This is a genomic window from Mycoplasma wenyonii str. Massachusetts (assembly GCF_000277795.1).
Lineage (GTDB): Bacteria > Bacillota_I > Bacilli_A > Mycoplasmatales > Mycoplasmoidaceae > Eperythrozoon_A > Eperythrozoon_A wenyonii.
This window is the reverse complement of sequence record NC_018149.1, coordinates 403,700-519,042: the sequence shown is the minus strand read 5'-3', so window position 1 is coordinate 519,042 and position 115,343 is coordinate 403,700. Positions and strand designations below refer to the sequence as shown.

The window sequence follows — 115,343 nt, the reverse complement described above, 5'->3', positions numbered from 1 at the left end:
CTATCAGCAAGTCTCTTACATACTAGTTTTTCTTTGGAAAAATGCGGAGATGTAAAAAACAATTACAAAGGTAAACAGGGATGTTCAATAGGAATTAAAGAAACTGAAAGTTCAAAGGGATTAAAGTGAAGCACAGAATTTAAACCAATAATAGTAATTAACTAATAAGTTACGAAGGTTAATTAATAGTTATTAGTTTTAGGTTTTTGATTGTTGTAAAAGAGAAGGTGCAATTACTTTTTCATAGTGTTCTCCCTCTGACATACCAGCTTTCTTGGCAGCAGCCATATTCTCCAGTTTTATCTTGTAAGTAAAGAAATTGGAATAAAAGAGAAAACCATTCATAAGTATTAACAATCCATCAATAATAATTCATTTGTATAATTTACCTGCTTCTTGACAAGGGCCAATAATTCCAAAGATAGAAGTAATTCCAAGAAAGAAACAGGTAATACATTGCCAGAACAAAAAGTTTTCATTCAATCCCGCAGTATTTCTAGTTTTCTTTACACCCATTAATTGTTTCTGAGCAATAAGCATTAAGATTGTTCCACCCAAACCTATTAGAGAGGCTGCAGTATGGTCAGCACCAGGTCTACTATTTTCTTCAAAAAAAGGAAGGATAAAGCTAAACATTATTGTGTATTAGGCGCCACCAACGGAACTACTTCTTCTTCAGAATCGGTATTATTTACTTGCTTTTTGTCTTTTCTTCTATTCCAAAGAGCTAATCCAACTATGTAAGCATTTACAAGCATCACAAAAGAGTTCAAGTATATAAAGAAACCAGATCTAACATACATTCAAGTGCCTAATTTATCAACACAAGCCCCCGCAATAGAACCAGCAGTCATTAATATCCCCACAAGGAGGAATAGGGCGAAAAGCCCTAAAGGAAGGAACTTAGTGTCCTTGGTTTTTCAGGTTTGGTAGAACCCAGGTCAAAAAGCAAAGGTTATAGTAACTGAACCAATAACACTTGCAACTAAAGAGGCACAACCATTTCATGTTCAATCACTCTCTCCTAAGAATGTCAGCATTGACATTTCTAAGAATTGCAACTACAAAAGTCATGCCCCCCCCCCGAGTCATTAGTTTTGGTGATTAGTCTCCAAGAGAGACTCTGTGCAATCTTATACCTATTTTTAAGAATAACTTATGATCTCTCCTATTAAATAACTTGACACACTTTTAGTTTCTTTTTTCAAGTCTTAAATCTTTTATTTAAGAAAGCTGAATAGTTAGAGTTAGGAATAATCTTTTTGTGCTCAAGGGAAGGAATCTTAGAGCTCTCAGGGAAAGTAAGAAAAGCAGAACCTAAACCACTTAAGTGTTCTGATTGATAGATAGTTAGGGGGCAATCCAAACAACTAGACTGTAATTCCAAGAAGAAAGTATTTTTACTTAATCCTCCCCCAACAACTATATAGTTCCTTTTTGGATTAAAAGAAAGTAACTCTGTAGCTACTTTCACACTAAAAGACATTGACTCCAAGAAAGAAACTATTAATTCTTTCTCTTTTGACTCATAACAAAGATTGAAAATAGAGGCAGAGTAGTTCTCTGGAGTTGAGAATAAGAATTTACTTGAGAGAGTAGGTATTGAGAAAGGAAGAGATTCTCAGTTTATATTCTCGGGCTCTAGTACTCTCTCAATCTCACTTGCCTGTAATTTCATTAGACTTAAGAGTCACTCTAAAGCCTTACCAGAATTAGAAATACCTAGTTCTAATGCATAACTCGCTTTAGAGTCAACAACTCAAGCTAGGCTAATTGACAAAGGACTATTTTCCGGAAGAGAAGAATAGATTTCTTCAAAAGTCTTTCCGCTTGGTAGTAATTGGAGCAAAAAAGCTCCTGTTCCATATACCAAAGAGATAGGTAATTTGCCCCCCTCCTCTCTCAATCTATAGGTTGTATAAAGAGCTCCTTGCTGATCTCCTATAACTCCTTTGAGTATTAGGTTGTATTTTCCAAATAACTTAACAGAGCCTATTTCTCGTGCATTTTCACAAAGACTAGGAAATTTCTCTCTTGGAATCTCAAATAATTCACAAAGCTCTTTATCTCACTCTAGACTTTTGAGATTAAGTAAAGCTGTTCTTGAAGCTGAAACATAATCAGTAACAAAATATCTACCTTCACTTAAGAGATAAATTAGTCAACAATCTAAAGTACCTCAGAGTCACTCTGTATTTAAGCAAGGAATAACTTCCTTTATTAGATAGTTGAATTTAGGGGCTGAGCAATAAGAACTAACTCACAAACCAGTCTTAGCTCTAATTGAATGCAGTTGTTCTTTAGTGAAAGAAGAAAGATAACAATCTGTTCTTCTATCTTGTCAAGAGATAATAGGACTTAAGGGTTCTAGGGTGTTTTTATCTCAAACTACAACACTCTCTCTTTGGGTAGAGATAGAGAGATATTTTGGATAATCTTTTGAATCTAACTTACTTAATAGTGAAGAGAGTTGAGTCTTTAGACTTTCTCATATCTCTTTTGCAGAGTGCTCAACCTTATCTCCAGAATATTGTGTGGTAAAGGGAGTTTCTGAGCAGTGAAGTTGACCTCTAGAAGGCGAAAAGAGAATTAACTTAAAAGAGCTGGAACCAAGATCAACTGAAAGAGTTACTTCTTCTATGAGAACTACTTAACTAAGACTTAATTAACTACTTCTTAGCTTCTGTTTTTGGCTCAGTCGCCGCAGTCTTTGGTTTTGCAGTAGTTGTAGTTGTTTTCTTTGGAGCAGTTGTCTTTGGTTTAGCTGGAGTTGGAGGGGTTGTGTCCTTTGTTTCTTCTTGCTTTATTGTTTCTTGTGCCTTTTCCTTCTTTTCTCTTTTAGCCTCTTTCTTTGCTTCTTTTTCTGCTTTTTTCTTCGCTATCTTAGCTTTCTTTTCTTCTGACTTAGTGAAGGCTTTTATTATAGGTCCTCAAAACTTACTCTTTCTCATTTTTGCTCCTAGTTTTTGAGAAAAAGTTTCTTTCTTTTCTAACTTTACGTCTGAAACCTTTTCGTCTTTAGTATCTAATACCTCCTCTGGCATCTAAAGCTCAGTTGATTTCAAACTGATTTTATTACTTAGATGGTTTAGCTTCCTCCTTTTTCTCTACAGTACCACTAAAAGTTTCTTGTGGATCTAGGAAGGTTTCAAAAGCTTTATCAGAGTTAACTATTTCTTCAGCCTCTTTGATCTTTGCTTGACTAGCAAGACTATCATGTGTCTTTTCTATTAAAGCCTTTTGTTCTGATAGAGATTCCTCTTCTTCAGGAGTGAATTCCATTCTATAAGAAGTATTTACTTGCTTATCAAATTCTTCTTTAGCTTTTTCTTCTAATGTATCTTTGCTAGTTTCTCCTCTAGCAGCTATAAACTCTTTAACTAGTTTTTTAGCTTTATTAATTACAGTCTTTACTTGGGATTCACTAGTTAAGGTAGCTCCAGAAGCATTTAAGTGTCCTCCTCCACCAAACTCTTCAGCTATCTTTCTAACATCTAGAGTTCCAATAGATCTAAAGCTAACTCTTATTTCTCCTTGCTTTACTTCTGTTAGAAGTATTCACAAAACATTGTCATCTATATTAGCTAAAGTGGATACTTGATTAGAAGTTAGAGAGAAAGGTTTAAATCTCTCAACATCATCTTTCTTTAGGAAATATCAAACAAATTTTTCTTCCTGTATATAGTTCTCTAGAATAAATCCTTTCAGTCTATTTTCTAGAGTATGTGTTCTTCTTAAGTTAGTTACTAAGAACTCTCTGTCAGCCCCAGCTCTTAGAGCTTTTGCAGCTATCACCAAAGTTCTAGGAGATACTTCTGCATTTCCAAAAAACCCACTATCAGTTAATAGTCCTAGGTAGAAGAAAGTTGCGGCTCTTTTTGGCATTTTTCATTGATAGTAGTCACAAATTTGAACTAGTTGTGCACAGCAAGCAGCATAACTACTATCTACTCAAGAAAGATCTGTGTGATAGTCTTGGGTTAGATCGTGGTGGTCTATTCTAATTACAGCCCCCCACTTTTGCGTTTCAGGACTCCCAAAGAATTCTTGGAATCTCTGAGCTCTATCACTGGTTCCCGAGTCAATTATTAGAGCTAAAGAAGAGGCATAGTCAAAGTCTAGGGGAATATCATCAAAGTCCATCTCCAATCAAGGAAACATTCCTTGACTAGTTCCTACTACATATACATTCTTTTCTTTAAATTGAGCTCTTAAAGTCTCTCTCAGCCCGAAAGCACCCCCCAAACAGTCTCCATCTGGATTTACGTGCGGAAAGATAACTATTTGTAAAGCACTATTTATATAGTGAGGAAATTGTTTTAAAAAGCTATCTCTTTTTTTAGCCTTTTCTGAAATGAACTTATCTTCCGCTACCTGCTTCTTATTTAGGATCTTTCCCATCAAAGAACTAATTGCAGCCATAGGTTCTTAAACTATCACTCTAGTTAGTTTTATCCGCAAAGAAGGAAGTTAACTCTTTAATTACGCCATCTTCATCATTAGAGTATTTAGAAATTACTGAAGCCTCTTGTTTTAGTAGGAACAATGCATTAGATAAAGCATATCCTCTAACACCCCCTTTCATCATAGGGATATCATTGTGATTATCCCCAAAAGTCAAAATATTTTTATATTCTACTCCAACATAATTGGAGATAAACTGCACAAAACTGGACTTATCTAATTGTGAGCTTTGCAACTCTATATTAAGTAATCCAGGATAAAAAAAGATACTTACTCTAGGGGCAGGACTAAACTTCTTGATTCAAGCAATTAACTCACTAACAACCCCTCAATCACTTTCTTTGTAGAACAACTTAACTCCCACTAAATTAGATTCACTCTTTTCTAGCGCTTGCAGAGTGGCCTTAGGAAGATCTGACTCTAGAGGTAACAATAACTTATCAGTTATTAAAGCCCCTTTAACTAAGTTACTTAGAGTACTAGGAAAACTTAAGAGATAACTTAAGAACTTAGTACTTAAAAAAGAAGTTATTAAGTGTTTAGTGTGTGGATTGTATATATAAGAACCATTCAAACAAGCAATATAAGACTTTAGTTGAAGTTGTTCATATATGTCCTTAGCTTCTGCCCAAGGTCTTCCTGTGCAGAAAGTAACTAATACTTCCGGGTGTTCTTCTTGAAACTTAACTATGTATTCTTTAGTTTGTTCTGAGAGTATCTCCCTACTATTACAAAGAGTTCCATCTAGATCTGAAATAACTATGTATTTATAATTGGACATTTATTGTATAAAGGCTCTAATTCTTTTCAACTAATCTCTTCAAATGAATTTAAGTAACTAACTCAATCTCCCTCTAATTCTCCTTTTTCTTCAGTCCCTAAATCTTTCTTATATATATTAATAGTCAAACCAAAGCTTAAAGCCTGTACAAAGGCAACAACTAATCTATTACTATTCCATCTACTCTCTCTTTGAGCTAAAAAGATATCTTGTATAAAATTAAAATCAAGTCTTTTCTCGGCTAGCTTTAAAACTATTAACTCTATTAATTTAGGTACTATCTCCAGAAAAGCTATCTCACTTTCTGAGAGTATTTGTTTATCTAAGGAGTTAAATAAGGTAACTGAAAGTCTTTCTTTCTTAAATAAAAGATAGATAGAAACTTTATTTCTCACTTAAGCTTTCAGCACTAGACTCAAAGTTAACTAGAGAGCTAGTTTCAATCTTTAACTCAAGTAGTTTTTCCATAAACTCTAGAGGAGGATTAGAGACTACAGAGACTGGTTCATTAGTTCAGGGATCTACAAAGCAAAGACTAAATGAGTGTAGATATTGTCCAAAACTCTCTCTAGTCTCTTCTTTAGTTCCATATATAGGATCGTTTAGTATAGGACAAGCAAGAGTAAATAAGTGAGCTCTAAGTTGGTGAGTTCTACCAGTCTTAAGACTCAATAGTACTAGCTGGGAGTCAATAGTTTCTGCAAGAGTTAGAGCATTCTTATATTTCTTAGAGTTGGTAGCGCTGAATTTTAACTTATCTCCCTTATCTCTACCAAGAGAAAAAGTAATCTTTATCTTTGGGTGAGGTAATGGTTTAGAGAGAATAGCTAAATATCTCTTTTCTATTTTTTGTTCATCGAAAAGAGATTTAAGAGCTAATAGAGCTAATTTACCTTTAGCAACTAGTAATAAACCACTAGTATCTCTGTCTAGTCTATTAACTAGATATATATCTTCACCATATCTCTTTTTTAGTTGAGCTATTAAAGTTTCTTCTTCTGGTGTGTACTTATCTTTGTGTACTAAAATCCCTGATTCTTTGTCAACTATTAAATAATTTGAGCACTCATATACAACCCTTGATTCCAAAGTTAATTTAGGTAATGAACAGCGGAGAAAACTCTAAATTCACTAAGAAAATGATCAATTATCTCTCTAAGTATAAATCTCCAAGGCTCTTCACAGGCTGTTACTCAGAGCTCAAACTATCAGATAGTAAATATTTCAATGAAAGAACAGTTGGACAGCTAGTAGGTAAATCTGGAGAGAGAAAGGAAGAGTTCTTTTCTCTAACTGGGGTCAAGCCTCACATTGAATACTCAGATAACAAACCTGTCTTAATGCTCTCCAAGTACAACTCCAGAGAGCTCAAACTAGCTCATATGTTGGGAGAGAGATTCAAAACCACTAAGAGTTGATCTTCTTGCTCTATTAATAAACACGTAAAACAACTGCAAGAAAGACTAAGTAGAGAAGAAAGAGAGGTAGGAGAAAAGATCTTAGCGGAATATTGAGCTGAAAAAGCTCAATCTAATCTCTCCGAGTATGTTGGAAGAATGAGCAATGAAAGATATTCCCCAACACAAACTCTCTTAGAGCACTCTATAGAGGTCGCAGAAGAGGCAAAGAAAATCTCTGAAGCTCTTTCTCTAGATTCCTCAAAACTCCAGAGAATGGCCCTATTCCACGATATAGGTAAAGTTATCTTTTCTTATTTCGAGCACACCTCCCCCAAAATTCTGGAACATCTACCAGAACTTAAAGAAGAATCAGAACTAATAGAAGTTATTACCTCTCACCATGAACCATTAGGAAGTCCCTCCTCTCCTAATGTAGCTCTAATAACTCTTATTAACAGAATAGTTTCACAATCTCACTTCATTAAGATTGAAGGCTCAGAAGTTCCCCCCAGTCTTCAAAAGTCAATGGAAGCTCTATTGACAGATGCAGTCTCTGGAAATAAACTATCTGCCTTTTATATTCTTTCTTCCTCTTATCATTTTTGGTTTGTATTAAAGGGCCCTAAAGAAAAACAAGAAGAGTTAACTAAAGAATTAACTGTAGAGTTGAATCACTTATTGCAGAGTTATTCTGGTTCCGAGAATAAAGAGTTAAAAAATCTGTGTTTTACTTTGTTTTGACTTCCAGAGGCAGACTCTGAAGAGAAAATCTCTTTTACCAAACTAAAACTCTCAGATTCTTTCTATAGTTATGAGAGTGATCTAACTTATTAATTGACTCAAGAGAAGAACTTTAACTTCGATCATTTCTTATTTGAGAAATTCATTCTCAAATCTGTATACAACCTAAAGATAGATAGTGCATTCTCAGCTCACTTTAGTCCTGCAAAAAAGAGAATTCAATTAAATCTAACTGTTTTTTCAGCTCAAGAAAAAAAGAAAATACAAGAGCTCTTAGATCCAAAGAGCCAATTAGCTCAACTAGTCTACAAGATCACTAATAGCAAAATGGTTATGTTGGAAGAATCTAGAAATAGAGATAGCTTAACTGTTTTTATAGATCACCTATATAAAGAAGGAAGTAAGTTCAAGTTTGATTTTGAAAAAATGGAATTCACTACTGCCTTCTATCATGCTCTCATTAATAATCCCAACTTAACAGTTGAGTCTACTACTGAAAGTGATTTACTAGATTATTACTATACAATAGCTCAGAATCAAAAGGGATTAACGAGAGATTTAGGCTACAAGCTATTAACTGAGTTTTTGGAATATGAAAGAAAAGATTTAAGTGATGAATGAGCTTATTTAGTTGGGAAAACTAAATACTTTTACTCTTATAACCAAAACCTATTAGAGCACTTACTAGAAGTTAGTATCTTAAGTGCTAACTTTGCTTTTCAGTTAAATCTAAATCCCTTAAAGGCTAAAAGAGCAGCTTTCTTTCACGATATAGGGAAAGTGACTGGTCAATACTCTGACCACGTATTAGATGGAGTTGCTTTAGCTAAGAAATTTCATTTAGATAGCTATATAGTAGAGACTATTGAAGGTCACCATAACTATGAATACTCTGAGAGCAATCCCTTTCTGGTTATTACCAGAGCAATGGATAAGTTATCTGCTGGTAGGTTGGGAGCCAGACCTCTTCAACTAGAGAAAACTCAAGAGAGAAATGACAAGATTAAAGCCTTACTTTCTCAAATAGAAGAACTTTCTAAACTAGAGTTCTTGGCTGGCGGACATATCATAAAGATCTTCTTAAAGCCAGAAAGCTTTCAGTGATCTAATCTAGAAGAGTTAAAGAAAAGAATATCTTCTATGCTTAGAAATGCAGAGCTAAAGTATCAATACAATTACCAATTTATATTGAGACTAGAATACTCTGATTCTTTTCTCCTAAATGACTACTAAAAGGCTATTAGCTCTATAAATAATATTTAGATAGAAAAGGCAGGAGGCATAGTTCAGTAGTTAGAACACTCCCCTGATAAGGGAGAGGTCGGTGGTGCGATCCCACCTGTCTCCACCATAAAAGGGGATTTAGCTCAGTTTGGTAGAGCATCTGATTTGCACTCAGAAGGTCGTGGGTTCGAGCCCCATAGTCTCCACCATTGTGTAATTCCATCACTGACTTATTGGTTAAGTTAATAAATTACTTTTACAAACTATTTAGATTCAGGGTTTGCTCGGATATGTTCCTCCATTAATCTTTGTCACTCTTCCACAGGAAAAATAAGTTCATAGGGGAAAGAAATTAATCATATATCTCTCTTCTTTCCTCTTCTGTCTTCTCTAGTTATGTTTGTTTTTTTCAAAAACACCTCTGAACCACCATATGCCTCCAATGTTTCTTTAGTAACTATTCCCCTTCTTTCTGGATCTGCGTAGGTGTAATAAACCGGATATACCATTTCTCTTTCAAGTAAAGCACCTTTTGTTGCCAATCCTATTTCTTCATTGCCTTGGAGAGAAATTAACTTTTTAGTCTTTTTTCCAGAAAAACAAGCTTTAAAGTGTTTTCCACTTTCAGCTACTATATAGAACCATTCTTTTTGAGGAGGAAGATCATGTTCTCCTTGAACAGTTAATTTCACATCAAACCAACTTTGATCTTCTCCGCTTCAAGGATTGATTAAGGGCTTGCAATAACAAGCATTTAAGTCTGATTTAGATAAATCTAGTTTGTCACCCAGAGTCTTTACCTCTTCCTCGGTAGGAACAATTAGTTTAAAAACAATAGTTTGTAAAATCTCCGCATCCATCAATTTATCGTAGGATATTTCTGCTCAGGCTTGCATATTAAGCTATTGAGTAATTTATTCTACAAGATTTTTAGATGAATTTTTAGTAAAAAAATATCTCTCTATATTTTCAGTAATTTTGGGATCAAACAAATCATTCATATGTTCTGAAAAGTATTTCAGAGATTCAGGATCATCGAAAAAGACAGCTTCTTCATATTGTGGATGTTGTCTTGCACATAAAAAACTTAAATTAGCTGAACCAGTAATGACTGAAAAGATTTGATTATTTTTTAGAAAGAAATAAAGTTTTCCATGGTATCTCCATTTCTTTGTAATCCTTATTTCACCCACTCCTTCTCTTTTTCATTTGGCATTAATTGATAAAGCCAGCTTGCGTGAGTTATCTGACAAATTCTTTTCGTTATACATTCCAAGAATTAAACACACCCTTTTGATCTTGTAAGAATTAACTATTTCATTTAATGCCTTTAGAGAATCTTGCGCAAAGTAAGCAACAAAGATTCTTATTTCATCTGCCTTTAATAGCTCTCTCATAAAACACACTCTAATCTCTTCTTGACCTTTCCTTTTTACTAAAGGCCAGACATTAGCACAAAGGAACTTGGTAACCACTTTGTAATTTCTATTTCTTTATTCATTAATTAGCGAAAATCGAAAAAAAGAGGAATTTTTGTAATTACTGGTATTTAGAAGAAATTATTTAGATCCCATAATTAGAGCATTTGGTTCAAAAAGCACCTTTATTATGTCAAGTTATTCAATCCATAACTTTGAAATAATGATTCATTCTGAGATAGTATTGGTAATCAGGAATCTCTATTAAACACAGTCTTTTATCCGAGACTATATCTCCGAATCAAGGTCTAATAATTAAGTCACAAACTTCTTTTCTGATATCTTTTTCCAAGTCAAGTGTGAAAATTGCCCACCCCAAAGAACTACCAGTTTCACATTTTTCATTAATTAAGCCAGAAGTTGTCAATGAGTCCATATCTATCATTTTTGGTCACTCACTGTAAGTGTTAGCACTTTCTTGCAATCTCCAAGAAGGTCCTTTATCCTTGATGGGAACATATTTTCCTATATCTTCAACAACTGATTTCATAACCCTTTTAACTTTTGGTCCACCCAGCGCACTACTTTTGTTGCACTCAGGAAAGAATTTATTTTTGATATTGTTTTTATCTGTGCTAGCACAGTCAAAGCCATATTCTTCTCCAGTCATAAGACCCAAAACAATTTTGGCAATATTTTTTTCCTTTAACTTAAGTGTTTTTTGCATTTCTGGTCAAAACAAAAGTTTCAGGTAGTTAAAGGCAACTCCTTCAACATTACCTACTTTTCTCACAATTCTTAGCTTTCCATTGTCTATTAGTTGTCCATAATCTCATTTATCCCTTTTCAGTTGATCTTCAGTTTTATCTAGTATCTTTCCTAAGCCCTCTAGTTCAAGTTCAAGGTCAACCCGTTGTTTGCTGGAGTTGTTACCCATTCTCTCTTTTCACCACCATAAAGGCTTATATAGCTCCAAAACCTCTTGTTCAAGCTCTTGAGATCTATTTTTTCAATAATTGGAGATTCCTGTTCAATCCTCTCTTTGCAAGAAACTACCCGATTTTCTTATCTGGTCTCAAGTCTTAGAGGTTGAAATTGCACTTGTCTTTGCCTTTAACTTATTAATTTCATCTATATCTCCACTCATTTTTCTTGGACCATATCAAGAGACACCATCCCCTATTCTCTTACCCCCTCATAAGTTCTTGTCTTGTTGAGAGTGATCTTCACTTTTGACTATGTTGTGTTTTCCCGCACCATCTCAACCTTTAATAAATAAAAGATCTTCTCCTACTCCTTCACTCTTTCACCTATAAGAAACAAGAGCAGTGTGATCTAACGTGTCTATTATTCCTGGAGGTTTTCTATTATTGGAGCTTGGTCTTGACTTTACTTTTAGACCAGAAGAGTTCCTGAAATTTATATTTTTGTCACCATCTGACTCTATTCTTACTCCATCTTTTTTAGAGACAAATCAACCAGAGAGTCCCCCCCCGAGGCCACTTAAAGCTCCAAACTCTAGGAGTATCTTCTTCCAGATCATTTATTTAATAGAGTATTAACAAAATTATTTTTGAAATATTTAATTATGCTTTGGAGAAAACTTCTATTAGAGGTAGCAACAATAGGAGGATTTGGGGGTGGGATAGGTGGATGGATTAACTCTTCGGGGGGGGAATACAAGTAAAAGAAGATAAAGCTTCTTTACTTTTTGGAACTGATAATGCCTTAAAGGTCAAACAAGTTGCAAGCAAAGATATTAAGAAAAAATCAGGATTAGTTAAAGAGTTAGACTACACCACTTTAGGGGTTTATAGATGACAAAGTGAAGGAGTTAGTGAAGATATTCTCTTTGTTAAAGGGTGAGATAGAGCAGGTCAACATAAGACAATTGCAAGCAAACAACATTCTCAAGGAAAGAGAGAGTTATGGGGCGGAAAGAAAATATCCATTGGCGGAAGTTGGTTTGGACCTAGAAAAACTAGTTTAGAGTTAGAAAACTTAGAAAAAGTTCAAGAATTAGCTGAGACTAAAAATAAAAATTACTGAACTGAAATTCAGAAATCTGGTAAGTATATTACTCAAGAGGATCTTGATGGATTACAAAAGTTTTGATCAACCAGAGATAAAGGATTAGAAGAGGATATATTTGGTTTCTATCATGGTTGATACTGATGAGCAGATAAGTTTGGAACAACAAAAAATGGAACAAGAGTAGATCTGGAATTTGATCTCTCTCAACTTAAGAAGATCTTGGATATGAGTGAAGAAAACTTGAGAGATAAACCTTGAACATATGGCCAATTATTTAAGAACCCTAAACTAGCTGTAGTTAGGTTAATAGGAGATGTAGAAGATACAGCCTTCAATTACTTAAAGAGGGTTGCTTGACCAAACGCTAAATCTGTACAAAGCCTAAAAGAAAAGAATATCCTTCCAGCTATCTTTGCACTTATGACAGGTGGTTTAGATACAGGTTTTGATTGCTCAGGTGGAGATAGCTCTCTAAAGGGAAAATATTTCAAAGAATGTGAGTGAAATAGAAATGAATGAAAGGTAAAAAAAGTCTTAAAAACTACCTTTAACAGTTCTGGAGCATATAGATTCCCTGAACAGGGAAAAGGGCCAAGGTGATCTAATCAAGCAAGTTTATCCAGTAGAGATAAAAACAACATATTAAATATGGATCAAGTTACTACAACAGGGCTGTTAGATGAAAAATGTGAAGAAGAGGCCTGATCTGATTTAATTTGAGATCGTTCAAAAAAGATTAGAAGAGAAGTTTGCGATCAAATAATTAGGCCCTGATTTGGAGATCTTGTACAAGATAAAAGATTGTGCTTAATGGAAGTTGAAGATTACTCATATCATCTGAGAATGCAAACATATTTAGAAGTATTACAAGTTCCTGCTTGAATGAATAGAAATACTTTCTGAACTAAGTGTTCTAACTACGGTATTTAAGAAAAACTAGATCTTTGTTAGTTGGGCAGTAATTTCTACTTTTTTGTGATTATCTATTCCACTACTGCAAGTCATTTTTAAAGTAGTGGACTCATCAATTTGAGCACTTGTGCAATTCTTTAAATCAATTTCTTTTGTAGTATTATTTCCATTTTCTGGAAGTATTTTGAAACTTAATTTAGTTCATTTTTCTCCCATTCTTTGAATAGTGTCCTCTTGACATTGAATAGATGCCCCTTCTTCATTAACTGTGAATAAGTTGTAACGTCAAGAAGAATTTAAGCCATTCCCTCACCTTAATAAGTAATATTCATTTTTATCAGATTTCGGGAAACAAAATAAAAACTTGCCTGTAATTTCTTTTCCGTTATGAGTTACCTTTAAGTCAAAATTTGTGTTTGGCTGTTCGGGGAGGGGCGCCTCTCCCTTCCTTTTCTCCCAAAATAACTTAGTGTTTCCGCTTTGACTTTCAGCAATTAAAAATACCTCTCTACTCGGATAAGAAATAAGGGATTTTGCCCCTGTTACTCCTGCTAAAGAGATAATTCCAACCCCACCAAATCCACCAGCTATCTTTGCCAGTAACAACTTTATGTATTAATTAATCTTGAATTCTTCCAATGTCTGAGAACTTGAATTATTACAACTTAATCTTTTCAATTCCTCACTAAGAGTTTTTACACTTTCTAACCTACAAACGCCCTCAACACTGCCATTAAAAACAGAATTTCAAGTTGAAGCAGGCGTGTTAATGGTTTCATTACCTTCGTTACCTACCAAAGATATAGTGAATGAGTGATTATAAGAAGAGATACCGTTATATTTAACCTCTGTTACTTCTTTGGGTAAAGAATTGCTTAATTTATCTTTGTCATAAAAGTAAAACCTAACCTTCTCAGAATTCTTCTTTTCTAAGCAAGCTAATAATCTTTTGTTGAAACTATTATCCTCTCCTTGATCCCCTTGAATCGACACTCAGCAATTTCTTTTAAAATTGTCAATCGTTTTTAGTTCAATTTGATTTTCGCCCCCCCCAAGTTTTGTAGTCATAGGATAAGCTACTCCAGCACCAACCATTGGAACAAGAACTAATAGTGCTAGCTTTCCAGCTAATATAGACATTTTTTAAAAAAACTCCATATGTAGTGAATATATTTATTTTCTCGATATTGATGATTTTTTTCCAAAATACAAATAATTTATTTAAATGATCTGGAAGAAATTATTACTAGAACTAGTTGCTGTTAGTGGCTTAGGTGGAGGAATAGGAGGTTGATTTAATGTCTTTGGGGGGGGGCATTCAAATCAATTCAAAAGATGATCCTATTCTTTTTGGAGCTAAATCGGAACTAAAGAAAGAAAAACAAAGAACTCAAAAGGTATCTCAAAAAGTTAATAACTTAAGCAAGACAACTCTAGGATCCTGACGTTGAAAGAGTGAGGGAGTAGGTCAAGAATTCTTATTTGTTGAAGGATGAGATAATGCTGGTCCTCACAAAATCATTGAGAGCTCTGCACACTCTCAAAGCACCAGAGAACTTTATGGTGGAGTCAAGGTTAGTGGAAGTATGAGTTGATTTGGTCCTAGAAAAGTAACACAAGAGTTAGAAGATATAGAGAAAGTCAAAACTTCATACAAGAATGTAAGTTACTGGCCAAAAATCAAAGAATCAGGAAAGTATCTTGATCAAAAAGATCTAATTGGTCTTCAAAAGTTTTGATCTCAAAGATCTAGAGAGTTAGAAGAAGATATCTTCGGACTCTATCATGACTGAAACTGATGAGCTAAACAATTTGGAACAACAAAAGATGGAAAGAAAGTGGAGTTGGAATTTGACTTATCAAGAATTAAAGAGATGTTGAATAAGTCAGAAGAGGAGCTTAGAGACAATCCTTGATCCTATGGACAATTATTCAATAACTCTAAATTGAATATGGTTAGGCTACTGGGTAATGTAGAAGAAACCGCCTTTAACTACTTAAAACAGCTTGCTTGACCTGAACAAGGAAAAGTCAAACAACTTAAAGAAAAGAAAATAGCACATGTGATCTTAGGTTTAATCTTGGGAGAAGAGTATGGCTTTGACTGCACAGCCGGCAATCCAACTTACAGAGGAACATATTTTATGGAGTGCAACTCTGATCACATAGGAAAAATCAAAAACGGAGGAAAAGTAAAGAAAGTACTTAAGACTACTTGAACAGACGGAACTTATTACTATGCCCCGAGACAATGAAATAAGTTTCGATGACATGAACAAACAAAACTAAGTCTAGGAAAAGATGAACTTCTCAAAATGGACGATCTCAAAAACACAGCATTACTAGATGAGAAGTGTGAAAAAGAATATAGCTGGTGAGATTTAAGTTATTTAAGCGACAGAGTTCAAAAAATCAGAAGAGAAGTCTGTGACCAGATAATCAGACCTTGATTTGGTGATAAAGTTCCTGACAAAAGACTCTGTTTAATTGAAATAGAAGACTACAACTACTATCTAAGACTAAATACTTATCTTCAAGTAATTGATATTCCTACTTGAATGAACAAGAATACCTTCTGAACTAAATGTTCCAACTACAGCATCTAATAATAAATTCTTTAATTAATAGCAAATGGGAAAGTGATTTACTTATCACTTAGTTCTTGTTTCTGTAGGTTCTCCTTCAGGCTTAGCTGTTTATCACTATTTCATTAATAATGAAAAAAATAAAACTCAGCAAGCTCAAGATTGTTGCTGTAAAGAGGCTGGAAGCGATTGTTCATCTCCCTGTACAACAGCTTGTAAAGCAAAATAAACCAACCAACTCACAATTTAAATAAGTCTGTATAGCTTCAAGGAATGGATTTAAAGGCTTTAATAAGTCCTTCAGAGTCTATTCTTTCTAAGCTAAATGCTGTAGTACTGCAAATAGAAGACTTTGCACATGAATTAAGAGAGATAGAAGATGAACAACTAAAGCTAAAAACTAAGTATTTCCTAAGAAGACTAGAACTAGGAGAGTCTCTCTCAGATATGGTTCCTGAGGCTTTAGCGGTAGTTAGAGAAGCCGCCTATAGAACCCATAATTTATTTGCCTTCAGAACTCAATTATTAGGGGCACTAATTATCTATGAAGGGAACTTTGCGGAAATGAAAACAGGAGAGGGAAAGACTCTAGTAATAGTACTAGCAGCTTACCTACTAGCTCTGGCAAAAAAAGGACTACACATAGTAACTGTTAATGAGTACTTAGTTAAGAGAGATGCAGAATTCTGCAGAAAAACTCTTAACTTTTTAGGACTATCTGTTGGCTTTAACAGTACTAGTCTAACTAAATGCTTAAAGAGAGAAATGTTTAAGTGTGATGTCACTTACACAACTAACTCTGAGCTAGTCTTTGACTACTTAAGAGACAATATGGCTAAGAATCCGAATGAGATAGTACTACCAGAACTTAGTTATGCAATCATAGATGAAGGAGACTCAGTCTTAATAGATGAAGCTGGAACTCCCTTAATTATCTCTAAGCCAGTTAGAAGTGCTCACAAAGAGTATGTAGAGATAGATCTAGCTGTTAAAAAACTAGATCAACTAGATTACAAGATTGACTGAGAGAGTAAAACAGTCATCTTAAATAGCAGAGGAGTAAGAAAGCTAGAGTATTTTCTACAAATAGAGAGACTCTATTCTCTAGAAAACTCAATCATTATTAATAAGATACATAATGCTCTGTGTGCAAACTTTGTCTTACAGAATGGTAGAGAGTACATTGTTCACGAAGACAAGATCAAACTTATTGACCAATGAACTGGAAGAATACTAGCAGATAGAAGTTATAGTTATGGATTACAACAAGCTATACAAGCTAAAGAATATCTAGATATTGAGAATGAAAGCAAGGTATCTGCAAAGATTACATATCAAACCTTCTTCAGAAAGTACAAGAAGATTGCAGCTTTATCTGGTACTGGTTTTGCAGAGGCTAAAGAGTTCTCTGAAACCTACAACATGATTGTTGTTCAAATCCCTACCTTTAGAAAGGCTAGAAGAGTTGACTTGCCAGACATGATTTTCAGAGATAAAGTAGCTAAAACAAAGGCAATTATCTCTGAGATCAAACACCACTATTTAAGAGGACAACCTTTATTAGTAGGTACTAGTTCAGTAGATGAGTCAGAACACATTTACTCTTTGTTATTACAAGAAGGAATTCCTTGTGAGATCTTGAATGCAAGAAATCACTATAAAGAAGCAGAGATTATTGCAAGAGCTGGGCAAAAATATGCAGTTACTATTGCAACCAATATTGCTGGTAGAGGGGTTGATATAAAGATCTCTCCAGAAGTAGTTGAGTTAGGAGGTCTTTATGTAATTGCCTGCGAGAAGAATGAGTCTAAGAGAGTTGATGATCAACTGAGAGGTAGATCTGGGAGACAAGGAGATCCAGGAAAGACAGTTTTCTTTATCTCTCTAGAAGACACTATCTTTAAGAGATTTGGAGCTGATAAGTTTGAGAAACTCTCCAAAAAGATAAAAGAAGAACACTTTGAGAGCTCTTTTTTATCTAGAACAATTAACTCTCTTCAAAAGAGAATTCAATACTCTTCTTTTGATACAAGAAAGAACTTAATTGAATACAGTGAAGTACTTTCTATTCAACAAGACATTATCTACAACCAGAGAAAATTCATACTCTTTGGAACTGAAAACGAACAAGTCTTCTTGAATATGATAGATAGGCAGATAAATAGTTGAATGACTGACTTTTTAAGTCAGTTAAAAGAAAAATCTAACAGACCTGCTGATCTAGCCTATATCCTAAATACTTATTTCTTTGAGATAGAAAACTTATTCTGAGAGTCTGACTTTAAGAATAAGAAACCTAAAGAACAGGAAGAATTCTTAAAGAATGTCTTCTTTTACTTCTGAGAGCTAAAGAGAGCTAGATTAGTCAATATAGATATCAACAGTTTATTGAAAGAGATAATGATTGAACAAATTGACTTATTTTGAGAACAACACCTTGATGACTCAGAGAAGATAAGAACTACTATCAATCTTCAGTCTATGGAGCAAAAATCACCACTAAATATATTTATTGAGAAAATGGAAGAGATCTTTATTGACTTCCAAAAGAACTGTAGATGTGGGATTATTAGAGAGATATTTCTCTTAAATTCTCAGAGTTGTAAGCCGGAGTTACAAGAGTATGTTGAAAAGTTAAGAAAAAGTCTGGAAAAAGAGCAGAAAAATACCAGACAAATTTAAGACTCAAAGTGACCATTTGAAACCATATGATACTCACATATGACAGTTACTTCAGAAGAAGTTCTAGTCAGAGATTCAATTGAGAAAGTTCAACTAAATCAAGATAAAGTAGCATTCAATCTATTGCTAGAAAAGTATTATCTAGTTTCCTGCAAATACGCCACTAAATTCTTGAGTAATAATACTTTCTTTAACTTAATCAATTGATATTTTGAAGAAGTAGAAAGTTATGTATTTTTAGTCTTTCTGCGAGCAATTAAGAGCTATAAGTTAGATAATGAGCAGGCATTATCTTTCAAAAACTATTTATTTCAACTAATTAGATTTGAGACTATTAAAGAAATCAAGAGATACTTCAATTGACAATGTATCCCCTCAACAGACAGGTACCAATTCATAACAAATCAATGTAAACAAGAAAAAACATCTTTTGATGTCTGTGTTGAGAAGGAAATAAAGGAAAAGGTCGAAGAGATAGGTCAGTTCTTAAAGAGTAAGAAAAAGATCTATGCAACTATCTGAAAGTTAAAGATAGAAGAATTAGATAGCGAAGAGATCTGTAGGAAAGCGAAGATAACTATAGAAGAACTAAGGAATCGTTGACAGTATATCAAGCGTTTAGTTCGGGAGAAATATTCCTATGAGGACCTACCTCTTTAAGTTTTTTATTCATAAAAGCTAACCTACACTTAAAGACTAAGAAGTAAATAGTCATAAAGGCTACACTACACAAAAAAGGTTTGTATTTTTGGAACCATCTTCACAGGAATATCACTTTATTAAGGGATTCTTCTTTTGCGTCATTTTGGTTATTTGCGGCTGGTTGAGCAGCAACAGCGGCCCCTTGACCAACTAGTGAATTCATCTTAGTAATAGTTAGTTGAATTGTTCCTTCAGACCCTGGAGTTGGTAAGAAGTTATTGGAGGTGGTAGAAACATTAATTATGTGAAAGCTATTTAAGAAACTTTGGAAGTTTTGTTGATCTCCTTCTAGTATCAAGATAGCTAATAAGGCATATAAGGAATAATTCAGAATATTCTGAATTGTGAATAGGAGAAGTATCTTGATAGTAGTTTGATTGAAAAATACTCTCTTAAATTCCTTCTTAAAGCTCTTATTATCTAAATATTTGTGTCTCAATTCAGCCTTAGAAAGAGCTGTTGAACTCTTTATCTTAAATATTTGATTGAACTTAAGTCTTGTTAATCCAAAAGCGTAGTGTACTCTTTTGCAGTAACTAATAGTAAATACAAATAGTGTTGAGACTATATCTACTATTAATCCTGCAATAACCATTCAGGAATACTTAAGTTCTTTTTTTGTTGGATCTACTAAGTTGTGTTGAGCTTGCAGGGTAATAAAGGAAGGTCAGGTAATAATTGCTTGAGCTAATAGTCAACTAACTGTTAGGCTAGAAACTATTGCTGAAGCTTGTCTTAATGAAATACCTCTCTTTCTTAGTCAAAAGATGATGTAAGGTTCTGAACCAATAGAGAAGGGAGTAATAGATCTAATAAAGAAAGTGATAGAAAGTAGCTTAAGTCACTCTACTTTAGAGATCTTCTCTCTTAGCTTTCTGGTTCTGGAGATATAGATAGAGAAGGCTCATTTACCCAAAAACACATCATTTATTAGAAAGAAAATGGTTCCATATACCATTACTGTTACAAAGGCTTCAAAAGAGCCTTTGCTATTTGATTTCTGGAAAGTAGAGCTGAATTTACTTCACTCTAGGGGTTGAAGATAAAAGAGATTTAGAAATACAGCAACTAGAAATAAAACCCCTCAGATATTTAAGAAATATTTCTTATTTAGTTGACGGAGTTTCTTTCAGACTCTAGAAGATAAAGAGGCAGTCTTAGTTTTTAAGTAACTTTGATGTAGTTGTTCTGGGTTATAATACCCTTCCCTAGAATAAGGGGCGAGGGATTCAAGACTTAAGATATTGTGGTTAAACAACTATAGAGATACAGTTGTTTGACTTCGCTAATTAAAATGGTAAGTTCTTTAGGACTTTAGAAGACTATTTTTTTATTTCTAGAGTAATAGTTGGTTTAAATTTCTCATCTCATTTGATCTTCTTTCCCCTTCCATCTGATATTCCTTCGTTATCAATAATTACCTGATCCAATCTGACTCCCATTACATCTTGAATAGTGTCAGTAACACTAATTCTTTGGATTGGAAGAGGCCATCTTCTTTCATAATTATCACTCATCTTAGATTGGTCTCCAATCACAACCAAATCAAGGGGAAAGTACTTTTCTACCTCTAAACAGCTTTTGTATGCCTCTTGCCCTCTCTTTTTATAAATTAAATTGCCAGCATTTTTAAATACACTTATCATTTTTCCCGGCTCTTTTTCTCCATCTCAAGTAACTGCATCTCTTCCTCTTAATATTGAAAATCCATTAGCCATTAAATCTTTGAGTCTTTCGTTTTGATTGGAATCCCACTCCTTATTTCGATCATTTTTATTAACTCAATCTTTTATATCTGTAACTCCATTCACCAATACTGACATCCCCAAGCTGTCTTTGTCTAAGTTGTATTTACAACGTCTCTCATCACTTCATCAGCCAGAAACTCTCACTGATGGAATTAGATATGTTAATGTTTTCCCTTTTACAACAATCAATCAAACTCTATTGTTTTCATCTATCTTTACCTCTTCTATTTTTCCTTCGTTTGTTTTTTCACTATCACTATTTTTTGTTCAAGTGATCTTTGTCAACCCAAAAGCACCTTTAATTTGTGAGTTGCTTGCATTGCCTCGAGAGTCAGTAATTCATTCACTTTTAAGAGTTAGTTTGTAGATACTTCTATTTGATCTAGAAAAAAATCCTTTAATTTTTTCAGCATTAACTCCTTGATATAAAGATCTACTACCCGATCAAGTATCAATATCTTCTTTTTTGAAGGAACTTTCTGAAAGAGATGTTGATTTGGTTCATAGATTCAAACTTAAGCTATGATTCCTATTTCTTTCTGTAAAACTTGGTAACGCAAAATACAAAGCAAAACTACCCCCAACACCAGTTAGTGCTAAAAAATTTCCAAAAAAACTTGTAAGTGGGAGAGGCAATGGAAAAATAGATTTTTATTTTATGTAATTAAGTTTTTGCTTTCTTTTAAAAACTTGTAGTCTTATTTTTCTAGTGTTGCAATAATAGTTGGTCTAAATTTGTTACTTCAAGTAATTTTTTCTCCTTTTCCATTCTTAATTCCCTCGGAATTAATTTCTATATCTTCCAATCTCCCAACAATAACTTCTAGTGGTTTTTCAGAATTTTGCAATCTTAAATAATCCCATCTACCATTAAATCTTTGTGAGCTAGATTCTTGACTAAGGGTTGGGCCTATTCATGTTCCCTCTTCCTTTGTTACAGCGTTAAATCCAAAATCTACTCAATCTAATACAACTACACCCTCAAATATCCCCGCCTTCGCTTTATCTATACCTGCACTCTTTGTCTCTTCCTTTCATTCTTCCACCAACACACCATAGTTTTTATATATAGGGTTGGCTTTGCTGGCAAGAGAATGTTCACACTTCTTTCCTCCTGTATTACTTGTTAATGGACTTCAAACCCCTTTCAAAGATCTTCTGACAGCAAACTTACCTGCTTTTATAACATCTTTGAATCTTTCAATACTGCTTTCATCCACTTGACTTGCTAAATTATCCAAGCCATATTCCTTTCAAGTGTCATTAACACTTCCTACCAAAAGCATTCCAAAACTTCCAGAAATATCTTTATAAACAACTAGTCGTAAGTTTTCTTTAATTTTTTCGCTAAGTCTTTGTCGGTGATTAAAGCTAGTTGAGTTCTTTTTTCCACCACTAACAAAGATTGACTTTTCAATTACTTCAAAAGGCTCCTTAATACTATATCCATGCTTAGCTGTCTTTCCTATTGCACGAGAATTCAAGCTAGGTCCATTGAACACTACATCATATACATTTTCAAAATCTCTGGCATTTCCCATGCAAAGCTTGTTAATAATTGGCATCCCTTGATATCTCATCTTTCCATCACCCTTTTCTCTCTCCAGAGCCTTAAACTCCAGTGTTACTTTATATTGTCTGTTCCCTCCCGAAATTCCATCAGAAAGAACATAATGTAAAAAAGGCACGCCACCAGCTCCAGTTGCAACGACGACTTGCCCGATGGTTATCGCGCCTTTCAAAAAGATCTACTTCTTTTACTTAACCAAACTAACTTCTCATTTAGTTGGCTTGAATTGATCACTTCATAATATTTTGTTTCCCTTTCCATCTGATATACCGTCTTTACTGATCGCCATGTCTTCTAATTTGTCAATAATAACTTCAAAAGGTTTATTGATGCTCTTTGGTCTTCAGTAATCTCATCTTCCAACAGCTTTATCGCCTGAACTGACTCATCCCCCTTTTTCCTCCACAATCCCATTCAGTCCAAAGTCAATTCAGTCCAAAATAACAATGTCCTTAAATATTCCTTCTTCATATTTATCTTTGGTGGTGTTTCTTATATCGTCGCTCCATTGTTTAACTAATACTCCGTAATTCTTGTAAATAGGTTTTGCAATTGTAACTCTCCCCTCTTCACAATCTGTAGCACCTTTTAACTTACTTCAAACACCCTTTACAGATCTTCTAACGGCGAAATTTCCTTTCTTTATAAATTCTCTAAATTCAGAAAGCTTAGTATTGTCGACCTTTTCAGCTAAATTGTCACTTCGGTATTCCCCTCAAGTGTTCTTAACACTTCCAACTAAAATTGCTCCAAATTGACCTCCCTCGTCTCTATAAATAACTAGTCTCAAGTTTTCTTTGATTTTTGAATCTAAGGATTGGTTGGTTGTTGATCTACTTCCTACCCACTTGCCTTCCGAAACATAACTCTTTTTCTCCAATACTTCAAAAGGTTCTTTAATACTTACTCCCGATCCAACAGCTTTCCAACCGTTGGCCTCTATAGAAGATCCATCTTTGAAGCGAATATCATATACGCTTTCATATTGTTTATTGCTCCCCATACATACTTTTTCATCAGGCATTCCTTGATATTTTTTTGATTTGATATCTTCTTGACTTTCTCCTGTTAAATTCGCGAATTTATATTCAATCTTGTACTTTCTACTCTCCGCAAGGGCAACATCAGAAAGTGAATAATAAACTAAAGGACCCATACCTGTAACAAAAACAACAAGAGCTTGCCCAAGAGTTATTATGCTCTTCATACAAGCCTTATTTTTCTAGTGTTGCAATAATAGTTGGTCTAAATTTGTCACTTCAAGTAATTTTTTCTCCTTTTCCATTCTTAATTCCCTCGGAATCAACTCTTAAATCACTTAATTTACTCAAATAACCCTTTTTAATAGTATCTAAACCTTCAAAGTAATCGTATCTTCCGATTCCTGTCTTTCCATCTGTTGTTTTGTTTGTTACTCATTCTCCTTCATTGAACTTAATTCTGTCTTTTTCTCCAATAAAAATTCAGTCTAATACTCTAACTCCTGATTTTGGCATTCCATTGAAATTCAACATTCCATAACCTCTATATATTGGTTGTCCTTTTCTTAAGTCGGTATTTTTACACTTTTTAGAACCATTTTCAATACCGTCTAATACTTGCTCTCCCCAAACACCAATAACACTTCTTCTTACAGAGACTTTTTTGTTATTTATTTCCTCTGGAGATATTCGGGGAATAGTGTTTCCCGATACAGTTTGTGATGTAACTTGTGGTACAGTGTCACTCACCGGACTACCTTGTTCAAGCAACATAATACCAACTCCCTTTTCGTTTTCATAAACAAATGCTCAGTACTTATCAACATTTTTTAATTGTCGACTTCAATATCCACTACCCTCTTTACCAGTTCAATCCAACTTCAATTCTTTTTCAACCACAACAATATAGTTTTTGAATTCTGCAGCCTTTCCAGCTCAAACACCTCCTTTTCCTCTGCCCCCACGGAACTCAATAGCATATGCCTTATCAGGCTTTAATCCCCTAGAGAAACATATTCCACCCACCGGATAACCTTGGTACATATGTCTGTGACTACCGAATTCTTGTTGGAATTTATCTAATTCTTTTGTCTTCTCCCCAGAAAAACCAACTTCTATTGAAAAATCTCTTTGTTTTGTGTAGCTATCTCTGAGTGAGAGTCCAAAAAATAAAATAGGACCCATTCCTGTAGCGGTGAAAATAAGTGCTTGTCCTATGTTTATCGCCCCCAAAAAAAATCTATTTCTTTACTTAATTAAACTAACTTCTCATTTTGTTGGCTTGAATTGATCACTTCATAATATTTTGTTTCCCTTTCCATCTGATATACCTTCTTTACTAATTGCGATGTCTTCTAATTTACCAACGATTACTTCAAAAGGTTTATTGGTACTCTTTGGTCTTCAGTAATCTCACCTTCCAATTGCATTATCTGGTGCTAAACTCCCATCCTTATTGCTTGGCTTAGCCCATTCCCCTTTTTGTGGCTCAATATTTTTAAATCCAAAATCAATTCAGTCTAGAACAACAACTTCTTCCGCAATTCCTTCTTGAAATTGTTGAGGCTTGGTCGATGATGTTTTATCGTTTCATTGTTGAACCAATACTCCGTAATTTTTATAAATAGGCTCACCATCTCTAACACGCTTTTTATCGCAAGAAAAGTCGGTTAATTTACTCCATACACCTTTAACAGACCGTCTGACCGCAAACTCTCCTGTTTTTATGTGATCAATGAATTTTGAAAGCTTTCTGTCATCTATACGATCTACCAAATTTTCTTTTTTATATTCTGTTCATCACATATCTTTAACACTACCGACCAAAATTGCTCCAAACTTTCCCTCTCCATCTTTATAAACAATTAATCTTAAGTTTTCTTTGATTTTTGAATCTAATGTTTGGTGAGATTCCTCTTTTGCCCCTACCCATTTTTCTCCTTCCACGTAACTCTTTTTCTCAATAACTTCAAAAGGTTCTTTAATACTTACTCCAGATCCACCAGCTCTTCAACCATTAGCCTCTATAGAAGATCCATCTTTGAAGCGAATATCATAAACACTTTCATAACTCTTATTATTTCCCATACATACCTTTTCATTAGGAATTCCTTGATATCTTTCTGATTTGCCATGCTCTCGAGTTATTGTTTCTACACCTTCTCCTGCTAAATTCTTAAATTCATATTCAATCTTGTAATTTCTACTACCTTCAAGTGCAATATCAGAGAGTGAGTAATAAACTAAAGGACCTATGCCTGTAACAAACACAATAAGAGCCTGTCCGAGAGTTATTATGCTCTTCATAAACTAACTAATTTTTATAGACACCGAACTCAAATCTTGTCACTAAATTATTTTTTGAAAATAAAATAGATTAGATTTGTATGTCAAAGGTTAAGAAAATCAAACATAAAACCAAGAAGTCTCTTTCCAAAAGAGTAGTAGTTCTAGGTTCTGGAGCAATTAAAAGAAAGAGATCTCATAGATCTCATTGTGCCTCTGCTAAAACTACCAAGAGAAAGAGACAACTAAGAAAGAGTGCTTTGTTCAATGATGCGCAATACAAGATAACCGCACATCTATTACAAGGAAAGAGATAGTTAATACACTATGAGGTCCATTAATAGTGTTAGTACTAGAAATAGAAGAAAAAAGGTATTAAAGAGAGCCTCTGGTTATTGGGGGCATAGACATGCAGGATATAAAGTTGCAAGACAGGCAGTATTTAAAGCAGATCAATATGCCTATAGAGATCGAAAGAATAGAAAGAGAGACTTTAGAAGGTTATGGATTACTAGATTAAATGCTGCTTTTAGAGAATTAGGTCTTACCTACTCTAAAGCCATTTATTTAATACAGAAATCAGGTTATGTATTAAATAGAAAGGTTTTGTCTGAATTGGCTATACACAATCCAGAAGAGTTCAAGAAAATAGTTGAATCTTGTTTAAAGGGAAAATAGCAGATTAGTTAGGAGTTTATTTATTAAGCTTCTTCATTCTTAACACTTATACATATAGAAATTTTTCCATCTCTCATAACTCTTCTAGTATTACTTTCACAACCTTCTGTCGCCCTCTTCTCTTTTTCTATAAATCTCATTATTGCCTCTTTAGGCCTAAATAATAATTCTGCAAAAATAAATGAAAAATATTGAAGAAAAGATTTAAAGGTTGAGTTTGTAGCTGCTCAATGAAAGAAACCTAACGAGTACTTTCAAGCTAAAAAGATTTTTGATCTTGTTTCTCCATTTGCAGCAACTTTCACCCAATCCAAAGCTATTCAAGGAAGATTAGACATTAATCCCTTAAAAAATCCATAACTTCCGAATTTTTTAAGAACTTCTCAAACTGAGTTTCTTTTGTCTTTTTCCGAAACTCACGTGTAAGCTGTTTTGGCAAAAGGAGTTATGTAGTTATTTCATGTATCTTTGCTTTGTTGACTTACTCATTGGATTGGAGTGATTTTCCCCTCCGTCCCCGAAGGACCGGCCGGAGCGACTGAACCACCAGACCCAATCCTATTAAAGAGTTGTGATAGTGTTGAAGAAAAACCACTACTTACTGAGGTATGAATTAATCCTGAAAAAGTAGATAATCCCAATAAACCTATACAACCGATCGCAATTCTGTTTTTGAGAAGAGGACTTTCTAGTATTTGCACTAACTAATCAAAATAAAGTTTTTAAGTTTTTCTTTTTATTCCTTTTCTTTTGGTTCTCAGTTGTTCTTTATATCAATTGCAAGAATGGGTTAGCCAACTAGCCTTTTAAGCTAGTGCCCCCCCCCGGAGTTAAACAAACTCACGAGAGTAGATCATGTTGATTTACCAGCTTTCGCGCCTTCAATTGTTGACTTCACCCTTAAATACAAGAAGAATAATCATGCTTTTTCTCGAACACCCTCCTCAACACCTAAATATTCCTTAACGATATTAGTAGTTAATTTATAAATTCCATTTCCTGAACTAGATGAACTTCCAGAACCTCCCCCTCCCCCACCACCTCCTCTAGCATTTCCTCATGTTTTGCCACTGATTCTATCCACATAGTCAGATAATCTTTGAAACTTACCTGTGACTTTCTTTGGCTCCTCTAATCATTTGAAAAGTAGAAAGTTAAATACATTTTGTTCTACTTCAAGTCCCTTTACTTTTTCCGTTTTTAATAGAAATTTTCCTGCTTTTAGAGTACTTTGTATTTTGTCTGTTTTAAACAAATCTATAAATGTTTTTCTGTCATTCCCTCCAGCCAAAAAGAAAGAAAGTGTATTTTTGATCTTTGTGTGAAATTTTTCAAAGAGCATTGTGTACATTTGCCGTTCCGACAAAGAAACAAAAAAAGTCTTTAAACCAGTTCATCAACTGTTATAAGTTTTGTGAATTTGCGAAAAGGCTACTGCAGTTGGCTTAATAGTTCAATTAAAAACATCTTTACCTGTCTCTCTTACCCACCCTCAAGCCGTCACAAGTCCATTTTGTTGCCCTACAGAAGAACTAGAAGATCCACCAGCGCCCCCCCCGAAAGCACCCGAAATCTTTTGACTTAATAAACTAAATCATTTGCCATTACTATCTCCTACTGCTACTCCAGCAACCGATGCTGAACCTAATAACAATACACAACCATAAGCTATTTTGGTTTTGTGAATTGAACCTCCAACTAAAGAAAACAATATTTATTAGTTGTTTATTTAGATTATTTAACTCTTAAGGCTTCAAAGCTTATTGAATGCTAGATCAAAAATAAAATTAATTAGTTTTGTCTATTGACTTTTTAAATTCTTAAAGCTTTTAGAAACAAAATAATTAGATTTAGTTAGTGAGCTTAAAAGACTTTATTAGTGGTTTACTTCAAGCTGGGGGGGGCAGTTCATTGCTTTTGTTTGATGAGGCGGCAAATGGTAAATACATCGGCAAAGGGATTGGAGCTGGAGTTGCAATACTTGCCGGTTTAGGGGCGGCATTAGCTCAAGGATTTATTGGAGGAAAGGCTGTAGAGTCATTGGCTAGAAACCCAGAAGTTGAAGCTTTGATTTTCAAACAATTTATAGTGGGAGCTGCTGTTTGTGAATCAGTAGCTATTTATGGATTAATTGTGGCTATCTTAATAATGTTTGCTGTCAATAAATAATAGAAATTATTTTTTATTTAGATTGAGGGATTTAAAAGAGATCTAGGCAATTGGATTAATAAATTTTTAAGTGCGAAACTAAAGCTATTAAGTTAAAGACCAGTAACAATTAATAAACCTTGAAACTTATTAATTACTGAATTACTATAGGTTTAAATGTATCTACTCACTTTAAGTTTTTATTGTGGCCAGCCCAGTTGGTACCGTCGTTACTAATTTCTATTAAACAACCTTTAACTCCTCGATAACTCTCTTCACCGCACTTATTTAATTTAAATTTCATTCTTGAAAGTTCTGATGACATTGCTGAGCTGGTATCACCACTGTCTTTATTAAATGTAAATAACTTTTTATCGCAATTTATCCTAAGCCCCCACTCGCTAGAGTCAACACCTCCGCCGCCCTCTCCTAGTCAATTGATTCCAGTTAGTTCTCCGACTGTTAAAGAAAATCGATTGTCTCCACCATCATTGTTAATTTTTTGTTGTAAATCTTCTCGGTAGTTATAGACTACTGGAGTAATAGGTTTTGTATTCGAGAATTTTTGATGATACCCTTTGCCTATTAATTTAAGTTCAGTTCCATCTGTGGTTGTTGAGATGCCCTCTTTAAATATCAAGTAGACTTGTAAATCCGAGTAAATTCATTTTGAATTAATATCGTCTTCCTCTGTTCTTCTATTTTTGCAAGTAGTTAAATAGAACTCCTTTTTAGATCCCACTCTCCACACATATTCAGGATCCCATTCCTGAGTAGAAATAGAAGTACAACCAACTATACTACCAAAACCACCAACAATAGGAATTAAGAGAAACTTAGCACCTAACATAAAAATAACTTTTAACTATATTTTCCACAAAGACAAACCTTTTAAGTCTTTTTGTCTCCCTCTTAATCTATCTGAAAATTAACATCTTTTTATTCACAATCCCAACAGATTAGGAGTTTCAGAATTGAAAAATAAACTAAAGTAGAATTTTTAATTGAAATTAAGAGTCTAACCAGTTAGTCTTATGTCAAAAGTTAAGTTCAGTAGAGAAAAAGAACATATTAATGTAGGTACTATTGGTCACATTGACCATGGTAAGACTACATTAACTGCAGCTATCTGTACTTATTGTGCAAAGTTAGGACTTGGAGAAGCTAGAGACTATGCCTCTATTGACAGAGCTCCAGAGGAAAGAGAAAGAGGAATCACCATTAACACTACTCACGTAGAGTATGAAACAAAAACAAGACACTATGCTCACGTTGACTGTCCAGGTCACTCTGACTACATTAAGAACATGATTATTGGAGCTGCACAAGTAGATGGCGCTATTCTTGTTGTTTCTGCAACTGATGGACCCATGCCTCAAACAAGAGAACACATTCTTTTAGCAAAGCAAGTAGGTGTTCAAAAGATAGTTGTTTTCTTAAACAAATGTGATACCTTCACAGACCCAGAAATGTTAGATCTTGTTGAAATGGAAATCAAAGAACTATTAACTTCTTATGACTACGATGGAGACAATACTCCTGTTATTAGAGGATCAGCTCTTAAAGCTCTTGAAGGAGATGCTGAATTTGAAAAGGGAATTCAAGCTTTACTAGACCAACTAGATACTTATATTCCAGTTCCAACCAGAGATATTGATAAGCCATTCTTACTCTCAATAGAAGATGTTCTAACCATTACTGGTAGAGGAACTGTAGTTACTGGTAGATGTGAAAGAGGTAAGTTAAAGGTAGGTGAAGAAGTTGAGATAGTTGGATTTGGAGATACCTCTAAAGCAGTTGTAACTGGAATTGAAATGTTTAGAAAGCCACTAGAAGAAGTACTACCAGGAGACAATGCTGGTATTCTACTTAGAGGGGTGGAAAAGAATGAAGTAACTAGAGGTCAAGTTCTTGCAAAGCCTAAATCTATTACTCCCCACTCCAAGTTCAAAGCAGAAGTTTATGCCTTGAAGAAAGAAGAAGGGGGAAGACATACTGCTTTCGGACAAGGATACAAGCCTCAGTTCTATTTCAGAACCACTGATGTTACTGGAGAGATTTCACTACCAGAAGGAGTTGAAATGGTTCTTCCGGGAGACCACTCTCCAATTATTGTTTCTTTAATTAGTGCTGTAGCTGTTGAACAAGGATTTAAGTTCTCAATTAGAGAAGGAGGTAAGACTATAGGAGCTGGAACAGTAACTGAGATTATTGAATAGTTTTTAATTCCCTTCCCTTAACTAGGGGAGAGAAGGGACTAGTTGCTAATTGACTTTGAATAACAAACTTTCAGCTTTAATTGGTCTCCAATTCGGGGATGAAGGGAAAGGTAAGATAGTAGATTTACTCTCCTCTTCCTATGACTATGTAGTTAGATATCAAGGAGGAGACAATGCAGGACATACTATTTACCACAAAGGAGAAAAGTGTGTATTAAGAAGCATTCCTTCAGGAATATTCAATACTTCAGCTATTATTGCCCCCGGAGTAACAGTTAATCCCTTTCTATTACTAGAAGAGATTGCTAGTTTAGAAAAACTATTAGGTAGTAGTCTAAAAGGTAAGCTATTTATCGCTCTACAAGCTAATGTGATATTTGACTTTCACATAGAGTGAGACAAATTATGTGAACACTTAAGAGGAGGTTCTAAGATAGGAAGCACCTTAAGAGGAATAGGTCCTACTTATGCAGATAAGAGTGCTAGATTAGGACTTAAGTTTTTTGATTTATTCAACAAAGAAGGAATGAAGGGGAGATTAGAGATGAATCTAAAACTTAAGAATCCTATATTTGAGAAATATGGTTTTCAAGTATTTGATTCAGAAGAGTTAAGTGAGAGATATTCGCAAGTAGCAGAAAAACTAAGAGATTACTTTATTAACTACTATTCTTTTAGTGCTCAAGAACTAGCAAATAACAAGTCTTTCTTATTAGAGGGAAGTCAAGGAATGTTATTAGATATTGACTTAGGTACTTATCCATTCGTTACTTCTTCTAATATCTCAAGCTCAATCTATCACGGAGCTTATTTGCCTGTAAATTCTCTAGGAAAAATAATAGGTGCTTGCAAGATCTATACCTCTAGAGTAGGATCTGGGCCTTTACCTACTGAATTTAAAGAAGGGGAAAAGGAGATAGAAGAAATTATTAGAGAAAAAGGAAGAGAGTATGGTTCTAATACAGCAAGACCTAGAAGATTAGGTTGACTAGATCTAAATGCCTTGAGATATTCAATTAATCTTGCTGGAGTAACTGAACTCTCTTTATCCTTAGTAGATGTATTTTCTAAATCTAACTTTCCTAGCTTTAAGGTTTGTACAGGTTACAGGGGAAAAGATAATCAAAGCATTAGTTTCTCAGAGGTTATTTCAGGAATGTATCCAGAAGAAGACTTAACTCTTCTATATAAAGAATTTAGTTGTTGAGAAGAGGATTACTCTAAGATAACTAAGTTTTCTGATTTCTCACAAGAGTTCAGAAACTTTATAGAGTTTTTAGAATCTGAATTAGGTATCAAAATTTCTATTATTTCATTTGGTAAGAATAAAGAAGATCATGTATTCAGATAGTAGATAATGACTACAGAATTTAGTTGTGGTCATCATGTATACCAGCTAAGAGAGTGTTGAAAGAGAATTCAAAAACTACAACAACACCTTAAGAAGAATAAGAAAGATTACTATAGTAAGTTAGCTTTAGCTAAATTACTTTCTAAGAGAAGAAAGTTTCTTAACTATCTAAAGAGAACCTCCCCAGAGCAATATAAACTAGCACTTAAAGAAAGTACTAATAATTAGAGATGTTTTTTAAGTCTCAAAACAGAATAGCTAAGTTAGAGTTAGTCGGGGGTCAAGCTAAACCTGGACCGGCATTAGCCAGCTTAGGAATTAATATGGTTCAATTTTCTAAAGAATTTAATGAAAAAACCTCTAATAGAATGGGAGAGAGAGTCCCAGTGGTTATTGAGATACTACCCTCCAAAGCTTTTAAGTTTCAACTAAAGAGCACTCCCGCCTCAGCACTAATTAAGAAAGCAGCCTCAATAGAAAAGGGATCTTCTAACTCTAAAACTACTGCAGTTGCAACTCTCGACTACTCCAAAGTAGTAGAGATAGCAAAGATTAAGTTAGAAGAATCTAATACAGATAACTTAGAAAGTATGATCTCTATGATTTCTGGAACAGCCAGACAAATGGGCGTGAAGATAGTTAAGAAAGAAGAGAATAAGTAATGGAGCTAAAAGAAGCTTTAGAGAAAATACTTACAAACAAAAAGAATACCTTTGTTGAAAGTGTTGATGTAGCTATTCTTTTAGCCATTCAACCAAGAAAGCATGATCAAAACATAAAAGAAAGATATTTACTTCCTAATCCAGTAGTTAAGAAGCCAATAAAGATATTGGTTTTTGATGAGTCTTTAGGAGAAGAAGAGGCAAAGAAAGCTGGAATAGATTATCTAGGGGGAGAAGATACTATTCAGAAGATTCAACAAGGTTGAATGGATTTTCAACTAATTATTTCTTCTCATCAATCTATGCCTAAACTATTGAAATTAGGAAAGATACTAGGACCTAAAGGACTATTACCTTCTCCTAAGAATGGAACAGTAGTTAAAGATACTAGAGAGGCTGTAGAGATCTTTAGAAGAGGTCAAAAGACTCTTCAGAATGATAGTGGAGGAAATGTTCACCTCTCTATAGGTCAAACTTCTTTCACAATTGAACAACTAGAAGAGAACTTTAACTATTTAATTAAGTTCTTGAGAGCGAAGAAGCCTCCTGCAGTTAAGTCTCAATTTATAAAGAAGATCACTCTTTCAGCAACTATGGGCAAGTCTTATGAGCTAACTCTCTCTTCACTAAACTATTAGTTTTTTAGATAGTTAGTTATTGGAATTGGTTTGGCCTGTTAAATATCTTCTTTTAACTGGAGGAATAGTGGGAACAGTAGCTATTGCAACTCCCGCTGTAGTAAATAAATTACCTAAATCCTTAGAGAGTTATAAGGTTTCTGATCAGGCTCAATGTCACGGGAAGAAAGCATTTGCTTTAGTGGTAGGGAATGAAGTTAAAGTGTGATCTGCGAGTGAAGAGGAACTAAGGCAACCTAACAATAATGAACACAAAGGTTCAGGCTACATTATTCCTTGGGATGGAAGCGCTTGTCAAAGTAGATAACTAATGTTCTCTAGATTACTAGGAATTAGTCCTAGTCTTCTTAAGAAATTATTAATTGTTGCGAGTGGAGGAGGAAGTTCAGTTTTTTATTTTGGATTCCCTGAGTCTCAGGTTGCTGGGACAAATAGAAAAATCAAATGAACATTAAAAAGAGAAGGGAAGAACGAAGAAACAGATGAATCTATTGAGAAACAAGGTGATAAGTGAGTTACAGAAAAAAAGAAGTGGCAGGGTTTAGATATTTCAGAGTGAAACGAAGTAGGAGATAACAATGTAAAGACAATCTATAAGTTAATTCTTAAAAAGGAATTTATTAAAGAGGAATTAGTAAAAGGCAATAATTCAGTCAAAGGAGTGCTTGGATTATTCAAAGTTAATTTGAAACAGGAAGATAGGCAAGATAAAAAAGTGAAATTGGAAGAAATAAATGAAGAAGAAGCCAAGGCTATTTGATTAATTGTCGCAAAAGGTAAAAAGTCAATTTATCTAATTCCGACTGTTAGAGCTTACAAGGAAAATGGGAAACTTGGACAATGGAAGAGGAGTATAGGAAATTGTTTGGAGGGGATAATTAATGTTTGAGATGGTGGAGTAGGGGATCTTAAAGGTTGAAAGGATAATGGGAAGTTAGGAGACAAAGAGGCCGAAGAATTGGAGGGAAGACTTCGAAATGGATTCATAATTGCTAGGGGTGGAAAAGGTTATGGTGGGAGTGGTGGCAATTGAAAAGGTGGTAGAAGTAGTGATATAGATAGTTTTGTTAATGGAAGGCCTGGGAGAAGTTATGGAAAGGTAGTAATTTATAAAAATGCTGGAATCTTAGCAGAAAAAAATAATAGAAAGAAGGTCTGTGAAAAGGAAGATACGGGTGTAAGATATTTTCCTCTAGATATCAAGGAATTAGGAGGGACAATTCTAAAAGAGCTGAAGAGTAGATCTCAATCTTCATGATCAGAAATTGAAGTGAGCGAAAAGATTGAAGATGTTGGAATTTTTAAATGAGAAAAGTTAAGAGTTAGTGAAACAGGGATTGGAGATGGTGTTGGAAAAGATTTAATCTGAGGGAATGACAAAAAGATTGTTTGAACTCCAGAGCTATTGAAATAAGTTCTTAATTTTTAAGTTTTTTATTCAAAAATAGAAAGAGACTTTAAGCGCACATAAACACAAAATATGTAAAATTCATCTTTTAAAGATAAGATGAGAGGATCAGTATTTCTTGTTAAAGCTTTGGCTATTGCTGGTGCCGGAGGAGGCCCCTTAATTCTACCAGCGCACCCTTTCTCATCCATAACTGAAGAACAACCAAGACGTTTTAAGTGGTCTTTAAGCATTGATTTAAATGGTCAAGGCAGTTCGGGGGGGGCTGTTAAGAAAGAAGTTGAGGTAGGACAAGGATACTGAATTACAGGCTTAGAAGATAAAAGTTGACAAGGAGTGGCGAAAAACAAATGAGAAGAATTATCTGGTACAGCGGGAAGGAGTGTTTATAAGTTAGCTTTTAGAAGTTCATGAACTCAAGAAGTAGATAAGAATCTCGGAGAAAAATCAGCTAAAGGAGCTCTAGCTTTAATAAAGGCTAGTTGAGGCGGAAAAGGTGTGAGTGACAAGAAATTGAAAGTTGAGGAAATAAAAGTTGGTGAAGATAAAAAGGTTTGATTAATAATTGCTAAAGGTAAGGAATCAATTTACTTAGTTCCTGTGGTTAGATCTTCTAATGGAGGAGGAGGGAGTAGATTAAGCAAAGGAGAAGAAGATAAAAAAATAGACACAGAGGGAGTAAAGGATATTAAGGATTGGACTGACAAGTTTGATAGAGATGGAAAGTGAGAACAAAAACATAATGAATGTCTCGCAAAAGAATACGAAACAGGTTTCAACATAACAAGAGCTAGTAGCTTTGTCAGCAACGGAGGAGGAACAATAAAAGAGTTGAAAAGAGAAGGTGGGTTAGGAATTTTTTATTACGATGGAGACAGAAAACAATCAATTGATTGAAGGGAGTTTGATCAAAAGAAGAATGAAGGAGAAAAAATGAATTTAAATGCAGGAAAAATAATCAGAAATGGATTTAGAAGTAGATGCGGAAATGGATTAAACAAGAGATATTTTCCACTAGATATTTTTGTATTGGGAAGTTCAACAAAATTGATAGATAAAACAAGTTCAACTAGAAACCTAACTCAACAAATAGAAGTTAAAGACACAATTACTCAAGTCATTGGAGTTAGATTAGACCAAGTAGTAATTAGTGACACTGGAATAGGTAGTGGAAAGAAAAATGAAATAAAGTGAGGAACTATAAATAAACCTTCTTTAACTCGAGAACTTCTGAAATAGTCTATTTCTTGGTCATTTGTTTATAGCCTCACCAGAATAAACTCCTTATAGGTTTGAGTGTTTCTTTTTTAGGCTTTGCCTTCAATAAACCCTCTATTACTTAAAAGAGTTTTAGTATTTACAGGAACTGGAGGAAGCCCTTTAGTTTATTTCGGAAACACCTCTAGTATTTTTTCAGAAGAAAATAGAAAGTTTAAGTGAACAATAGAAGTCAATCAAGGAAACAAAGAAAAAGTATCAGAGAAACTAGGAGGAAATAACAGTTGACAAGTTAGTAAAGATAAATGACAAGAAATAGAGAGTGAAAAATGAAAAACAGTAACTAACGGCAAAACAAGAAATATTTATAAATTAGTTTTCAAAAAGCAATGAATAAAAAATGAAAAGAATATTGACATTAATCATGAATCCATCAGAGAAGTTGTTGGATTATTAAAAGTTAGCTGAGCTGGGGAGGGGCAAGAACCAAAGATTGAGGAAATAACTCCTGAAGAGTCTCAAAACATTTGACTAATTATTGCAAAGGGAGAAAAAACCATTTATTTGATTCCTGCAGTTAGAACCTCTGAGAATCAAAAAGATCAAAAGGCAAAAGAAGTTTGAACAAATGGAGTCACAAACATCGGAGAATGAAAAAATCAAGATTCTGGAGATAGTGGTAAAGAAATAAGTGAGAATTTAAGAGGGTCTTTGAAATCTGGATTTTCAATAGCTAGAAAAGGAAATTTGGACTGCGGAACGGGAGGTCAGATATGAGGACAAAACCAAATGACAGATTACGAAGGGTGAAAAAAATTTAAAGGAATGGGAATGGAAGTTGGAGTGAAAGTCGATAAGACAATAGGATGTTTAACTGGAAAAGGAAATATTTTGTATGAAAATGCCAGCGTAATAGTTGAAGAGGTACAGGTAAGCTGGCTATCTGGAACAGTAAAAATAAGTAAATATTTCCCATTAGACATTGATATCCTCGGGGAACAAGCAAAGTTAAAAAAAGAATTTGAAAATTACAGGAGTCTAATTCAAGAGATAAAGATTGAAGACAAGATCACTGAAGCTATTGGAGTTAGACTAGACCAAGTAGTAATTAGTGAGACTGGGATTGGAGATGGAAGTGAAAGTGAAATAAATTGGGAGCATGTGAGCAGACCTTCTTGAACTAGAGAATTGTTGAAATAAACCTAATTTTTTTGAAAATTATTTGATATCTAGAGGGAAATATCTTGTCTTTTGATTGTTATTCCCACAAGCTTCTCCCCTTCGATCTTTTCCTACCAAAATTCCAGCATTCTTATAAATCACCACATCTCCCTGCTTTCTTCCTCGCTTCTTTTTAACAAAACTAGCAATATCACTACTTCTCCCACCCCTACTCCCTCATCCTAAGCTACTTCCATATCCTTTTCCGCCTCGACCAATTATGAATCCATTATTGAGACTCCCCTTTAATTTTTCGACCTCATCACCTTTCACAGCCCCTAAGATTACTAACTCCATTATTACAAACATCATAAACACCAGTTCAGCAATTACCACTACTTCCTCTGTATGCCCCAAGCTTCCCACTTTCTTTAGAAGCCCTAACAGCCGGAATTAGATAAGTTGACTTTTGCCCTTTAGCAACTATCAATCAAATAGCTTTTGTTTCATCTTCACTCAATTCCTCCAACTTGGCTCCCTCTGTCGTCCGCTTCCCAGTCTTTGACAAGCTAACTTTGAACAAACCAAGTCCCCCTTTGACTGAATTATTTCCCGAAAAACTACTCTCTTCTCGTGTCCATTCTTTCTTGATCATTAACTTATAAATAGTTTTTGCACCTCCATCTTCTACTTTGTTCCAACTACTAAGTTCCAATCCCTGTCACTTTTTCTCTTTTGAGGTTCACTTGCCACCTTTTTGCTCAATCGAGTCCTCTGTCTTTTTACCCTCTCCGTTATCCTTTAGTGTTCATTTGATGTTTTTAATAAAAAATCTCTTTTCGGATGGATGGTTTGATGTTTATAACGGAAGGAAGATAAGGAGTTTAAATAGATGTTGGTTTTTGAAAGGAAGAAGGGGTTGTTAGGAAAGTTTGATTTATGGGTCGTAAAAAAGTTGGGAGTTTTTAAGGGTTGATGATAGTGAGTTTAAAAAAGATGAATCGAGAGTAATTTAAAGGCGGTTTAGAGCGTGAGGGTCCTAAATAAAATTTTTGAAAATACAGGGAAAAGGGTATTCTTTTGCTTTCGGGATTACTAGGAATTAGTCCTAATCTCCTTAGGAAGATTTTAATTGTCGCTAGTAGCGGAGGAAGCCCAGTATTTTATTTTGGGTCCCCTAAAATCTTTAATTTTGGGGCTAATAGAAAAATCAAATGAACACTAAAGGATAACGGAGAGGGTAAAAAGACAGAGGACTCGATTGAGCAAAAAGGTGGCAAGTGAACCTCAAAAGAGAAAAAGTGACAGGGATTGGAACTTAGTAGTTGGAACAAAGTAGAAGATGGAGGTGCAAAAACTATTTATAAGTTAATGATCAAGAAAGAATGGACACGAGAAGAGAGTAGTTTCTTGGGAAATAATTCAGTCAAGGGAGGACTTGGTTTGTTCAAAGTTAGTTTGAAAAAAACAGGGGGTAGAGATATTAGTCAGGTAACACTGGAAGAGATTTCAGCAGAAGAGGCAAAGGCTGTCTGGTTAATTGTCGCTAAAAGTCAAAAGTCAACTTATCTAATTCCGGCTGTTAGAAAATTGTGAGGAAATCTTGGAAGATGACAAAGAAGTGATAATAGTTGTTGAGAAGGGGTAAATGGAGTTTGAAGAGATGGAATAGGTGATCTTAAGAACTGAAAAGATAGTGGAAAATTGGGGGATGGGGAGATCAAGGAATTAACGGAAAGACTTAAGGATGGATTTGTAATTGCTAGAGGTGGAAAAGGTTATGGAGGGAGATTTGGGTGGGGAGGTAATGGAGGCCGAAGTAGTACGATTGATAGTTTTGTTCAGAAAAAAAACGGAAGAAAGCAGGGAGATGTGGTGATTTATAAAAACGCTGGAATCTTGGCGGAAAAAAATAATCGAGGTAAAGTGTGTGCTCAAGAGGATAAAAGTGTAAGATATTTCCCTCTAGAAATCAAGGAATTAGGAGGGACAATTCTAAAAGAGCTGAAGGACAGATCTCAAGCTACATGGTCTGAAGTTAAAGTAAGTGAAAAAATTGAAGAGGTTGGTATCTATAAATGAGAAGAAGTAATGTTCAACGAAACTGGAGTTGGAATCAAGAAAGGAAGTGAACTGAAATGGGGGACCGTGAATAGACTCACTTGAGTTCCAGAATTATTGAAATAAAACCTCAATTTTTTAACTTTTTATTCAAAAACAAAAAACTTTTGATACTGTAATTTCCATTTAGCTAAGAGAGCATTTTTCAGATTCTTTATTGAAATTCCCAAAAAACACAATAATACAAATAAACACAAAATATGTAAAATTTATCTTTTAAAGATAAGATGAGAGGATTAGCAACTTTTCTTGTTAAAGCTTTAACTATTGTAGGGGCCGGTGGAGGCCCCTTAATTCTCCAAGTGTATTCTTCATCTAAAATTGCAGAATTACCAAGAAAATTTCAGTGAACTTTAAACCTGAATTTAAATAGTCAAGGCAGTTCAGGGGGGTCTGTAGAAGCTAAGAAAGCAGAGAAAAGTTATTGACTTGAAGGTTTAAAGAAAGATAAGTGACAAGGAGTAGAACAAAGCAAATGAGGAGAATTATCTGGTAAGACAGCTAGAAGTGCTTATAAATTAGCTTTTAGAAGTTCATGGATTCAAGAAGAAGATGAGAAGCTAGGAGACAAATCAGCTAAAGGAGCTTTAGCTTTAATCAAGGCTAGTTGAGGAGGTTTTGATGGAGAGAAAAGCAAAGAGGTAAGAACAGAAGAAATAGCTGTTGGTGAAGATAAGAGAGTTTGATTGATTATTGCAAAGAGTGAAAGCTCTATCTATTTAATTCCAGCAGTAAGGGCTTCTAGTGAAGGGAGAACAGGATTAGGAGATAGCAAAGCAGATAAGAAAATAAATGAAGAGGGGGTGGTAGATATTGCATCTTGAACAAGGGAATTTGATAAAGAAGACAAATGAGAGGAGGAACATAATAAATGCCTCGAAAAAGAATACAGTTCCGGAATTAGGATAACGAGAGCCAGTAGTCTTGTAAGAAACGAAGAAGGAAAAATAAAAGAGTTAAAGAGAAAAGGTTGAGACATTGTTTACTATGAAGATGGTGTAGAAAAGGAGAAAGGTTTAGCAGTTTATGACAGAGAGAAGACAAAAGGAGAAAAGTTAAGTTTAAATGCTGGAAAAATTACGGGAATGAGGATGAATTTGGGATGCAGGAGGGGAGGAAAGAATAAGAGATATTTCCCATTAGATATCAAAGTATTAGGGGATTCCACAAAATTAAAAGATAAGGAAAATTCTTCTAAAAATCTAAATCAAGAAATAACAATTGATGACAAGATCTCTCAAGTTATAGGAGTCAGATTAGATCAAGTAGTAATTAGTGACACTGGAATAGGTAGTGGAAAGAAAAATGAAATAAAGTGAGGAACTATAAATAAACCTTCTTTAACTCGAGAACTTCTGAAATAGTTTATTTCTTGGTCATTTGTTTATAGCCTCAACAGAATAAACTCCTTATAGGTTTGAGTGTTTCTTGTTTAGGCTTTGCCTTCAATAAACCCTCTACTTCTTAGAAAAGTTTTAGTATTTGCGGGGACTGGAGGGAGCCCACTAATTTACTATGGATCTTCTTCTGACATATTTTCGGAAGGATTAAGGAAATTCAAATTATCTCTTTCATTAGATCTAGAAAATCAAAGTAGCAAGTCAAACTCAGGTACTAAACAAGATGAGACTTGAACACTCAGTAAAGATACTTGACAAGGAATAAGTGAAGAGAAGTGAAAACAATTAATTGAAACTGAAACAAGAAGTATTTATAAGTTATTCATTAAGAGTGAATCAATACAAGGCGAAAGAGCTGAAAAAGGAATTAAAGGATTGATTGGATTGTCAAAAATTAAGTTAGGCTCGGAGGGGGCAAAAGGAACAGTCGAAGAAATAACTAAAGAAGAATCTCAAAACATTTGACTAATTATTGCTAAAGGAGAAAAATCTATCTATTTGATGCCTTCGGTTGTATCAAACCCTCAAGACGTAGGGAGTGGAAGTTCAAATGCAACTGAACAAGAAAAGAAGATTTGAAAGGAAGGAGTAATTGATATTAATGGATGAAAAGCTGGAAATGAGCAGTTTAGTGAATGAGATAAAGCAAAAAATAAGAAGTTACATGAATCAATACAAAAGGGCTTTATAGTTGCTAGAGGTGGTAAATATATGTCCAAAACTAGGAGTGGTGGCACAGGTATGCCGGAACAAGATTATGAGGGGTGACTGAGACTTAAAAATTTTGGAATGAATATAAGTGAAACTATGGGAAATGTTCAAGATGGAGAGGTGTTTTATAACAATACCGGAATAGTTTGGGGAAAGAAGGGAGAACAAAAACTAGGATGATTGGTGATTGAAAAGTGAAATGAACAAAGAGAAAAATATTTCCCTCTAGATATTTTTGTGTTAGGTGATAGCTCAAAAATGAAAAAGAAGTTCGCGGGACACAAAAGTTTGATTCAAGAAATTGAAGTCGAAGACAAGATTAATGAAGCTATTGGAGTTAGACTAGATCAAGTAGTAATTAGTGAAACAGGGATTGGAGAAGGAGAAAAAAATGAAATAAAGTGAGGGACTATAAAAAGACCAACTTGAACTCAAGAGCTATTGAAATAGAACTTTAGATTTTTAGACTAACTAATACTAGGCTTAATTCAAGACACAAATTTTTAGTAATTTAGGAGGTTGAAATGTTAAGAGCGGGTAGAATCAAGAAAAAAAGAGTTAGGTATGTGGGCTTGAAAAGGAATAATTGAAAAAGCAATTGCAATAGTTATTAGCGGAAGTGGAGTCGGGGTGTTGGGAATAAATAATTTGAGCTCGGGGGGGGGAGACAGTAAACAAGTTAGGTCTGTAAATATAAAAGCTGGTTGAGGTAAGGAAATATATAAGAAGGCGGAAAACGAAGATTTAAGCAACTTAAAAGGAAGTAGTGGCGCAAATGGATGAAAGGTGGAGAAAAATGGTAAATATAAGTGAGAAGGGCAGTGAAAGTATTTAGGAGGAGATAGTAAACAGAGCTGATGAATATTAAAGAAAGATGAAAGTGAATGCTGAGGTTTAGTTGTTGAGGGAGCTTGGCAAGGCAATAAATGAAAATGGGGAGGAAGTGATGGAACGAAAAAGTGAAGAAGAATAAAAGGAGAAGTTAAGGAAGATAAATGCAAATTAACACTTTGGAAGAAAAGGTGAATATATGATGGGAGTAAATGAACAAAAGAAGATAATTCTGTAAATTGGTTAAGATAGGAGGTTTCAAGTACAACTACCTATATTCATTCACATTACTGAAATAAATCCTTAATTTTTAGGTTTTTATATATAGAAAAACTGAAACTTAAAATTTCAGTAACAATTTAGGATTTTCATCTTGTCACTTTTAACTATTCTTGCTAAAGGTTTCTCTGGATTAGGAATAGCTTCTACTGTACCACTATCATTTGCTTTTCACAATGAAACATTTACTCTTAAGCCCTCAGTGCAATTAGTTCCCCCCCCGCCACACAAGATAATCAAATTTCTCAACCAAGTAAACCTATGGATGAGATGGCAGAAATTGTTAGACAACAGTCTGTAGGCCAAGAGGTAATAGTTGGTTGTTTTGAAACAACAGGTTCGCAAAAACCACTTTGGACACAATCACTATATGTATGTATCAATTTAAGTGCCGATAAGCCAGAAGCCTTTTGATTCCACTATAACTGAAAGTCTCCTGTCTCTCAACGAGTAAAGCAAATTACAAGTATTAATAAAAAAAGAGCGGGATTTTCAACACTACACTTCTCCGGAGGATCAATTGATATTATGAATAGATTGAGACCTTGAGCTGGAAGCTCATTCAATCCAAGCCAAAATTGTCAAATCACAAAACAAGGTGATAATTATGAATTAACTTGCGGAAATAAACAACCACCATCTAATAAATCTTTTTCCCAAACAATTAAGAGTAGTGATTTCCATAGACCAACAACTCTTTCGCTCTCTTAATCCCTCTAGCTTCAAATAGTTAAAACTCTAGAAGTTTTGGTCTTTTTATTTGAATCCAATGAAATCAAATATTAACTCTCATTTATTAAGAAGAAAAGTAACAACTAAATAGTTTTGTAAAGTACTCTAAACTTTTAAAAAAGCTTATGATGTTACCTATTAAGTATTTTTTTCCTATGATAATTTCGGGATTTGCTGGTGTTTTTGCAGCACAACAATTAAGTAAAAAACCACTGATTACTTATTCAGCAGACAAGATAGAAATTGATGATTCAGTCAAGGTAATTTATAACGATTAGTGTTTTATTAAAGCTTAGAAAAGTAATAATTAGTTTTTCTTTAAATCTTTAGTTAAAAGATTTTCTAGATTCATTATTTGGAGATAATCACCATAAGTTTGAATCTTCTGATGTCTATTATCCTCTTCCCAATACTTTTGACCAACAAATTTCCCCAACTTTTTATCTCAATATGTATTTCTAGAAGATAAGTTCAAAGAATCTTGGTCTAATTCAAGATTTTTAGTTTTATAAGGAAAATAGGGTATTTCCTCATCTTCCTCCAAGATAATTACTGGATATTTATAGCAATTAGATTGAATGGATTTATTCCTTCCCATTTGCCCTTGTAGCTTGTTCTTTAGAAATACTTTTTAGATTCTTTCCTACTTTATTAGTGACTTGTATTAAATCATCTGCTTGACTTCTTTGCCCCCCCCGAGAGTATTTATGTAATCTTGACCTTTAACTAAAAAATAAAAAGGAGAAACAGTTGTCGTTCCTAAAGTAGGACAAGTAAACAATAATTTCAACTTAGACATTTTGAAACTAGCTAATTAGTCTAAAGAAATATCTCTCAACTTAATTTTTAAAGTACCTAAAACAGTATCTGGCGGGATTAAAAGAAACTAAAAATCTAACCTAAACCTTTTTTCAAAACTTCATTATGGTTGAACAGCAAACATTATCAAAATAGCAACGATTAATCCATAGATAGCTACAGATTCGCAAACTGCAGCTCCCACTATAAATTGTTTAAAAATTAAAGCTTCAACTTCTGGGTTTCTAGCTAGTGACTCTACTGCTTTTCCTCCGATATACCCCTGAGCTAAAGCTGCTCCTAAACCAGCAAGTATGGCAACTCCTGAACCAATCCCCTTTCCAATTAATTTTTCATCACCATTAAATAATTGCAAAAAATTGCCCCCCCCAGTTAGTAACCTATCTAAAAAATCTTTCAAACTAACTGACTACTTTATAGAAGAAACGACAATAACTTAATAATTTAAATTTCATAATCCGCACTTAATAGAGCTTTAGGAACCGTGTTTGACCGACCTCCCCCACCCATCTCTGTTAATTTACACTTATCTCAACTAATGCCTCATTTGTTTGTGTTAGGTTGTGGTTTTGTCGCCTCAAAAACACAACTAGAGACATAGATTTTGTCTATTCCAGCAGAATATCAATTTTTTCCTATAGGGTTGAAAAACTTTAATTCAATGGTTTTACTTTCATCGTACTTTGTTCTTGACAAAATATCATGTCTATTGCATCTGACAATTGTGTCATTGTGTTCATATCCTTGAATTTTGTATTTTGGAGAAGGGTCACTTCTTTTAGATACTTCCTTTAATACATAGAACTTTCCATCTTGTTTCGGGCTACATAATATATCTCCTTCTTTTAGCTTGTAACCATCAAAACTCATATTTGCCTTTTCAAAGGTAACAGGCTTATCAACTACCTCCCCCTCCGAGAAGAAACTATCATAAGCAAAACTTAATTCTGGATCAGTTACTTTTGTTCTTGCCATTACAAATCTAGGATTACTTGCCTTTCCGCCTCCAGAAACGGAAGTAGATGGAAGTAAGAAATAAAGTGCACCTGCTACTGGACCACCAACTAATACAGCAGAACCGGTAAATGTAACTAACTTAGCTACTGCCCCTCCCCGCATAGTTTATTTTTTGAGAAAACTATTTATTTAATTTAATATTTTCGAATAGCTTTTTAATCTTCTCTAATCTAAACTTTTTCACAATTTTTCAATCGTAAAAAGGAAAGGGACAATAATAAATTATTTAATTATTGTTCCCTAAAAGAAATTTGATTATTTTTTGTCATCGCGCGAAAAAGGAAAAGATATCAATCAAACATCTCTATCAATTCCCCTTTCATCTTTATGTGTCTTAGTAGTTTTCTTTAGATATATCTTGTCTCCACCATAACTTTTCAAAACTTCTTTAGTAACCACTCCATATTTTTTTGTATCTTCATCTGGAGAAGAAAACTCGTCAATTAACTCTCGTCCCGCCAATCTAACTTTGATTCAGCCACCTATCATATCTGAATTTTTAAAAGTATTCAACCACTTAACTCTCTTTCCTCTACCAGAAAAACAAGCTTTATCTAACCATCCATTATCAGTTATTAAGTAAAATCAATCTTTTCTGGAAGGTAAATTATCTTCTCCCTCAACGGTTAACCTCACCTCAAATCAACTGTGTCCTTGTCCGTCAATTACCGGCTTACTATAGCAAGCATTTAAGGGAGAAAAAGATAAATCCAAATCGGCATTATCAATAATTTCTTGTTCAGATGGCACGACCAGAGGAATAGTTATGGTTCTTAGAGCTTCGGATTTTTTCAATTCATCAAGATTTATCATCAAGAAAATAATTTTTTGGTGTAAGTAATTTTAGTTTTTTGAATTATCTTCCCTCACCTATTCAACTCTTCTTCAACAACAACAGATTTGTATTGTTCTAGATCAACTATATTTTTGGAAAAATTATTTGACTTCAATTTAGCTATGTGTCTTCGATAACGTCTCAAAGAAGAGGGCTTGTGAATTAGCTCTCCTAACTCATATTGTCTGGATGTTTTTCTTTCTTGTGTAATTAAAAAACTTAAGTTAGGTGATCCTATTATTGCCGAAAAGAGATGGTCATTTTTATAAAAACAATAAAGTTTGTCGTGATGTGGAAAATAATCCACCAGTCTTATTTCTCCCATCCCCTTACTTCTTCACTTTTCATTAATTTCAATCGCAAGAAGATATAGATCTTCCCAAAGCCCAATAAATCAATGCATTCCCAAAATTACACAAATGTATTTAATATTTCCTTTCTCCACCAATCGGTCTATTTCTTTCAGAGAGTTGTAACCACAATATGCCACAGAGATTTCTACTTTATCTGCTTTTGCTATTTCTTCTCTAAAACACTCATTAATAGTTCTCTCTCCTTCTTCTGAAAACTCGCTGGAACTATAAGTGACTAGAAAAGTATTGTCCTCCACAGCCAACAATTTGTTATACATTTATTAGCGCAAAATGACAAAAAAGATGAATTTTTAAATTTTTTTTATTACTCAGGGGGCCGGAACAAAAGGGTTTTTTTGAGGTTGGTAAAAAAAAGTTAATCTAAACTTTCAACTCAACACTTTTGTAACCTCAAAAGTTTCTGAATAATTTGCTCATTTCTTTTCTGCAACTCAAAGATAGGCTCACAGAAATTGTTGAATTTATCTATTAATTCTTTGTTTTTTGGTATTTTGACTTTGAAAGTTTTAAATCTACTCAAATCAAAAGCTGTAGTTGCCGTCGACATGTTAATTAATCTTTGTAGAATTCAAATATTTTCCTTGACCAAAAAATAAATAAAAGTTATGGGCAGACTACATTGATGCCCCCCCCACAAGGAAGATTATTAGACAAAGCTCAAAAGTTACTATTGATTGTTAAATCACAGGAATTCACATAAATATTCCCTAGTTGTTTGCTACTAGCGTTGTGTATAAAAATCAAGTCATTCGGAGAGACTATTGAACAATTACCTCTCTTAAAGCCTTGTTCTGTTAACTGTTCTGCAGTATTTCTGACAAACTTAAATTCTTTTTTTGTTATATCTCTGACTTGCAATCAAGGCACTCCGCCCTCTTTACAAAAATAAAGTTCTTCTAGTCATCTGTTAGATCTAGGAGGCCTTCCTCCTCGAATAATTGTGAATAACTCTCCAAAACTTCTCATTTCATAATCCTTTAAATCATCAAACAATATATGGAAGTAAGCTTTCATCTTTCTTTCAAGTAATTCATTAATTCTTTTCTTAACTTCTATATATTTAGTTACTGTTTGGTATTTGTTGACAATCGATTCTTGATCCTTCAACTCCGGCACAAAAATTGGAATTCCTGAGAAATTATCTCAAGATAAGGTGCCTCTGACGGAACCATGACAGGCATATTTCAATCTGTGTTCCATTACTGAATTTTTGAGTAACAAAAGTAAATATTCTCCAACCAATAAAGGATTAGATATTTTGAATACGTTGTAAATATGACTAATTACTATTGGCTCTTCAGATCTGTTGATATCTACTGATAAGTGATTGTTATGTTGAACATTAACTAGATCGACAACAAATTCTCCTTTTTTTGCAATCCATCCAGTTTTTAAGTAGCTTGTACTTGCCTTTCTTTGCGGTTTATCAAGAATTCCTTTACTGTATGAAATCCCAACTAATTTAGTAACTTCTAAATTCTTATTTTTTTGCTTGCAGAGAACAATGTAATCCCCTAATTTACCCTGCATTTTCTGACATTTTCTTGAAACAATCTAATAGCTCTTCAATGATTACAACAGTTGTTTCACTGTAGTTCTCATCTTTGTCATAGAAGTGATATTTATCTATTAGTGAATAAAGATTCATTTTTAGTTTTTCAGCCATTGAGTGTCTTATATTTTTCCCCACAAACTCTTTGATTTCATCTCAAAGGCGATGTATTTCGTGATTTATTTCAAGTAATTTATCTGTTGAAAAACCAAATTGAAATTGGTTATTGAAGTGAGTTAGAAGATCGAAGAAGATTTGTTCTTCTCTTGTTCAATCTTTTGATTCATGCTCTTTAATCTTTTTGTAACCAGCATCAACTAATTCATCTCTTTGTCTATCAAGAGCTTCTAGTTTTTCCTCAAATCTAAATTCATCCATAGCTCTTTTTCTCTCTTCAGGATCCTCAATAGCTTCTAGTTTTTGTTGTTCACTTCAAAGAGTTTCATATTTCTCTTGTAACTTAGCTAACTTCTCAAGGAAATTCTTTCCAAAGAACTTATATGCCTTATAGAGAGCTTCTCCTAAACTCCTAGCTTTATTTAGCTTTTCTTCCCGTGTAATTTCTTTATTCTTGTATTCTTTCTCTGGCGGAAAAGAAACATTTAAATAACCAAATGAGTATTGAGTCATATCTCCGAACTTAAAGACATTTCTCATTTGTTCTGCTATCTCTTGTTTAGTGATGTCAGAGATAGGAGTTCAACTCTTTCTTACACTTCTAGACCAATACTTTCAAACTAATTTATAGAAAGCTCTATCATCTCCTAACTCTCTACTTAATTCAGCATTAGATCAACTGTCATAGAGTTGAATGAACTGTTTGTATAGATCCGCAAATTGTGCCTTAAACTCTTCCCCTTTTCCCTCTACATAGTTAATGACTGTTTGAGATTGCTCTTCCTCTTTCATTTCCAAGAAATCCTCTTTTTTAAAGTCATAGAACAATTTATTTAATAGTTCTAGTTTGTCTCTAGTCTTTGAAATTATTTCCTCTAGAGATTTACCTCCTCTTTCTCCACCCCCTACTTTCTTAAGAGCTTCTTTTCAGTAGCCCTCAATAGGTCAATAAGAGACAATTCTTCCATAACTCTTTCTCATATATTTCCTATTGACTCTTGATACTGCTTGAATAAGAGCTTTATCTTGAAAGATTCTGTCTAGATACATAATGTCTAAACAAGGAACATCAAATCCAGTTAGTCATTTATCACTAACAATAGCTATCTTGAAGTTAGATTTGGAATCTTTAAATACTCTAGCCAATTCCCTTTGATATCTTTCATTACCTATTAGGTCATACATTCTCTTCATATCTTTTTGCATCTCCTCATCTCCTCTCTTTAAATCCTTTTCTGTTCTAGTCATAACTAAGTGAACTTTGGAGTAAGAGTCAGTCGAATCAGACTCATTCTTAAATCATTCTGGTCTTAATTTCTCCATTTCTTTGTAGATAGAGTATCCATTCTCTCTACCATTAGCCACTATCATTGCCTTTCCGCAAACAGTTTCATTCAATCTAAGTCTTTCTTCATAGTGCTCAACTATATCTTTTGTGATTTTTTCTATTCTTTCTTGAATACCAGAGATAGCTCTTAGTTGAGATCTAATCTTTTGATCCTCTTCTATCTTTTCTGCACTTGCACCAGCGTTTCTAGCCTCCTCATATTTCTCAATAATTCTGTTAACAATCTCATCTTGAATACTTAATCAACCTCTACGAGAATCTAGTAGGAGTTGGACAGTGAATCCATCATTAATGGATTCATCCATAGTGTATTTATCTACTATCTCTCCAAATACATCCATAGTTTTGTCTATAGGGGTAGCAGTAAATCCTACATAAGTTGCATTAGGAAGAGATTCATGTAGTCTCTTTGCAAATGGAACAGTTTCTCCCCCTGATTCCTTGAACTCTACATCAAAGTTATGTTGAGATCTGTGCGCCTCATCAGAGATACAAATGATATTGTTTCTGTTAGAGAGAGGCTCTATACTTTCTTCAAACTTTTGTATGTTAGTAATGAATACCCCTCCAACAGTTAGAGTCTTAAGAGAGTTACTTAGTTCAGCTCTACCTTTTATCTCTTTAACATTCTTATCTTGTAAGAAATCTGTAGAGCTTTGAAATAACTTACAGAGCTGTTCACTTATTTCTACTCTGTCAGCTATTAAGAGAATAGAAGGTTTGTTTAATAACTTGGATTTAAGAAGTAGTCTAGAAAGAAATAACATAGTGTAACTCTTTCCACAACCAGTAGAGCCAAAGTAAATACCTCCCTTACCAGATCCTTCCGGCTTTAAGTTACTTTCAATACTCTTAAGCATCTTGAGAGCTCCATAAAACTGTGGATATCTACATATAACCTTCTTTTGTTGTTGGTTGTCATCAGAGAATCAAATGAAGTCTTCAATTACCTTTATGAGTCTTTCTTTATTGAATAACCCTGCAATAGTGATATCTAAGAGATCTTTTTCCTTTGTATTTACAAACTCAGAGATTCTCTTTCAACTAACAAATCTATCTTTTTTTTCTCAACTAACTCCATATTCAACATTTCCAATACCATCACACAACACAGCAAAGGCATTGTATTTAAATAGCTCTGGAATCTCTTTTTGATAGGTTTGTAATTGGTTATGAGCGGTAGTTAAGCCTGTACTGGTATCGCTAGGGGATTTAAGCTCTCAAACAATGAATGGAATTCCATTTATATAAATAACTATGTCTACTCTCCTTTGAGTCTTACCATCAACTGATAGTTGATTTACAACCCTTAAGATATTATTTTCTGGGACTTGAAAGTCTATTAATGAGATAGAGAATACCTCTCCATCTCTTTCTCTTCTGTAAGTTATTCCATTATTTAGTTTTTTGAAGAAGTCTTTATTGAAGTCATAGAAGTTCTTATCTTCTCTCTGAAGATCATCAGCTATATGTCTTATATCTGAGTAGACACCAAAGTAAGTGTCTAACTTAGGATATTTAGGCTTTAAGAAGTTAGTTAAGTCTTCTAATAGAAAGACTTCTGAGTAACTCTCTCTTTTTAGTTCATTACCTCTAGAGTAGAGATATCCTTGAGTCTCAAAGAGAGATACTATATAGTCTTCTAATTCTTCTTCTGTTGTTGGCTTAAACCTAGTATTCTCCGGATCCACTAATTAATAGAAAACACACTCATATAAATTTTCTATAATTCCCTTTAGTTCCTTTATGTTCCTAAAGTCAGTGCCCTTTTGAATCTTTACAGGTTTTGGTGTAACAGGAACTGTAACTCCTGTGTCTTATGTTGTCGGCACTTCTCCTTTTTTCAAAACAATATGACAAAGAAGTGTTAGTTTAACCAAACCTGTATTTAAGTGCACTGGGGGGGGCGAAACTGGCGGGCAAGACAATAACACTTCTTATGGTTTCTATTTATATGTCTTTGATGAAGAGGGGAGTGGCGCCGATAAGAAAGAAAAGATTTGGTTAAAGGTTGTTAATGAAAAGACTGGGAAAACTTTAAGTAAGAGTAAGACGAAGTTTACAGTTGAAAGCACTACCAGCCAAGAAACTTCAAAATCTTCGTCAATGTTAGTAATTCCTACTTCTAATAGTGGTAATTTAATAAAGATGATCAAGTGTTCAGATTTTTTATGGACAAGTACTTCTGGAGGTAGTGGTATAGCAAATACTTACATTCAAACTTCTAAAGATGAGGATCTCTTTACCAAACAAGAAGATTCTTTCTGCAAGAGAAGACTTGGTCTCAAAGAATGTGAAATAATACTTAAATCAGAAAGTCAACTAAAGTGAAATGAAAACAAAGCCCCTAAAGTAATCTATTCAGCTTTCTAAAAAATCTATATTCGTCATTAAGTATCTTTGGGAGCTTAAAATCCTAGAAATTAAAACAGACTTTTAAAACCAGAGAGTGCCCCCCCCGGTTTAAGTAGAGGATTATTTGTTTTAGGTAGCTTAATAAGTCCAACTGTATTTGCAGGATTACACCCAAAGCAAACTAGGATAGTCTCAACAACTGGAGAAGTTAAGGGAGATCTTTGAAGTGAAATAAGAGTTGGACCTTGGTTTAATGGGTGAAGAATGAGGGAAGGGGCAGCTTCTCAAACAAGGAATATGTCTTATTCATATGGATATGTTGTGAGAATGGAAGGGAGTGAATATGCAAGACAAGAAAAAAGAACAATTGAGAATGAAACATTTGATATCAAAGGAACTCTAGATGGAAAGTTGACTTTGATTGAAACACAATTAGGACCTAGGGGAGAAGGAGATAAATCAAGACTCGCCGGTAAAAGTCGAATCAAACCAGTTATCGGGGGATTCACTAAAAAGAAATTCTTTTTAATTGGGGTTGGGAAAAACAATCAGGTTGAGTTTGAAGCTTTAGTGAGTATTGTTGATGGTTCACAAGGAGTTAATTGACCTTGCTTAAAAGATGTTTTAAAGGTTCAATTAAAAAACAATACACAAGATGTGCAAAAGCTTAGAGATAAATTTGGACAAACTGGATTATTTTGACCAAACAACAATAATGGCAGATTATCTTTGGGCGGACAAATAGCTTTTGGAAATTGTGCTAAAGAATTTTATAAGGACAAAAATAAAGAAACAAGCAGTAATTTTGTAGTTGTGGAAAAACTACAAAAAGAAGATAAGCAAATTGGATTACAAGAATTAAAAATCGATGGAGGTATGAGTATCGCAATTGCAGTAGGTATGAAGAAAAAGAATGGTTCAAGAGGTCAGGAAGAAGAGATAATTGCCCCAGGAGTATTAGTTAAAGAGAAATTTACAAATGGAAGAACTTTGTGGGCAGGCTTGCAGGGAGATGGAGTGGTAGTTAAAGTTCCTCAACAAACAAGAACAAAAAAGATTGGACAGGGAACAATTGTATTGCATGATTGAAGATCGGCGGACACCGAGAACAGCACAAGTAGTTTGTATAAGAACAATTCAGAAGAGACAAAGGATGGTTTTGCTAAAAAAATTACATTAAGTGGCGATAAAAGAAGATATTTCCTTTGAGATCCTAGTTACACAAATATAAAGAATGGAAAACTAATAACGAAGGATGGAGAAAAAATTCCTTGAGCAACGGATATTCAAATACCTTTCAACTCCAGTCTAATTAAATAATCTGAAAATTTATACTTGTAATTCTTTAAGAGAGTAGTGTATTGTCGGCTTTTCCTCTGCACCTTCACAAAAAATTTGTTTAATTCCAGAAAATCCAACTCTACACTTGTCTTTTAAATTCACTCCATTTAAAAAATTCCAATTGCGATTAGACAAATTAATTGTTTCTAGAGAGTTAGAACCATCAGACTCTAAGAGCGCCAGACTAAGCTTGATAGGAACTTGTTCAGAATCAACTTTTACAAGACTTACTTCTTTGGGCAATTCAGAAGAACCCTTCACTCACAAAAAGAAATCAGTTTGTGTTTTGGTATTTGAAGGGTTGTGACAAGCTAATAATCTTCTATCACTACCTCCATCTGAATCTTCACTATCTTTTTCACTATTTCCTTCTATCACTACTAAACAATTGTCAAAATCTGATTGTTTAGATAACTTCAATTCCTTGGAATTACTTCCACTTTTTGCAATTGAATATATGCTACAGGACCAATAACTGAAGTAGAAGCTACAATTCCAAGAGAACCTTTAACAAATCCTGAAAGAAGTAAAGAAATTAATTAAAAAATATTTATATTTTTCAAGAAATCAGGAGATTTTACTTTCATTTCTATCAATAATCTCTTTGAAACTTGAATTGTATAAATATAAGAAATTTATTTTTTACTATTTTTCTTTAAAAGTGAAAATAATAAAATCCTTGTTTATTAGTTTGAAATACTTTAGTAAGAGTTAAATATGTCCTTTGCAATTGGACTATTAGGTAAAGCTTTAGTAGTTGGTACAGCTGGTGTAGGAATTATGGTTCCAGTCGCAAGAGCTCTTAGACCAGCTGTTGAAAGAGTTAAGTTAGAAAAGCAAGAAGATTTGAAAAATCTTTGCTTGATAGTTTTGCAAGGAGATGGACAAGAAACTCAAGAAGCTCAACAAGCAAAACATAATAAAAAATTACTAGCTTGTCAAAGAGACAATAACCCCGAAACAACAGAGTTTTTCTTTTATGACAGCTCAAAAAGCTTTAATGTTTCTAACTTAAAAACAGTTCGCCATTTAGAAACCACTTCAGGAAGTACAGAAGTTTCTTTAGTTTTTGAGGGAAGTGAAGAAGTCGAACAAAAAGAAACAATCAAGAATATTCAAAAACAAACCTGAACTCCTTTACATGGAATAAATCTAAAAGAGCAAACAAAAATAAATTTGAAGGAGAAAAAAATCTATTTTACAGATAACTGAATAGAAAGGGACCTCCCTTTAACAACTTGAAGTGATTCTGAAACCGGACCCAGTAGTTAGTAAATAACAGCAGTTTTAAGCTCTAAAATTTTGGTTTAGTAGTCAAGAGTAGGCTTCTCCATTGAAAGTACCAACCCTCAGCAAAGGATTAATTTATCTAGGGGGGTTAGGAAGTCCTTCTATGTATTTTGGTAGTAATTTATCTTCTTGAGGGGGAGCAGAAGGAAGAGTAACTGAATTAACTTCTAATTACAAAGGAGATAACTGACAAGGAGGAACTGTTACACCTACCTTTGACTCTTGGTGATTAAGTGGAGGATTTAAAAAACCAGTTAAGTATTCATATAGTTACATAGCAAGACCGACAAATACAGATTATTTCAATTCCACACTTTCTAAATACACCAAGAAGAACTCAAGCGAAGTAGAAGGAGAGCTTAAGTTAGTAGAAAAAGTAGGCTCTAAAAATACTTCAGAATCCCTTAATGGATTAACTACCAAGAAGTTCATTCTTGTTGGAGTTAACAGAAATAGCAAAGAAGTAGAACTTACCGGCTTAGTGTCGTTAGTGAAAGTTGGTCACAAAGGAATTCAGAAGAACTGTAATTCAAAAACTGAACAACAAAAAGCAATAGAAGGTGGATATTGCGATCATGTTTTCTTTAAGAAGTATTATTCAGAAAGTGAAAAACCAGGTTTTATTGAAAAACAACTAAAAAACAGTAGTGATAAACAGGTTGGTGTTCTAGGCTTTAAGTTACAAACAGATGCAACTTTAAGTGTTATTTTTGAAGGAGGTAAATTAAATGGAACGACAGAGGGAGGGGGTGGTAATGAAACCAGATGATCAAGAAGTGGTTTAGTAAAAGTAACTTACAAAAAAGACAGTGTCGCTGGAAGGACAACCACGGAAAGGCTTTTTGTCGGACCACCAACAAGTGGTGGCAAAAAATACCCTCGTCCATATGTAGTTATTCATGATTTGATATTCACTAAAGGATCAATAGTGGGAGAAAAATGAAAAGGCGCGGAAGGAGGGAATAAGAGTTTTATAGAGTTAGGAAAAAGCGACACAGGTTCTTCTAATCATTTCGCACTCGCGAGCTCTCCATCAACCATCCAACTAGATACCAAAAGACAATACTATTTGTGAGATCCTGACTACACACATATAAAAAATGGAAAGTTAGAAACTAAAAATGGTGACAAACTTCCTTGAAATGTTCATTTTGAACTCCCTTATAAAACTGAATTAGTTAAGTAAGAGCCCTTAAAGCCTTTTTAAAATATGGAAATAAGTTTCAGATTTACTAAATCCCAGCAATGTCGCTTCCTCTAGATCTTTTAGGAAAAGCAATTGTTGCACTAGTTGCTAGTGCAGGAGTTGCTATTCCAGTTTCACATGCACTTAAAAGCACTTCAGTAGAAAGAGTTAAGTTGAAAGACTTAGAAGATTTAAAAAAGTCTTGTCTAATAGTTCTTCAAGGAAGCGCAAAAGAACAAGTCCCACCAGAACCAGAAAATAAAAATAGAAAATTATTGGCTTGTCAAAGAGACAAAAATCCTTGAACCACGGAATTCTATTTTTATGACAGTTCAAGCCCCTTTGATCTCTCTAAGTTAAAGAAAGTTAAAAGTATAGACACAAATTCTGGAGATATTACAGAAGTTACTTTGATTCTTGAAGGGGATGATTTTTCTACAGGAGAAAAGAAGGAAATAATAAAAGATAACACAAGAAATAATAGAAATACTTGAACTTCTTTGAGAGGAATAGATCTTAAAGAGAAAACTACAGTAGATATGCGGGAGAAAAAAATGAAATTTGAAGATAACTTAAAAGAGACAAATTGTACTTTGGAAGAATTGAAATAATAAATTTTTATTTTTAATAAATAAGTACTAAGTAATTTATTTAAGGTTTTATTTAATTAATTCACTAGTTCAAGTAGGTCTTTTTAAGTTTCCTCATTTTATTTCTCTTTCTACACCGCCACCAATTCCAGTCTCACTAATAACAACTTGGTCTAATCTAACTCCCACAACTTGAGTAATTTCATCATCTATTTCTATTTCTTGTACTAGTCTCTTATTATCTTTATGTTTGTCTTTTAATGATTGATTCTCCCCCATCACTTGAATATCTAATGGGAAAAATTTTTCTCTCGTGTTATTAAATTGTTCCACTACAAGAGCCAAACCTAACCCCAAGTTAACTTCTTTCTCCCCTCGTTTCCCCAACACTATACCAGCATTTTGATAATAAAAATCTCCTTCCGCGTGTTGTTCAATCCTTACATGAGCACGCATACCTGAAATTTTCCCTCCTCATCAATATTCAAATTCTCTTAACCTTTCTGATTCATTTTTTTCAATCACTCCATTAACAACATTCCCTCCGGCTCTAGCTACTATAAAACCACCCTTTAATGATTTTTGAATTTCCCCATCTCTCCCGACATCCCATTCTTTTGCTTGTCGATCATTCCACTTTCAACTTGCAACATCAACCCCATTCGTCCAAATCTCTTTTTCCCTCTCTGTTGCTTTCAAGTTGTTTCCGGCATCAGATTCTTCGGACAACACAGCTGGCATTAAATATATTGACTTCTTGCCTTTAGCAATAATTAAATAAACCTTTTTAGCCTCTTCTTTTGTTATTTCTTCTATTTTTACTTTCGCGCTACCACTCATTTCCTTTTCTGAACTAATCTTTGCTAACCCAATAGACCCTTTAATTCCTTTGCCGTTTTTTATTTCACCTTCTTTTTGTATTACTTCGCTCTTAAAAAATAATTTGTAAATATTTCTTCTATCTTTACCAGTAAATAATTTTTCTATTTCTTCATCTGTGTACAGCCCTTGTCATCTATGTTTTCTCGATGAAACAAGATATTTGTTAGACTCCCTTTTTCAAGTTAAAATGCTTGGCGATTCTTGATTATCTTCTCAATTTAATAGTCACTTAAATTGTCTCTGTTCTTTTGTGACGGTGTCAGGAGAAATTCCATAAAAGGTTAGGGGAACACCAAAACTTGTTGTCGAAACTATAAATAGCTTTAATAAGCTTGACAGCTTAATTAATCGATAACTATCAGATTAAATTTTTCTACCCAATTTTAAATTTTTGATTAATCAAAAGAGTCATGTTACTTACTCCAATACTTATCGAACAATGTTCTTCACAAACACTAATTTAACTTTCTAGTAAATATCTTTTTATTAATAATCTCCTCTTCTTTTTCTAATAATTTACGTAACTTATAGATTTCCTCTTCTAGCGCTTGTTGATACTCAAAGATTGGCTCACAAGTTCTATTAAATTCAATTATTTTGTTTGTAGGGTGAATTTGAAAATCAATATTTCTTAATTGCGGAAGAGTGATAGTTCTACTGCTAGTGGTTGCAGTGGGAATATTTTTTATTAAGTGATTAAAGTGTTCCTTTATTAAGCAATAACTGTAAGGAATTTCTAGAACATTTAACAGAGGAGCAAAAGCAATTAAGTTGTAGTTTTTTAAAAATTCTTCACAACCAAGTCACAAGTGTAGAAAGTGCTCTCTTTCTTCATCCTCATAAACCTTTTTAGAAAGAAGTAATTTATTTGCTTTACAAAATTTTTGATTGTACATATCACATTTGTGGTTAATTATTAAATCTTTTAGGTTAGAAAAAATAAATTTGCCACACGGATCTTTTAAATCTAGCTTTAAATAGCTTGTTTCTTCTTTTTTGTCTTCTACAAAAAGCTCTTTGAAATTTTTACTTATTAGATCTTCAACGGGAGATAAAGAATGAAAATAATACTTCATTCATTTTTCTAATTCTTGATTAATAGCTTGTTTTGCAGAAATTAATTCTTCAATTGACTCTCACTTTTTAATGCACTCCCTCTGGCTGTCTAAGCTCGGAATATTTAATTCAAGTTCAATAAATTCTTCTCAAAAAACCTTGTCAATGGCATTAAGTGCTTTTTTCTTTCTTCAGATTAGACCAGAGAGCTTGTCATCAAATAATTGACCAGTAATTATTAATTTCAAAAATTTACTGTCTAAGGATTCCCCTCAAGCCCTAAACACATAGTTGTCTGGGTGAGTTATTGCCATTTCTTCTCCTTCGTACATCGCAATTGCAAATTTATGTCTATTTTTCCCTAGGGAATGTAGATTAATAACTACATCCCCTTTATCTACTGTCAAGTAGTCTCTTTTCTCTTTTTCTCCCACAGAGTTTGAATCTGAGAAAGAAAATGTTCTATCAAACGTAGGTTCTATTATTTTTGCGGAAAAGCCTCCGTAATTTAGAACTTTACGTCTAGAAACATAATTTCCTAGAGTATTTGGCTCGGGACTTCAAGTTTGTTTCTTTTTGTTTCGGGGAGTGTATCCAGCAATAATCACATCACTCTGTTTCTTTATTGGTGGGGAATAATATCTCGATTTATTGAATGTCGCTTGAGATTTTGTTGAATAAGACTTGGAGTTTGAGCTTTCATACTTTTTGTATTGGGCTTGTCCTGTTGAAAAATTCTGCCTTGGAGGAGTTGAATAAGAATTTAGATTTGGTTTAGGTTTTGTTGTGTAGTTAGTATTTACAAAATTTTTTGAAGAGTAATTAGAGAAGTCGGTTTTGGGTTTATAAGTTTGTGTTTGGCTATAGCTAGATGTTGAAGTAAATTTGTATTTATTTGTCTGGTAAGAAGAATTTGTGTAACTCTTGTTGTAAGTGTTATTCTGGTTGTAGTTAGGATTCTGTGCAGGCTTTAAATAAACCTGACTCTTAAGAGAATAATTATTTTGGATTTGTTGGGCTTTTTGCACTACAGGAGAGTAATTCCTTTTATTCGATGTCCCCTTTCCCTTGTCTTTAAGAAATTGAAATTTAGAGAATATATCTTTGAATTTCATTCTCTAAGACCTTCTTAAGAATTCTTGAACTCTCCTCTTCTTTTCTTCTTCAGTCTCAAAAAGAATTAATAGATTTCTTTCTATTTCCTTTTTCTTTTCAATCAAACTACTCAAGTCTTGTTTTTCTTCACCGGAATCATATAAGAGATATTTGTCAAGAAATAAAGAGTAATCTGTTTCTCTTATTTCTTGTAAAGTAACACGTTTGTGTCTTATTTTCTCAATATCTTCCATTTCTGAGCCAGAAAATTCATATCTTCAAGATTTAAAGGTGGCAACAATTTTTGAAATATCTTCTAAAGATAGTTGCAAGTCCCCCTCCACCTTTATTCCTGCTATTTTTCTTGCATCAATAAATAACACTTCTCCCCCTCTATCTCTAAAAGTTCTTTCTTGACCTTGGAACTTAATTGTTCTTCTATTTTTGTTGTTATTAATTACCAAAATAGATAGTTGCTTATCGTCGTTGTAGACAATTCTCTTCGGTAGTAAGATAACCGCTTCCACCAGATCTTCTTCAATGATTTTTTGTCTAATTCTTTTTTCATCCCCAAGACTATACAACGACCTTTGAGGAAAAAACAAAGCGGCAATTCCATTTCGAGAAAGTTTGTGAATTATGTGTGTCACTCAAGCATAGTTGGCATTATTTGCTGGTGGAATTCCATACTTCTCTCATCTTTCATCCTCAATTAAGCCAGCTTCACTTCTTCAATCGGGTTGATTGGCAGGCGGGCTCGTAACAATGTAATCTACTTTTCCTGCTAAGTCAAGGTGTTGATCATTGTGGAAGGTACAAGCCGGCTCTTTCGAAAAGAGTTCCGCTCCATTAATAGCAAAGTTAATTTTTGCTAACTTTTGCATTGGCTCAGATAATTCTTGCCCATAGAAAGAAACATCATCCAGATGTTCTTGATCTTTTTTGATATATTTGGCAGCCTCCAATAACAAGCTAGCAGTTCCGAAACAAGGATCATAAATTCTTCCCCTATCTGGCTCTAATAGGGCAACTAGCAGCTTGGATGCAGTAAGTTCTGTGTGTTTGTAGTCTTTTTCTACTTTTCCGGCCTTTTTAGCAAACTCATTCAGTAGTTCTTGGAATTTTTGAATAAATCTCTCCTCACTCTCTTCTGCACCATACATTCCCTCCACAACATCCATTAGAGTGTTTAAATTCCCTTTTTGTAGTTTTGAGTGAGTGAAACAATTTCTTCTTATTACCCCTTCTAGTCTTGGATCTTCTTCTTGAATTAATTCAAAGGCTTCATCTAAGCAAACCCCCAAATGAGCTTCCTTGGATTTCTCTCTGATTTCAGCTCATCTGGCTTCTTTAGGTAAATAAGTAATACCATCCGAAAGATAAGAAATACTTTCCTCTAACTCTTCTTCCCTGCCCTCTTGTTTTATCTTTTCCCTCTGACTTTTGAATCTTCCATCTAAGTGTTTCAAGAGAAATAAGCTAGTAATTATCTCTCCGTATTCAAAGATTCCCAAAGAACCTTGAAAATTCATTAATTTCTCAAACCACTGTTTAGTTGTAAAAATGCTAGACATCTTAATTAAGAGAGGCTATTCTTCTTTCTTCTCTTCTTGAACAATATTTTTGAAAACGTATATTAGGAGTTCAATTGTTTCTTTAATAACCACTGAAGTGCTATAGGAGGAAGAAGGTTGATCTTCTAAATCTTTTTCAGGAGGGAAAGGAGGTCATTCAGCATTTTTCAATGAAAAATCTAGTGCTTTTGTAATTCTGCTTCTGGTAGCAATTTTTTTATCTCAATCAATCTGTTTTATGTACTTATCCCCTATTTGCCTTATTTCTTCAGATAGATTTCTCATTTTCTCATCTTGGAAGTTGAAAGCATATTTATCTCTTACATGAACCAAGACTTTACTGTAAATCAAATCAGACAGCTTTCTTTCTTTTTTCTCCTCTTCTCCCTCTTCTAGTAGTGTTTGAGCCTCTTGTATTATTTGTTGAATTTCTTGTTTTATTTGTTCATATTTAGTCTGTTCATCTCAAGAAGAGTTAATTCTGCTAACTAAATCCTTTAGCTTTTCTGAGAAGATTTGACCCTTTTCTCCTTTGTCATTCAATTGTTCAGTAAGATTATTAATTTTTTCATACATCTTTGCCCGATCTTCTAGTGATTCTGGAGATATTGAGAAATAAGATCCCATATCAATCGGATCTCTTGAATAGTTAAAAGACATATCTAATATTTCGTCACCTTCATCTCTAATCTCACCATGAACATCAAAGGCATGTTTCATTAAGGCATCAATCCTCTCCCCTTGAATCTTTTCTGCCCGTGTTGGAGTCTTTCATTCTCTCTTGATTGCCTCAAATAACATAACTGCATTTTTGCATTCATCTTCTAAGTTTTCATAAGACTTACATTGCTGGTAAGTAATGTGTAGCTTCTTCAGTTTGTTCAATATCTCTACTCTCCATTGTTCAGTTTGTTTGTTAATTCATTCTGCAATCTTTCGAACAAATACCATCTTTTCAACCTCACTACCCCAAAAGAATTGCTTAACTCCCTCACCCCATTCTTCATTGACAGAAAATAGTGAATCCACCTCTCCGATTTGCATCTTTAATCGCTCTGCAAGTTCATCAATTTCCACCGGTCTACTCATTTCACCCATCTCTTCTAGAGCCTTAAATGCCTCTATTCATCTTTTCTTTAGCGGTAAATAGCAAATAACCATTCCAACTCTCTTTCCCAGGAAACTTCTATTAACTCTCGAAATAGCTTGAATTAATTCATGACCCTTAACATATCTATCCAAATACATCAAATCTAAAGAAGGAACATCAAAACCAGTTAGTCACATTCTGCAGACTATTGCGATCTTGAAACTAGACTTTTCCTTCTTAAATTCATTAGCTAACTTATTATGTCTTCCGGAATCCCCAGCCACTTCTTTCAGCTCTTCTCGATCTTCTGGGGTGACAGAGATAACTAGATTCACCATAGACCTTTCTGGAAATAAAGGATCTTCATTTGCAAATCAAGTAGGTCTTTTCTCTTTAATTGTTTGATAGATGATGAATGCAGCTTCTTTGTTATCCGCAACTATCATCGCTTTTTCTCGCACAGTTTGCCTCAGACTCACTCTCCTCTCATAGTCTTCGATGATATTCTCCGTAACAGCTCTTAATCTCTTAGGAGAAGAAAGTGCCTTCCTTCTTCTAGTTCTGCTTTCTTGATCCTCTTCAATCTTTTCTTTGTTAGTCCCTTCACTCTCCATTTCTCTATAGATACTGTTAATTTCTCTTGCAATTCTCTCATCAAGCCTTAACTTAGTCTCTTTGGAGTTTGTGAGTATTTGGACAGTGAAACCATCATATTTAGACTGCTCCATACTGTACACATCCACTATTGACCCAAACACCTCTAAGGTCTTATCTCTGGGAGTTGCAGTAAATCCCACATAAGTTGCATTAGGTAAAGAATCACGCAACACTTGAGCTAAGTGTTTACAGTGTCGCAACCCTTCCCCTTCAAAAGTTCTCTTATAATGGCCACTTAAACTATCTTGTGTTCTGTGAGCTTCATCAGAGATGCACACAAAATTTCACTTTTCAGTTAGTACTTCATCAATACTTAAAAACTTTTGAATATTAGTTAGATAAATTCCACCAGGTGTAGCATTAGCAAGAGTTCTTTTCAGGTGTTCTTTGCTCTTTTCTATCCCAACAACTTCTTCACATTGCAAATATTCTTTGTGGTCATAGAACAACTTTCTCAGTTGGTAATTGAGTTCCCTTCTATCAGTAATTAGTAATATTGTTGGTCTATTTAATTTGTTTGATTTGAGAAGTAATCTTGAGAGGAATAACATGGTGTAACTCTTGCCACAACCTGTAGCTCCAAAGTAGATTCCACCTTTTCCCGTTCCTTGAGTATCTTTCTTGCAGTTATTCTCAATACTTTCCAATAACTTGGTTGCTCCAAAATATTGTGGATATCTGCAGACAATCTTTTTCTTGGGATCAGTATCTGAAAAGCAAATGAAGTTCTCGAGAATTTCAACTATTCTTGATTTATTGAATAATCCTCTAATAGTTACAATGAGTATGTTTTTATTGATTGGTTTGTCTTCTTTAAATACTCTTTTTCATTCCTTGTAGTCGCCATATTCCCCCCAAGAAACACCATATTTAACTCCTTCTAAACCATTGCATATAACGCAAAAAGCGTTATATCTAAAGAGTTCTGGTATTGCTTTCTCGTTATATCTAATTAATTGTTCAGTTCCGAGGAGAGTATCTTTTTCGAATAGATCTTTCTTTGGGTCTTTAAATTCTCACACAAATAGAGGTATTCCATTGATATAAATAACTAAATCGAGCTTGACTTCCACTCTACTTTGAAATTCATAGTCAGTTTGTGTGGCTTTGAAACTAATTCCATCTACTACCTTAAAAATGTTGTTTTCGGGATTCTTGAAATCTAATAAGTTAATAGAATAATTCTTTTTGTCCGCAAATCTTCTGTAGATAAAGCCTTCTCTTAATGCTTTTAGGAAGAACTTATTAAATGAATGAAATGTTTTATTTTCATTTTTTAGTTGTTCAAGAATTTCCCTTGCATCTTGCCTCTCTAGATAGGGATGCTTTTGACTTAAAAATTGATAGAAATCATTTAATAAAAAGACTCCAAAGAGTTAACTTTGTAAGTTTTTACCTTCGGAATGTATATATTCTTCACCACTTTCACCCGTAAAAAGAGATATTACAAATTCAATTAACTCTTGTTTAGTGGACGGTGAAGATATTTCAGCCATTAATTTTTTTCCTTACGCGTATACGCGCTTAAGGAAATTTTCAAAAAATAAACACCAATCTCACCCATTAAATCAAAAAAGTTAGTGATTTAGACAAAAAACAAAAAATCTCAAACAAGACGAAGAAGAGAAAAAATAAAAATTACATAAGCTAGAAAGCCCTTAATTTAAATGATAAAAAGCCAGATTTCCCCCTAGATAGTGGTTATTATTTAAAGGGTTTTTGCGCAGAAATTATTTTTAAAATAGGGAAATAAGTTTCAGACTTACTAAATCCCAGCAATGTCGCTTCCTCTAGATCTTTTAGGAAAAGCAATTGTTGCACTTGTTGCTAGCGCAGGAGTTGCCATTCCAGTTTCACATGCACTAAAAAGCACTTCAGTAGAAAGAGTTAAGTTAGAAAGTGAAGACGATTTAAAGAAGTCTTGTTTAATAGTTCTGCAGGGAGAAGAGCGAGGGGATTCAGATAACAAAGATAAAAAACTAATAGTTTGTCAAAGGGACAAAAATCCTTGAACTACAGAGTTCTTCTTCTATGACAGCTCAAAAGACTTTAGTACTTCTGAATTGAAGATAGTTAACCATATAGAAATTGATTCAGGGAGTACAGAAGCTGTTTTAGTTTTCGAGGGAAATGCTGAAACTAGTCAAAAAGAAACAATAGAAAACCTTCCCCCGAGAACTTGAACTTCTTTGAGAGGTATAAATCTAAAAGAAAAAACTACAGTAGATATGAAGGGTAAAAAAATGCAATTTGAAGATAATGGACAAGTAACTCATTGTGATTTAAAAGAATTCAGTCAATAGATACTAGTTTCACTTTAGTAAATATCTTTCTGTAAATATTGTTTTTAGCTATTAAGTTGCCAATCTCATTTTTCTTCAAATATCTTTAAATCAATCATTCTCTTTTTTCTTTCTAATAAATTAGAGAGTTTATTTATTTCTTCTTCCAGTATTTTCTGGTGAGCGAAAATTGACTCACAGGTTCTATTAAATTCAATTATTTTTTCTACTGAATGGAGTTGAAAATTAAAAACTTTCAATTCATTTGTATTTAGTAATCTCGTCGTTGTAGCTCCAGAAATAGAAGTTATTAATTTATCTAAATGCGCTTTCAGCAGGAAATAACTATAGGGGATTCCCATTTCTTTTTTGGAAATATAGAAATAAAACTATCAATTGAAGCGGAACCATCACATCCCACTCAAAGCCTTAGCAAATACTTTTGATCTTTTCCCTCATAAACCCTTTTAGAAAGTAATAATTTATCAGCTTTACAAAATTGATAATTACAAAATTCACAACCTTCTTTAGTAGGATCACACATTCCCGCAGAAATGAATTTACTTTTTATAGTTCTGTAATTACATCTTTTTTGCTTTTCAGAAAATTTTTCAACCCCTTTTACTATCTCAAATAATTCCTGAAAGCTTTTAGTCTCTAAACTTTCTCTATCTTTTCCCAATAGTTGAAACTGTAGTTCCATTCATCTTTCTAATTCTTTATTGATGTTGGTCTTTTTTTCCAACAACTTATTCATAGTTTCAAGTTGTTTTACTATTCTTTCTTGAATCCAAAGATCTGGAAAATTGACTCCTAAATCCTTAAATTTTTCTCAAAATTTTTCTGTTTGTTTATCTTTGAAATCAGAAACAGAAAGCCTAGAAAGAAAAGAAGGGCTTGTAAAAGCTAGTTTTAAAAAGTCTTCATTAGCTAGTTTTGCATTAGCTCTAAACACATAATTTTTCTTAGAAATAAGGGCTGGACCTCTTTCTCGATATAAGTAGATGGGGGCTTGCTTGTCACCTAGTGCTTTCAGATTTCCATAGTTACAGATAAAATCACCATCTTCAACTAATAGATATTTACTTAATAATTGCTCTTTCGGTATTTCTATAGACAAAAAGTTAATTACATTTTGCGGGCCTAACTCAATCACAGGCAAAGATAGATGATCAATAGTTACTCTTCGACAAGAATGATCAATATATTTCCATAAGAAAGAAAGATTATTCATAGATTCTCAGAAAAGCTTTGTAAGTTGTTTCTTAAGTAACTGATACTTCCGTTAATTCTTTTTCTTTCTCTTCAACTAACTCCTTAAACTTTTCTTCTCATCTTTTTTCACACTCAAATAGCTGAATTAATCTCTTTTCAATCTTTTTTGACTCATTTTTTAATCATTCAATTTGTTGAAGATTTTTAATACTATCCCCTTCAGTTACAGAATATGCAACGGGAGAGAGGGAATAGCTTGTGTGTTTCTTAATTCTTTCGCAATCTATGATTTGGCAAAATTCATTTTCAATAAAACCCTCTTTTCTTCAGGAATTGAAGATGTTAATAATTTGTTCCACTATTTCATCTGTTACATTTTTTTCATTGCTGAAGTCTATATATAAAATTTGCTCCTCTCTAGATCGATAAGTTATTCTTTCATTGCCTCTTAGAAGTACCTTTTCTTGCTTATCTTTATTTATTACTACGATAGCTATGTAAGATACATCTTCGTAAATACTTCTTTTAGGAAGTAAAATTATTGCCTCTATTCAGTCTTTTTCTACAAGTTCCTTTCTAAATCTTTTAGCGTCTAAGTTATCTAATTCTTTTTCAGGAAGTAAGAAAGTTGCTATTCCTTCTTCTGAGAGCTTATCGATAATGTGAGCAACTCAAGCTCAATTTCCATCTCTTTCTTCAGAAATAACTCCAAATATTTTTTGTCAACCAACTCCCTCACCTGAATCTCCATAATTTTTTCATTTCTTTTGATTTATAGGAAAGTTAGTTATTATACAGTCCATCTGCTTATCTTTTCAGCAATCATGTGAAAAAGTGCTTACTGAATCTCCTAACTTAAATTCGCAACCATTAATTGCTTGATTGATTCTCGCGAATTGATTCATTTCTTCTGATAGCTCTTGACCATAAAAAAAGACATTATCCAAAGTGGATTTTTTCTTTCTAACATGTTTAGTTGCCTCCACCAATAACCCAGCAGTTCCACAACAAGGGTCATAAATATTACCTTCATAGGGATCTGCCAAAGCCACTAATAATTTCGCAATAACAATTGGAGTGTGGAGTTTATTTTTCTCCAATCTACTCTCCGATTCACTTCTTGCCTTTGCACAAAGATTTAAGAAATCTTGAAAGAATACTAAAAATTCACTCTTTTCCATTTCCTCATATGTTTTTGAAATTTCCTCCATAACAGCCTTTAAATTTTTGGTTTCAAAATTTGAATTTGTGAAGTAATCAGCCTTTAAAACCCCTTTAACATGTTTATTATTTCGCTCTAAGGTATGAAAGGCTTGGTCTAGCAAAAAAGCTAAATTTTCGTTTAACAAAGAAAGATTAATTATTTCAGATCATCGAGCCTCTTTTTCCAAAAAACATTGAGCATTGTCGGAATAAAAGTCTTTATCATCTGCAAAAATCTCACCATACTCTTCTATAACTTTCTGCCTTTCTCTTGCAAATTCACTATTTAGATGCTTCAAGAGAAAAAGACTATTAACTATTACATCGAATGTATGAATAGGTACTCCTTCCATTAATCGTCTTAATTTTTTAAACCGCTCTTCTACTCTTTGATGAGACATATTGCCTAATAAGAATCTTTTTTAGTTTCTGACAGATTGACAAAGTAGGCAAATCATTCCTGCACTGTATCGTCTAGCATTTCTTTGGATCATCCTTCTTTGTGTAGAAACAATTTCATTTCTTTTCTCATTTTTCTACCAGTTTCAACTTTCATATCTGCACTTATAAGTCCTTCATAGGCATCTCTAATTTCTTTAATACCTTGCGCCAAATGAGTTATTTTTTCTTCTGGAGGTAAGGATTCCTCCACCTTCTCTACATTCTTTTTTAGGATTTGAGAAATTACATTTAAGATTGCTCTATTTTCCTCCATGGCTTTCATTTCTTCTGAATATTCTTCTTTCGCGGCCCTTTGTACTTGCGCAAGCTCTTTTAGCAATTCATCTGCCTTCTCCCCTTGTTCATGTGCAGAATTAAGACGATATATCAAATCTTCTATTTTCTCCTTAAAGGAAATTGCTTTGCCAGTTCCAATATCTTGAAGATTTTGGATAAAGCCATCCATTTCACTTAAGTATTTGTCAATGTTTTTTCTGGAGGAGAATCAAGTTGTCTCATTTGAATCTTCTATTATCTGTGATTGCGCAGCATTTGCATATAACTCCATCGAATAGTCATATCCAACACTTTCTTGTTCCTCTAAAACTCTGAAAACCCTTGGCTCCAATTCATTTAATTTGTTGATATATCCCTTTTGCGCTTGAGAAGGCTCTATTCAAGTCATTCACAATGTAGCCCAAAATACAAATTTGTCTTTCTCTCCTTCTTCAAAAGAAATGGCATATGCACATTTTTTGTAATTTATGATCAATTCTTTTCCAAGAAAGTAAAACTTTTCTTTAAATTCCTTGTCTTGTTGGATGATTCAAGCAACAATCCCCTTTATTATTTGTTCATCTGCAACAGGAATTTCGCCTTTCAAATCTTTTCCTTCAAGAAGAAACAATTCATTTAATTTTTCTATGACTTTTCTGACAAATTCCGCATTTTCATCATTTGAATCATTTACACCACCAGAGTCTCCAAGCTCTTTTAAGGCATTCAAAGCCTCTCTTAGATGTTTTTGCAGGGAAACATAGAAGACCACCAGAGCTCTAGATTTCTTTGGATAATCTCTATTAACTCTTGAAATTGCTTGTACCAGCAAAGCATGGTCTTCAATGTAGCGATCGAGAAACATAGTGTCTAGAGATGGAACATCAACTCCTGTCAATCACATTTCACAGACAATCGCAATTTTGAAACTAGACTTATCTTCCTTAAATTTGGTTAATAAATTTGACTTTGTTTTGTCATCTCACAACAACTCTTTAATTTCTTCGCTGTCTGTCTCGCTTGAAGAAACTATGACATTAACCATAGATTTTTCCGGAACTTCCCTATCATCTTTCTCAAATCATTGAGGTCTTAACTCCTTCAGAATCCGATAATACTTACATGCAGCTCACTTGTTTTGGGCAACAATCATTGCTTTCCCCTCAACTGTTCTGCCCTCTTCAATTCTTTTCTCATATCTTTCGACAATATTCTTGGCAACTATACGAAGTCTTGCGGGATCCACATAAGCTCTTCTGGCAGTAGCTCTTTTTCGGGCTTCAGCGCGAACTACCGCCTCCGGAATTCCATCTCGCAACATCTCTTGCATTACTGACTCCATTTCAAACGCAACTTCCTCATTCATTCCAAATTCTGGCGTCTTAACTCACGTTGTATCTATTTCTACAGTGAATCCATCATCAATTGATTGACGCATTCCATAACTATCCACAATTTCACCAAATACTTCTAAAGTATTAGTCTTAGGAGTCGCAGTAAATCCTATATATGTCGCGTTTGGTAAACAATCACGTAAAACTTTGGCTAATGGTTTCGAAACATCTCACTTACCATCTTCTTTCTTACCCCATTTATTACTTTCGCAATCTTGAGATCTGTGGGCTTCATCTGCGATACAAATAATATTTGCTCTTTCAGATAACGCTTCATCACCAAAATCCCTAAATTTTTGAATGGTTGTCGAATAAATTCCACCACCAGAGACACCAGAGAGGACTTTGCGTAAATTTTCTCCACTCTGTACCCTGTCAATCTCCCCATAAGACAAATAATCTTTGTGTTTTGAAAATAATTTGTGTAACTGCCTATTTAGGGATATTCTGTCTGTTATCAGAACAATTGTGGGGTTGTTTAGTAATTTGGATTTTTGCAACAATTTAGCCAAAAACAACATAGTGTAACTTTTTCCACAACCAGCAGTTCCAAAATATATCCCTCCCTTTCCATCCCCCTTTTCTGTTACTTTTGAGTGTTCCTCAATACTTTTTAAAAGCTTTATTGAGGCAAAGAATTGAGGATATCTACAAATAATCTTTTCTCTAGAATTGGAATCTGCAAAACAAATAAAACTCTCTAAAACCTTTAAGAGTCTCTCTTGATTAAATAAGCCTCTTATAGTGGAAACTAATATGTTTTCATTTGAGGGTTGTTCTTTTTCATCAACTCTTTTTCACTCTCTATAGTCTCTATATTCACCTCAAGAGATTCCATATTTTGTTTTGTTAATTCCATTACAAATAACACAAAAGGCGTTATATCTTAAAAGCTCTGGTAAGCAACCACTCAGAGTATCTTTGATTAATGTCTCAGCTCCTTGTAATTTTTCCTGTGGATCTTTAAAGGCTCAAACAATAAATGGAATTCCATTTATGTAAACAATTAGATCTGTGTTATGAACTGCACTTAGATTAGTTGAGAAAGATAAACCACTTACAACTCTGAATATGTTAGATTCAACATTTGAAAAATCTATTAGATGAATTGAGTGTGAATTTAATTCTCCAGCTCTTTTGTAAACATAACCTTCTCTCAGTTTTTGAAAGAAATCTTTATTAAAGTCGTGAAATTTCCCTTCTTTTTTCCTTACTTTCGGGAGAATAGCATAAATATCTTGTTCTTTTAGTCAGGAGTATTTGCTAGATAAGAAATTCTCTAAGTCATCTAATAGAAAGACTTCTGTTGCATCTTTTCTGAGATTTTTTCCGTCAGTATATGAATATCCTTCTCTTCTTAAGAGTGTGATTACATGATCTATTAGTTCTTGTTTGGTTGAAAACACAGATAACTTAACTTAATTAGTATTTCTATTTTTTATGCCCCCCCCCCAAACTTGTTACTGTTCTAGTTTGAATTCTGTTACTGAATGTTTATATGTGTAGTGAGCACGATGAGTGTAATCATGTGGAACATGATAAGTGCAGGAAAGAGAGACATTAGAACTGTCTTTTGCCATAGTACAAATATTTTTTAAAAATAATGAACGCATTCAATTTAAGTTCTCTTGTCCAGATTGATTAACTATTATCTTCTTATTCCCTAATTGCTTTTCGTTATTTATAAATCACACTTCTCATTGATTACTACCTAGAGATCCTACATTTAACTTTTCAATTGGCAAGAATTGATTTTGCTCTTTTTCTTTTCAGTGTAGATAAAAACTAAGTTCTTCTCTTTGACCCTCCCCAACATCTTTACAGAAAATTAATTGACCTTTTTCTGACTCTGAAAGAAATCCTCCATAACATCCATTATTGAAATCTTCTGGGTTTTTTCGCTCTTTCTTTTGTAAAGCTGGTTGTGGATTTTGAGTGGCTGGAGTCTTTTGAGAACTTTCTCCATTAACAGTAAGTGAAACTGAAACAGCAATAGCAGCTGTTAAAACTCCTGTACCTAATACACCTAAAGAAATACCAGCAAGTATATTAGGCATGTATTCAAAAAAGTTTATTGTTTGTATACATAACTAAGTGAGAAATAGACATTTATTGGCTCTTAAAAGTAATTATTCTTTAAGAAAAACAATATGTTGTGAAAGAAGTTACTTATGGAGATAGGTGCACTGAGTGGATTGGGTGGAGGAGTAGGTGGATGGATTAACTCTTCGGGGGGGGCCATTCAAGTAGATGAGGATAAAGACTCTTTACTCTTTAATGTCAGTGACTCTTTAAAGGTAAAACAAACAGCTAGTAAAGATATAAAGAGAAACTCTTTTTTAGTTAAAGAATTAAACCGCACTCCTTTAGGTATCTATAGATGGAGAAGTGAAGGGGTTAGTGAAGATATTCTCTTTGTTGAAGGTTGAGATCGCGCAGGACAGCACAAAATAGTTACTAGTGACAAACACTCTCAAGCAGAAAGAGAGTTATGAGGAGGAAAATTAGTAACTATTGGTAATAGTTGATTTGGACCAAGAAATAATAGCTTAGAGTTAGAAAATTTAGAAAAAGCCAAGGAGCTAGCTACACAGAACAAAGATAAAAACTATTGAACTGCGATTCAAGAATCAGGAAAGTTTGTTGAACAAAAAGATCTAGATGGTCTTCAAAAATACTGAGAAGGAAGAAATAAAGAATTAGAAGAAGATATCTTCGGTCTCTATCATGGTTGAAATTGATGAGCTAATAAGTTTGGAAAGAAAGGAGATCGAATAGATCTTGAATTTGATCTCTCTCAAATCAGAACCATGCTTGATAAGACAGAAGAACAATTAAGAGATCAACCATGGAGTTATGGACAAATCTTTAAAAACCCTAAATTAGCTCTTGTTCGGATAGCAGGAGATGTTGAAGGAACAGCTTTCAATTATCTCAAGAAACACATCTGACCAAATTCAGCTTCAGTAAAAGGTCTAAAAGAGAAAAACATAATCCCAGCCATCTTAGCACTTATTCTTGGTGGAGAAACAGGTTTTGACTGTAAGTCGGGAGATGGAACCCTAAAGGGAAAATATTTCAAAGAATGTGAATGAAATACAAGACAACCAGATTGACAAGTTCAAAAAGTACTTAAGTCAACTTACCAAAATTCCAGTGGTTTTTGAGTTCCAAAACAAGGAGGTGGTCCGAGATGGGACTCAAATGAAAAATTACAAACAAGGGATAAGGACCAAGTATTAAAGATGGAAGAAGTATTGAAATCAGGTCTACTATATGAAAAATGTGAAGATGAGCATGGATTGTTAAGTTGAGCCAGATGGTCAGACACAGCTAATCCAATAAGAAGAGAAGTTTGTGATCAGATCATTAGACCTTGATTCGGAGATCTAGTTTCTGATAAAAGACTTTGCTTAATAGAAGTAAAAGATTATTCTTATCACCTAAGACTTCAAACCTATTTACAAGTCTTACAAATACCTTCTTGACTTGATAAGAATACTTTTTGAACTAAGTGTTCTAATTACAGGATTTAAGAAGTAGTTGTTATTTTAGAAGAAGAGAATTTTTCGAAATCACCTAGATTCGCACTTCCTCCAGAATCAGTCATACAATCAACTCTTTGTTTTTCATGACCACTTGTAGTCCATTTAGCAGTACATTTACCTTCTAAAGATACACTTGCAATTGTTCCTTTTCAATTTTCTTGTTTTTCTCTTAGAGTGAAAGCGGCCGTTTTTTCTCTCATTTGATTTGAAACCCCAACAAAAGTTAAGGTCGCCGCAAAATAGTAAGGTGTTTCAATTTTTTGAATTTCATCATAATACTCTCGCCCCCCTTCTTTGGTAAATAAATAAAAACTAGTTTCTTGTCCAGAACTTTCTTTTTGACAAATTAATATTGCTCTACTTTTATTACTCTCCTTAGCGATTATTGAACAATATTTTTCAAATTTTTGTGTATCTTCATAGGATATCTTTTCTCCCCTTGTTTGACCTATTATTCCGTAAGAACTTAATGTAGGGAGAGCAACTACAGAAACAACACCCCCAGCCCCCAAGATACTACCAGCAATAACTGCTATTAAGTTAGCTATTGTGGGTTAATTATCTAGCTGTTGTTTCCTTTATATCGAATAATCTCTTCCAATCTTCATAGTTATTAACTATAGAAGGATCAGAGGCAGAACCATCTTGTAAATTAACAAACTTTTTATTTACATGATCCCAAACAACACTTGTATTATTTAGGATTCTTCGAGATCTCCAATTTCAATTTTTTTCGGAAGCGAAAGTAGGAATAATTCCCTCCACATTTAAGAAAGTAACAGGATCTTTTGAACAGCTAGCAATTGCATTTCCATCAGTACCAGTTTCAAAGCTTCTTATTCATCTACTAAATTTCCATCAAGTATGTCAATTTTGATATCAGAAACCATCTAGATTTTTACAGTTCTTATTGTTAACACTTTCTTTTTTTATGGTTTCTTGTATTTCTGATGCTTTTGCATTCTTTTTAGCAATAGTGAAGTACCCAGCATAATTGGAATAAACACCATAATCTTCACTTAGTAATCTAAAGATTTGTAATTTAGGTTCTCATTCCAAAATCACAAAATAACTACTATTTCATCTAGCGATAATCTTTACTGACTTATCTTTCGCTCCATTTTTAAATAGTGGAGAGATAGTTTCCAATCATTGCTGTAGATCGGAGGAGGAAAGGGGTAATTTCGGTTTTACTTCTTGTTCTGGGGTTTTAGGAGTTTTTGTCTTTTCTGAAGTAGATGGCGGTTGAGCTATTTGAGTTTGCAGAGTCATTGCAGTTGATCTACTAGTCGCTGAAGGGTTTGTAACGGAATTATTGGGCTTCACGCTAGAGCTAGAAGTATCTTGGAAATTTACCCTTAAACCGCTAGATGATACTGCAGAACCACCTTTATTGTTTCCAGAATCTTTACTCGGAAGAACAAAAACAGAAAGAGGGGATAGTGAGGCAAAACCAACAAAAGCAGAAAGTAAATAAGCCTTAAACATATTAAAAAATTGAAAACTCGCTAATTATATGATCTTTTATTCTTATTTAAACATTTTGTTCTTAAAAGATGTGAAATATTTATAAAGAAAATCTTCAATTGGGGGGTTAGTGGCGGATCAAAAACTTAATCAGATGATTGGTTCATTTCTTTGAGTAATAATGATCTTTTGGTACGCTTCCCGAAAGTAACTTGTTTGCTTTCAAAACTTACACTACATTTTTCTTTCAAATTCATTTTCTCATTTAAGACCTCAACTCACTCCCTTTGATATAAATTAACAATTTCTGTATCGTCAGATCCAGAAGTTGAAAAGGTAAGAATAAGTTGTATAGAAATCCCTTTATCTTGAATTTGTGCAAGACTAATTTCTTTTGGTAATTCTTGAGAGCCCCCTTTAGGTTTCTTTCAAAGATAAAAACTTGCTTTCGTTTCAGTACTTGAAGAGCGGGAACAAGCTAACACTCTTCTGTTACTGCGACCATCATCTTCTTCGCCATAATTGTCAGTTGGGCTGTTCCCTTCCATTACCACTAAACAGTTATCAAAGTCTTCAATTCGATCAAACTTATATTTTTCTTCCACTTTCGTTTCCGCACTTTTCCCCCTCCCACCAGAAAGAACATAAGCTGTAGGGGCAATAATAGAAACACCACCTAAAGTGGCAAGAGCCACTTTGGCAATGCTAGTAACTAAAAAAGACATTAAATAGTTTTTATCTTACAGTAATCCTAAGCAACAAATCTCCTTTCCCCCTTCCTCACCTTCTAATTCCTCTTCGTGGCAAACCTCTTCTAAATCAATAGCTTTCTTCGTACTTGTTCTAACCATCTCTCTAATAATCAAAGAGGTGGAAACAAGTAATCCACTAACAATTATTCCTCCTACTATCTTTACTACTGGAATAGAGAAAGCCATAAATAGTAAGAAATTTAGCTGATTTTAAGGTGAAAATAAGTTAATTAAATATCCTTTATCAATGAGTTTCTTTCTTGATCATTGAAAAAGTCTTTCTATTTTAGGAGTCGTTGCTCTTCCAGTATTAGGAGTATTTACACCTACAAAGAGAACTAAACCTTTTGGTTATCACACTGTAGGAAATCTATTTATTAAGACTAGTGAAGGAAATCAAGGAACTAATACAACTCCCTCCTTAGTTACAGAATTCCCTCTCCTTTCACTAGATAAAACCAGTTATTGAAAATATTGTTTGCCTAAGGGTTCTAAGTTGAATAGTCCTGAAACCCCAACCAAAGTTAATTCTGAACAAAATTGTGAATTAACTTGATGAGGATCTCAAACACATAAATCAGAAGAACAAGAAAGAATCTCTTTTCTTCTGAACTTAATGAATAAGTTCTTAAAGCTACAACATCAAATGAACTTAATATTTCTATTTCATTCAGAAAGTATTAATAGACAAGAAGTAAACACAGAAGGAGATGGAGGTTGACTCTCAAATATAAAAAACACTTGTCAAATCTCTAAAGATTCTTACAACTCCTTAAAGCATTTTTTTGTCTCTTCTACTCCTATATCTAAGAATTGCTTGATCTCTCCAGTTAAGGTAGAGCTAACCCTTACTTTAGGTAATGGAACACAACAAGCCTCAGACACTCAGACCTCAACAACTTATTCCCTAGATCAATTAAAGAAAGGAACTGTTACTGGATCAATTCACTATAGCTTGTCAGATTATTGAGGGAATTTACACAAGCTCTCTGAAGAAAAAGAAGCAGAATTCTCTTTTAAGTTTCAAAAACCTTTTGAGTTCAAGTTAGAAAGCTCAACAGGACAAGAAAACTTAAATTTCGATACTCTTTACAACCAATATCAAAAAAGAGAACTAAAGCTAGAAGACTTTTGTAAAAGAAAGTAACTATCCTACCAATAACTTAATAGATATTGGTAGATAGATACCTTTTATCTTCACATAAGACTTAAAGATAGAGAATAGGTAAATAGCTCCTAGAATAGCAAACACTCCTGCCATTAATCCATTACTTGTTATTAATGGAAGTAAGATAGATTGGCTATTAAACAATATATCTACATACTTACCTAGTACACCAGGTAGTATCAAAGAACCTATGAATGAAGAGAATACAAACAAGAATAGTAAGTAAACAATTATTGGCATACTATTCTCTTTGGTTCCAAAACCTAATAGTTTCATAGTTACAAAGACATTCTCTAGATCTTTGATTAACAGATAAACAATTGTTATCAAGCTCATTAGTAATAGTGGGAAGAAAACAAAGATAACTAAGTAAGAAACATTATCTGTTAAGTTACTTAGGTTATTGAATACTACATCCCCTACTATTCCATGATTCATTAATCCTTTAAGAGCTGTACCAATTGGATTTGGATATTCACTAAATGTTTGAGATACTCTAGAGATTATCTTTTGTACCTCCCCTTCTATTTCCCCCTCTCTTTGTGATCTGGATTTAGTTGTTGCTTGGGAACCACTAGAACTTGAGCTTGAACCTGAAGAAGTCGGTGTCAAACTTTCCAAATACTTAGAGTAACCAACTTCAGAGCCGGCAACTGCATCTAGGAAAATCTTGTAGTTCTTATGTTTGAAGTATTCTTCATCTGTTTTTCGCTTTAGCTCTTCATCAGATATCTTTTTATTTGCCTCTTTGAAGGGAGCACTACTTCTTAATAAATTACTAAATGCATTATTACCTACTTTTTGTTGTAGGGTAGTATAGATGCCTGAAACTGAGTAAGAAGATAGAGAAACACTTAATTGATCTGGATATCTTCCTTCTCTTTTAGGAGTGAAGATACCATTAAATCCTTTATCTGGATTTAGTCCTAGGATAGTGTTCAGATCCTTTTGAGACATAAAGTAAGCCTCTTGATAGAAGGAATCAAATATTCCTACTACTTTTAGGGTATGGGGTTTGATTTTTGTGTTTTTTCATGCTTGTTCTCCTCCTTCACTTTCTAAGTTACAGAAATCTGGATTCTTTGAATTAGTTGTTGTTACTTGTGGCTTTCCTTTTTCTGGTTTAGGTTGTAGTTGACAGGTATATCTAGTGAAGTGGTTCTTAGGGGTGAAGGAGATAGTATCTCCTTCTTTTAAGTTGTGTTTTCTAGCAGCAAATTTGTTAATAATGATCGGGAATGGACTAGTTGATTCTCCAGTAGAAACTTGTTGGCCCATTGAACCTTCATACAACTTGCCATTAATTAGTTGATCATTTGAATACAACTTGTAGAAAGATCCTCTAGCATCCTCTTTTAGACCAACAATTCTGGTATCAGGGGCAAGAATATCATTTTTTGTACTTTGAAGTTCCCCATTTGCTCATGTGTAGGTTTGATCTCCTTGAGGAGTCTTGGAAGGATCGAATGTCTTTCCATTCTCTTTCTTCATAGTAGAGGAGTAGTATTCAGGACTTTCATTTTGTCCTCCCTTTTTAGTAAAGCTTGGATCAGAAGAGTGAACTATATTACCAAAGGTGTATTTGATTGGTAAGGTGTACTCTTGATTCTTTTTCTTTTCTGAAATTGCTTTTTCTCTTAATTTAGAGAAATCTTCAACTGCAGTAATTATCAGATAAAGGAATTCAGGATTGTAGACAACAAAAAGATCTTTGTCTACATCTGGAGCGTCATTAAAGAAGACTATTTTCTTTACATCTAGGTGATATAAACCATTTTCAAAAGGTTTATTGTCGTTGTTGCCGTTAGAGAGAGTATTACCTACGGCACCATTATTGCAATTACCTGTTTTTTTGTCTTCAATTTTCTTTAGACCTTGAGTAGGTTGCAGACATACACTAGTTCATCCATCCTTTTTCTTATTTGACTCTTGTCATTCTCTACCTATTTGTTCTCCCTTAAAGTATCAGCTTTTCTTTCCTTGGTATGTATCTCCTTGTCTTGCTAGTAATTTGCTTGCATCTTGTGTAGTGCTTGCTCCCCCACCTATTCCTTGGCTTGTTTCATGTTTCTTCATGAATTTAGAAACAAATAAAGGACCATATTTGCTTCTAACTAGATCTTGGATGAAGTCATCATAGTTCTTTTCATCCATTTTTTGAAGCATTGGTTGAATCTTTTCAAGCTCTTTAGATTGTTGATTTCAGATGTTGTATTTTTGGAATCCAGACTCTGAAGTGAATTCAAAATCTAGATCTAGGAATATTCTTAAGAGAGTTTTGTGCTTGAAGAAGTCAATAGCTGTTTCAACAACACTTTGATCTCTAGAAGAGATAAATCAATAGTTTGGATATTGATCTAGGAGTTTTTTTAGAGTCTTATTTCCTTCATAGATCTTTTTATCTCTGATATAGTAGTCTTCTTCTGAACCACTTGAAACAGAAGATTTGTTAATCTCTCATGTTCCTTCTGAGGCTGATTCTTCACTTTTACCAACTTTCTTTAAGCAGAATAGATCATTGAATTTAGCAACTTTGGATACTTGCCCTTGACTAACTGAATCTCCTCTCGCGTGGCCATCACCACCTGACCTTACAGTTTCTAAGTCACATTCGTTCGACTCACCACCATTCAATCATCGTGGTCTCATTCCTTTATATTCTTCTCAGATTTTGTCTAGAAGATCTTTCTCTCTGTAGTTAAGAATGTAGTATTTATCTTTTTTGGAATCTTCCCCTCCAGTTCCAGCAGAAGTAAGTTTAGGAGTAGCAGAAGGTACTTTACTTCCAATCTCTTCATAAGTAGCTAAGTTATATTCACCAGCTTGTTGAGTTGGAGTTTCAAAGTCCATCTCAAATTCATGGGCTTTAACTATTTTTTCTGCCTTGCTTACCTTTGCAAACTGACCATGGTTATGTAAGAAGAAGTTAAGGAATATAAACCCTATAGCAGAAGTGATAGTCAGAATACCTGACTGTCCTAGAGTATTAAAGACTAATACTGACTTGAACTTCCATAGAGTAGATACTTTATGAATTAATCGGTAAATAAGTAAAGTTCCCTTATTTACCTTCATAGAGGCAGTAGTCTTTAGTAGTGCACTCACATTGTCTTTAAGGGTGTATTTGGAGTAGAAGTAAAAGATTGGAATCATAAAGGCTAATACCTTAAGAATGAAATACAGAGCACTAGTTGCTCCTAATGGATTCATTTGCACTGTTAGATATCAAAAGGCAGAGATTATGGAGTAGAAAGAAGTTTGCATAGCTCAAGACAATAGGAATCCCATTGTTGTTGCTAATGCAAGAGGTATTAGTGCAAATAGACAGATATTAAGTAGTACATCTACCTTTATCATTCCATTGGCAATGAAATTACCAAATAGATAAAGGTTGCTCTTTAGGTACTTCTTAATAAGAATTAGTAGAAGTATTAAGACTACTACATATACTGCAGAAGATAGAACATAAGAGACAGCTCCTACTCTAGATTGGAAAGTAGGAACATAAGAACTTCTAATGCTGTATAGTTGATTACTACCTTCTGGAGCTCCAGCTACAGTTAGGTGATAGTAGTTCTTATATTTATCTGTTAGTTTGCTGTCTATAAATTGAGTTAGCTTTTCTCTATAAGTCTTTATAGCTTCTGGGCCTTTAGAGACAATATTCTCTGGCAGTCTGACATTTATGTATTGTTCTTGGTATTTAATAGTTCCTCTTTCTTTTAGATCATTGAAGCCATAATTGTCTACATAAATTAAGGCTTCTTTGGTCTTATCTGGTTGAAGAGTTAATCAAGATTGAACTGGATAGAGTAAGTCTGGTGTTTGACCAATACCGACAATAATCATTTGTTTCTCACCAACATTAACTAAGTGTTTTTTGTTGTCTTGTATCTTTATGAAATCTTCATAGTATTTCTCTCATGTCTCTTGATAGAGTCAGAGATTATTAACTCTTTCTCTGAAATGTTTGTATTGTTCATCAGAGATAGGTTCTAGATTGTGTATTCTTGCATACTCTGGAGAGACTACAGTGAAACTAGCTGTAGGCTGATCAATATAACCAATAGTTTTGAAGTTCTTAATAGGTATTTTTAGTTGAGGTACTAAATCACCTAGAACAAGGTGTTCATAGGGAGCTGTGAAGTTAAAGATTATTCTTGAACCATTAGAACTTCAAGTTCCATTGAAGATCTCTTCTAGTCAAAGTTGAAGTCTGGTATACATGATTGGATCAAATTGTTTATTTTTGACTGACTCAATATTTCAGGTATCTCTTCAGGGATATTGGAGATAGTCAATTCACCAGTGAAGAGTTTCTCTAACACCTTCGTATTTTTGGTGTTGAGCATTCTCTGTTTGTTTTTGTTTCTCTTTTAGATCTTTGTCAGAGAAGTTAGCTCTAGAGATCATTCTCAACATAGGGACCATAGAAGGGGAATAAAAAGGTTCATCAAAGTTTTGAATGAATTCTTTTAGGAGTTGTTCTTGATTCTCTCTAGCTCTAAAGAGTGGATTTCCTTTGATGATCTTTATTGGGTTAACAATACCTCTTTCTTGTTCATCCTCATAGGCTATTACCTTGAAGGAGTGGCCATCAAAGGTATTATCTTTTCCACTACTAGATACTTGAGTTAGTCCAATATTAGATAGTTGGACTGATCTGTGAACACTGAATTTCAACATATCTTTTTCACAAGGAGATTCTTTCTTTCTTAGTAATTGGTTATCTTGGTGAGTTCTTCATTTGTTGTAGATATAGTTGTTAGTTTCTGTTGCAGAGTATCGTCTCATTTGTCTATTTGCAGCATTTTGTAGTCAGGGATTCTTACTTACTGGTTCATAGAGATCTAAGTGGGAACGAATTGCTTTTCCTGTACTTGTCTTACATGGATTGACTGTGGCTTGTTGTTCACTTTCCGAAGCTTGAGTGAGAGTAAGCGATTGTTCGAAATCACTTCTGAATGACTCAAGTATTTTTCGAACATCCATGTGCTCGGAGTTTAGAAGCATAGCTTCTATGTCTATCTTTAGCTTGCTTTTTCGACGTTCTTGGTGTTTTCTTAGATATTCAGCATTTTGAAGTTCTTCTGATTTTTTTCCTGCTAAGAGCTCTAGTTTACTTACTTTCCCTTGCCCTTGCCCTTTTTGTTTCCAGCCTCCAAAAATACCACTTTTTGGAGCTTGTGAATTATTGTCTAAAGTCGTGTTGTCACGAAACTTAATTGAACTTGTACTTTTAAAGCTAAATTGGTTTTTTCCCGAGTTTTCCGAGATTGTTACAGCTCCGCATCAACTTTTTTGTTGTGAGCTATAACAATTTTTAGTACTTAAATCATTTTTTTTCTGCCCCGACCCTTCATCTCTTTCCTGCAGGAAAGGAGTTAGAGTTTTTTCTAAATTGTCGGTCGAAAGCTCTTGACTTGCCCTTGGCACTTCATTTCCTTTTACAAAAGCAACTAGACCTTCACCACTAGAGCTTTCCGAAGGTTTTTCAAATCAGTTAGCAATATAGTCATGCATCAATTTCCCCAAGAACTCTTCATCTATAGGTTTTTCTTCTACATACTCTGCACATTCTCTTCTGTAAGTCTTGTTTTCTTTAGGTACTAAAGGTTCAGCTCCTTTGATTTCTGCATCTCAGATACCTTTGAACCTAATATGTGGTCTTACATAGTAATTGGTATATATAGATCTAAGACCAGTCATAGGTATGCAGTAGTCACCACCATAGTCTGCTTTAGTTTGTGAAACTTTACTGGCTCTCTCTACTGCTAACTTATGTTCAAAAGTAGTAAACCAACCTAAAGGGGTTATTATTCTTATCTCTTTTGGTCCATCTGGATTTACTTCTGCATCCTTTACTGTAACTTCTACAGGTACAGTAAAGCTAGCACCACCCATATATGGTTCTGGTTTTCCGGTCTTAATAAAGATGTCATTTCTGGGTAAAGCTGAATAGGGTGATAGAGACGCATCTATTATGCCTTTAATATTGTCTGTGGATATCTGAACAAAGGCAGAACAACCAGCAAAGAAAGTAATTACTGTAGTTGAGAAAAGATTACTTCTTAAATGGTTTGTTACTGTCTTGGACAGTAAAAGCATTACAAGTACTTACTTAACCCCCTACCCCATCCAAGAAAACAAAATTTCAATTATTATAATGAGGGAACCTTCCTGTATAAGGAAGGCTTAGAACTAACTACATCATTAAGCCTTTAAAGCTCTTTTTAAAATATCTTTTAGCTATAGCTATTTAGCTAGTTCGAACCAAGTCAGGCTAGAAATAGAGCAGCTTTAAGGATTACTTATTGAGCTATAGCCCTAATTTACTTTCTTTCGCTAGATACTAAACAACCAGAACAAAGACTAAATAGCAATCTAACTAGATAGATAGCCATTTGCATTAATTGAGCTAGAGCTTCAAATACAAAGAATAGTTCTCACTTCTTAATAGCAACCATATCTCTTTGATCTATATATCTAATTACTGTCTTCATTCTGTAGACAGATAATACTGGAGCAGTAAATATTATTGCTCCACACAATAGAGTTATTAGGAAGTGATATCCCATTTGAGCTCCAGCGCTCATAGATAGAGAGACTACTAGTCCAACTAGGAATAATACAAAGTAAGCAATATAGCAAGCTCTTAGGAATCTAGATAGCTTAAGAGCACTAGAGTGTTTCTTCATTCCTAGACCTATAAGAACTGGAATGGCATAGACCAATAAAGTAGTTCCAAATAAACACATTCCTAGTAGAGTAGTTGAACCACCTATTCAACCTAAGGATTCATTTTTTGCAATTAAAGAAGCTCAACTCAAACCTTTAAGTATTACACAGAACACTATTCCATAGGTGCAAATCAAACAGAAGTAAGCTCTCTTAACAAACTTAGGAGTAACTTCTAATGGATTACTGTGATACTTTGGTAGGTAGTAGAACATAAGAGCTAATCCAGTTACTAAAGCTAGTAAGCCTCCTACCGGAGCAACATATGTTCATTGATCAAATAAAGATTTAAATCAACTAGCTTCTGCTAATGCTGTTAGGCTACAAACTAGTACTCCAAAGACACCGAAGCAAAAAGCTGTTTGTGAGAATACTCTCTTTAAGAAACTAAACTCAAAAACACTTAAGTCTTCCCTTAGTTGTTCTTTAAATAATCCTCAACTAAATACTGACTTCAATTTCTTAGTACTAGTTACTAATAAATAATTCTATAAATTGGAGCAGCCAAAGGGAATCAAACCCTCATCCTTTGCTTGGAAGGCAAATATTTTATCACTAAACTATGGCTGCAATTATTAGTGATAATCCCAGACTAAATAAATAATGGTGCTGGGAGAGAGACTCGAACTCTCACGCAAGTAATTGCACGGGGACTTAAATCCCGGGCGTCTGCCAATTTCGCCACCCCAGCTAATTCTCGCCCATAATATTCTAACTTAGAAAGGGGCAAGGGAGATAGTTAATTTGGTGACTCACCTGGGACTCGAACCCAGGACCCTTTGGTTAAGAGCCAAATGCTCTGGCCAGCTGAGCTAGTGAGTCTTTCTCTCTTTTAACTATATATAAATTACCTATAGTCAAAAGTTATAGGGAGTAAATAGTGGTGATTCACCTGGGATTCGAACCCAGGACCCTTTGGTTAAAAGCCAAATGCTCTTCCACTGAGCTAGTGAATCTTTGGCTGGGCTGGAAGGATTCGAACCGTCGCATCATGGAGTCAAAGTCCATTGCCTTACCGCTTGGCTACAGCCCAATAACTGGTGGGCAAGGAGGGATTCGAACCCCCGTAACCTAAAAAGGTATCTGATCTACAGTCAGATGCGTTTAACCACTTCGCTACCTACCCCTTTTTCTGACTTAAAAAATCAGAAAAACTCAAGTTTATTTTAGGTTCTTATAGTGAATGGTCCTATAAAAAACCAGTCTTAAGTTAGTAAATATCAATAGTATCTATTGAATGTTCTTTTTTATCTGAGGAGGGATCAGGACATATTAGACTTATTGCACTTCTGGTTTTCCCACTACCTAAATGACAAATGGTTTCCATCTTCTTGAACTCTATAGAGGGAAGGTAAAAACCCTCTTGTCCTTCCTCTTTAATAAGACCATTTGTTTGACCATTTAACTTAATTTCTAACTCAAAATTTTCATTTTGCGAGTCACCAGAAACTCCATCCTTTCTCTTTCAAGTAAGAGTTTCTATTTCTTGCGTTGTATCTTTTGTTCGTCATTTAAAGACTGGTTTAGTTCCTTCTTTAGAAACACAAACCAATAACTTATTTTCTCTTTCTCCCATCTTTAATGGAATGTGTTTGCAATTGTTTCCATTCTTATAAGCCATTAGACCTCAAAGAGATTCAAAAGTACCATTAGAGGCTAAATAAGAAACAGGAACAATTACAGATGTTCCTGTTACAGCAGTAAGTAATAATCTAAGAGCTGCTCCTAAGACCATGTGCTATTTTTATCTGAATTTAATTGGAGGAAAGAAGGTGTTCCATTCTATTTCCAGAACGAATGGAAAAGGTGTGGATTGAATTGTCTTGTGTTCGGGTAGTATCTTTGCAATTAAGAATAAATATTTCATTAGACACACTCTTAAAATAACAATTTTTATTTAGCTCTGTTATTTCAACTCCAGTCAGGAAATTAGAATCTCCATCCTCTTTAACTGGATTGCCCATTTGACTATTTAATAGCTCAACTTCTAATTCGAATTTAGTATTTGCTCAACCGCTAGAATCTCCTTCTTTTCTTTTTCAAGAAAGAGACTTTATTTCTTCTATTTTTGTTTCTTGTTCACCTTTTACTCACCACTTAAAGATAGGCTCTTCCTTCCCTTTCTTCTTGCAAACATAAAGTTTTTTATTCACTTCACCTGTCTTAATTGGGAAATGCAAACATCTCTCTCCATTAACATAAGTAACTTTTTCAAAAGCACCAAGAGCCCCCCCCGCCACTAAATAAGAAACAGGAACAGCTACTGCTGTTATTGATACAGCAGAAAGTAACAACTTAAGAGCTACCGTGAATGCCATACGGTATCTTTGTTTTTAGGATTTTAGTTTGCAGTTATTCCCTTAAAAGTTAACTAACTTGGTACTCTTCTAACTGTTATATTGTGTTCCTTGTTACCTGTATCGCCATTGGCAATATCTGTGCAACGTAATTCAAAACCTTTATTGAAATAGTAATAATTGAAGGAACAATTATTTTCAAGATTTTTTAGTGGTGTAGAAGGTAAGTAATAAGCTCCTAACCCAGGTTCTTTGACACTTGCTGTTTGTTCCTTTAATTGCAACTCTAGTTCAAAATCCAAGGAATCAGAAAGAGTGTCTGTTTTCTCCTTTCAAGAAAGAGTAGATATTTCTTCTGTCTTTTCACTTTCTGTACCACCTTTAGTTCATCATTTAAAGATTGGCTTAGTATTTTCTTTTGTAACGCAGACTAACAGTTTCTTTTCATTTTCACTAGGCTTTAAGGGAAGATGTTGACAATTTTCTCCTTCTTGGTAAGTAAATAATGGTGCAGAACTAAAGACACCACTAGAAGCTAAATAAGAGACAGGAGCTACTACTGCTGTACCAGCAAGGAGAGAAAGAATAACTTTAAGAGCTACCCCCAAAGCCATTAGATTTTTATTTCTTTAGCGGAAATAAACAGTATCAAAAGTATCAATAATATGTGACTTACTTCCTCCTTCACCATTAGTTCCGTTACAAGTAAAGGTAAATTTACCTTTTCTTCCGCCAATTTTTAAAGAGCAGTTCTTTTCCATTCCTTTTAGTTCTGTGGCTGGTAAATAATAAGTACCGTCTTCCTCAACCTTAATGGTGTCACTTTGATCTTTTAGTTGAATTTCCATCTCAAAAAGATCTTTAGAAGAATCTGCTTTTCTCTTTCAAGAGAGAGTAGTGACCTCTTTAGTATCTTCATTATTTTGTGAATCTTCACCCTTTCACTTAAAAGTAGCAGAAGAATCATTAGTGCCAAGACAAACTAATAATTTATTCTTCTCTTGTCTTTTTATAGGTAAATATGTGCAATTCTCTCCATAAGACATAACAGGTGAAGGAGAGAGTTTTCCACTCGCAACCACATAAGAAACAGGAACAATTACAGTTGTACCTGTTACTACGGAAAGAACAGCCTTAAGTGCAAATCCTAAAGCCATTTAGTTTCTAGCTATTGGTAAGAATTAACGGTAATTTCGTGTCCCTTTTCCCTATTTAAAGTTTCTCCTTGACAGAGAAGAATGAATCTATTTTTTTCAGCGCTCTTAAAGATACAGTTTTTTTCTAGTTGTTTTATAGTGTCGCCAGTGATGTAATCATCACGACCTTTTTCTGTAATTGTTTTTTGATCAGAAGTTCCTTGCTTTAATGTGACCTCTAATTCGTAATTTAGATAATCATTTGTACTGTTTGCAGTTTCACTCTTTTTATTTCAAGAAAGTGTTTCTATGTCTTGCATTCCATCTCCAGAACTATCCTTTGTTCATCACTTAAATATAGGTTTTTCATTATCTTTTTTATGGCAAATAAAAAGCTTATTGTTTGTTTCTCCATTTTTAATAGGGAAGTACAAACATTTCTCTCCATTTTCGAGAGTCAAAGATTGTGAAGAGCTAAAAGCACCACTAGATGCTAAATAAGAAACAGGAGCTACTACTGCTGTTCCAGCTACAGCCCCCCCCGCAACAACCACAGCAAAAGCTTTTAAAGCTATGGCTGGAATAACCATCTTAAATCCTTTAGTTAATAATCTCTGGACTTAAGGAAATAGTTGTGTTTTCACTATCTCCTTCTTTCGGACATTTTAACGTTCATGCTGTTGCGTGAGTGTCACCATTTTTTTGAATAGTGCAATTGTCAAGAGACTGTCCTATTAACCCCGTTCAATTGTCAGTTTTAGCCGTTAAGTCTACTTGTGATTCTCCTTCAGATAATGTGATTTTTACTCTTGTCTGATCAGGCTCCCCACCAGTTACGTAATTTCTCGCTAAAGAAGTAAATTTAAGAGGATTATCTCCTTCCGAATAGTAAAAAAATTCTGCATTATTTCCTTCACTATCCTTCTCACAGGCAAATAAATACTTCTTATGTCCTGATCCCCTAGACCCATCCTTAATTAATAATTGACATTTAGTTTTAAATTTTGATTTATGTTCTGCAGGAAAAGCTTTTGAAACAGTTTGAGAAGAATTAAGAGAAGTGGTTACTGGAACCACAATAGAAGAAACTAATGTTCCTCCTGCAATAACAAAAACAAAAGCTTTTAAAGCTACTGCAGGTATGACCATTTCTAAAAGATTACTTAATCTTTATTTCCAAAACTTAAAGTAATTCAGCTCCCCTCAGCCTTACTGCTTCAAAAATTTAGCAAGTTTAATGTCTTCCATACCATCGCTAGCAAAGCATTGTCATTTTATTTCTGGATCCTTTGTTAATGTACAAACGCCATCTAAATCATCTGTGTCTTGAATTTTTGTTCAACCTTCTCCTGCGACTTTTAGAGTCACTAGAGAATGAGAAGGATCACCTTCTAAGGTAATTTCCAATCTCTCTCCTTTCTTACTTATTTTTGTTACTTTGGTATTTTTTGTGCCAGCATCATTTCCTTCTCGATATCAGTAATTTTGTTCATCTAGTCCCGTTCTTTCAGTACCATCAACTTCACACATTAACAATTTGTTTTGTTGTTGGTTATCTTCTGTTGGAATTACAAAACATTCATTAAGGTTTGGTTCATTTTGTTTTGTTTCAGCTTGTGTACCTGTTGTTCCAGAAGTTAAAACAACTGGAACGGCGATGGAAGATCCAACTATACCAGTAGCTAAAGTGGCTATAGCAACTTTTGCAACTAAAGATTGAATCACCATCTTATAGAAAATAAATTAGTCTATTTTATTGACTGTGCGGGAGTTATATAAAAAACCCTTAATTACCAGTAAATAAAAAGATTTATCAAATCATTGGAGTTAACGGAATATCTTTTCCACCTTCGGTTCCACATTTCAGAGTTCAAGATCTTCAACTATCTTCGCTATTCACCAAGGAACAACCACTTGATACACCATTCTTGTTCTTCAGCACTTCTCAAACTGGAGAAGAAATTGTTATTTGTTGTTCTTGAGTAGATGTGTCTTCATCTAAAGTAACTGTTACTTCAACTCCTTTACCGTTTGTGTCTCCTTTTTGCTCTCATTTACTAATTAGAGTTGGGTTCTGCGATTCTGAATAGAAGTAAAAATCTGGTTCATAGCCTTCTTCTCTACACACAAACAAAAATTTCTTACTTTCATTTGTTGATTCATCTTTTGCTAGCCATTGACATCTTTCCCGCCCTCCATCTTGATACTTTTTTGGAAAATTTTTAAGAATTGGTCAATTGTAATTATTTGTAGATGAAACAGCAGGTGCCACTATTGCCGCTACAGCCCCCCCCCGCAACAACCACAACAAAAGCTTTTAAAACTATAGCTGGAACAACCATCTCCTATAATTTATAACTGTCTTTTATTTAATTATGAAAGTTAGAAAGTGGGATAGAAACTGTTCCTGAAGTGACTGTTCCATCACATTGTCATTTTGTTCCTCCGTGATCAGCAGTGTCAGCAACTAAGCTACAAGATACTTTGAGATCTAAATCTGTATTAATTCTCGATCAAGTATCCCCACTGACTTTTAGATTGAATTCCTCATCAGTTGAATCTTCTAGGGAAATTTTCAATTGATCCTCTTCCTTTTTGATTTCCTTTATCTTTTCAATTTCTTTATTACCTTTTCGGTTGTAAAGTAGATATTCTGAGACAGAAGAGCTTTCTTGAGCTTTAGAATGACAAGCTAATATTTGAACTTGATTATCACTTTGTTCAGTAGGAATAACAAAACATCTTTTTGCTAATTCTTCGGTTTCTCCCGATAGACCGTTAAATATAGATTCTCTAAAAACATACATAGTAGTGGCGGAGGCAGGAACTACCACTACTGCAGCCCCAAGCAATAACTTGACCAAAAATGTCACTATTGCAAGGGAGTTAGTGAAGAAGTAACAGTATCAAATGTTTTCGGTTTGCTACAGATTAAAGCTGGTTTGTATCCTTCTATGTATTCGAATTTACATATATCTAAAAAGCTCATATCTCTCGGATACTTATTCCACTCTTCATCTTTAAGAGTTAGCTTCTTTACAGATTGTTCTTTTTCTAAAGTAACTGTTAGTTGTTTTGAATTAGGACCTTCTATTTTGGTAATTTTTTCAAAATGTGTTTCTCCTTCTGAGTTATATAAATAGAAACTTTTGTCTGTGCAAATTACAAACTTTCCAACATTTTCTGTAGTTTCTGTAGAGATCACAAAACATTCTTTTGGATCAGGACCTTGTGGTTGCTTCTCTTCCGCAACAGACTTGACTTCTTCTCTAGAAGCTAAAACGACCGGAACGGCAATCCCTGTTCCTATTCCAGCGACAGTTATTCCTGATAAAGTGCCAAGTAAAACCTTGGCGATTAAAGTCATTTATTAATTTTTCTTAATTAATAATTATTGGAGTTAAAGGAATTTCTTTTCCATCGCCTGTACCTTCTCTTGGACATCTAACACTCCATTTCTTTTTTTCACCAACATCCTTGGTAATGTTACAATTTTCCAGCTTCTTACCTATCAAATTAGTTCAAACTCCTTTAGTGGAAGTTAAGTCAAATGCCATGCCTCCTGATTCCTCCGTCTTAACTTTTACTTTTGTTAGAGAACTCCCAAGATTACCATTTTTCTCCAGAGAAATAACTTTTTTCGGAACCTCTCGGGAGGAGAAATAATAAAACTCTACACCAGAATCATTAACTTTATCACACACCAATAGATATCTCATATCTAGCTCTCTCTTGCCACTATCTTCATCCTTCGTTAATAGCTGACACTTATCTTTAAATTTGTCTTTTTCTACTCTAGGAAAATCCTTCAATACTATTTCTTTAGCAGTATTCATTGATAATGCAGTAGGTACCGCAATAGAAGAAACAACTGCTCCAATTGCAACAGCCCCTCCTAAGATCTTTAAAGCAACTGCAGGTATGACCATTTCTGAAGATTACTTAATCCTTATTTTCAAAGATTAAAGTAGTTTAGTTTTTTCTTAAGCTTTACACTTCTAAAAATTTAGTAAGTGTAATGTCTACCATTTCTTCACTAGCAAAGCATTGCCATTTTATTTCCTCTTCCTTCGTTAATACACAATCGCTGTCTAAATCAGTTTGATCTTGAATGCTTGTTCAACTTCCACTTGTTACTTTCGGCATTAATGTTGATGGCGAACCGCTCCCCTCAAAGGTTATTTCCATCTTTCCTTCCTTCTTAATTATTGTTGTTACTTTAGTATTTTTTGTTTCAGTACCCCCCTCTCTATATCAATAATCTTTTTTATCTCCTCCTCTTGCTGTAGCTTCTTTAACTTCACACATTAACAATTTGTTTTGTTGTTGGTTATCTTCTGTAGGAATAACAAAACATTCACTAAAGTCAAGGCTACTTTTTGCCACTTCAACTTGTGTATCTGCCCCTCCAGAAGTTAAAACGACCGGAACGGCAATCCCTGTCCCTATTCCAGCAACAGTTATTCCTGATAAAGTGCCAAGTAAAACCTTTGCAACTAAAGTCACTTAACTCTTTTACTATCCTGCGAAGGAATTAAGTTTTATTTCTTTCGGATCACCAGAAGAGCCAAAGTTACATTGTCACTTTGTCCCTCCATCACTTTCTTGATAATTCAATAAATTACATGCGTCTTTGAGATTTAACTCTGTATTAATCTCTGTTCAATCTTCTGAATTTATTGAAAGAGTCACCTTTTCTTGCGGCTCATCATTTTCCAAAGTAACTTCTAAGTTACTTTCTTTCTTTTTTATTTCTGTAACTTTTATATGCTGTTTATTTTCATCTTTGTTGTATAAGAAGTATTCAGAGTTTTCACCAGAAGTTAATGCTTCTTGTCCCTTACAAATTAATAATTGAGCGGGAGTACTGCTTTGTTCAGTAGGAATTACATAACATCTTTTCTCTAATTCCTTAGCCGCCCCTGAAAGACTATTAAATATAGATTCTCTAAAAACATACATAGTAACAGAAGAGGCAGGAACTGCCACTACAGCCCCTCCCAGCAAAGCTTTAACTACAGTAGTCATTAATTTCTACCTTTCTACTAAGAGAAATTCCATTTTGCAAGTCTAAAAACATTTTCTGGAGCAACACTTTCTTCACCATGAGCGCAAGATAGAACTCTTTCAGTATCACTAAGAATTCCTGTTTGAGATTTGATTGAGCAATCAGATAGCATAATTGTGTCTCAATGATCTGTTATTTGATCATCATATTCAACATAAATTGTTTTATGAGTTTCATATCCTTCTAGAGTAACTAATACATTTCCCGATCTACTTTCGCTTTTCAAGTCAATAACTTTCTTTAAATCTTTTCCATCTCAGAAATAATAAGTTTCTTCACCACCATCTAGACTATCTGTTTTAGAACAGAAAAGCAAAAGAGAGGTTAAATCATCTTCTGTTTCATATTGCACAGTAGAAAAAAAGGTGTAACAAGACTTACCTTCTAGTTCTTGTTTGTTAGTTAGTGTTTCAAGAGTTTCTCTGTCAAGAGGCTTTAAAGAAGGTTGAGTCTCTCTAAGTGAAGATGAAGCTGCAGGAGAAGAAGCCTCAACAGAATCTGAAAAAGTTTGATTTGTACTTTGTCTATTTGAAAGCGGAACAGCAACGCCAGTACTAACCACCCCCAGCCCTAAAGTTGCTAATAAAACCTTGACTGCTATCGGAGAGACAGCCATTTAAAAAAAATTAATTGATTTTATTTGTCAATTGAAGGGGCTGAAAGACCTAAGTTAACTTGCTAAATTAAATTTCTTTAGCTTTCAAGTTAAAGGATTAATTTCTTTTTCTCCATTTTGACAAGTTAGTTTGTTGTTTTCAGAATCACCCCAATTAACTTTGCAAGCTGCTTGAAGAATTAAGTTATCTAGTTCATTTTCATGTTTTCCATTAGTTAAATAAAGTTCTCTTTTGTTTTTTTCATCAAATAATGTGAAGATAACTTTACTTGCGCTTGCCTCTTTCTGAAAGCTTTTTACTTTGTCAAAAGTTTTAGTTGTACCTTCAGACTTTCTATATAGATAAAAAGAAGCATTATTTCTTCCTTTATAAGTTGGACAAACTAATAATTTAGTTTTGTCAGACTGTTGATCTTCAGTGAAGTGCGGTTCAATTTCTAAACAGTTATTCTGATAGTCTTCTTCTTTCTCTAGACTAATTGCAGTAGCTGGAAGAAGGAAGTAAGTTGTGGCCCCAGTTGCAATAGTGGCTATTCCAACCAAACCAATTCCTAATACCTTCATTGCAAGAGTCATTTATTAATTTCTCTTAATTAATAGGAGTTAAGAGGATACCTGTATTGTCAGTTGAATCTCCTTTCGGACATTTCAAAGTTCATCTATTTTCTTCTCTGTCGCCCTTGGTTATTCCACAATCACTCAAACTTTTGTTCATTAAAGACTCTAAAGAGTTACCAGAAACTTTTATTGATGTTTCTTGTTGACCCTCTCCTTCAAGTACGATCGTAACTTTATCTTGTTGTCTTATCCCTACCTCTAACTTTTCCTTCAAGCTTTTAACGGGAATAGGATCTTCATATTCTGAATAGAAATAAAACTTTACTGCTTGACTTGCTACCTCATCACCTTCACAAGCAAATAAATATTTTCTTTTACCAAACCTCTCACTTTCATCTTTAACTATTAACTGACATTTATCTTGAAACTTTTGTTTATGATCCTGTGGAAAGTAATTAAAGAATGATAAAGAAGAAGAATTCTTTGACATAACTACAGGTACTGCTATAGAAGTGGCTAAAGAGCCACAAACAATAGCACCAACTAAAACCTTTAAAGCTACTGCAGGTATGACCATTTCTAAAGATTACTTAATCTTTAATTCCAAAGATTAAAGTAGTTTAGTTTTTCTTCAGCCTTATTGTTCCAAAAATTTAGTAAGTGTAATCCCAGCCATTCCTTCTTCAGTAAAGCATTGCCATTTCACCTCTGCATCCTCTGTTAATTCACAGATACTATTCAAATCAGCTTGCTTAGGAATACTTGATCAATTTTCTAACTTTGCTTTTAGGGGAATTATCTGTACAAGCGAGACATCACCTTCTAAAGTAATTTCCAATCCCTCCCCTCTCTTGATTATTTTTGTTACTTTAGTTTTTTTTGCGCCAGTACCACTTCCCTCCCGATATCAGTAATTCTTTTTATCTAGTCCTGTTCTTTCAGCCCCCTTTTCTTTACACATTAATAATTGTTTTTGTTGATCGTCTGTTTCCGTTGGAATTACAAAACATTCACCAAGGTCAGGACCACTTTGTTTTGTTTCAACTTGTGTACCTGTTGTTCCAGACGTTAAAACAACTGGAACGGCAATCGAAGATCCAACTATACCAGTAACTAAAGTGGCTATAGCAACTTTTGCAACTAAAGATTGAATAATCACTTTAGATTACGAAACTCAACTGCTAATTTTGATTATTCTATTTTTCCTTTTTTCTTAGAAAAATCAAATTTTTCTAACAAGAAGATTTGTTTAGGAGTTTCCAAATCTCCTTCAGCATCATCTTCTTCTGGTACATAAGTGCAAGTTAATACTCTATCACGATCTCCAAGTATTCTTGTTTCTGATTCAATAGAGCAATTAGAAAGAGAGATAAAGTTTCATTCATGATCTAAGATATCTTCGTCTTCAATATCAATTTCTCCTGCTTCGCCAACATCAGAACCAAGACCAACTAATGTCTTTTTAGAAGCCTCTTGCTTAATTAAACTAGTTGCAGTCTTTAATTCTTCTCCATCTCAGAACTTAAAAGTAAAATTGCCTTCTACACTGGTACCATCATTCCCTTTAGAGCAGAATAGCAATAAAGGAGATGAATTGCTTTCAGCAGATGCAAAGGAATAACAATTTTCTAACCTTTCGTCCCCAGAAAGTCTAGTAAAGGTTTCTTTATCTAAAGGTTTTGAAGGAGATTCAGCCGGAGAGACCGGAGAGGAGGGGGCAATTTCGGAAGAAGAATCTGTATTTTGATTTTGTGAAAGAGGAATAGCTATCCCAGCACTTAATGCTCCTGCCCCTAAAACGGCTAAAGTAACCTTTGCTACTATAGATGGGATAGCCATCTTATAGAAAAATTAATTTCTTTATTATATGAAAGTTTTGAGAATTATTAGATGTTGAATTTCTTTTCTTGAGAAATATTGTGTTCTACATTCCCTCCGCTAGACTGGCAATTTAATTTTTTCTCCCGATCACTACTTGATCAATTAACTTTGCAAATATTTTTTAGAGTGGCATTATCTAGTTTTGAATCAGGTTTTCAGCCTATTTCATTCCAACCTACTCCGTGTATATTCAGTTGTTGACCACCACTATTTGTTGAATCCTCTTTGAACAAATGAACAGTTACTTGACTTGAACTAGTACTAGAAGTTGCAACACTCTTAACTTCTTCAAAAGAATCATTAGTATTAGAAGCTCCAGCTGTTCCTTTTTGATACAAGTAGAAAGAAACACTATCTGTTTTGGTATCAGCTTGACATGCCAATAATTGAAATTGAGAACCATTTGAATTATCTTTAGTGAATTCTGTTAATTTGTAACAGTGTTTTTTGAAATCTTCAGTTGTCTTCAGACTGGTCGGAGATGGAGAAAAAAGTAAATAAGAGGTGGTCCCAACCGCAACAGTAGCTACTCCAGCTAAACCAATTCCTAATACCTTTACTGCAAGAGTCATTTATTAATTTTTCTTAATTAATAATTATTGGAGTTAAAGGCATATCTTTTCCATCGCCTGTACCATCCTTTGGACATCTAACACTCCATCTTTTTTCTTCTCCAACATCCTTGGTAATACTACAATTTTTCAGACTTTTACCTATCAAATCAGTTCAACTCCCGTTGTAGGCAGTTAAATCTGCCTCATTTGCCATAGTTCCCTCTGTCGTAACTTTTACTTTTGTTAGATGACCCCCGAGATCACCATTCCTCTCCAGAGAAATAACTTTTTTCGGAACTTCTTGATAAGAGTGATAATAAAAAGTTACCCCAGAATTACCACTGTCATCACAAACTAACAAATATCCTTTATCTTGTTCTCTTTTCATACCACCCTCATCCTTCGTTAATAGCTGACACTTATCTTTAAATTTTTCTTTTTCCCCTCTAGGAAAATTCTTCAATACTATTTCTTTAGCAGTATTCATTGATAATGCAGTAGGTACCGCAATGGAAGAAGCAACCGCTCCAATTGCAACAGCTCCCCCTAAGATCTTTAAAGCAATTGCAGGAATCATCATAACCTAGGAACTATTTAATAGTAAATGGGGATGAGATAAATTCTTTTTCTCCCCCTCCGGTTTCACAATCAAGTCTTCAAGCTCCATTCTCACCTTCTTCAATAAGCCTACACTCTCTTAAAGCATTTTCAGAGAAATTCGCTCACTTAGAAGAAATATCTTGTATTGTCTTGGTCTCTCCCGCTCCAGAATCTCCTAACAACTCCAGTTCTAACTCAACTCCTCCCCCAATATTCTTGATTCCTTTAGCTTTTACTGCTTCAGGCTCTTGTTCATTACTCCCAGAGTAAAAACGGAAAGTCATGGGAGATGTTTCTTCTCCATCTCTACATACAAATAAATATTTCTTATTATTTGTGTCAGTAACCAATACTTGACACTTATCTCGATATTCACTCTTTTTGTCTGCGGGGAAATTCTCAATTATTATTTGAGACTGACTATTTAAGAGTGTTACTGGTACAGCAACTGCAGAACCAATAATACCAGCCCCTAAAGTGACCAGAGAACCCTTAACCAATAAGGATGGAATAACCATTTTAAAAAATATCTGGTGATTTTAAAAGTTTATGAAAAAATAGAAACTTAGACGTTAATTGAAACTATCTCGAGAAAGGAGTTAATTGAAATTCTTTCCCTGAAGATCCTTCAACAGAGGCGTCACTACATTGTCATTTTTTCCCTCCCCGCTCATCTGTATTCGAAACGAAATGACAATCATCTTTAAGATTTACATCTTCTTTAATATTTTTTCAATCTTCCGAATTCACTTGTAACTCTTCACTCTTTGTATTTGACTCACTTCCAACGGAATTGCCTTCCCTAACTCTCCAAGAAACTTCTAGCTTATTATCTTTTTTCTTTATCGTTTCAAGCTCATTCTTTTCTCCCCCGTTCTCCTTTTTGTAAAGAAAATATTGAGAATAAGAGCTAAATGAATCAGTAGGTGTACAAATCAATAATTCTGATTGATTATTGTCTGAATTTGTCGGAATAACATAACATCTACCTTTCAAGTCTGAAATTTCTTTTTGTGAATTCCTAAAAATAGATTCTCTGTAAGCAACAACAGTCCCAATAGAAGCGGAAGTAACAACCCCAACTACTCCCATTAATGCCTTTGCTAAAAAAGTCATTAATTAATTTTGAGAACTATTTAAGACTTAAAGGGGCAAGATAGATCTCTTTTTTCACACCACTTTTAGTTTCACATTCAACAGTTCAAGAAATATTTGAATCTAACTTACCTTTAAATTTGCATTTGTTCAATTGAGCCTCGGCCAGAATATCAACTCAAGGGGATGAAGAAGAAACCAATATACTTTCTTCACCAGTCACTCCTTCTAACCCAGTGTTTGAATACTCGTAAGTAGAAAATGTTATTTTATTTTCACCCTCTTCTGTCTCCTTTCCCTTAAATTCACTGATACTTACTGGATTTCCATTTCCTGAAAAAAATTTAAATTCAGGGGTGACGGAAACACCACTACCGGAATTTTCTCTCTCAAAATCACAAGCTAATAAGTACTTATTACTATTGACTTCTCTATCTAATACTTGACATTTGCCATTGACATTATCTTTATCAGGAAAGTTCTCAATAACTATTGGTTTTTTGTGATAAGAGTTGGAACTTAACTTTATTGCAACAGGAGTAACAATTGCTCCAGTTCCAACCACAGCCAAAGCACCCTTAACAACTCAAGCCAATAAAGACATAACTTAAAAACTCTTTAGTATTTCAACCAACTTTAACTCTGCTTTACTGGCATTTTTCAGTAATTCATTGTAATCAATCTTCCCAATAGCTCTAAAAGTATTTAAAAAGCCTGTTTTTCAAGAAAAGAATTGTTCAAATCTAAAAAATACCATTGTTTTATAAGACTTAAGTGCAAATCTTTTCAATTTATTGATGGAAGAAGAGAAGCAAATAACAGGACAATCAAACTCTTTTAGGAATTTAGAGTTTGGTAGTTGAGATAAAGGATCTAAAAGAGAAAGTAAGAACCATCACTTAGGTTTTGATTCAGAAAGCACACAGAACTTAAAAGCTCTTGTTTTTTGATATGCCTTTTGGTAATAGTTAGTTAATAAAAAAGCAAGAGATAATAGAGTTCAATTTATTCTCTTGCAATATATACAGATAAAAGTATCTTTTCTATTTAATAGGTTGTAGCTCTCTAATACTTCTTTTTTGAAAGTCAGTTGTGTAAATGTTCAATAGACTTTCTTGAAAAAAAGATATCTAGAAGAGTAATCTTTATTTCCCTTGTATCCAAATCTGTGTTTCCAAGAAGAAAGAGTAAATCCAAGAAAGAATAAAGCTATAAAGGGAGAAAGAAGTAGTGAAAAAGGAAATAAAGTTCTACTTTGAGTGGTACTTTCCATTTTCTGTAGAGATAAAGACTTTATCCCCTTCTTTACAGAAGAGAGGCACTAAGCTTTCATGACCAGAAGCAAACTTTGCTTTCTGTACTTCATTATTAACTGGGGTTAAGTCAACTATAGTTAATTGAACCTTTTCTGGTAATACAAAGTCAATTAAGTTAGTTTCAAATCAAACTAGTTGTAGAGTAGTTCCTTCTTCTAGAAAACCACTTGCTCATTGATATTGCTCTAAAGATAGTACATACTCTTCATAAGTTTGTACATCACAGAACTTAAGTAGATCTTTTTCTCTGTGAGTAAAAATTACTTCTTGTTTACTTAAGTTAGCTTTTTCTAGTCTTTGATTTGAAAGCTCTTCAATAAAAATAGCCTTAGTATATAAGTTCTTTAGTTTGCATTTAACTATTCCTCCTCTCATAGCTGTCTTATTGAAAGAGTGATCTAATACCATGTGAGGTTCTCCTTTGTATAGAATAGTTTGCCCAGCTCTTAGCTCTCTAGCTTCTAACATGGTAGACATATTCTTTTCTTTTTAATTTAAGCCAAGTGGCTTAAATAGAATAAAAAATTAGATTAAGAGTAACAAAAAGCTTAATTAAAGTTTCTTAAAGGGGGCTATAGCTCAACAGGCAGAGCACACCTCTTATAAGGGTGCGGTTATGGGTTCGAACCCCATTAGTCCCACCATTATATAGCAGAGTCATTTGACTCAAATTTGAGACTTAATAATTATTGGTGCAGGCCCAGCAGGAGCTACAGCAGCCATTTATGCAGCTAGAGCTTGTTTAAAAGTATTAATACTGGAGAAAGATATAGTAGGGGGGAAGCTAAACAAAACACTCTTTATAGATAACTATCCAGGTTATCTGGATAGAAATGGAATACAGTTAGCAGACAATATTTACTCCCAATTAAAGGAGTTACAAATTGAAACACAATTAGAAGAAGTAATAGAGATAACTCAATCCCAAGAGATTTGAGAAATTAAGACAAAGAGTTCAAAGATATTTAAGAGTTATTCAGTCTTAATCACTACAGGATTAAGAGAGAAAAAGCTAGAAATAGAGAATGAATTAGAGTACTATAGCAAAGGAGTTTCTTATTGTGCTATCTGTGAAGGCAACTTATATGCTGGAGAGGAAGTAGTAGTTGTTGGAGGGGGAAATAGTGCACTAGAAGAATCTATCTATTTAAGTGCAATAGTTTCTAAGCTTAAGTTAGTTCACAGAAGAAGAGAATTCAGGGGGGATGAAATTCTCTTAAGAGAGTTACAAAAAAAAGAGAATGTTTCTATTCATACTCCTTATAGACCTGTAAGAGTATTAGTAGAAGGGGATAGGGTAAGTGGTTTAGAAGTTGAACAAGCAGAGACAGGGGAAAAAATACAGCTTTCAGCTAAAGCTGTATTCATCTTTATTGGATTATTACCTGAAACTGATTTCTTATCTAAGTTAGAGCTAAAGAGAAACTCTTTTGGATTCGTATATGTAGATGAACAGATGAGAACCAATTTAAAAGGCTTATTTGCTGCTGGGGATGTAATAAATAAAGAATTGAGACAGATAGTGACTGCTATGAATGATGGTTCAATTGCAGCTATCTCAATAAAGAATTATTTAAAGGAAATAAAGAAAGACTAAATTATTTCTTTATTGGTTGTCCTCGTTTAGCTCAAGACTCTTGACAAAATATCTTGAATTCTTTTATGCTGAAAATCAAGTATTTTCTAAGTCACACTCAATCAATTCTTTCTCATATATAAACTCTCTTGGGTCTAATATAGACTAAGTCTTCTGGTCTTCAGTCACTCTGATCAGTTCTGGCTCTAACATACATATTCAACAAAACATTTCTGTAAGGTCCCCTTCTCTTTAATGTTTTTCTCCACCCTCCAGAGATAGAGAAAAAATATCCTTCTCTATCTAGCAAGAGTTATTACTAACCTTTAAAAACCACTAACTAATCCTTATTAATAATTTATTGAGTTATTGTTTCTTTCAGCTAGTTAATTTGATTCCTTGAGGCTCATCAGGAGAAAAATCACTAGAGTCTGATCCACAAGCTAACCAATAATCCGCAATTCCTTCAGAATCTTTTGAAGTTACTCCGAAGATAGTACATTCGCTTTTTAAGTTTTCTGAGTTTCCAAGCTTAATCTCCCAATTATCTCTTTGAACCGTAAAGATATATTGAGAAGGGCTGGAGTCGTCGCTTAGATTGAAAGAAATTTTTTGAGTTTCAGAATTTCATTTCAGTTTTCCAGCAATTTGTTCAGGATTATCTTTAGTTTCTTTGTTGTAAAGATGGAACAAATTATCAAATTCTGGAGTATCTTCTCTATTTGCCCTTTCTAAGTTTGAAGTATCAAAACAAGTTAATAATTGCATATTCTCGTCACTATCAGAAGTTGCTGGAACCTCAAAACAAGTTTTGTCAAAGTTATCAGAAGTTAGTTGTGAAGGCGTTGAAATAGTTTGATTATGAGAATTGTCAGTTCCAATTTCTTGTTGTCTTTGTAGAGCTTCTGAATCGCGACCTCCCAAGCCTGTTCCTTCTTCTGTTCTAGATTCCTCACCCAAAGAGCTGGATTGAAAAGAATCAGTTAAAGAAGTAACTACATAAGAGTTTGCACCTTTTCTATTAAGGAGAATTGGAGTAGCGATTGAAACACCAGTAACTCCTGCAACCAAACCAATCTTTAATGCCAAAATACCTAAAGACATTACTTATACCTCTGCTTAGATATACTGAATCACTTAATTTTAGTTGACAACTAATAAGTTATTGAACTTCTAACTTAATTATTTAGCCTTCGGTCAAGAAGTTAAAGGAATAGCAGTAGGGGAGTTGGCATCAAAATCTTCTGATGTATTGTCGCCACAAGAAAGTCAAAATGTGCCTTTGTGAGGAGAGTCTTGAGAAGTAATTTCAAATATTGAGCATTCTTCTTTGGACAAAACTGCAGATACTGCAGAAACCCTATTTCACCCATTACCTTCAGATTTAAAAGAGTATTCATTTTCTACAACTGAATCCTTTGACATTTGCACAGAAATTTGATTATTACTTGGCTCTCAAGAAATCTTTCCTTCAACTTTTAAGGGAATGCCTTTGTTTCTGCTTGGATCAAATATATGGAACTCACTATCATATTCTGGTTGATCACCTTCTTGACTGGAACGTCCAGCATTTTCAGACCCAAAGCAAGTTAATAGTTGAATATTTTCATTTCCTTTTGACTTTGCGGGAACTACAAAACATCTTTTCTTAAATGAATCATCTAAAGAAGGTGCTTCTGAAGAAACGGTACTAATTTGACCTTGAGAGCCTGCATCTCCCCTGACACCTTGTGCTTCTTCTATTCCAGAAGAGCTTGGGTGACTAATTTCAGTATCTGAATTATGTCCATCTGCGTTCCCCATACCACTAGAAGTTTCGGAAGAATGAACATTTTCTAAGCCGGATGAAAAAACTCCCTTTCTACTAAGAAATATTGGAGTAGCGATAGAAACACCAGTAACCCCCACAACCAAACCAATCTTTAGAGCTAAGATACCCAGAGACATTACAAAATAATTACTTTAAAGTTGCCCGAGAGGTTAAGGGAATTCCTTTTGGATTGTCATCAGAAAAATCACTTAAATGATTCCCACAAACAAACAGATAAGATTGTTCATTTTCACTTTCTAGAGAATCATTTTTAAAGATTGAACATTCTCCCTTTAAATCAAATTCACCATCTAATATATCTTGTCACTCTTCACCTTGAGCTTCAAAAATACTATTATTCATTTCCTTGCTTGTCATTTTTCCTTCTTCCAACTTAACAGTTATTTGTCTTTTATCTGGACTTCATATTAACTTGTCATTTTCTCCCAAAAGTAAATATTCTTTTTCTGGACTGCTTAGATAATACAAACTGTTGTATTCAGAATATCTTTCATTTGTATCATCTCCGCTAGCCTCACCCAAACAAGTTAATAGTTCAGATCCATTATCGGATGATGCAGGTATTAAAAAACAAGTCTTATTTAATGTCACTTGTTCAGTTGGAGAAGAATCTCTTGAAGAAGTTTCAACAGTCCCTAAACTTCTTTCTTGCACTTCAGAGACTTGTTGACTCGGAGAATCGCTTGAAGCATAGTTAGAAGAATTTTCAGTATTGTCTGAAATTGCGTTGGTAGGCACTGAAACATTATTTGTCTTTAGAAGTATTGGAGTGGCAATAGAGGTTCCAGTAACCACAACAGCAACACCAACTTTCAAGAGAGTTCCGATAGCTAGTGTCGCCATATTTTCTTAGTCTCTAATAAATTAATCGTTTTTTGTTCAATCAGTTAGTGGAATACCTTTTGGGTCTTCTGGTTGGTAATCTGAAGAAGCATCTCCACAAGTAAGTAAATGTGTTGAATTTGTGCGTGAATCTTTAAGAGTTGCTTTGTAAATTACACATTCGTCTTGTTCCATCAAATTTTTTGAGGTATCTGAAATTCCTCCTCAATAATCACCAGTAACTTTAAAAGTGTATTCTGAAGAAAAATCCCCTTTCTTTATCAGCCTTACAGTAAGTTGTTTTGCGCTAGGATTTCACTCTAGACTTCCATCTATTTTTACTGGGTTATTAGGTTTACTGCGGTCATATAAGTGAAATACACTTTCAAGCTCATCTCCATCGCTGATTCCAACATCTTTTCTAAGAATATTTTTGGGATCGTAACAAGTTAATAATTCAATATCTCTTCCACTTTCGGAATCGGCTGGAACAACAAAACACTTCTTATCGAAATCTTCCACTTGTATAGTTGAGGAAGGCATTTCACTTCTCAATCCAGAAGAAGTTTCCAAGGCAACACTATCACCTTCTACTCCTCGAGGTGAAGTTACACTCAACGAATCTTCTGCAACACCAACTCTCGCCACATTCACTTGACTCTCAGAGTTTCCTGTTACCTGATCAGAATTAATCTCTGAAGAGCCTCTATTCAAGAGAATTGGAGTGGCTATAGAAGTACCAACAACGGTTGTAACCAAACCAATCTTTAATGTCAAAATACCCAGAGACATTTTTGAAGTTACTTCTTATATATCTATTTAAAAGAAGATAAACAAGCTTTTAAATAAATACTTCTAACAATATTTATATTTTTGCAATAAAAGAGCAAACGGGAAAGAAATTAATCAAACATCTCTTTCTATTCCCTCTTTATCAGTCTTGGTTTTAGTAGTTTTCTTCAGGAAGACTTTATCATTCCCAAAGCACTCCAATATTTCTTTAGTGATTATTCCGTATCCTTCATAATCTTCACTTGCATATTCATACTCTTCTATCAAGTCTCAATTCACTAGTCTAGTTTTTATTCATTCACCAATGATTTCTTTCTTTTCAAAAGCATTCAATCATTTAATTTGTTGTCCTCTTCCTGAGAAACAAGCCTTGAAGAGATGTCCATTATCTGTCATTAAATAGAATCAGTTTTTTCTAGAAGGTAGATTATCTTCTCCATCAATAGTTAATCTCACATCATATCAACTCCTTTCTTTTCCATTTTCTGGCTTACTATAACACGCATTCAGGGGAGAAAAGGATAGATCTAAGTCTTTGTTATCTAGAAGTTCTTGATAAGTTGGAACAGTTAAAGAAAAAATAATAGTTCTGAGAGATTCAGATTGCTCTAACTCTTTAAGGTTTATCGACATATTAACGACCCTTTTTGAAAGTGATTTTTAGATTTTTGACTTTTCTTTCTTTCCCTTGGTTTTTCATCCTCAGCAGTTCTATATTTTTCTAATTCGACAACATTACTAGTAAATTCTTCCAACTTTAGTATTTCCATGTGTTCAAGGGAATTTTCAAGATAAAAAGGATCATTACTTAACCATGCCATGTCATTTTGTTTTGGTTTTTTCATTTTCTCGGTAATTAAGAAACTTAGGTTTGGTGAGCCAAACATAACTGAAAAGATTTGATCATTTTTATAAAAACAATAGAGTTTTTCATGATGCTTAAAGTAGTGTGTTAGTCTTATTTCTCCCATGCCCCTTTTCATTCACTTCTCATTGATTTCTAAAACTAATTGGTATGAATCTTCTGAAAATCCAACAAAGAAATGCATTCCTAGAATCAAACAAATGTATTTGATATTTAATCTTTCTACTAATCTGTCTAATTCGCGAAGTGAGTCGCAAGAGCAGTAAGCTACAGAGATTTCCACTCTATCTGCCTTTGCCAACTCTTCTCTAAAACATTCATTGTTGGTCTTCCAACCCTTTACTGAAAATTTAGGTGAAATATTGGTGTGAAGAAAATCTTTTCCCACTGAACTCAAAAATTGATAATTGTTTCACTACATTTATTTGTCAAAAGTGGCAAAAAGGATGAATTTTTAAAGTTTTAGATTTAATCCTGTACTAAAAAGCTAGCAAAAAGACTTAATAGAACTAACTAATTAACTAAGTGACGTCTTCTATATCTAATTGGGAGTCTAAAACCACTTCTTCTTCCATTTCTTCCATTATTTCATTAGACAACTTAATTATTTCTTCCACTATCTCCTTTTTTCTTGGATCGCTATAGGCGATATTTGTCTTTCTTGAGATTCAACCTGGAAAGTTAATTAAATCTTTATCTCGGGATGCAATCGCTTTTTTAAGTTTTTTTAAAGAATTTTCTGAGAATTTAGCTTTTTCTGTAGCAAATTTGATTAATTTAATGAGTTTGTCGCTATAGTCCGTCGTTTGTTTTAAGGTGATGGTATCAGAAATATCTTCTTCTGTTGCTTCTTCTAGCTCTTCTGGGATTTCGATTGTAATATCCTCAAAATCTTCCCTTCCTTCCCTAGCTCTCTCTTTTATTAATTTCTCTTTTAGAGTAGTAAATTGTTTTAGCTCTTCTTCCCCTTCTTCTCCGAAATGATCTCTGTAAAGCCCTCCAAAATTTCTCAATCTTCTTACATCCTTTTCTAACTTTTCTGTTTCTTTGATAAATTTCTTTTCTTTGTGATCTTCAGCTCTACCTCCAGCCCCTTCTATTTCTTTCTTAAGACAACCTAATTCTTCGGCTTTCGTTTTAATTTCATTTGTATTTTTTCAGAAATCCTCTTCTGTATATGTCTTATATATGTTCGAAATATCATCATCTATTTCACTAAACCTTCTTACTGCAGCATCTACAGCCGAAGAAATATGATTAAAGCTAACTATTTTCCCAACTTCTTTATTCCTGTGTCATCTATTAGTTCTAGAAAATGCCTGAATTAAAGTGTGTCATTTAATACTAGGTTTATCTATTCACAGAGTATTTAATTTTGGGGCATCAAAACCTGTCAAGAACATTTCTGCAACAATTAGTAAATCAATCTTTCCTTCTTTAAAGGCCTCCGTTACAACCTCTTTATAAACTTCTTCTCTTGCATCCCCTCTTCTTAATCTCTGATTCCATCCTTGTTCTTTTCTACCTATACAAAGAGTTTCAAATTCTCTTCTAAAAGAATTTCTAATTTCTTTGTAACTGTCTTTATCTTTTTGCTTTGAGGCAGTAAATACACAAGCAACCATAAGTTTTTTGCCATTTTCTGATTTTTCATTTAACTTTTTGAATTCGTTGTAACAATCAATAGCACTGTCAATGTCTTGAACAGCTAATATCCCATTAAATCTTTCTCCATTATGAACGGTTTTGCTTTCAAATTCTTCCCAAACTGTCTTTGCGATCGCTTTTACTCTCGCCAAACCCCCTTTAGGCAATTTTTTAATAGGAGTATCACTGTTAGTTAGTTTTTTACTTTCATCATCTTCTGGGGGCTCAAAAAGTCAAAATCGAAGAGTATTTCCATCTTTAATAGATCTATATATGGTGTAAGAAGGACCAATTTGTCCTCCGAAATAATTCTCAGTAGTATCTTCGGGTGTCGAAGCATTTTCTGGAAAAATAGGAGTACCAGTAAATCCAAAAATAAAGTATTGCTTGAATTTCTTAATGATTTGTGCATGCATCTCTCCAAAGTTATTTCTGTGACACTCATCAATAATGAATGCAACCTTTTGATCAAATAATTCACTCGTTTTTTCATCATTTTTGCAGAACTGAAAGAGCTTTTGAATAGTTGTTAATACTATCTTTTCTTGTTTATATTTGTTTGGGTTCTCAAGAACATCAGACAATTTTTCACCCTCATCTGCTCAAATTATTCTTTGATTTCCCCCGTAGTCTTGACCTGAAGCAAATCTTGTAAATTCTTCATTAACTTGAAATTCCAAAGCATTTCTATCTTCCAGTAGAAATATCTTTTCTATTCATGGAACGTCATGACCAATTAACTTACAACTCATAAAAGCAGTTAGTGTCTTTCCGCTGCCCGTTGAGTGTCAAACATAACCCCCAGCAGATTTATTTCCCGAGTTTTCCTTTTTTGCAAGAATATGATTACAAATTGATTCCGCCGCATCAATTTGATAAGGCTTTAAAATAATGAGTTTTTTTTCAGTAATAATGCAGTACTTAGTTAAGAGCTTTAATATGATTTCTTTTTTAAAAAAATAAAGCGCAAAAGCATTTATATCTTTAATGGGTGTGTGTTTTTGATCTGTTCAATAGTTAGTGATATTTTTGAAATCTTGAGAAGTATTTCCATCTAATTCTGCAACATATCACTTCGTTTCGATTCCATTAGTAAGTACAAATATATGTATGTATCCAAATAATCTATTAAGAGTTTTTGATGTTTTAACTCTTCACTCTTTATATCCTTGTTCTAAAGAATTTTTGGGAGAAAGTAAAACAATGTGTACTAAAGGAAATCCATTAATTAATACATTTAGTTGTTTAATGTTTGCACTTGAGCAGAGAATTGGATGGGGAGCGATTTGAAAAGAGTTATTTTCTCAACAACTTTTGTCAATAAAAGAGAAAGGATCTTCTGATCTTGGATGTGTTGGATAGCCTTCGTGCTGAATAATTTTCAATTTTCTTTCCACAGTATCACCTTCAATTTCTATATATTTCCTATAGAAAAAATCCCATTCTTTTTCTGAGTCGGAAAAGTCCCCTTCGCCCCTTTTAGTATTTAGATGTTCTAGTTGTCTTCTTAAGTTCTCAACGTAATCTTTTTCAGTTGTAAGTTCTCTAGCATATTTGTAATCTAACTGAATAAGTTGTTCAATTAACTTCTGTTGGATTTGATCAATTGAGTCATAAGTGGGAGTCGGATTGTCAGACTTATATTCCGGTAAGACAGTTTTGTCTAATAATTGAGGCTGTTGCATTCAGAGCTAAAAAGAGATTTAACTTGTCTCTCCGAATAAATCAAGCAATTTATTATCTATGATTGGCTTTAAATCCTTAATTTGTTTTTTCACCACCTTAAGTTCTTTTCTTAGAGCAGACATGCTCTCACTTCATTGATTGTTTTTTGATTCAGAATTCGCAAGTCAAATGTACTGTCTGATAGAAAGGCTGTAATCTTTTTCTTTTAGTTGTTCTGTTTCTAGAAATATATGTTTGTAATTTTGTAAAACCATTGGGTCTCTATGAATTACAGCTCTATATAACTCTTGTAATTTTTCACTGCTGAAGAGGCTTGTAACTTCTTCCAGCTTTGAAGGGTAATTCTTTGGAAAATTAATCATTAATAGATTCCTATTTGTGTTATTGTTTCTGCTCTTCAGTATCAAGATACACAAAGATTTGGTTACTTTTTCTGCACAAAGTTTTGCTTCATCTTGAAAGCTAATTACACAATCTATACATCTGTAGTGAGCAAGGTCTTCCAAAATATTCTTCGTTTCTAAGTTGTGAATAGTCATTGCATTTTCGAAATACAAAACAACTGCAACTCCATTTGTTGGATTTAGGTGCTGTGAGCAGTGATTTATGAACTTACTTACATTGTGTTTTTTTCTACTATCAGATAAAGGTAGAAAGTTACCGAAAATTACATCATATTCCTTTTTCTCCCCTTTCGACGATGAACTCTCTAGAACATTTAAGTTAGTATGTCAATTTGGAATTTGTTTGATCTCAAACTCTTCTCGCGTTAAGCCATGCACTAATAAATTAATTAAGCAAAGGGCATGCATACTTTCGTTGTTTTCATGACCAAATATTTTGAGTTGTGGCTCTCCAAGTCATTCTCTAAATTTCAACAAGAAGTAACCTCAATTACAGTCTGGATCATAGATTGTGTGTATATCACTAGGATTTCTTTCATTTAGTGAGAGTTTGAAGAGAAAATCAATAATTTCTTTTGAGTGAACAAAAGGATTCACTTCCCCGCCATTTGCCTCTTTATCAATCTCACGAACTTGTGCTTTAATAATGTCTTCGAATCCCTTTTTAATTTCCTCGCTTTCAAAATCTAGCTCAGCAACCTTTTCAAACAACTCAACCATCTTATTAATTTTTTGTTGATCTGTAAAGCCTGCTTTGTGCTTTTCGAAATCTATTGTTTTTAGTATCTCTGTGAAGTCATAACCTCACTCACTAACTCTTTCTGGTTTGAATGTTTCATTTAGGGACTTTCTTAAGATGTAGTATTTCTCTCCAGTAAATCTTTCTTTCGAAGCTCTAGCAAAAGTATTTTTAAAAAGATTGTTCGGGGAAATGAAATATCCAGAGTCAGTACATATTTCTTCTTTCATATTCTCTAACTCCCCTTCACCCCATTCGCTATATGGCTTAAAAGATTCTGGATCTTTTTGTTCCTCTAATTTATTAATTCTTTTTTCAAGATTTTCAGAAAGAAATCTGTACAACATAATCCCTATTAGCCACTCTAGGTGTGGCTTGTTGTTTTTTATTAATTCCCTGAAACTCAAAGTTAAAACACTGTAGAACTTAACTTGGATTATCTAAAGTTGTTGAAGTATCGTCTGAAAATAATTTCTCTTTAAAAAGTCAAAATTGTTGCTCTCTAATCTCTAATTCCCTTCTTGTATAAGAAATAAATTCATCAAATTGATTAAAAGATTCAACTATTTCTGTTTGTCTAGTCAATTTCTTCGGTAAAGATAGCTTGAATTTTTTAAGACTTTCACAAAAACTTTCCAGAGAACAGTCAAACAAGTTCTCTAACTCTTCTCTTTTATGTTCTAGTCAGAAATGTAAAAAAGGAGGGGTTAGACAACCCAAAAAACATCTAATTCTTATAAAGTCTTTATTTTGACATCAGTAAGTTCCTGAATTATTAATTCCAATTTGTAACTTTTTATTGATAGAAAAAATTAATATATCTTGCTTTTTGATTTGGTTGTCTATTCAGACTTCCCCCTTTAATTCTTCAAAAGAGAAACGAGAAATGCCGGAATAGATAACCTCTCTCTTTTCTACCTCTAAACTATCTGCTAGTACAGAATCTCCATGCTCAGTAAGCTTTTCTTCTGGTACTTCAAATCTCTTTATATATTCAATTTGAGATATTTCTTCTAAGGTTTTAGTGTTCATAATACTCTTAGATTGAGTTTAAAATTTCAACTTTTCTTTTGGGAAATTTGACTCTTTAATAGTTAAATTTTTCTCTTAACAACTAAATATATTCAAGTTTTTAAAATAGAAGTTCACAAAACTTTAATAGAAAGATGCTTACTATTCAAGAATTAGAGGAATCGGAGGCACTTCAAACCATTGTAATTCCTCTGATCGTCCCGACAGATGATGAAGTTGAGAATATAAAAGATTTAGATTTATCTAAATCAGCCTTAAATGCCTGCTATAGCAAGCCAATACATAACAAAAAAGGAGAATTACAAAGTTTTTTTGAAGTGGAAATTAAGTTTGAAGGTGAACACAACTTACCCCCAAAAGAAGAATGATTCTACGTTTTTACAGATGGAGGGGATGGTTTTAAAGCTCGTTTTGTGGGCAAAAAGACTAAAAGATTAAGTGCTTTTGAGGACAAAGAAATCATTGGTAGTTGGATCAAAGAGAGATTAATGAATTTAGAAATAATTCCTGAGTTTAAGTTTGTTATTCAAGATCACTTTAAAGAAGGAGTAATTACTAGAGAGATGCTCGAGGAATATGGAGGGGATAAGTTGATTTTGAAGAAAACAACCAAGTTTAAAAAGGACGAAAACAAAAAAAGAAGGGCAGTTTGACTTTTTTCTTTTCCGAGCAAAAATTATTCAAATAAAGAACTAAGTGAAATGGGTAACAGAGTGTTTTTTCTGCCAAAGAGTGCTTGAAAATAAATATTTTTATTATTAAAGGATTTCTAGAGGATTATTTAAAAATCACTCTAAAAAAGGGTCGTTAATATGTCGATAAACCTTAAAGAGTTAGAACAATCTGAATCTCTCAGAACTATTATTTTTTCTTTAACTGTTCTAACTTATCAAGAACTTCTAGATAACAAAAGACTTAGATCTATCCTTTTCTCCCCTGAATGCGTGTTATAGTAAGCCAGAAAATGGAAAAGAAAGGAGTTGATATGATGTGAGATTAACTATTGATGGAGAAGATAATCTACCTTCTAGAAAAAACTGATTCTATTTAATGACAGATAATGGACATCTCTTCAAGGCTTGTTTCTCAGGAAGAGGACAACAAATTAAATGATTGAATGCTTTTGAAAAGAAAGAAATCATTGGTGAATGAATAAAAACTAGACTAGTGAATTGAGACTTGATAGAAGAGTATGAATATGCAAGTGAAGATTATGAAGGATACGGAATAATCACTAAAGAAATATTGGAGTGTTTCGGGAATGATAAAGTCTTCCTGAAGAAAACTACTAAAACCAAGACTGATAAAGAGAGAATAGAAAGAGATGTTTGATTAATTTCTTTCCCATACTCTTTGGTTTATTCTTAAATAGATATATTTAAGAAGCAACTTCTGCAATGTCGCTGGGAATTTTGACTCTAAAGATTGGTTTAGTTGCCGGAGTAACTGGTGTCTCTATCGCAACCCCAATACTTTTAAAAAATAAAGTATCTTCAGTTACAGAGAATAGTCAAAGTTTGCAAGTTACAGATTCACAACAAGTAGAAGCGGGTAGAGAAGGCTCGAGAGATTCTGATTCCCAACGAACATTGAGTGAAGCAGAAAGGGCAGGTTCACCTGTTGTTTCCTCTGATTTATCTCATTCAGGGAGTTCGATGAGTTCACCCACTCCAGTAATTAAAAAAGAAGAATTTGATAAGAAATGTTTTGTCGTACCTGCCGAGTCCAACGGCGGAAACGATATTAAGTTATTAACTTGTTACGATCCGAAAAAGTTCATTAACAAAGAATTTACGGAAGAACAGCCTGAGTACGATAGCATATTCCATATTCTTGACACAAGCAAAACAGATAATCCTGTAAAGATAAATGAAAAATTGGAATGAAATCCAGAGAGCCGACATTTGGTTGCGAAATTAGAAAGTAATTCTGAGTCAGAATATATCTTTACTGCCGCAGGAAATGAATGAAAAGGCATTTCTGATAATCAAGTAATTAATTTATTAGATGAACATGAGTGTGCAATTTATGAAGTTACCCGAGACTCCCTAAATCCCCAAAAAACACATTTACTTGCTTGCGGAAAATATGTTGGAGAATTCTCTAATGAAGAGCCGAAAGGAATCCATTTAACCAATTGAGAAAGAGAAAGACAGTTAAGTTAGTAATTAAGTGGTAATCCAAAAATAATTGATTCTAGCGAAAGTTCTCGCAATCTCCGTCTCCTGTACAACTGGTTTATTAGGTTCAGCATCCCCTTTAATTCATATCGGAGTCACTAAGTCTGATTGAAAAAATAAGTGATATCCAAACAAGAATGATTTTCGCAAAGCAGTATTATGGGGATGTAAGGCGATTTCTGACGTAAGCGCAAATATTAATTACAAAGATAAGCTTTACAACATATTTTTAGAAGAAAACTCTCAAACTTCTGAGAGTTCCAAAATATCTTTTAGAGTTGAAGAAGTGACAATTAGTTCTGGTCAAAAAAAGGATGTATGAAGATCTAACGGAACAAAGAAGGAAGAAAATTGAGATACTTGAAAACTTTCTCGAAAAGAAAACACTTTAGTTCTGTCTTTCCCTTATCTCAATAAATGACAACATCAGGTTGAATATGCTTTAACTGGTTGTGAAGGCAGCAAAATTATTCCATCCGATGACAGTAGCAGTTTTGGTTCTGGCGAGTTAGTCGAATCAAGTCAAATTCAATTAGCTCTCTCTGAAGGTGATAGTTGCAGAAAATACTTAAGTAGTGTAGAATGTGACATCACTATAAATGCCTCGGGAAAGTTAAAGTGAAAAGAAGACTGACAGCCTAAAATCACCTACACAGCATTTAAATAATCAAACAAAAGTAAAAAATGGCGACATTAGCGCTTGGAACTTTAATTAAATTAGCTCTTGGTGGGGTTTCTGGTGCGACCGCTATCACTCCAGTTGTCTTTTATATTGCCAGCCCACGAGAAGTTGAATTAACTAAAGAAAAATTAGAAGAATTTAAAAGCTCAAAGGGTTTTGAATCTTGTCAAACTTTTATTTCAGCTTCAGACAACAAACATCTTTTATTTCTTTGTGTAAGAACGGCTAAAGAAACAACTGACCAAAATAAAATAGCACACTTTTACTTCTATAACGGAGGAAGTTGAGAAGAGGCAATAAGTCTAGAAAAAGACTCTGAAAATAAGTCAAAGAATTTTTTCTTAGTAAGAACTAGAACTTGATTAGGAGAGAGAAGAAGAGTAATTAATAATTTGGGAGAAATAACACCAAGCACTTTAACTGAACACGATAAACATGGAATGAGATGTAATTTCTCACCATCTGTCTTAAAGAAAGGTTCAGGTGTAGGTAAGCATTTTGTTTGTTTCGAAAACAGTACAAGTGGAGGAAAAAATCATCAATTAAAGTGAACTTTGAAGGATTTCGATCCAGCTAAACAAACTTAACAAATCAGAAACTTTCTTCTTTAACTATTAGTTCTTAGCTCTTATCTATTGAAGAAGCTAATAATTGGTTCACTTACAACTGCAATTCCTGTCCCTTTAGCCTCTTCATGCTCTTATTTCTTTAATAAAAAAGCTGAAGAAATAAATCGTTCATCCCCGACACTAAAAGCTAAAGAAGAGGTTATCTTAAAGCTTCCGGAGATCCGAAAGAAATTAAATGACTATACTTTTCGTTTAGTTACTGAAGGGGGTTGAGGTACTGGTTGAATACTAGATTACCAACTACCTAAAAAGGGAGAGAAATATCCACTTACCTGATATATAGCTACAAATCATCACGTAATAGGTAGAAGTATCTTTCAATCCAACGATTATGAGATAAAGAATTTTTGCGATCTAACTGCTTGCGATAAGAATTCACTTTCTGACTGAACCTTCATAAGACGAAATATGAAAGGCAGAGAATACTTATATCATGGAGCGATTAAGAGGCAAAAAATAAAACCACCAAGACTCTTCTTTGTCGCAGATGATTTCCTAGAAAATACAGAGAAGACGCAATACAGAGACTTTGCAATACTAGAAATTGAGTTCACAGATGAAGAATATGCCAGAGAAGTTACATCTGACTTTGCTACTAAATATCCAATAAATACAAAGAAAGCAATAAATGTTTTTGCTCCTTCTCTAGGGAAAGAAGAGATAGAGTCTAAAAAGAGAAATTACTACAATCTCTCTTACCCAACAAAAGCTGGTAGATGAGATTATTTAGTTAGTTGATTTGATAAACAAGAAAACTCTTCAAAAATTGTAGGTATTCAAAATATCAGAATAGCTAATTGCAAAAATAGAGGAATATGTGAGAAAGAAAGAAGATATTCTTATAAAATGCTTAACGCGAAACAAATAAATAAAGGAGCTTCTGGAAGTATGTATATAGATGACAAAGGAAATTTATTAGGACTATTAACTTCCTCTTGTAAAACAATTGGGGAAAAAGGAAATGGTGTCTTACCTATCAGAACAAAACAGATATCTATTGGAAGAGCTTCATCTCAAGAATATGATTTAATACTTGGAGCAAAAGGACAAACCATTTCTTATAAGTCACAAGTAGAAAAATATAAAAAGAATACTTGGTTAAGTACTTTCAAAGAATGAGACACTCCAATTATTGTTTAGTTAAAAGAAAGTGATAGCTATTAAGTTAATTGCTATGCCTGTGACTGTGACGGCAGGATTGTTAGGTTCAGCATCACCCCTAATTCATATTGGTGTAACTAAATCAAATTACAAAACCAAATGATATGAAAGGACGGATTTCACACAACCAATCTTTAAAAACTGCAAATACAATGGCAAAAATCCCTTAAATGTTTATTTGACTCTTGCGGGGGGGGAGGTAAATGTCCCTCCAGATAGTAAAAAAGTTTCTCTAAAGGTTGTAGAAAAGAGTAATAGTGGAGAAAGAATTGTTTGAGGTGTAGGTTCCGATAACTCACATGAAGAAGTTTGAAAGCAACTTAAACTTCAATATTCCGGAGATCAAGAAAAAAAGATTAAATTTATGTACCCTTATCAAGATCAATGAGATCGAGCAACTAGAACTGGTATAGCAACTTGTGATGATATGCAAGTTGAATTTGTTGCGGATAAGGGAGGATTTAGGGACTCTGATTTTCTTGAATTCAAGGATATTCAAGTAACTGTATCGGAAGGAAGTAAGTGCATAGAGGGATTCAATAAAGTAGAGTGTGAAGTTGAAATTGGACCAGACAATCAAATTCAATGAAAAGAAGGATTTAAACCAAAAATCATTTACACAGCTTTTTAAGTCCTTCAAAGCCCGATCCAAACTGGATTTTTACCCCCTTTCAGAATAAGTAATTTTTAGAACTTTTTCATAATTTTTAGGGTTTTTGAGTAATAAATATGTAAAAAATTGGAGGGAACAAATCAAATGGAGTTTTTAACTCTTTCTTTTCTCTTGTTGAATTATTTGCCTAAGAAGCACATGTCAATAAAAATTACAAGTAACAGAATTTCTTAACCATGAAGATAAAATTCGACTCTCCAGATATGTCATATGTATTGTTGGGAAGGGATCAAGAAAAAATAAGTCATCGCTTTAGAGAAGAGTTAAAGAAATCAAATCAATTGGTGATGGCTGTTGGGATAATAACTCTTGAATCTTTGCAAAAACTTGAAAAGTTGATAGAGATATACCAAATCAAAAAAGTGTGTCTCATATTGGGTATATATAGCGTCATTCCCCTACCTGATCAATTAAATAATTTGGTTCTAGAGATTAATGAAAGATGAAAAAGAGAGGGAAGGGGAGAAATAAGACTATTTCACTCTTATTTATTTATGGGGAATTTTTGTTGCTTTATAAACAATAATCAAATCTTTTCATCTTTATTTGGAACTTTTCACTTAGATTTCTTAATGAATCAAAGAAAGCCGTTGGAGGAAGAAGATGAAACAGAATGAGAAACTCTAGTGAAAGACCCAGATATTCTAGAAAACATTCTTGAACATTCAAATGAAATTAAGTCAAAAGTTATTTCAAAAAATGTAGTTGAAACTTTAAAGCAAAAAATAATACAAAAGAAAACTTAACTTAAATCAAA

The 115,343-nt window shown here is 33.9% G+C and carries 129 protein-coding genes, 9 tRNA genes and 1 other RNA gene (1 of these 139 cut by a window edge); 49 read left to right on the top strand and 90 right to left on the bottom strand.

Going from position 1 to position 115,343, the window contains the following annotated elements:
• Positions 1-165, top strand: the final stretch of a protein-coding gene (locus WEN_RS02855) for a hypothetical protein (protein ID WP_043911399.1). 486 nt of this gene lie to the left of the window's left edge; the window shows 165 of its 651 coding nt (coding positions 487-651); its start codon lies off the left edge, out of view; the stop codon is at positions 163-165.
• A gap of 33 nt (positions 166-198) precedes the next feature.
• On the opposite strand, the gene WEN_RS02850 is transcribed toward WEN_RS02855, so the two are convergent.
• The 8 genes from WEN_RS02850 to WEN_RS02815 form a co-directional block, all read right to left on the bottom strand.
• Positions 199-636, bottom strand: coding sequence for a hypothetical protein (locus WEN_RS02850; protein ID WP_014850043.1), 438 nt, complete (start codon positions 634-636; stop codon positions 199-201).
• Positions 636-1,040, bottom strand: coding sequence for a hypothetical protein (locus WEN_RS02845; RefSeq protein WP_148268009.1), 405 nt, complete (start codon positions 1,038-1,040; stop codon positions 636-638). The genes WEN_RS02850 and WEN_RS02845 overlap by 1 nt, the downstream gene beginning before the upstream one ends.
• Positions 1,041-1,171: 131 nt before the next feature.
• Positions 1,172-2,266, bottom strand: coding sequence for an FGGY family carbohydrate kinase (locus WEN_RS02840; protein ID WP_014850041.1), 1,095 nt, complete (start codon positions 2,264-2,266; stop codon positions 1,172-1,174).
• 403 nt (positions 2,267-2,669) lie between these two features.
• Positions 2,670-3,044, bottom strand: coding sequence for a hypothetical protein (locus WEN_RS02835; protein WP_014850040.1), 375 nt, complete (start codon positions 3,042-3,044; stop codon positions 2,670-2,672).
• 31 nt (positions 3,045-3,075) lie between these two features.
• Positions 3,076-4,422 (bottom strand): DHH family phosphoesterase, encoded by a 1,347-nt coding sequence (locus tag WEN_RS02830; protein ID WP_014850039.1) that lies wholly within the window; start codon positions 4,420-4,422, stop codon positions 3,076-3,078.
• A gap of 19 nt (positions 4,423-4,441) precedes the next feature.
• The gene (locus WEN_RS02825) at positions 4,442-5,245 is read right to left on the bottom strand and encodes an HAD-IIB family hydrolase (protein WP_014850038.1); all 804 of its coding nucleotides are present in this window, start codon (positions 5,243-5,245) and stop codon (positions 4,442-4,444) included.
• On the bottom strand, positions 5,224-5,640 hold the full coding sequence (locus WEN_RS02820; protein ID WP_014850037.1) for a hypothetical protein: 417 nt from the start codon (positions 5,638-5,640) through the stop codon (positions 5,224-5,226). Before WEN_RS02820 ends, WEN_RS02825 begins: the two co-directional genes overlap by 22 nt.
• Positions 5,630-6,334, bottom strand: a complete 705-nt coding sequence (locus WEN_RS02815) for an RluA family pseudouridine synthase (protein WP_014850036.1) — start codon at positions 6,332-6,334, stop codon at positions 5,630-5,632. The genes WEN_RS02820 and WEN_RS02815 overlap by 11 nt, the downstream gene beginning before the upstream one ends.
• Before the next feature lie 14 nt (positions 6,335-6,348).
• On the opposite strand from WEN_RS02815, the gene WEN_RS02810 reads away from it, so the two are divergent.
• The 4 genes from WEN_RS02810 (at position 6,349) to WEN_RS02795 (ending at position 8,819) form a co-directional block, all read left to right on the top strand.
• Positions 6,349-7,479: an HD domain-containing protein gene (locus WEN_RS02810; RefSeq protein ID WP_014850035.1), complete on the top strand. Its 1,131-nt coding sequence runs from the start codon at positions 6,349-6,351 to the stop codon at positions 7,477-7,479.
• Positions 7,480-8,619 (top strand): HDIG domain-containing metalloprotein, encoded by a 1,140-nt coding sequence (locus WEN_RS02805; RefSeq protein WP_014850034.1) that lies wholly within the window; start codon positions 7,480-7,482, stop codon positions 8,617-8,619.
• A gap of 42 nt (positions 8,620-8,661) precedes the next feature.
• Positions 8,662-8,737: transfer RNA gene (locus WEN_RS02800), tRNA-Ile, on the top strand.
• A 5-nt stretch (positions 8,738-8,742) separates the two neighbouring features.
• A tRNA-Ala gene (locus WEN_RS02795) sits at positions 8,743-8,819 on the top strand.
• A gap of 54 nt (positions 8,820-8,873) precedes the next feature.
• On the opposite strand, the gene WEN_RS02790 is transcribed toward WEN_RS02795, so the two are convergent.
• From WEN_RS02790 to WEN_RS02780, 3 genes are all read right to left on the bottom strand, one after another.
• Positions 8,874-9,506 carry a hypothetical protein gene (locus tag WEN_RS02790; RefSeq protein ID WP_043911396.1) on the bottom strand — a complete coding sequence of 211 codons (633 nt, stop codon included), beginning with the start codon at positions 9,504-9,506 and terminating at the stop codon, positions 8,874-8,876.
• 18 nt (positions 9,507-9,524) lie between these two features.
• Positions 9,525-10,085 carry a restriction endonuclease PLD domain-containing protein gene (locus WEN_RS02785; RefSeq protein ID WP_043911394.1) on the bottom strand — a complete coding sequence of 187 codons (561 nt, stop codon included), beginning with the start codon at positions 10,083-10,085 and terminating at the stop codon, positions 9,525-9,527.
• An 88-nt stretch (positions 10,086-10,173) separates the two neighbouring features.
• The gene (locus WEN_RS02780; RefSeq protein WP_014850033.1) at positions 10,174-11,571 is read right to left on the bottom strand and encodes a hypothetical protein; all 1,398 of its coding nucleotides are present in this window, start codon (positions 11,569-11,571) and stop codon (positions 10,174-10,176) included.
• A gap of 294 nt (positions 11,572-11,865) precedes the next feature.
• Between WEN_RS02780 and WEN_RS03890 the strand changes: the two genes are divergently transcribed.
• Together WEN_RS03890 and WEN_RS03885 are read left to right on the top strand one after the other, a co-directional pair.
• Positions 11,866-12,018, top strand: coding sequence for a hypothetical protein (locus WEN_RS03890; protein WP_238530691.1), 153 nt, complete (start codon positions 11,866-11,868; stop codon positions 12,016-12,018).
• Between the two features lie 269 nt (positions 12,019-12,287).
• On the top strand, positions 12,288-12,992 hold the full coding sequence (locus WEN_RS03885) for a hypothetical protein (protein WP_014850032.1): 705 nt from the start codon (positions 12,288-12,290) through the stop codon (positions 12,990-12,992).
• A 6-nt stretch (positions 12,993-12,998) separates the two neighbouring features.
• On the opposite strand, the gene WEN_RS02770 is transcribed toward WEN_RS03885, so the two are convergent.
• Together WEN_RS02770 and WEN_RS02765 are read right to left on the bottom strand one after the other, a co-directional pair.
• Positions 12,999-13,580, bottom strand: coding sequence for a hypothetical protein (locus tag WEN_RS02770; RefSeq protein ID WP_014850031.1), 582 nt, complete (start codon positions 13,578-13,580; stop codon positions 12,999-13,001).
• A gap of 9 nt (positions 13,581-13,589) precedes the next feature.
• Positions 13,590-14,114, bottom strand: coding sequence for a hypothetical protein (locus tag WEN_RS02765; RefSeq protein WP_014850030.1), 525 nt, complete (start codon positions 14,112-14,114; stop codon positions 13,590-13,592).
• 85 nt (positions 14,115-14,199) lie between these two features.
• Between WEN_RS02765 and WEN_RS03945 the strand changes: the two genes are divergently transcribed.
• Genes WEN_RS03945 through WEN_RS02745 form a run of 5 tightly spaced genes read left to right on the top strand, consistent with a single transcriptional unit; the run spans position 14,200 to position 18,901 of the window.
• Complete coding sequence (locus WEN_RS03945) at positions 14,200-14,334, top strand: hypothetical protein (RefSeq protein WP_274506136.1); 135 nt, start codon at positions 14,200-14,202, stop codon at positions 14,332-14,334.
• The gene (locus tag WEN_RS02760) at positions 14,273-15,580 is read left to right on the top strand and encodes a hypothetical protein (RefSeq protein ID WP_014850029.1); all 1,308 of its coding nucleotides are present in this window, start codon (positions 14,273-14,275) and stop codon (positions 15,578-15,580) included. Before WEN_RS03945 ends, WEN_RS02760 begins: the two co-directional genes overlap by 62 nt.
• A 25-nt stretch (positions 15,581-15,605) precedes the next feature.
• Positions 15,606-15,788: a hypothetical protein gene (locus WEN_RS02755; RefSeq protein ID WP_014850028.1), complete on the top strand. Its 183-nt coding sequence runs from the start codon at positions 15,606-15,608 to the stop codon at positions 15,786-15,788.
• 44 nt (positions 15,789-15,832) lie between these two features.
• Positions 15,833-18,241 carry a preprotein translocase subunit SecA gene (locus tag WEN_RS02750; RefSeq protein WP_014850027.1) on the top strand — a complete coding sequence of 803 codons (2,409 nt, stop codon included), beginning with the start codon at positions 15,833-15,835 and terminating at the stop codon, positions 18,239-18,241.
• 39 nt (positions 18,242-18,280) lie between these two features.
• Complete coding sequence (locus tag WEN_RS02745) at positions 18,281-18,901, top strand: hypothetical protein (RefSeq protein ID WP_014850026.1); 621 nt, start codon at positions 18,281-18,283, stop codon at positions 18,899-18,901.
• Here WEN_RS02745 and WEN_RS02740 read toward each other — a convergent pair.
• From WEN_RS02740 to WEN_RS02715, 6 genes are all read right to left on the bottom strand, one after another.
• Positions 18,819-20,201, bottom strand: a complete 1,383-nt coding sequence (locus WEN_RS02740) for a lysylphosphatidylglycerol synthase domain-containing protein (RefSeq protein ID WP_014850025.1) — start codon at positions 20,199-20,201, stop codon at positions 18,819-18,821. The two genes, WEN_RS02745 and WEN_RS02740, sit on opposite strands and share 83 nt — an antisense overlap.
• Positions 20,202-20,265: 64 nt before the next feature.
• Positions 20,266-21,204, bottom strand: a complete 939-nt coding sequence (locus WEN_RS02735; RefSeq protein ID WP_014850024.1) for a hypothetical protein — start codon at positions 21,202-21,204, stop codon at positions 20,266-20,268.
• A 185-nt stretch (positions 21,205-21,389) separates the two neighbouring features.
• Complete coding sequence (locus WEN_RS02730; protein WP_148268006.1) at positions 21,390-22,433, bottom strand: hypothetical protein; 1,044 nt, start codon at positions 22,431-22,433, stop codon at positions 21,390-21,392.
• A 15-nt stretch (positions 22,434-22,448) separates the two neighbouring features.
• The gene (locus WEN_RS02725; protein WP_014850022.1) at positions 22,449-23,468 is read right to left on the bottom strand and encodes a hypothetical protein; all 1,020 of its coding nucleotides are present in this window, start codon (positions 23,466-23,468) and stop codon (positions 22,449-22,451) included.
• 7 nt (positions 23,469-23,475) lie between these two features.
• On the bottom strand, positions 23,476-24,426 hold the full coding sequence (locus tag WEN_RS02720) for a hypothetical protein (protein ID WP_148268005.1): 951 nt from the start codon (positions 24,424-24,426) through the stop codon (positions 23,476-23,478).
• A gap of 63 nt (positions 24,427-24,489) precedes the next feature.
• Positions 24,490-25,548, bottom strand: a complete 1,059-nt coding sequence (locus tag WEN_RS02715; protein ID WP_014850020.1) for a hypothetical protein — start codon at positions 25,546-25,548, stop codon at positions 24,490-24,492.
• Between the two features lie 80 nt (positions 25,549-25,628).
• Between WEN_RS02715 and WEN_RS02710 the strand changes: the two genes are divergently transcribed.
• The gene (locus tag WEN_RS02710; protein ID WP_014850019.1) at positions 25,629-25,844 is read left to right on the top strand and encodes a large ribosomal subunit protein bL35; all 216 of its coding nucleotides are present in this window, start codon (positions 25,629-25,631) and stop codon (positions 25,842-25,844) included.
• A gap of 10 nt (positions 25,845-25,854) precedes the next feature.
• Positions 25,855-26,205 (top strand): 50S ribosomal protein L20, encoded by a 351-nt coding sequence (gene rplT, locus WEN_RS02705; protein ID WP_014850018.1) that lies wholly within the window; start codon positions 25,855-25,857, stop codon positions 26,203-26,205.
• Between the two features lie 23 nt (positions 26,206-26,228).
• On the opposite strand, the gene WEN_RS02700 is transcribed toward rplT, so the two are convergent.
• Together WEN_RS02700 and WEN_RS02695 are read right to left on the bottom strand one after the other, a co-directional pair.
• Entirely contained in the window at positions 26,229-26,906 is a 678-nt protein-coding gene (locus WEN_RS02700; protein ID WP_014850017.1) for a hypothetical protein, read from the bottom strand.
• 110 nt (positions 26,907-27,016) lie between these two features.
• The gene (locus WEN_RS02695; RefSeq protein WP_014850016.1) at positions 27,017-27,916 is read right to left on the bottom strand and encodes a hypothetical protein; all 900 of its coding nucleotides are present in this window, start codon (positions 27,914-27,916) and stop codon (positions 27,017-27,019) included.
• Positions 27,917-28,062: 146 nt separating this feature from the next.
• Here WEN_RS02695 and atpE (WEN_RS02690) point away from each other — a divergent pair, with 146 nt between their 5' ends.
• A complete protein-coding gene (gene atpE, locus WEN_RS02690) occupies positions 28,063-28,374 on the top strand; it encodes an ATP synthase F0 subunit C (RefSeq protein WP_014850015.1) in 312 nt (103 codons plus the stop codon).
• A 133-nt stretch (positions 28,375-28,507) separates the two neighbouring features.
• Here the strand turns inward: atpE (WEN_RS02690) and WEN_RS02685 are convergent, their stop codons facing one another.
• Positions 28,508-29,203, bottom strand: coding sequence for a hypothetical protein (locus WEN_RS02685; protein WP_014850014.1), 696 nt, complete (start codon positions 29,201-29,203; stop codon positions 28,508-28,510).
• 184 nt (positions 29,204-29,387) lie between these two features.
• On the opposite strand from WEN_RS02685, the gene tuf reads away from it, so the two are divergent.
• The 9 genes from tuf to WEN_RS02640 all read left to right on the top strand — a co-directional run bounded on the left by tuf (position 29,388) and on the right by WEN_RS02640 (position 37,049).
• Positions 29,388-30,572: an elongation factor Tu gene (gene tuf, locus WEN_RS02680; RefSeq protein WP_014849796.1), complete on the top strand. Its 1,185-nt coding sequence runs from the start codon at positions 29,388-29,390 to the stop codon at positions 30,570-30,572.
• A 49-nt stretch (positions 30,573-30,621) separates the two neighbouring features.
• On the top strand, positions 30,622-31,923 hold the full coding sequence (locus WEN_RS02675) for an adenylosuccinate synthase (protein ID WP_238530690.1): 1,302 nt from the start codon (positions 30,622-30,624) through the stop codon (positions 31,921-31,923).
• A 6-nt stretch (positions 31,924-31,929) separates the two neighbouring features.
• Positions 31,930-32,151, top strand: a complete 222-nt coding sequence (locus WEN_RS02670) for a 30S ribosomal protein S15 (protein ID WP_014850012.1) — start codon at positions 31,930-31,932, stop codon at positions 32,149-32,151.
• A 2-nt stretch (positions 32,152-32,153) separates the two neighbouring features.
• Positions 32,154-32,585: an uL11 family ribosomal protein gene (locus tag WEN_RS02665; RefSeq protein ID WP_014850011.1), complete on the top strand. Its 432-nt coding sequence runs from the start codon at positions 32,154-32,156 to the stop codon at positions 32,583-32,585.
• Complete coding sequence (locus tag WEN_RS02660) at positions 32,585-33,223, top strand: 50S ribosomal protein L1 (RefSeq protein WP_014850010.1); 639 nt, start codon at positions 32,585-32,587, stop codon at positions 33,221-33,223. Before WEN_RS02665 ends, WEN_RS02660 begins: the two co-directional genes overlap by 1 nt.
• A gap of 19 nt (positions 33,224-33,242) precedes the next feature.
• Positions 33,243-33,530, top strand: a complete 288-nt coding sequence (locus WEN_RS02655) for a hypothetical protein (RefSeq protein WP_014850009.1) — start codon at positions 33,243-33,245, stop codon at positions 33,528-33,530.
• 3 nt (positions 33,531-33,533) lie between these two features.
• Positions 33,534-34,637, top strand: a complete 1,104-nt coding sequence (locus WEN_RS02650; protein ID WP_014850008.1) for a hypothetical protein — start codon at positions 33,534-33,536, stop codon at positions 34,635-34,637.
• A gap of 93 nt (positions 34,638-34,730) precedes the next feature.
• On the top strand, positions 34,731-35,870 hold the full coding sequence (locus tag WEN_RS02645; RefSeq protein ID WP_014850007.1) for a hypothetical protein: 1,140 nt from the start codon (positions 34,731-34,733) through the stop codon (positions 35,868-35,870).
• 75 nt (positions 35,871-35,945) lie between these two features.
• A complete protein-coding gene (locus WEN_RS02640; RefSeq protein ID WP_014850006.1) occupies positions 35,946-37,049 on the top strand; it encodes a hypothetical protein in 1,104 nt (367 codons plus the stop codon).
• An 18-nt stretch (positions 37,050-37,067) separates the two neighbouring features.
• On the opposite strand, the gene WEN_RS03880 is transcribed toward WEN_RS02640, so the two are convergent.
• Together WEN_RS03880 and WEN_RS03875 are read right to left on the bottom strand one after the other, a co-directional pair.
• Complete coding sequence (locus WEN_RS03880; protein ID WP_014850005.1) at positions 37,068-37,343, bottom strand: hypothetical protein; 276 nt, start codon at positions 37,341-37,343, stop codon at positions 37,068-37,070.
• Positions 37,300-37,725 carry a hypothetical protein gene (locus tag WEN_RS03875; protein ID WP_014850004.1) on the bottom strand — a complete coding sequence of 142 codons (426 nt, stop codon included), beginning with the start codon at positions 37,723-37,725 and terminating at the stop codon, positions 37,300-37,302. The genes WEN_RS03880 and WEN_RS03875 overlap by 44 nt, the downstream gene beginning before the upstream one ends.
• A 365-nt stretch (positions 37,726-38,090) precedes the next feature.
• Here WEN_RS03875 and WEN_RS02625 point away from each other — a divergent pair, with 365 nt between their 5' ends.
• The 4 genes from WEN_RS02625 to WEN_RS02610 all read left to right on the top strand — a co-directional run bounded on the left by WEN_RS02625 (position 38,091) and on the right by WEN_RS02610 (position 42,325).
• Positions 38,091-39,197: a hypothetical protein gene (locus WEN_RS02625; protein WP_014850003.1), complete on the top strand. Its 1,107-nt coding sequence runs from the start codon at positions 38,091-38,093 to the stop codon at positions 39,195-39,197.
• 161 nt (positions 39,198-39,358) lie between these two features.
• A complete protein-coding gene (locus WEN_RS02620) occupies positions 39,359-40,495 on the top strand; it encodes a hypothetical protein (RefSeq protein ID WP_014850002.1) in 1,137 nt (378 codons plus the stop codon).
• A 75-nt stretch (positions 40,496-40,570) separates the two neighbouring features.
• Entirely contained in the window at positions 40,571-41,692 is a 1,122-nt protein-coding gene (locus tag WEN_RS02615; protein ID WP_014850001.1) for a hypothetical protein, read from the top strand.
• 114 nt (positions 41,693-41,806) lie between these two features.
• Positions 41,807-42,325: a hypothetical protein gene (locus WEN_RS02610; protein WP_014850000.1), complete on the top strand. Its 519-nt coding sequence runs from the start codon at positions 41,807-41,809 to the stop codon at positions 42,323-42,325.
• 66 nt (positions 42,326-42,391) lie between these two features.
• Here the strand turns inward: WEN_RS02610 and WEN_RS02605 are convergent, their stop codons facing one another.
• Positions 42,392-42,592 (bottom strand): hypothetical protein, encoded by a 201-nt coding sequence (locus WEN_RS02605; RefSeq protein WP_238530689.1) that lies wholly within the window; start codon positions 42,590-42,592, stop codon positions 42,392-42,394.
• Positions 42,593-42,622: 30 nt separating this feature from the next.
• Here WEN_RS02605 and WEN_RS02600 point away from each other — a divergent pair, with 30 nt between their 5' ends.
• Positions 42,623-43,063, top strand: coding sequence for a hypothetical protein (locus WEN_RS02600; RefSeq protein WP_148268003.1), 441 nt, complete (start codon positions 42,623-42,625; stop codon positions 43,061-43,063).
• Positions 43,064-43,209: 146 nt separating this feature from the next.
• Positions 43,210-43,362 carry a hypothetical protein gene (locus tag WEN_RS03760; protein WP_158308825.1) on the top strand — a complete coding sequence of 51 codons (153 nt, stop codon included), beginning with the start codon at positions 43,210-43,212 and terminating at the stop codon, positions 43,360-43,362.
• Positions 43,363-43,391: 29 nt separating this feature from the next.
• Here WEN_RS03760 and WEN_RS02595 read toward each other — a convergent pair whose 3' ends face one another.
• The 9 genes from WEN_RS02595 to WEN_RS02565 all read right to left on the bottom strand — a co-directional run bounded on the left by WEN_RS02595 (position 43,392) and on the right by WEN_RS02565 (position 50,837).
• Positions 43,392-43,682 carry a hypothetical protein gene (locus WEN_RS02595; protein ID WP_014849997.1) on the bottom strand — a complete coding sequence of 97 codons (291 nt, stop codon included), beginning with the start codon at positions 43,680-43,682 and terminating at the stop codon, positions 43,392-43,394.
• A 66-nt stretch (positions 43,683-43,748) separates the two neighbouring features.
• The gene (locus WEN_RS03940) at positions 43,749-43,883 is read right to left on the bottom strand and encodes a hypothetical protein (protein WP_274506127.1); all 135 of its coding nucleotides are present in this window, start codon (positions 43,881-43,883) and stop codon (positions 43,749-43,751) included.
• 123 nt (positions 43,884-44,006) lie between these two features.
• On the bottom strand, positions 44,007-44,303 hold the full coding sequence (gene atpE, locus WEN_RS02590; protein WP_014849996.1) for an ATP synthase F0 subunit C: 297 nt from the start codon (positions 44,301-44,303) through the stop codon (positions 44,007-44,009).
• A gap of 44 nt (positions 44,304-44,347) precedes the next feature.
• On the bottom strand, positions 44,348-45,022 hold the full coding sequence (locus WEN_RS02585) for a hypothetical protein (RefSeq protein WP_014849995.1): 675 nt from the start codon (positions 45,020-45,022) through the stop codon (positions 44,348-44,350).
• Between the two features lie 153 nt (positions 45,023-45,175).
• A complete protein-coding gene (locus tag WEN_RS02580; protein ID WP_043911391.1) occupies positions 45,176-45,733 on the bottom strand; it encodes an NgoFVII family restriction endonuclease in 558 nt (185 codons plus the stop codon).
• Complete coding sequence (locus WEN_RS02575) at positions 45,727-46,386, bottom strand: restriction endonuclease PLD domain-containing protein (protein ID WP_083838601.1); 660 nt, start codon at positions 46,384-46,386, stop codon at positions 45,727-45,729. The genes WEN_RS02580 and WEN_RS02575 overlap by 7 nt, the downstream gene beginning before the upstream one ends.
• Positions 46,387-46,484: 98 nt before the next feature.
• Positions 46,485-46,676, bottom strand: a complete 192-nt coding sequence (locus WEN_RS03655) for a restriction endonuclease subunit S domain-containing protein (RefSeq protein ID WP_014849994.1) — start codon at positions 46,674-46,676, stop codon at positions 46,485-46,487.
• Positions 46,677-46,732: 56 nt separating this feature from the next.
• Positions 46,733-47,659, bottom strand: a complete 927-nt coding sequence (locus WEN_RS02570; protein WP_014849993.1) for a restriction endonuclease subunit S — start codon at positions 47,657-47,659, stop codon at positions 46,733-46,735.
• On the bottom strand, positions 47,649-50,837 hold the full coding sequence (locus WEN_RS02565; protein ID WP_014849992.1) for a type I restriction endonuclease subunit R: 3,189 nt from the start codon (positions 50,835-50,837) through the stop codon (positions 47,649-47,651). Before WEN_RS02565 ends, WEN_RS02570 begins: the two co-directional genes overlap by 11 nt.
• A gap of 70 nt (positions 50,838-50,907) precedes the next feature.
• On the opposite strand from WEN_RS02565, the gene WEN_RS02560 reads away from it, so the two are divergent.
• Both WEN_RS02560 and WEN_RS02555 read left to right on the top strand, forming a co-directional pair.
• Positions 50,908-51,519, top strand: coding sequence for a hypothetical protein (locus tag WEN_RS02560; RefSeq protein WP_043911389.1), 612 nt, complete (start codon positions 50,908-50,910; stop codon positions 51,517-51,519).
• A 246-nt stretch (positions 51,520-51,765) separates the two neighbouring features.
• Positions 51,766-52,821 (top strand): hypothetical protein, encoded by a 1,056-nt coding sequence (locus WEN_RS02555; protein ID WP_014849990.1) that lies wholly within the window; start codon positions 51,766-51,768, stop codon positions 52,819-52,821.
• Positions 52,822-52,830: 9 nt separating this feature from the next.
• Here the strand turns inward: WEN_RS02555 and WEN_RS02550 are convergent, their stop codons facing one another.
• A complete protein-coding gene (locus WEN_RS02550) occupies positions 52,831-53,262 on the bottom strand; it encodes a hypothetical protein (RefSeq protein WP_014849989.1) in 432 nt (143 codons plus the stop codon).
• Positions 53,263-53,559: 297 nt separating this feature from the next.
• Here WEN_RS02550 and WEN_RS02545 point away from each other — a divergent pair, with 297 nt between their 5' ends.
• The 3 genes from WEN_RS02545 to WEN_RS02535 all read left to right on the top strand — a co-directional run bounded on the left by WEN_RS02545 (position 53,560) and on the right by WEN_RS02535 (position 55,929).
• Entirely contained in the window at positions 53,560-54,114 is a 555-nt protein-coding gene (locus WEN_RS02545) for a hypothetical protein (RefSeq protein ID WP_014849988.1), read from the top strand.
• A gap of 61 nt (positions 54,115-54,175) precedes the next feature.
• A complete protein-coding gene (locus WEN_RS02540; protein ID WP_014849987.1) occupies positions 54,176-55,318 on the top strand; it encodes a hypothetical protein in 1,143 nt (380 codons plus the stop codon).
• Between the two features lie 59 nt (positions 55,319-55,377).
• Positions 55,378-55,929 (top strand): hypothetical protein, encoded by a 552-nt coding sequence (locus WEN_RS02535; protein WP_014849986.1) that lies wholly within the window; start codon positions 55,378-55,380, stop codon positions 55,927-55,929.
• 48 nt (positions 55,930-55,977) lie between these two features.
• Here WEN_RS02535 and WEN_RS02530 read toward each other — a convergent pair whose 3' ends face one another.
• The 4 genes from WEN_RS02530 to WEN_RS02515 all read right to left on the bottom strand — a co-directional run bounded on the left by WEN_RS02530 (position 55,978) and on the right by WEN_RS02515 (position 63,620).
• Positions 55,978-56,748, bottom strand: coding sequence for a hypothetical protein (locus tag WEN_RS02530; protein WP_014849985.1), 771 nt, complete (start codon positions 56,746-56,748; stop codon positions 55,978-55,980).
• A 497-nt stretch (positions 56,749-57,245) separates the two neighbouring features.
• Entirely contained in the window at positions 57,246-58,961 is a 1,716-nt protein-coding gene (locus WEN_RS02525) for a restriction endonuclease subunit S domain-containing protein (protein ID WP_014849984.1), read from the bottom strand.
• A 3-nt stretch (positions 58,962-58,964) separates the two neighbouring features.
• Positions 58,965-60,515 carry an N-6 DNA methylase gene (locus tag WEN_RS02520; protein ID WP_014849983.1) on the bottom strand — a complete coding sequence of 517 codons (1,551 nt, stop codon included), beginning with the start codon at positions 60,513-60,515 and terminating at the stop codon, positions 58,965-58,967.
• 15 nt (positions 60,516-60,530) lie between these two features.
• Positions 60,531-63,620, bottom strand: coding sequence for a type I restriction endonuclease subunit R (locus WEN_RS02515; RefSeq protein ID WP_274506161.1), 3,090 nt, complete (start codon positions 63,618-63,620; stop codon positions 60,531-60,533).
• Between the two features lie 420 nt (positions 63,621-64,040).
• Between WEN_RS02515 and WEN_RS02510 the strand changes: the two genes are divergently transcribed.
• Positions 64,041-64,565, top strand: a complete 525-nt coding sequence (locus WEN_RS02510) for a hypothetical protein (protein WP_014849981.1) — start codon at positions 64,041-64,043, stop codon at positions 64,563-64,565.
• 298 nt (positions 64,566-64,863) lie between these two features.
• On the opposite strand, the gene WEN_RS02500 is transcribed toward WEN_RS02510, so the two are convergent.
• Genes WEN_RS02500 through WEN_RS02485 form a run of 4 tightly spaced genes read right to left on the bottom strand, consistent with a single transcriptional unit; the run spans position 64,864 to position 71,130 of the window.
• Positions 64,864-65,778, bottom strand: coding sequence for a restriction endonuclease subunit S domain-containing protein (locus tag WEN_RS02500; RefSeq protein ID WP_043911387.1), 915 nt, complete (start codon positions 65,776-65,778; stop codon positions 64,864-64,866).
• Positions 65,779-65,809: 31 nt separating this feature from the next.
• Positions 65,810-67,363, bottom strand: a complete 1,554-nt coding sequence (locus WEN_RS02495) for an HsdM family class I SAM-dependent methyltransferase (protein ID WP_014849978.1) — start codon at positions 67,361-67,363, stop codon at positions 65,810-65,812.
• Positions 67,364-67,368: 5 nt separating this feature from the next.
• Positions 67,369-70,479, bottom strand: a complete 3,111-nt coding sequence (locus WEN_RS02490; protein WP_014849977.1) for a type I restriction endonuclease subunit R — start codon at positions 70,477-70,479, stop codon at positions 67,369-67,371.
• Between the two features lie 54 nt (positions 70,480-70,533).
• Positions 70,534-71,130, bottom strand: a complete 597-nt coding sequence (locus tag WEN_RS02485) for a hypothetical protein (RefSeq protein WP_014849976.1) — start codon at positions 71,128-71,130, stop codon at positions 70,534-70,536.
• 93 nt (positions 71,131-71,223) lie between these two features.
• Here WEN_RS02485 and WEN_RS02480 point away from each other — a divergent pair, with 93 nt between their 5' ends.
• On the top strand, positions 71,224-72,609 hold the full coding sequence (locus tag WEN_RS02480; protein WP_014849975.1) for a hypothetical protein: 1,386 nt from the start codon (positions 71,224-71,226) through the stop codon (positions 72,607-72,609).
• On the opposite strand, the gene WEN_RS02475 is transcribed toward WEN_RS02480, so the two are convergent.
• The 4 genes from WEN_RS02475 to WEN_RS02460 form a co-directional block, all read right to left on the bottom strand.
• Positions 72,606-73,133 (bottom strand): hypothetical protein, encoded by a 528-nt coding sequence (locus WEN_RS02475; protein ID WP_014849974.1) that lies wholly within the window; start codon positions 73,131-73,133, stop codon positions 72,606-72,608. The genes WEN_RS02480 and WEN_RS02475 overlap by 4 nt on opposite strands.
• A gap of 46 nt (positions 73,134-73,179) precedes the next feature.
• Positions 73,180-74,109 (bottom strand): hypothetical protein, encoded by a 930-nt coding sequence (locus WEN_RS02470; protein ID WP_014849973.1) that lies wholly within the window; start codon positions 74,107-74,109, stop codon positions 73,180-73,182.
• 125 nt (positions 74,110-74,234) lie between these two features.
• Positions 74,235-74,813 (bottom strand): hypothetical protein, encoded by a 579-nt coding sequence (locus WEN_RS03755; RefSeq protein ID WP_014849972.1) that lies wholly within the window; start codon positions 74,811-74,813, stop codon positions 74,235-74,237.
• A gap of 15 nt (positions 74,814-74,828) precedes the next feature.
• Entirely contained in the window at positions 74,829-75,026 is a 198-nt protein-coding gene (locus tag WEN_RS02460; protein ID WP_014849971.1) for a hypothetical protein, read from the bottom strand.
• A 61-nt stretch (positions 75,027-75,087) separates the two neighbouring features.
• Between WEN_RS02460 and WEN_RS02455 the strand changes: the two genes are divergently transcribed.
• Positions 75,088-75,987 (top strand): hypothetical protein, encoded by a 900-nt coding sequence (locus WEN_RS02455; RefSeq protein WP_014849970.1) that lies wholly within the window; start codon positions 75,088-75,090, stop codon positions 75,985-75,987.
• Here WEN_RS02455 and WEN_RS02450 read toward each other — a convergent pair whose 3' ends face one another.
• Complete coding sequence (locus WEN_RS02450; protein WP_014849969.1) at positions 75,988-82,116, bottom strand: ABC transporter permease; 6,129 nt, start codon at positions 82,114-82,116, stop codon at positions 75,988-75,990.
• Between the two features lie 134 nt (positions 82,117-82,250).
• On the opposite strand from WEN_RS02450, the gene ffs reads away from it, so the two are divergent.
• Positions 82,251-82,345: signal recognition particle sRNA small type (gene ffs / locus WEN_RS03650), an RNA gene on the top strand.
• On the opposite strand, the gene WEN_RS02445 is transcribed toward ffs, so the two are convergent.
• The 32 genes from WEN_RS02445 to WEN_RS02290 all read right to left on the bottom strand — a co-directional run bounded on the left by WEN_RS02445 (position 82,341) and on the right by WEN_RS02290 (position 98,344).
• On the bottom strand, positions 82,341-83,204 hold the full coding sequence (locus tag WEN_RS02445) for a hypothetical protein (protein WP_014849968.1): 864 nt from the start codon (positions 83,202-83,204) through the stop codon (positions 82,341-82,343). The genes ffs and WEN_RS02445 overlap by 5 nt on opposite strands.
• A 38-nt stretch (positions 83,205-83,242) precedes the next feature.
• Positions 83,243-83,316 (bottom strand) — tRNA-Gly (locus WEN_RS02440).
• A gap of 34 nt (positions 83,317-83,350) precedes the next feature.
• Positions 83,351-83,437, bottom strand: a tRNA-Leu gene (locus tag WEN_RS02435).
• A gap of 54 nt (positions 83,438-83,491) precedes the next feature.
• Positions 83,492-83,568: transfer RNA gene (locus WEN_RS02430), tRNA-Lys, on the bottom strand.
• 59 nt (positions 83,569-83,627) lie between these two features.
• Positions 83,628-83,702, bottom strand: a tRNA-Lys gene (locus WEN_RS02425).
• A 2-nt stretch (positions 83,703-83,704) separates the two neighbouring features.
• Positions 83,705-83,779, bottom strand: a tRNA-Gln gene (locus WEN_RS02420).
• 5 nt (positions 83,780-83,784) lie between these two features.
• Positions 83,785-83,872: transfer RNA gene (locus tag WEN_RS02415), tRNA-Tyr, on the bottom strand.
• Positions 83,873-83,956: 84 nt separating this feature from the next.
• Complete coding sequence (locus tag WEN_RS02410) at positions 83,957-84,481, bottom strand: hypothetical protein (protein WP_014849967.1); 525 nt, start codon at positions 84,479-84,481, stop codon at positions 83,957-83,959.
• A gap of 19 nt (positions 84,482-84,500) precedes the next feature.
• Positions 84,501-85,064, bottom strand: coding sequence for a hypothetical protein (locus tag WEN_RS02405; protein ID WP_014849966.1), 564 nt, complete (start codon positions 85,062-85,064; stop codon positions 84,501-84,503).
• A gap of 53 nt (positions 85,065-85,117) precedes the next feature.
• A complete protein-coding gene (locus WEN_RS02400) occupies positions 85,118-85,657 on the bottom strand; it encodes a hypothetical protein (protein WP_014849965.1) in 540 nt (179 codons plus the stop codon).
• Positions 85,658-85,672: 15 nt separating this feature from the next.
• Positions 85,673-86,200, bottom strand: coding sequence for a hypothetical protein (locus tag WEN_RS02395; protein WP_014849964.1), 528 nt, complete (start codon positions 86,198-86,200; stop codon positions 85,673-85,675).
• 11 nt (positions 86,201-86,211) lie between these two features.
• The gene (locus WEN_RS02390; protein ID WP_014849963.1) at positions 86,212-86,769 is read right to left on the bottom strand and encodes a hypothetical protein; all 558 of its coding nucleotides are present in this window, start codon (positions 86,767-86,769) and stop codon (positions 86,212-86,214) included.
• Between the two features lie 10 nt (positions 86,770-86,779).
• Entirely contained in the window at positions 86,780-87,328 is a 549-nt protein-coding gene (locus tag WEN_RS02385) for a hypothetical protein (RefSeq protein WP_014849962.1), read from the bottom strand.
• Between the two features lie 60 nt (positions 87,329-87,388).
• A complete protein-coding gene (locus WEN_RS02380; RefSeq protein ID WP_014849961.1) occupies positions 87,389-87,907 on the bottom strand; it encodes a hypothetical protein in 519 nt (172 codons plus the stop codon).
• An 82-nt stretch (positions 87,908-87,989) separates the two neighbouring features.
• Positions 87,990-88,451 (bottom strand): hypothetical protein, encoded by a 462-nt coding sequence (locus tag WEN_RS02375; RefSeq protein WP_158308824.1) that lies wholly within the window; start codon positions 88,449-88,451, stop codon positions 87,990-87,992.
• Between the two features lie 97 nt (positions 88,452-88,548).
• Complete coding sequence (locus tag WEN_RS02370; RefSeq protein ID WP_148268001.1) at positions 88,549-89,052, bottom strand: hypothetical protein; 504 nt, start codon at positions 89,050-89,052, stop codon at positions 88,549-88,551.
• Positions 89,052-89,546 carry a hypothetical protein gene (locus WEN_RS02365; RefSeq protein ID WP_014849958.1) on the bottom strand — a complete coding sequence of 165 codons (495 nt, stop codon included), beginning with the start codon at positions 89,544-89,546 and terminating at the stop codon, positions 89,052-89,054. The genes WEN_RS02370 and WEN_RS02365 overlap by 1 nt, the downstream gene beginning before the upstream one ends.
• A 13-nt stretch (positions 89,547-89,559) precedes the next feature.
• A complete protein-coding gene (locus WEN_RS02360; protein ID WP_014849957.1) occupies positions 89,560-90,108 on the bottom strand; it encodes a hypothetical protein in 549 nt (182 codons plus the stop codon).
• 61 nt (positions 90,109-90,169) lie between these two features.
• The gene (locus WEN_RS02355) at positions 90,170-90,685 is read right to left on the bottom strand and encodes a hypothetical protein (protein ID WP_014849956.1); all 516 of its coding nucleotides are present in this window, start codon (positions 90,683-90,685) and stop codon (positions 90,170-90,172) included.
• A gap of 12 nt (positions 90,686-90,697) precedes the next feature.
• Positions 90,698-91,207, bottom strand: a complete 510-nt coding sequence (locus tag WEN_RS02350) for a hypothetical protein (RefSeq protein WP_014849955.1) — start codon at positions 91,205-91,207, stop codon at positions 90,698-90,700.
• 17 nt (positions 91,208-91,224) lie between these two features.
• A complete protein-coding gene (locus WEN_RS02345) occupies positions 91,225-91,863 on the bottom strand; it encodes a hypothetical protein (RefSeq protein WP_014849954.1) in 639 nt (212 codons plus the stop codon).
• A 54-nt stretch (positions 91,864-91,917) separates the two neighbouring features.
• Complete coding sequence (locus tag WEN_RS02340) at positions 91,918-92,439, bottom strand: hypothetical protein (protein ID WP_014849953.1); 522 nt, start codon at positions 92,437-92,439, stop codon at positions 91,918-91,920.
• Positions 92,440-92,452: 13 nt separating this feature from the next.
• Positions 92,453-92,998, bottom strand: coding sequence for a hypothetical protein (locus WEN_RS02335; protein ID WP_014849952.1), 546 nt, complete (start codon positions 92,996-92,998; stop codon positions 92,453-92,455).
• A gap of 60 nt (positions 92,999-93,058) precedes the next feature.
• Positions 93,059-93,580 (bottom strand): hypothetical protein, encoded by a 522-nt coding sequence (locus WEN_RS02330; RefSeq protein ID WP_014849951.1) that lies wholly within the window; start codon positions 93,578-93,580, stop codon positions 93,059-93,061.
• Between the two features lie 32 nt (positions 93,581-93,612).
• Positions 93,613-94,260 (bottom strand): hypothetical protein, encoded by a 648-nt coding sequence (locus tag WEN_RS02325; protein ID WP_014849950.1) that lies wholly within the window; start codon positions 94,258-94,260, stop codon positions 93,613-93,615.
• Positions 94,261-94,307: 47 nt separating this feature from the next.
• Positions 94,308-94,874 carry a hypothetical protein gene (locus WEN_RS02320; protein WP_014849949.1) on the bottom strand — a complete coding sequence of 189 codons (567 nt, stop codon included), beginning with the start codon at positions 94,872-94,874 and terminating at the stop codon, positions 94,308-94,310.
• Positions 94,875-94,887: 13 nt separating this feature from the next.
• Positions 94,888-95,436: a hypothetical protein gene (locus WEN_RS02315; protein ID WP_148268000.1), complete on the bottom strand. Its 549-nt coding sequence runs from the start codon at positions 95,434-95,436 to the stop codon at positions 94,888-94,890.
• A gap of 10 nt (positions 95,437-95,446) precedes the next feature.
• Positions 95,447-95,974, bottom strand: a complete 528-nt coding sequence (locus tag WEN_RS02310; protein WP_148267999.1) for a hypothetical protein — start codon at positions 95,972-95,974, stop codon at positions 95,447-95,449.
• Between the two features lie 64 nt (positions 95,975-96,038).
• The gene (locus WEN_RS02305) at positions 96,039-96,572 is read right to left on the bottom strand and encodes a hypothetical protein (protein ID WP_014849946.1); all 534 of its coding nucleotides are present in this window, start codon (positions 96,570-96,572) and stop codon (positions 96,039-96,041) included.
• Positions 96,573-96,588: 16 nt separating this feature from the next.
• On the bottom strand, positions 96,589-97,155 hold the full coding sequence (locus WEN_RS02300; protein ID WP_014849945.1) for a hypothetical protein: 567 nt from the start codon (positions 97,153-97,155) through the stop codon (positions 96,589-96,591).
• Positions 97,156-97,158: 3 nt separating this feature from the next.
• Positions 97,159-97,824 (bottom strand): hypothetical protein, encoded by a 666-nt coding sequence (locus WEN_RS02295; RefSeq protein WP_014849944.1) that lies wholly within the window; start codon positions 97,822-97,824, stop codon positions 97,159-97,161.
• The gene (locus WEN_RS02290; RefSeq protein ID WP_043911379.1) at positions 97,802-98,344 is read right to left on the bottom strand and encodes a translation elongation factor P; all 543 of its coding nucleotides are present in this window, start codon (positions 98,342-98,344) and stop codon (positions 97,802-97,804) included. The genes WEN_RS02295 and WEN_RS02290 overlap by 23 nt, the downstream gene beginning before the upstream one ends.
• A 91-nt stretch (positions 98,345-98,435) precedes the next feature.
• Here WEN_RS02290 and WEN_RS02285 point away from each other — a divergent pair.
• Positions 98,436-98,511, top strand: a tRNA-Ile gene (locus WEN_RS02285).
• Positions 98,512-98,528: 17 nt separating this feature from the next.
• Complete coding sequence (locus WEN_RS02280) at positions 98,529-99,464, top strand: NAD(P)/FAD-dependent oxidoreductase (RefSeq protein WP_014849942.1); 936 nt, start codon at positions 98,529-98,531, stop codon at positions 99,462-99,464.
• Position 99,465: 1 nt separating this feature from the next.
• Here the strand turns inward: WEN_RS02280 and WEN_RS02275 are convergent, their stop codons facing one another.
• The 10 genes from WEN_RS02275 to WEN_RS02230 form a co-directional block, all read right to left on the bottom strand.
• Entirely contained in the window at positions 99,466-99,753 is a 288-nt protein-coding gene (locus tag WEN_RS02275; protein ID WP_014849941.1) for a hypothetical protein, read from the bottom strand.
• A 56-nt stretch (positions 99,754-99,809) separates the two neighbouring features.
• Entirely contained in the window at positions 99,810-100,547 is a 738-nt protein-coding gene (locus WEN_RS02270; protein ID WP_043911376.1) for a hypothetical protein, read from the bottom strand.
• 78 nt (positions 100,548-100,625) lie between these two features.
• Entirely contained in the window at positions 100,626-101,390 is a 765-nt protein-coding gene (locus tag WEN_RS02265) for a hypothetical protein (protein WP_014849939.1), read from the bottom strand.
• Between the two features lie 10 nt (positions 101,391-101,400).
• Positions 101,401-102,117: a hypothetical protein gene (locus WEN_RS02260; protein WP_014849938.1), complete on the bottom strand. Its 717-nt coding sequence runs from the start codon at positions 102,115-102,117 to the stop codon at positions 101,401-101,403.
• A 21-nt stretch (positions 102,118-102,138) separates the two neighbouring features.
• Complete coding sequence (locus WEN_RS02255; RefSeq protein WP_014849937.1) at positions 102,139-102,888, bottom strand: hypothetical protein; 750 nt, start codon at positions 102,886-102,888, stop codon at positions 102,139-102,141.
• A gap of 63 nt (positions 102,889-102,951) precedes the next feature.
• The gene (locus WEN_RS02250) at positions 102,952-103,521 is read right to left on the bottom strand and encodes a phospholipase D-like domain-containing protein (protein ID WP_043911374.1); all 570 of its coding nucleotides are present in this window, start codon (positions 103,519-103,521) and stop codon (positions 102,952-102,954) included.
• Entirely contained in the window at positions 103,512-104,141 is a 630-nt protein-coding gene (locus tag WEN_RS02245; protein ID WP_052304251.1) for a restriction endonuclease PLD domain-containing protein, read from the bottom strand. Before WEN_RS02245 ends, WEN_RS02250 begins: the two co-directional genes overlap by 10 nt.
• A 133-nt stretch (positions 104,142-104,274) precedes the next feature.
• On the bottom strand, positions 104,275-107,085 hold the full coding sequence (locus WEN_RS02240; protein ID WP_014849936.1) for an HsdR family type I site-specific deoxyribonuclease: 2,811 nt from the start codon (positions 107,083-107,085) through the stop codon (positions 104,275-104,277).
• 18 nt (positions 107,086-107,103) lie between these two features.
• On the bottom strand, positions 107,104-108,576 hold the full coding sequence (locus tag WEN_RS02235; RefSeq protein ID WP_043911371.1) for an N-6 DNA methylase: 1,473 nt from the start codon (positions 108,574-108,576) through the stop codon (positions 107,104-107,106).
• A gap of 79 nt (positions 108,577-108,655) precedes the next feature.
• On the bottom strand, positions 108,656-109,261 hold the full coding sequence (locus WEN_RS02230; RefSeq protein ID WP_014849934.1) for a restriction endonuclease subunit S domain-containing protein: 606 nt from the start codon (positions 109,259-109,261) through the stop codon (positions 108,656-108,658).
• Positions 109,262-109,395: 134 nt separating this feature from the next.
• On the opposite strand from WEN_RS02230, the gene WEN_RS02225 reads away from it, so the two are divergent.
• The 8 genes from WEN_RS02225 to WEN_RS02190 all read left to right on the top strand — a co-directional run bounded on the left by WEN_RS02225 (position 109,396) and on the right by WEN_RS02190 (position 115,332).
• The gene (locus tag WEN_RS02225; protein WP_014849933.1) at positions 109,396-110,007 is read left to right on the top strand and encodes a phospholipase D-like domain-containing protein; all 612 of its coding nucleotides are present in this window, start codon (positions 109,396-109,398) and stop codon (positions 110,005-110,007) included.
• 244 nt (positions 110,008-110,251) lie between these two features.
• Positions 110,252-110,629, top strand: coding sequence for a restriction endonuclease PLD domain-containing protein (locus WEN_RS02220; protein ID WP_014849932.1), 378 nt, complete (start codon positions 110,252-110,254; stop codon positions 110,627-110,629).
• 29 nt (positions 110,630-110,658) lie between these two features.
• The gene (locus WEN_RS02215) at positions 110,659-111,426 is read left to right on the top strand and encodes a hypothetical protein (protein WP_014849931.1); all 768 of its coding nucleotides are present in this window, start codon (positions 110,659-110,661) and stop codon (positions 111,424-111,426) included.
• A gap of 25 nt (positions 111,427-111,451) precedes the next feature.
• Complete coding sequence (locus WEN_RS02210) at positions 111,452-112,108, top strand: hypothetical protein (RefSeq protein ID WP_014849930.1); 657 nt, start codon at positions 111,452-111,454, stop codon at positions 112,106-112,108.
• Positions 112,109-112,125: 17 nt separating this feature from the next.
• Positions 112,126-112,710 (top strand): hypothetical protein, encoded by a 585-nt coding sequence (locus WEN_RS02205; protein WP_014849929.1) that lies wholly within the window; start codon positions 112,126-112,128, stop codon positions 112,708-112,710.
• A gap of 48 nt (positions 112,711-112,758) precedes the next feature.
• Positions 112,759-113,892 carry a DUF31 family putative serine protease gene (locus tag WEN_RS02200; RefSeq protein ID WP_014849928.1) on the top strand — a complete coding sequence of 378 codons (1,134 nt, stop codon included), beginning with the start codon at positions 112,759-112,761 and terminating at the stop codon, positions 113,890-113,892.
• Positions 113,893-113,902: 10 nt separating this feature from the next.
• On the top strand, positions 113,903-114,544 hold the full coding sequence (locus WEN_RS02195; protein ID WP_014849927.1) for a hypothetical protein: 642 nt from the start codon (positions 113,903-113,905) through the stop codon (positions 114,542-114,544).
• Between the two features lie 218 nt (positions 114,545-114,762).
• Entirely contained in the window at positions 114,763-115,332 is a 570-nt protein-coding gene (locus WEN_RS02190; protein WP_014849926.1) for a restriction endonuclease PLD domain-containing protein, read from the top strand.
• Positions 115,333-115,343 lie beyond the last annotated feature (11 nt).